Here is a 115,343-nt window from a genome sequence, read left to right on the forward strand (position 1 = left end):
GATGATGAAATAGTAGTGGTTGCTTCTGAAAAGCCTGCTATTAAAACTGCATTCAACATCGACTACAACCAGATTGAAGAGATTAAACCCGGGCATGCTTTAATCGTTACCAAGAGTGGCGAATATGAACAGCATCAGATTATACAACCCGGAGAAAAAGCATCCTGCAGTTTCGAGCGCATTTATTTCTCACGTGGTAACGATCCTGATATCTACAGAGAGCGTAAACAACTTGGTAAGTTATTAGTACCCCAAGTATTAAAAGCCATCAACTTCGATTTAAAAAATACAGTCTTTTCTTATATTCCAAACACAGCCGAAACAGCTTTCTACGGTATGATGGCCGGTGTAGAAGAATACCTGATTCAAAAACAGAAAGAAGTATTGTTGGAAGGAAAGCCAACGATGGATGATGCCGAAGACATACTCTCCTTCAGACCACGCATTGAGAAAATTGTTATAAAAGATGCCAAGTTGCGCACCTTTATCACCGATGATGAACACCGCGATGATCTTGTGTCGCATGTGTATGACACTACTTATGAAGTAATTCGTAAGGGAGTGGATACCTTGGTGGTCATTGACGATTCAATTGTAAGAGGAACTACGTTAGAGAAAAGCATTTTAAAAATGCTGGATCGTTTAGAACCCAAGAAAATTGTAGTAGTCTCTTCTTGTCCACAAATACGTTACCCCGATTGCTATGGTATAGACATGAGCAAGATGGGCGAGTTTGTCGCCTTCCGTGCTATGCGGGAACTCTTAAAAGATACTGGCAAAGATTATCTGTTAGACGAAGTCTACGAAAGATGCCAGGCAGCTAAAGAACTTGAACAACACCAAAATTTTGTACAAGCACTATACGACCAATATACTGACGAAGAACTCTCCGCAAAGATTACAGACATTGTAAGACCTGTCGGCATGAGAGCAGATTTAGAGGTTGTTTTTCAAACCGTTGACAATCTTCATAAAGCTATTCCACATCATAAAGGCGACTGGTACTTTACTGGAAACTACCCCACTGCGGGTGGTATGCGGGTTGTCAACAAGTCGTTCATCAACTACCTAGATGGTAAACTAGTAAGGGCTTACTAACCAATATTTAGGTAGGATTTCCTCTTTCCTCAGAATTATATTGAGCTAAAAGTGATATAAGTAGAACTTTTTACTGCTTTTTATTACTTTACAGCGTCAATCTAAACCTAAAATTTATGAGGAAAATTCTACTCTTAGTGGGTTTGTTCATGTCATTAACCCTGGCTACGAACGCCCAAGAACGAACTGTTTCCGGAAAAGTTACCTCTGCTGAAGATGGTACAGCTTTGCCGGGTGTAAACGTTGTAATCAAAGGAACAGCCGTAGGGACGGTAACTGATGCTGAGGGTAATTATCGATTAAGTGTGCCTTCAGGAGGCTCAGCATCATTAGTGTTCTCTTTTATTGGTCTTAATACCACCGAAGTGGCTATAGGAGAGCGTGCAACGGTTGATGTTTCACTCGCACTTGATGTAACACAACTTAACGAAGTGGTTGTTGTTGGTTATGGTACGCAGTTAAAGCAAGATCTTACAGGAAACATTGCAAAAGTAAGCGGTGATGCCATCCAGAATTTATCGGTTACAACTTTCGAGCAAGCGATGCAAGGAAGAGCTGCTGGTGTTTTGGTTACGCAACAAAATGGAAAGTTAGGCCAAGGCTTGAATATAAGAATCAGAGGATCATCTTCAATCAGTGCGGGGAACGAACCCTTGTACGTAGTTGATGGTATGATTATCAACAACGACAACTTATCAGGTACTGATGCCGCTACAAACGCACTTGCCGATTTAAACTCTAATGACATTGCTTCACTAGAAATTCTAAAAGATGCTGCTGCTTCAGCTATTTATGGAGCAAGAGCTGCCAATGGTGTTGTGCTCATTACTACCAAAAGAGGTAAGGCTGGTAAAACAAACTTTACAGCTAATTATCAATTTGGTTCAAGCAAACCAACTCGCAACAGAGAGTTTCTTAATTCAGCACAATATGTTGAGTTAATGCGTGAATCTGCATATAATAACGATTTGGCAGATGGGTTCGATCCAATTAATAATCCTGCTGACTATCCCGACTCTTGGTTAGAATTCTGGGAAGGCTACATGGACTACCTTGGTGGCCATACCGACTGGAGAACATTGGAGACTAACACTGATTGGGAAAAAGAAGCTTATCAAAAAGCTAACTTTAATTCGTTTGATTTCACAGCAAGCGGTGGTACAGATAAAACCACATTTTATTTTGGTGGTGGACTTACTGATCAGGACGGTATATTAATTGGTAACTCTTTCAGAAGAATTTCAGGAAGATTAAACCTAGACCATAAAGCAACCGATAAGCTTAGCTTTGGTATGAATGTTAATATTGCGAATACAATTAACGATAGGGTTACAGATGATAATGAGTTTTCAACACCATTACAGTTAGTTGCACAAGCTCCGATTACACCAGTAAGAGATGCTGAAGGAAGACTATATGACAACTCTTTAAATCCTTCAATGTCATATTACCCTGCTACTGTTGAGTTAGAGAACGCTGAGTTCACAACTAAAGTTTTCAGAAACATTGTTGCCACAAACGCTACTTATAAAATAAGCAATGATTTACGTTTGATTGGAGAATACGGCTTTGATCTCCTAACTCAAAATGAAAGTCGTTACCAAAACGAATTTACAGAAGTAGGAAGATCTGTAGGTGGGTATGGCCGTTCTAGATGGACACAAGTGTTCAACTCAACCGCACGTGCTTTATTAATACTGGATAAAAATATTGCTAAGCACAGTATCAATGCCACTTTTGGAACGGAGTTGTTACAAAAGAGAATAGATTTTCAAGATGCTCAAGGACAGGGTTTTCCAATTCCTAACATGAAAAAACTGACCTCGGCTGCTACACCTGTAAGTATACCGGGTACACTTAATGAAGAAGCATATACTTCCTTCTATGCAAGAGCTAACTATAAGTTTAACGAAAAATATCTATTCAGTCTAAGCGGTCGTATGGACGGTTCATCCAAGTTTAGTCCTGATAATCGTTATGGTTTCTTTCCAGCAGCTTCAGCGGGATGGATCTTATCACAAGAAGGATTCATGTCAGGTGTTACTCCTGTCAGCTTTTTAAAGTTAAGAGCGAGTTATGGTTTAACTGGAAATGCATCAATACCTGACTACCGCTATCTACGACTTTATAACGGTATTGGTTACGGTGGAACACCTGGATTACAGCCCGGACAATTAGAGAATCCTGATCTGCGTTGGGAAAAAACAGCTCAGTTAGATATTGGATTTGATTTTGGGTTTTTCAATGACAAACTAACCGGTGAAGTTGATTACTATAACAAGCAGACTAGCGACCTTCTACTGGATAAGCCAGAACCAGCAACTAGTGGCTATACAACAGTCTACGAAAACATTGGAGAACTGGAGAACAAAGGATTTGAACTCGTTTTAAACTATACTATTGTTAAAACCTCTGACCTTTCGATATCTATAGGCGGTAATTACGCAGCTAATAGAAATAAAGTATTAAAACTTAATGAAGGTCAAAATCAGATTGGACCCACAGGTTCTAGATTTTTAAACGCAGTTATTGTCGGCCAACCCATTGGTGTATTCTACGGTCGTGAATATGCAGGTGTAGATCCAGCTAATGGTGATGCATTGTGGTTTGTTAACGGAGAGAATACAGGATCAGCAACAACAAACAATTTCAATTCAGCTAACCCTGTAGTATTAGGTAATCCAACTCCTACATCAATTTATGGTTTTACCACTAATGCAACCTTTAAAGGATTAGAACTGTCGGTTCTATTCCAGGGCGTTGCAGGTAATAAAGTATTTGATGGTGCTGGTAGTTTTATGTCGGCAAATGGAAGGTACGAAGACAACTCTACTGTTGATCAATTAAGAAGATGGCAAAACCCAGGCGATATCACAGATGTGCCTCAAGCCAGATTATACGGAAACAATGGTGCTCAGTCTTCAAGCAGGTTTTTATATGACGCTTCGTACTTAAGATTGAAAACGCTGACTCTTGCATACAATTTCCCTGCCTCTATGATCAGTCGTTTTAAATTGTCAAGTGCACGTTTGTATGTGACGGGGCAGAATCTACTCACCATTACTGATTACAAAGGATGGGATCCTGAGGTTAACTCTGATGCTTTCGCTACCAACATTGATCTGGGTAACGATTTTTATGCTGCACCTCAGGCTAAAACAATAACAGTAGGTGTTAAAGTTGGTTTCTAATTATTCAACCCGATTGATTATGATATTTAATAACTATAAAAAAATCTTACTCGTAGCAGCTACTCTATTGGCAACTGCCTGCGAGGATAAGTTGGATCTGACAGATCCAAACAATGCTGAAGATAAATTTGCATTGGCAACCGACACTAACGTTAAATCAACGTTAATAGGTGCTTACAATAACCTTTCTGCAGGGGCTTACTTTGGCGGCAATACACTTCGCAACAGCGAACTAATGGCTGCAAATGATGAAATCGTATTCTCAGGTACATTCAACGATGTTTCTGATCTTTACAGAAAGGAGATGATCGCTGCGAACTCAGATGTTGCTAATATGTGGATAGCTGCGTATGCAACTATCAATACAGTAAACAATGTGTTAAGCGCTTTGGATGTTGTAAATGAAGAAGATCGTGATCAGGTGGAAGGTGAAGCTCTTTTTCTGAGAGGTTTGTCTTATTTTGAATTGATTCAGTTTTTTGCTCAACCTTATTCAGCTGGTAATACCACAACAAACCTTGGTGTTCCTATCAGACTTGTTGAAGATCGAAACAGTACTGAACCTGTTGGCAGAGCTACTGTTCAGCGAGTATATGAATTAATTCTTGATGACCTGAATACTGCTGAAAGTCAATTAGCAGAAGGCCCTAATTCAGGTAAGGCTACAGCAGAAGCTGCAGCTGCAGTATTGTCACGTGTACATTTGCAAATGGCAAACTATGTTGAAGCACGCAATGCCGCTGACAGAGCAATCTCTTCTGGTAACTATGAACTAGTTGACGAAGTTGCGCTCGCATTTGAAGGCCCGACCACTTCGGAGGATCTCTTTAACATTCCTGTGAGTGAGGTAGACGGAATTAATAACATGGTGACTTTCTTTGCTGCAAGTGCTTTAGGTGGACGTGGCGATGTTGAAGTTCAGGACAGTCATCTTGATCTTTATGAAGCTGACGATGAGCGATTATCAGAATTATTCTATATTGATCCTAGTACAGATGACATCCGTACTGGAAAATGGGCTAATCAATTTGGTAATGTAAAAATGATTCGTCTGGCCGAAATGTACCTAACCAGAGCTGAATGTAACGAACGCTTAGGTACTTCAGTAGGTGATTCACCGCTTAATGATGTTAACCTGATACGCGAAAGAGCAGGTTTAGATCCGTTAGGAGCTGTTACACTAGCCGATATTTTAAATGAGCGAAAGTTAGAGCTTGCACTTGAAGGTCAGAGACTTCATGATGTAAAGAGACTTCAGGAATCTATTGTTTTAGGAGCCGTAACTTTCTTCTATGATGATGATCTATTGGTGTTCCCTATTCCTCAACGCGAAATAGACGTTAACACTGCATTGGCAGGACAACAAAATCCAGGATACATCACAAACTAAACTGGATTTGAATTTGAAAAACAGAAAACCCCGTGCAAGCGGGGTTTTTTGCTTTCAAACATAGCTATGGCAAACTATTTCTTTTTATGAAGCGTAACCAGTTGCAAGGCTAACTGATCCGCTAAGGGTGATGTTGATTGTATACTGTCGGGTAACGATTTACTGTAGAAGGAATGCACTAACCAAAGTTCCATTACTTCGGAAGCTTTTATTGTATAGGGTTCATACACCCTGTTGTCGGATACTAACAACAACGTTTCCTTGTGCTCTTTAAATTGAAATACGCGTTTAAAAACTATTCCATCCTGCTTCGTCACCAATATATAAGATTTTCCATTTTTCAAATCCTGCAGTGATTCCACATATTCACCAAAAACAATACTGCCAGGTTGTATCGGCAACATAGACTCACCTTGTATTTCAAAAGCACGATGTGTTCGGTTACGCGGTAACATCGGCATACTGATCTTCGGCAACTCACTTATGTATTCCGGATCCTGATAACCCGACAAATATCCTGCTGCTGCCTTTTGAGGTATCAACTCTATATTCTCCCTATCATTACTGTCTACTGTAATGGCCAATACTTCTCGCTTAGCAACTTGCTTCTTCTTTTGAGTTGGTTTACTCAAATCGTCCTGCACCAAAGCATCTAAACTAAGATCAAACAGAGTGGCTATGCGCATAAGGGTAAAAAGTGGGGGCACGGCCCGCTCCTCTTCATAAGCACCAACTACTGGTTGTTTTACATCCAATTGATCAGCCAATTCCTTTTGCGTCCATCCACGCTGTTGCCTCAGATAACGAAGGTTCTTATTAACAAACGACATGCTGCAAAGTAATACTAAATATTTTAGTTTTACAACATAACATTTTACTAATTTATTTAGTTAATGTTGCAGTATGGATCGGAACATCATTCACATGGATTTGGACGCTTTCTTTGTAGCCGTAGAGTGCCGCAAAAATCCGTCTTTGAAGGGTAAGCCGCTTATTGTAGGCGGTCAAAGTCGCAGGGGCGTAGTAGCAGCCTGCAGTTATGAGGCACGTGCCTTTGGTGTACATTCTGCCATGCCCATGTATCTGGCCATGCAGCTCTGCCCTGAGGCTACTATCATTTCCGGTGATATGGAGGCTTATAGCCAAATGTCGCATGAAGTAACAGAGATTATTGCCTACCACGCTCCCCTATTCGAAAAAGCATCTATTGATGAGTTTTACATTGATGCCAGTGGTATGGATAAGTTTTTTGGGGCTTTTAAGTGGGCGCTGCAATTACAACAACAGATCATTAAAGAAAGCGCACTCCCTATTTCATTAGGTATGTCTGTCAATAAGCTGGTGTCTAAAGTAGCCACCGCAGAATTTAAACCATATGCAAAAATGCATATTGTTTCGGGTGACGAGCAGAATTTCCTAGCGCCACTGGCTGTCGATAAACTGCCTATGGTAGGCAAACAAACTGCCACTTTTTTATACGATATGGGGGTGCGCACAGTGGCTACGTTGCGCGACATGCCACTAAAATTTTTAGTAAGTGCCTTTGGTAAAAATGGTGTAAGCCTCTGGAACAAAGCACATGGCATTGACGATACACCTGTTGTGCCCCATAGCGAACAAAAGTCCATTTCTACTGAATCAACTTTCGAAGAAGACACTATTGATGTTAAAAGACTGAAATCGATTCTGATTGCCATGGTTGAAAAAGTAGCATTTCAGCTGCGTGAACAAAAGAAACTCACGGCTTGCATCACTGTAAAAATACGTTATTCCAACTTCGACACAGAAACCAAACAAGTACACGTTCCCTACACTTCTTCCGATCACATTATACTGCGTGTAGTACAAGAGCTCTTTAATAAACTCTATAATCGCAGGATGTTGATTCGCTTAGTAGGCATACGACTAAGCAACCTGGTGCACGGCAATCACCAGATCAATTTATTTGATGATACCGAACAAGACATTAACCTGTACGAAGAAATGGATTATATCAAACACAAATACGGATCAGAAAAATTAGTAAGGGCCACTACACTCGATGTGAGCAAGCGTGTGCGTATGGAAATGAATATGTTTAAAGGAAAAGTAAGGAAGAACCTGGTTAATTAAAATCACCCTGGTCTGTGTCATCACAGACCGGAACAATTAAAAAAATAAATCCTAACCCTGGTCTGTGTCATCACAGACCAGAATAATTAAAAAACAAATCCATCTCCCCGGTCTGTGTCCCCACAGACCGGAAGCACAAAATATTAACCTTCATCTTTTTATAAAAAATGGAAGATCGAAATTTAAAATACGACACGAGAAACTCCAGAATGGATTTGAATAGGGTTTATTTTTGGACAGACACTATAAAAAACTGGAGACATTTATTCATCAAAGACGACCTTAAACAAGTAATTATCGACTGCCTGAACAATCTTATTATTCGAAAAAAAATATTAGTCTATGCATTCGTGATTATGCCCAATCATATTCATCTCATTTGGGAAATGCTTGAACTCAATGGGAAAGAAATGCCACACGCCAGTTTTAATAAATTCACCAGTCATCAATTTCTAAAGTTGTTAATGGAAGAAAATAGCAAAGAGCTCAATCAATACCAGGAAAGCGATCTTGAACGTAAACATCGATTTTGGCAGCGCGATCCTTTAGCTATACACTTGGACGGAAAGACAAAAGCAGAACAGAAATTAGAGTATATACATCTGAATTCTTTACAAGAAAAATGGAGTTTGGTAATTAAGCACGAAGACTATAGGTGGTCTTCAGCTAAATTCTATGAAACTGGTGAAGATGAATTCGGGATTTTAACTGATTACAGAGACCGATTTTGATTTTTATTAAGGTCGCAATCTGGTGTACTTGAATCGTGACCGATATCCCCAGCCATTCCGGTCTGTGAGGACACAGACCGGGGAGAAGGGTTTGTGAGTACCGCAACCTTGGTCTGTCCTTACAGATCAGAAAACCTAAATTGACACAAATTGTCATTTAATAAAAATACCTTCGTAACAACAAAACAAGAGAATATGAATCCTTCACATACATCATTCAGCGAAAAATCGAAAGAGCTTCTCTTCGTACTAACGCCACCAACACCGTTACAGGAAACAGTCAATCACTTTAAAAAAGATGCTGAGAACCTGGTTGGTTACCCGTACAAAAGTCGTTATGCCAAAGCACACATCACCCTGGGCTATTGCATTACTGATCAACCACTAAAACTTATCTGGTCTATTGCCGATAAGATGCAGATACATGCACCATTTCATGTTCACATAAAAGATTGCCGCCCCTTACTGCATGGCGAAAACAGAAGCATTTGTCTGGATGTTGCCAATAAATCAACAGTTACCGACATAACTGATAATTTATCAGAACTGACTGAAACCACAGATACGCCTCACCTTACCATCGCCCGAAACCTTCCTTATGAAGACTTTGCTAAAGCGTGGCCTTATTTTCAGAACATTCATTACAGCAACAACTTTATTTGCGATCGTATTACTGTACTTGAACGTGCCGGCAACCGCTGGATTCCATATGAGCAAATTCCTTTAGCCGGCTGATGAACCCCAACTATGTATCTCAATTGTCACACTGCTTATAGCTTTAAGTATGGAACACTTCAAATAGAAGACCTGTTCAGCGAAGCTAAAAGGTGTGGTGTACATAAACTGATACTAACAGAAATCAATAATACAGCGTCATACATCGAGATGCTTCGCTGTTGCGAAAAAAATATGCCATCCAAAAATGGTCTAACCAAATATGGGCAAGAACCCTATTCATTAGAGATTGGCATTGGTGTTGAGTTCCGAAAAGAGGATGAACTCCTCTACATCGCGCTGGCGCGCAATAACAATGGCTTTGAGCAAATTAATCGCCATTTATCGCGGTACAATCGTGGTGAAGTGAATCTTCTCTCGAGGGCTCCAGAACTATCAGATACCTTTATTCTCTATCCGCTGGGGAAGATTGAACCAGACTTACTCCGCAAACACGAATTTATAACCGTACGTAAATCGCAACTAAATGCCTATAAGCTGCATGCTGATCGAAAAGAATTTGCACACAAATTTGTGTTACACCATCCGGTAACATTAAGGCCACCCATTACCGAACAAAATGGAAAAACAAAAAAAGTAAACTACAGAGATCACAACATTCATAGACTATTGCGCGCCATTTCCTGTAACACGCTGCTGAGCAAACTCAATGAACACGCACAAGCCGATAGAGGCGAATATATGTTGCCTGAAGCTGAGTTACTTAAAAATTTTGAACAATTCCCCGATCTAATTGCTAATACACAGCGACTACTCAACAAATGTTCACTTGATTTTAATTTAGGAGAAGACAAAAACAAAAAAGTTATAAAAGATAAAAAGGAAAACGACATTGCTTATTTGCGTGAAGAAACCAAAAAAGGATATCAGCGAATTTATGGCAATGATCAACGCATCTGGCAAGAGCGTATCGAAAAAGAGTTATCCATTATAGAACGTAAAAATTTTACAGCGTACTATCTAATCAGCTATGACCTGATCAATTTTGCCAAACGAGAAGGTTATGATTTTGTCGGGCGTGGAAGCGGTGCTAACAGCACTGTAGCATATTGCCTGGGCATCACCAACGTAGACCCTATCGAACTTGATTTATACTTCGAACGTTTTTTAAATGAGGAACGCTCCTCCCCGCCTGATTTCGACATTGATTTCTCCTGGGATAACCGTGATGCCATTTATCAATATATCTTCTCAACCTATGGTGAAGAACATGTTTGCCTGCTCGGTACACATACAACTTATCAAAGGAAATCCATTATCCGGGAATTGGGTAAAGTTTTTGGTTTACCTAAAGAAGAGATTGATGAGATCGTAGAATTTCCGGACGCCAATAGAAAAAGAGATCATATACGCGAACTTATATTCAGGTACGCAGAATATATGAAAGACCTGCCAGCCAACATTTCTATTCATGCCGGTGGTGTACTCATTACTGAAAAACCAATTTATGCGTATACTGCTACAGAACTTCCCCCTAAAGGTTTACCAGTATCGCATTTCGAAATGCACAGTGCCGAAGATTTTGGTATCTATAAGTTTGACATTCTAAGTCAACGTGGACTTGGTCATATAAAAGAAACTGCCAAACATGTAAAGAAAAATCAGGGAATCGATGTAGATGTACACCAGTTCAGAAAATTTAAAGACGATGAAAAAATAAAAGACCTGCTGCGCAACAGTAAGGCTATGGGTTGTTTCTACGTAGAATCACCTGCCATGCGTATGTTGTTGGGTAAATTACAATGTGAAGATTATCTAACACTTGTAGCCGCAAGCTCTATCATACGGCCAGGGGTTGCCAGTTCTGGAATGATGAAGGCCTACATTGAGCGTTATCATACAGTAAAAAATGGTGGTACTTATGAAGCCATTCATCCAAAAATGGATGAGCTAATGCGCGAGACGTATGGTGTGATGGTCTATCAGGAAGATGTTATTAAAGTAGCGCATCACTTTGCAGGACTAACTTTAACAGAAGCAGATGTACTACGCAGGGGCATGTCGGGCAAGTATCGTTCGCGAGAAGAGTTTCAACGGGTACGCGATCAGTTTTTTTCAAACTGTAAGAAACGTGGTTATGAACAAAAAGTAACTGACCGTGTCTGGTTTGAAATAGAAAGCTTTTCCGGTTATTCGTTTGCTAAAGGGCATTCTGCCAGCTATGCAGTAGAGAGCTACCAAAGCCTGTACTTAAAAGCACATTATCCACTTGAGTTTATGGTTGGAGTGATCAATAACTTCGGTGGTTTTTACAGTACTGAATTCTATTTTCATGAAGCGAGAATGAATGGTGCCATTATACAAGCACCTTGTCTTAACAATAGCGATTACCTGACAAGCATACAGGGCAAAACCATCTTTATGGGCTTTATTCATATTAAAAGTCTGGAACAGAAAATAGCAAAAGCCATTGAAGCCAACCGACAGCTACATGGTGTTTATACAAGCCTTGATAATTTTTTACAACGCATACCTGGTATAGGACTGGAACAAGTAAGAATTCTCATTCGCATAGGCGCGTTCCGGTTTACCGGAAAAAATAAGCAACGTCTGCTGTGGGAAGCCATGCTCTACCTGAGTAATTCAAAAAGCAAACTACCCAGCACAGAAGTACTTTTTGATACTGAACCAAAAGACTTTCCGCTGCCACCTTTATTGCGTAGCGACCATGAAGATGCTTTCGATGAAATTGAATTACTGGGTTTTCCGCTGTGTGACCCTTTTGATCTGCTACCCAATAAAAATCTGGGCAATACCCTGGCAAAAGAACTGGCCAACAAACTAAATAAGGTTGTAAGCATTATCGGTTATGTCGTTACCACAAAACCAACCAGCACCACTAAAGGAGATGCGATGAGTTTTGGTACTTTCTATGATGCTGAAGGAAATGTTTTTGATACCGTACATTTCCCTAACGTACACAAAGCCTATCCCATGCGTGGTCGTGGATTTTACCTAATTAAAGGGAAAGTAACTGTCGATTTTGGTGTATACATGATTGAAGTGCAGCAGCTTGAAAAACTTTCGATGATCCATAAAAGACCGGAAAAGGTTTATCAGGAGGTTGAGTCGATTTCGCATTAATCTAATACTCCAATTTTTTAAATTCTAAAAAATTTGGTGTAATGACTCTGAGAATTAAAAAATGCTTTAAGTATTAACAAACTCAGAGCTACCTTCGAGTAGCGCTGAGCAGAGATAAATATTAGCCTGGTACTCTGAACTATTTCCCCAAAACCTCTTCCAGTTTTTGTTCCAGTGCGGCACCACGCAAATTTTTAGCAATAATCTTTCCTTCTTTATCTAACAACAGCGAATAAGGAATGCCTTGTATATCGTAAGTCTTAGCTGCCTCTGATTGAAAATATTTAAGGTCTGATACGTGTGTCCATGTTAAGCCATCTTGTTCAATAGCCTGTACCCAGTCTTCTTTAGTGCGATCTAATGAAACGCCAAACACAGTAAAGCCTTTGCTCTTAAAGCGATTAAATGCTTTTACTACATTAGGATTTTCTCTACGACAAGGACCACACCACTTAGCCCAAAAATCAACCAGTACATACTGTCCGCGTAAAGAGCTCAGTTTAACCACCTGACCCTCCGGATTAGGTAATGCAATTTCTGGTGCTTCCTGACCAATGGCCAGCTTCTTAAGCTTATCAACTTTTTCAATAAATGTTTTAGCATGGCTATAGCTGCCCCAATTTGTACGTAACTTATCCGCTACTGAAAGATAGAGGTCAAAATACTCGTCTGCATCTAATGAGTTATTCTGCAATAAATTAACAACAGCCAATGATGGTGCTTGTTCTTTTAGATAAGCTGCTACCTTATCCTTATTAACCTTGTCTAGCTTCATATAAGCCTGCTGCAACACTAACATCTTTTCCTGATTGCCTTCTCGTTGTGCTGTTGCAAAGTCTTCATTCAGCTTTGCTACTTCAGGCATAGTCTCCGTTGCACGAAGCATCTTTTGCGCATTGGAGATAATATCCATATCGCGTGAGCCGGTTATTTCCGAAAAACCTTGTGGACTATTACCGTCTACATTTACTTCAATATCACTTCTGTCAACAATTAAATTGATTACTTGTGTGTTATAAAAATTAATACGATAGTAGCCCGGCTCGCTGAGCTTTATTTTTTTCGCAAAGGCATAATTGCTTTTAAGCGTAATCGTATCTTCCCATGCTGAAGAAGTATTACTTTTTAACTCCTGAATAACAATCTGCCCTTGTTGTGGAAAACCCACCTTACCCTTGATGGTTACATACCAACTCCCATCACTCTCGCTTTCTGTAGTGGCGGATGAACAAGAGATCAATACAACAAAACTTAGAACAACAATCTTAAATAAACTCCTCATAACACTTCTAATTTCTTTGATAATAATTCACTGGCCAGTTTAGGGTCGGCTTTACCCTTACTCCTTTTCATTACTTCGCCCATAAACATGGCGATTATTCCCTTCTTTCCACTTTTATATTCCGCTACCTTTTGCGGATAGCTATTGATTACTTCTTCAATGATCGGCATTAAACTTCCTGTATCACTTTCCTGCAACACATTCAATTGCTGTGCCACTTCCAATGCACTTGTCCCTTGTTTTTCTGCCAATACAGGAAATACCTGTTGCGAGGCTATTGAAAAACTAAGTTTGCCTGCTTCCACTAAATCAATCAACTCAGCAAGTATAACAGGACGCACCGGAATTTCCGATGCCTTATTTGTCAACGTTTTCAAATAAGCTTTAACCGGTCCCATCATCCAATTAGAGGCCGCTTTATAATGCTTTGTTCGTTGACAAAGTTCCTCGAAGTACAAAGCGATTTCTTTAGAATCGGTTAATACTTGTGCATCATACTGTGGCAATCCATATAACTCGGTGAATTTCTTATGTAAATCGTAAGCCATTAAAGGCAGACTCTCCATAATGCTGTTCAACCATTCCTCCGAAACAATAACAGGACTTAAATCAGGGTCAGGAAAATAACGGTAATCATTTAATTCTTCCTTGGCGCGCATGCCGTATGTCTTGCCAGAAGTAATATCAAACATCCGCGTTTCCGATATAATGCTATTTCCTCTTTCTACTTCTTCTATTTGTCGCTCAATCTCAAAATCAATCGCTTTCTGAACATAGCGAATGGAGTTCATATTTTTGATCTCAACCTTCTTGCCAAAGGTCTTCGCATCTTTTAGCATAATAGAGATATTGGCATCGCAGCGCAAGGAACCTTCTTCCATATTGCCATCACAAATATCGAGGTAACGAACACGCTGTCTCACCTCTGTTAAAAAAGCAGCTGCCTCCTCAGATGTACTCAGTACCGGTTCTGTTACAATTTCAATTAACGGTGTCCCAGCCCTGTTCAAATCCACAAGGCTATACACACTATCCTGATCATGAATCAGTTTACCAGCATCTTCTTCTAAATGAATTCGGTTGAGTATAATATCTTTTTGTCTTCCGTCTTTTAGTGTAATGGGCACATAACCACCTATGCAAATGGGTGTTCTGTCTTGCGTAAGCTGATAACCTTTCGGAAGATCAGGATAAAAATAGTTTTTGCGATCGAAGATGTTGTAACGCGAAATCTTCGACTGACATACCAAACCCATTTTAATGGCATACTCCAATGCTTTTTTATTAAGCTTGGGTAAGGTGCCGGGATGAGCAAGGTTAACAACACTGATGTTTGTATTAGGGGAACCACCAAATGATACAGACTCGCTGCTAAAGATTTTAGAAACCGTGCTAAGCTGTGCATGCACTTCTAAACCTATTACAACCTTGTATTTATCTCTGATTGATTCTTTCAACATCATTTCATTTAATCAATCTCCGCGGTCTGTGTCCCCACAGACCACATCTATCTCTATTCTATATTTTCGGTCTGTGAAGACACAGACCGAGGTACAGCAACTTACTATTTAATCATTCCCCTTGCTTTCACCAGCACAGCATCAAGACCCGCTAAATTTTTACCACCTGCTGTTGCAAAGAAGGGCTGTCCTCCGCCTCCACCATCAATTTCTTTAGCCAATTCTTTCACCATGTTACCGGCATGATACACTTTGGTTTCTGCCAACTGCTCGCCTACCATCACACACACCTGTGGTTTACCTTCTACTTCAACGGCCAATATCAATAACAAATCATTGAACTGATTGCGCAATGCATAGGCAACATTTTTCACGGTATCGGCATTGGGCAAGGATATTTTATCCATGATAAGCGTCTTATCACCTTGCTTAATGGCTTTGGTTACCAATACATCTTTTACCTGATTAGCTTTCTCCTGGTTAAATACTTCCAGTTTTTTCTCTAATGCCTGTTTCTCTTCTGCTAACGCTTTTACCGCTGCTGATAAATCTTTAGGGTTCTTCAGCATCCCACGTATTTCATCGAGCAAAGAAACTTCATTGCGTACATAGGCTTCTGCTTCATCAGCTGTGATGGCTTCAATTCTACGTACGCCTGCTGCTACTGAACTCTCTGATATTATTTTAAATAAACCAATGTGACCCGTAGCCCTTACGTGAGTTCCTCCGCAAAGTTCTACAGAGAATTTCGGATCGAAAGTGATAACGCGTACAAAGTCACCATACTTCTCTCCAAACAAGGCCATCGCACCAAGCGTTTTTGCTTGTTCGATAGGCACATTGCGCTTTTCATCCAGCGCAATATTCTCGCGCACTTTCTGATTCACGATATCTTCTACTTGCTGAATTTCTTCAGGTGTCATAGCTACGAAGTGTGAAAAATCGAAGCGCAATAATTTATCGTTTACCAAAGAACCTTTTTGCTCTACATGCTTACCAAGCACTTGACGCAAAGCTGCGTGTAATAAGTGCGTAGCGGAGTGGTTATTCATGCTTTGTCTGCGCTTGTCGCGTTGCACTACTGCATGGAAAGAGGCAGTTAAGCTCTCCGGTAATTTATCAGAGAAATGAACAATGAGTTCGTTTTCTTTTTTAGTATCAACAATAAAAATTTTCTCGTTAGCCGATTCTATAAATCCTGTATCACCTACCTGACCACCACTTTCAGCATAGAAAGGTGTTTTGTTAAACACTAACTGAAACTGTTCTTTATTTTTTTGTTTGATGATGCGGTACTTCACCAGCTTCACATCTTCTTCCAGGGAATCATAACCGGTGAATTCAGTTTTCACATCATCACCAATACTCATCCAGTCACCGGTTTCTTTAGAAGCAGCGGCCTTCGAACGATCCTTCTGCTTTTTCATTTCCGTTTCGAAGCCTGTTTCATCAATAGACAAGCCACGCTCGCGGGCAATAAGCGAAGTCAGATCGACAGGAAAACCGAAAGTATCATATAATTCAAAAACTTGATCTCCTGCAATAACTTTGTCTTTCTTCTCTTGTATAATGGCATCAATCCTTTTCAAACCTTTTTCTAGCGTCCTCAAAAAAGAAGCCTCCTCTTCAAAAATTACCTTGCTCACATAATCTTCCTGTGCTTTCAGTTCACCAAAAACATCTTTTAACTGATTAGCTAATACGGGCACCAGTTTGTAAATGAAAGGTTCTTTGAAATCGAGGAAAGTAAATCCATACCGGACGGCTCTTCTCAAAATTCTTCTAATCACATAGCCTGCACCCGTGTTAGAAGGCAACTGACCATCGCAAATAGCAAAGGAAACGGCTCGTACATGGTCTGCCATCACGCGCATGGCAATGTCTGTCTTCTCATCTGCTTTATATTTTACGTTGGCTGCTTCCCCAATAAAAGTAATCAGGGGTTGAAATACATCGGTATCGTAGTTAGATGTTTTGCCTTGTATGGCCATACACAAACGTTCGAAGCCCATACCCGTATCCACATGTTGTGCTGGCAACTTTTCTAATGATCCATCGGCTTTGCGGTTAAATTCCATGAACACGAGGTTCCAGATTTCCACCACTTGAGGGTGATCATTGTTGACAAGCGTTTTACCTGGTACTTTCTTCACTTCTTCATCGCTGCGCAAGTCAACGTGTATTTCTGAACAAGGTCCACATGGGCCACTCTCGCCCATCTCCCAAAAATTATCTTTCTTACTGCCGTGCAGAATACGTTCTTCATCAATGAAGGCTTTCCACAAGCCTTTTGCTTCTTCATCTACCGGAAGACCATCACCTTTATCACCACCAAATACGGTTACATACAGACGATCTTTCGGCAGTTTGTATTCTTCTGTTAATAATTCCCACGCCCAAGCAATAGCATCTTTCTTAAAGTAATCGCCAAAACTCCAGTTGCCCAACATTTCAAACATGGTATGGTGATAGGTATCAATACCCACCTCTTCCAGGTCATTATGCTTGCCACTTACACGCAAACATTTTTGTGTATCCGCCACGCGGCTGCTTTTGGGTGTTGTATTACCCAAAAAACAGTCCTTAAACTGCACCATACCAGAGTTGGTGAATAACAAGGTTGGGTCATTTTTCAGCACCAGAGGCGCAGATGGCACGATTTGATGCCCTTTTTTCTCAAAAAACTCTAAAAACTTCCTGCGTATCGAACCCGAATCCATATTAAAAAACTTGTAAGTGTCTCGTTTTTACTATATTAGTCCGTTTTTAGCAAACGGCAAGCTGCAAAATTAACCGTAAAGTGGGGAGTTTGAGTGAGTTAGAGCGATTTTTTTAGCTGCCCAAAGACGATAAAATTTTGACAAAATTCATTTACAACCCCAAGACATGCCGCTATGAGCGCGAAGGTATAAACCTTTGGCGTATAGGCGGTCTGTTATCTCTTGTACTTACACTTGCATGCTTACTTTTTGTAGGCATTGCTACACTTCATGGCCTTGTTTGGCAAAGTGATGAAGAGATTCGACTGCGCAGTGAAAACAAAGCATTGAAGCAACACTACGCTGTTGTAAAACAGCAATTTGAAGATAGTGAACAACAACTAAGTCTACTCGAAGAGAAAGACAAAGCACTTAAAGCTTCTCTTTTTAATTCTATTTTTGTTGCGCCTGAGAAAAAGGAAATACAACATGCCTCTTTCATTATGGTAACGGACGTAAACGTACTACGCGACCGCATAAAAGAACTGACCAACATTACCAAAGATATTGCCAATGATGCCGTTTTTAACAGCACTTATTTTGGTGATAAACTGGCTGGTGATCGTAAGAAGACTATTGATAAACTGAGTGTTACACCCTCTATTATACCTGTGAATGGTAAACTCATTTCAGGTTTTGGTAAGCGTATTCATCCTTTTCACAAGGGCTTGTACGATCATCCAGGAATTGACATTGCTGCTACGCGTGGAACAGAAGTGGTGGCCAGTGCAAATGGTTATGTGAGTGATATAACCAAAAGTGAGTTACTGGCCGGTTATGGTAATACAATTGAATTAACACATAGCCAGACGTTGAGCACACGCTATGCGCACCTTGAAACCATTTTGGTGAGACAAGGTCAGAAAGTTAAAAAGGGACAAGTTATAGGCACTGTCGGTAATAGTGGTGGCTCTAGTGCCCCTCACCTACATTATGAGGTGCTCAGAAATGGTAGAGAACAAAATCCCATTTATTACTTCCTTCAAAATATTGATCCTGCTCAGTACCAGCAGCTGTATGCGATTAGTTTAAAACAAAACCAATCTCTCGATTAATGGCTCGCTATATCTATAACAAAGAGACCTGCGCCTATGAGCGTTACGAGCTAAAAGGAAAAGCCCTTCGTAACCGCATTTATGCCATACTTGGTTTTTCTTTAACCATTGCATTTGGTGCTTACATTACCTTCCTCAATTATAGCAAACCACTGGATCTGTTAGAAGTTGAACGTAATAATGCCAATTTGAGAACAGCCTGGTTTCACCTCAATTTCAGATTAGGAGAAACAGAGCAAAAATTAAAAGCATTTATAGAAGAAGATGATCAAAACTACCGCGTTATTCTTGATGCAGCACCTTTGTCACCTATAGAAAGACAAGCCGGTGTGGGTGGTGCTATACGTAAAACAAAAGCGCTTGAAGAGCATGCTTTGATCTCTTCTACTTTTGATCGGGCATTGCGGTTGAATAACAGACTAATGGTTCAAAACGAATCTTTTGATGAACTGCAGAAATTGCTTGATAAAAAATTAAGGCAATGGGCTTCACGTCCCGCCATTCAACCCATTGATAATCGGGATGTACTTCACTTGCACACTACCTTTGGCATGCGTTTAAATCCTGTACTGAAAATATGGACATTGCATAAAGGACTTGACTTCACTGCGCCAACCGGAACACCAATATATGCTACAGGGGATGGCGTAGTGCAAGATGCCTACCATTCTGACTCTTTTGGAAATGTGGTTTTTATAGATCATGGTTTTGATTTCGAAACACGGTATGCTCATATGGTTAAATTTATTGTAGCACGTGGAGAAAAAATAAAACGTGGTCAGGTTATTGGCTATGTAGGTAATACCGGGCGATCTGCCGGAGAACATTTGCATTACGAAGTACTCTATAAAGGCACTCAAATAAACCCGATCAATTTCTTCCAGCGCGATTTGAGTAATAAAGAGTATAAAAAACTTCTTGAGTTCGCTAAAACCGAGAATAGTTCGCTGGATTACTAAGTTTTAAATCTAATTATCTCTTTTCTTTGTAGCCTAATTTATAACGCATGAGGCTTAGTGTTTTCTTTTTTATTTACCTGCTGCTTTCAACTACTGCATTTTCGCAATCAAAAGATACGCTAACCATTATTGGTGTTGGTGATATTATGATGGGTACTAACTACCCTGAAAATAGATTACCAGCTAATAACGGTGCCTTTCTGATGAAAGATGTAGAAGCTGTTTTAAAAAACGCTGATGTTACGTTTGGTAACCTTGAAGGTACTTTGTTAGATGAAGGAGGAACACCAAAAACCTGTCGCGATCCTAAAGTATGTTATGCTTTTCGCACACCTGTTGCCTACGTTGATAACCTAGTCAATGCCGGTTTCGATTTGTTGAGTCTCGCTAACAACCACGCTGGTGACATGGGTGATTTAGGCAGAAAAAGCAGTATGCAAACCTTAGAAGATGCAGGTATTCTCCATGCCGGACAACTCAATCAGAAAACTGTCATTTTTATAAAAGATAGTATCAAATATGGACTGGTTGCATTTGCTCCTAACAGCAACTGTGTACCTCTTAATGATTTGGCTGGCGCTAAGGAGTTGGTAAAACAGCTTGATACCAAGGTCGATGTAGTAATTGTTTCTTTTCATGGCGGTGCGGAAGGGCCTCAATACCAGCATGTGCCGCGTAATATTGAAATGTTCTATGGCGAAAATCGTGGTGATGTCTACAAATTTGCCCACGAATTGATTGATGTTGGTGCTGATGTCATTTTCGGACATGGCCCTCATGTTACCCGTGGTATTGAAGTCTATAAAAATCGTTTTATTGCTTACAGTCTAGGCAATTTCTGTACTTATCGCGGTATTAATGTATCTGGCATTAATGGTTTGGCGCCTATTGTTAAAATATACACCAGTAAAGAAGGCGAATTTTTAAAGGGTGAAATCACACCAACTATTCAAAATCACACCACAGGTGTACAAATTGACTCCTTAAAGCGTGTAACTAAAGTGATTCAGGAACTCTCTAAAAAAGATTTTCCTGAAAGTCCTGTTCGCATTGCCGAGAATGGTTTAATTACTTATCTTGCCCAATAGCATGGCGTACAAAGAGAAGGAAATAGAAAAACTTTATTACTCTATTGGCGAGGTAGCTGAAATATTTAATGTTGCCCCATCGCTCATTCGTTTTTGGGAAACAGAGTTTGATGTAATCAAACCTAAAAAGAACAGAAAGGGCAATCGTCAATTTACCAGAGAGGACATAGACAATGTCCGCACTATTTATCACTTGGTAAAAGAAAAAGGATTCACCTTACAAGGCGCTAAAGAAATGCTTCGCAACGACAATCAGTCTGTTCGCGATAAAATGGAATTACTGGATTCTTTAAAGAATGTCCGTAATTTCCTAGTTGAACTCCGCGAAAAACTACACTAATCATTTTGAACTTTTTGAAGTATAGATAGACTGAGAACAAATACACTCAGCTTACCAATTTACTATACCTTCAACGCGTGATTGATCAATCTCGCTTGTGCTTATTAGCGCTCCATTTTATTCCGGGTATAGGAGATTACTTGTTACGCCAGTTGGTCAGCTATTGTGGCTCAGCTGAACGTGTTTTTAATATTCCTAAAGGAAAATTATTAAAAGTCCCTGGTGTTGGTGAAGTGACTGCCAATGCCATTCTTGCGCACAATACTTTCGATTTGGCCGAGAAGGAAATTAAGAAAGCTGAGAAACTTAGTACACAACTAATTTTTTATCTCGACAAAGAGTACCCTACTCGTTTAAAACAAATTCCAGATGCGCCTACCCTGTTGTATTGTAAGGGATCAATCGATTTTGAAAATCCCAAATCAGTAGCCATTGTCGGCACACGCAAAGCAACCGCATATGGTCGAGAATGTGTAGAGCAATTAATTAGTGAGCTTATACCGCATCAGGCACTAATCATCAGTGGACTTGCTTACGGAATAGATATACAAGCACATAAACAAGCCGTAAAGCAAGGCTTGCAAACCATTGCCGTTATGGGCAGTGGCATTGATGTAATCTACCCTGCCAGCCATAAAGACACTGCTAACCAAATGCAGCATAATGGAGGCCTGGTCACCGAAAACCGATTTGGTGCTAAACCTGATGCACATAATTTTCCGATGCGCAATCGCATCATTGCTGGTTTGTGCGATGCCTTAGTAGTGGTTGAAGCGGCTGAAAGAGGAGGTGCACTTATTACTGCAGAAATTGCTAATAGCTACAACAAAGATGTATTTGCCTTTCCCGGCAATGTGGGTGAAACGCATTCTGAAGGATGCAATGCTTTGATAAAAAATAATAAGGCATATTTAATTACCTCTGCAAAAGACCTTGAGTATCTTATGAATTGGGAGGTAGCGAAGAAACCCATTAAAAAGAAAGAAGCCTTCTCATTAGAAGGCTTCGAACCTGAAGAACAAACTATTCTTAAATTATTATTGGAGAAAAGCCCTTCAACTATCGATGAATTGAGTTGGAAGAGTAATACCGCAGTTAGTCAATTAGCTTCTTTATTGCTTACGCTTGAGTTTAACGGAGTTGTCCAATCACTTCCGGGTAAACAATACAAGCTCAAGTACTAAATCAGACGCAATACAGGCTACTGAAATAATTCTAAATTCTTACACTTTAATCATTACCCGTTACCTTTGTATTACACTTCTCTTTTATCACTTCATAAGCCCGCAAATCACCTAACTCTCCTGCTTTGCTTAAATCCAAACAACCATTTTTCATATCACCAAAATCGATGCGTAAAATGCCACGCATATAATAAGCGTCAACACTTTTAGGATTGATCTGAATAATTTTCGTTACGTCATTTATGGCATCTTCATAAGCCATCAGCAATTGTTTGGCTTTACCGCGGCTGAAGTAAGCCTCCACAAAATTTTCGTTTACTGCAATAGCTGCCGAAAAATCTTCGATGGCTCCATAATAATCCTGCAAACGCATCTTCACATTACCTCTGGCGAAAAAAGCATCAGCAGATTTTGGGTTTGCTTCAATGGCTGTATTGTAATCCTTCATCGCACCATGCAGGTCTTCAAACTTCTCTTTCAAAGTTGCCCTTAAAAAAAAAGCGCTTGAATTCTTAGCATCTAACTCAATAGCCTTATTCAGATTAAGAATAGCCTCCATGTAGTCATGTTTGCCAATCAACTCTCTGCCCTTCTGCGTGTATTCTTTCGAGGTTTGTGCCAATACGCCAAACGATAAAAACGTAAATACCAGTAATGCTGTCTTTCTCATACCACCTAAAATATAAAATTCTGTTTAAAACGTCAATGATTATGCCAATTTCAATGTGCGGGAAATATGGTTGAAGCCATTTGCATTGCTTTAACAAACGCCTCCTTGTTAATGCTTGTTTTAATTTGTTTTTCATCCAAATAAGCAAGAATAGTTTCTGTTGCCATATTGCCTACTAATGCATCATCTGCCATTGGGCAACCGCCCAAACCCTTTATAGCACCATCGAAGCGCTTACAACCCGATTCGTAAGCTGCCTGAATTTTTTCAAGCGCTGTAACTGGATTAGAGTGCAGGTGAACGCCAATTTCTACTGATGGATAAGACTTTGACAATGAAGTAAAAAGGTATTTGATATTCTCTGGTGTAGATACACCAATCGTATCTGCTAATGATATTACGTCAGAGCCAAGTGTAACCAAAATGTCAACAAATTGTCCTACCAAATCTACTGCATATGGATCGCTGTAAGGATTGCCAAAACCCATACTGACATAGGTAACCAGCTTTTTTCCTTTACTCTCACACAAGTTTTTTATCTCCGACAATTCGTTGAGTGCTTCGGCAATTGATTTGTTAGTATTCCGCTGTTGAAAAGTCTCAGATATGGACATTGGGAAACCTAAATAAGAAATCCCTTCAAAGGTAATCGCATCCTTCGCTCCTCTTATATTAGCTATAATGGCCAACAATTTTGAAGGACTATCCTGCCAGTTCAGTTGAGCATAAACTTCAGCAGTATCGCGAAGTTGCGGAATGGCTTTTGGTGAAACAAAACTTCCAAAATCAATACTATCAAAACCTACTTTTAGTAACTGATTGATATAGCGCACTTTATCTTCCGTGGGTATAAACTCATGGAGACCTTGCATAGCATCACGTGGGCATTCAATCAATTTCATTCTTAATGGGATTATTAAAGTCCAAACATATTAAATTGACTTTAATATTTAGGTAAATCCTGATTGTAGTAAAAAACAAACAAATATCGCTTTATATAACCGTTCAACCGGTTAATTTAATTCCATGAATAGTACACATGTATTAACTTCGATTAAAACTTATCTATGCCCCTCATCGAATTAAACGAGCCCTTGGGTTATAAAAGGGCCCTCCACTTATTGCGCAGGTGTACCTTCGGTTTTACTAAACAAGATATCGAAGATACTTTTGAAAACCTTACGCCCCGACAGGCCATTACCCAACTTTTCAGGCAGATTTTACCTGATCCTCCCTTACCCATCAATCCACAAACAAATCAGGAGTGGGTTGAGTCCGGCATTTATGCCGCAGATCAAATGGATGGAGAATTGCAGGAAGCTTTTAAGCGTTGGTTTGTCGGACAAATGATGGCTTCAGGGCTCCCAGCCAATCAAAAGCTGGCTTACAGTGCCCGCGAGAAAATTGTATACTTTCTTCATACACACTTTACAACAATTCAGGAAAAGGTAGGCAATAGCAGATCGCTTTATTTCCAAAATGCTTTGTATCGCATGTTTGCTTTGGATGACATGCCCCCGCCAACCTTTCCAGATCTCCCCATTCCTCCTCCACCCTTAGAACTTAATTTCAAAAACCTCACAGTAAAAGTGAGTGTAGACAATGCCATGATAGCTTTGCTTGATGGCAACTTGAATGTTAAAGGAAGTCCGAATGAAAACTATTCACGCGAACTATTCGAGCTTTACTCTATTGGTCGTGGATTAGAAGGATCACTTCCTGAAGCCACTGAACAAGGTGATTACATCGTGTATAAGGAACAAGATGTACAAGCCGCTGCACGGGTGCTCTCTGGCTGGACAACCAATACTGATTTTGATTCCATTACTGATCCTAACGTAACACTCGATCCTGAAACACAATTACCACGAGGACGTGTGAGAGGCAATGCGCTGGATGCTTCAGGTCACGATAACGATCCGAAGATATTCAGCAATAGAATGCCCGGTACCATTTCAGCTGATCCCTTGTTACTTAATGGCAATCGCGCCACAGAAGAAAGCGCATTAGAAGAAATACGTCAGTTGGTTGATTTAATTTATGCTCAGCCTGAAACAGCAAAACACATTTGCAGAAAGTTGTACCGCTTTTTTGTTTATCATGAAATTACACCTGCCATCGATAGCACAATTATTGAAGAGATGGCCAATGCATTTACTAATAGTGGTTTTAAACTTCAAACGGTAATTGAAAACCTGTTATGTAGTGAAATTTTCTACGAAGCCGCTCCCGGAGTTGGCGATGATACTTACGGTGGCATTATTAAATCACCATTAGAGCTGGTGATGAACACTGTAGGCTCCTTCGGTGTAAGTGTACCCGATCAAAGTACTGACTTAACCTCTTTCTATACCATCACAGGAGAAATAATAAGTGTTGCAGACAATCAGGGCATGAATTTTTTTCAACCTTTCGATGTGGCAGGCTACGAAGCATATCATCAGTTTCCTATTTATCACAGAAGCTGGATCAATGTAAATTATTTAACAAGACGTTACGACTTTATTCGAAACATAGTTAACCCTTTGTCAGATAGCCCACTAAAGATCGATGTGTATCAATTTGTTAAAGACAATGTGCCTGATGCTATTGCAGGTAATGCAAGAGATTTAGTAATTGAACTCTGTGGCTATTTTTTACCAGTAAGCGATAACCTGACTTTTGATGAAGATGCCGATGATGGTGTTTCTGGTATAACAGCTGAAAGACTCAAATACTTCCTGAACGTTTTCTTATCAGACATTGATCCTGACCCTGAAGCTGCCTGGACACAACGCTGGACAAGTGGTGTGGGTATCAGCACTGCTACAGAACAATTGCAAAGACTATTTAATGTCTTGCTTCAAACTCCTGAGTATCAACTTCAGTAAACGATTTATATGAAGCGTAGAAATTTCCTAAAAAAATTACCAATAGCGGTAAGCATACCTTTCACACTGGCTAATATTCCTTTTAATGTGATGGCTGAGAATGCGTTGACACGCATGGCCAGGCAAAGCACTAACGACCGTGTACTGATTATTCTTCAAATGCATGGTGGTAATGACGGACTGAACAGTATTATACCTGTTGATGCTTATGAATTGTATTACAATGCCAGACCCAACATTGCTATACCTTCTAAAAACTCCACGCGTAAAATGATTACGCTTGATGGAACACTACCGTTGGATAGTCAGGTAGGTTTACATCCAGACATGGCACACATGAAAGCTTTGTACGATCAGGGAAGAATGACAGTCGTGCAAGGTGTCTCGTATAAAAATAATAATGGTTCACATTTCAGAGGTCGGGATATTTCATTTATGGGAGGAAACTCCGATGACTATTTTTCTTCCGGATGGTTAGGTCGCTATTTAGGCAAAGAGTATGCGCCCAATGCCTACCCCGATGATTTTCCGAATGCAGAAATGCCCGATCCACTGGCCATTGAAACCGGAAATGATTTGTCGCTTATCTTTCATCAGGAAGGCAACATCCCTACCTCTATTTCTTTAGATAATCCTCAAGGGTTTGCACAGCTTGTTTCTGAACTTGAAGGTTTTCAGGAAGATGCCAGTCTGGATCCCTTAGGTATACCACCATCTCATTTAATCGGTTCATCCTATTACAAAGAGATGGAGTGGATTTTGGGTTTAGAAAATAAATCTAAAGATTACGCACAGCGTTTATATGATGTTTACCTAGCTGGTGGAAACAGTAGCATTACTTATCCGGAGCGCTACCCTTTTAATGCGCCCCAGGGTAGCATGCGCAATGGCTTATCTGCACAATTACAAATGATTGCCCGCTTATTGGCAGGTGGTTGTAAAACAAAAGTATTTCTGGTGAAGATTGGTGGCTTTGATACACATGCAGATCAAGTGACGAGTTATGATCCAACTATGGGTGTACACGCTGCGCTCATGTATCATATCTCTTCAGCTATGGATGCTTTCCAACGGGACTTACGCGTACGTGGTTTAGAAGATCGCGTGCTGAGTGTTACCACTTCAGAATTCGGAAGACGTATTTACTCCAATGGAAGTTATGGTACCGACCACGGTACTGGTGGTCCGATTTTTATTTTTGGAAAAGGCGTGCAGCCAGGCGTAGTCGGTAAAGTGCCTGATCTTACCAAGGATAATGTAGAAATGCAATATGATTACCGACAGATCTATGCCAATCTTTTAAAGGATTGGATGCTGGTGGATAAAACAGTATTGAACAATGACATATTCTTCGGTAATTTTATTGATGGCAGTGTCGATGGTGTTAATTATGAACCCCTACCACTAGCCAACGATATAATCGCCAGTGCAGAAGGTTTTGTGAGTAGTCGTTTTGCTTTGGAAAGTATTTATCCCAACCCTGCTCACGATAATGTTAGTATTAAGTTCAAGGTAAACCATGCCGATCAGGTTTCAATTGAACTATTGGATAACCTGGGAAAAGAAGTGAAACAACTCGTACAAGGATTTTACGAACCCGGTACTTACGAAGTGCAATGCAGCATTCAAAGTTTACAACCGGGCACTTATGTGTGTAACTTTAAATCAGGCTTTTTTAAAGAAAATAAAAAACTTGTGATACGATAAAACCTCAACCAACCCCAATCTCACCCCTACATGAAAAAATATTATCTCCTTATCCTGATTTCTGCTTTGCTTACCACGCAGGTTTATGCGCAAGCACGCAAGGTGAATAAACGAAACCCAACTGGAACCGCAGCTGCCAAGAAAAGCAATCCGTTTTTGCAAAAGCAATTTTGGTTAGGTTTTAAAGCGGGCACAAACCTTACTCAAGCTAAAGTGCAGGAAAGCTATTCTGTGATTGTACCTCCACCCAATGCCATAGTAGATGTTAAAAATTACAAAAACTTTAATCTAACTGGTAGCCAGGTTGCTTTAGAAGTTACATTTTACACCAAGGGCTTTTCCATTAGTGTACAACCAACCTATTTTCACTCGCGCTTTGAATATGCTAATAGATATGAATGGATGGATGCCAACAGTCCAACCAATCTTTTAACGCTCAATTATAAGCAAGAGCAACAAACTGATTATGCGGAGTTACCCTTACTGGTTAAGTACGACATTGCAGGAAGTGTGCTAAGACCTTTCGTGCAAGCAGGTGTCTATTATGCTATACAGGTTAATGCAAATAAAGCCGTGACTGTCAATGGAGTTGATTATGCTTCCGGTGGTCTAAATGAATTTGAGAATGATCCCATATTAGTTGGGGCTGAAGACCTATTTGCTAAAAATTATTGGGGAATCTCTGCTGGTGCGGGTGTCAATTATAATCTGGGGAATGTAAGACTAACCCTTGAAGGAAATTATAGAATGGGCATGAGTCTGGCCAACTCTACAGAGAATCGGTATAAGAATGATCGTTTGGCAGGTGTAGGTGATGCTTTAGATGATATCAAGCTAAACAACATCGTTTTTTCTTTCGGATGTCTCTTTCCAATGCGTTACCTCGCCAGTGGTTTTAAAACCTTAGATCGTTAATCACATGAAGTCTATTATACGAATTTTCCTTCCGCTGACTTTGCTTGTTTCTGCTTGCCTGGAGAAAGCTGATCTGAGGTTAGAAGAAAAAAGCTTTTTCAGAATTTATGATAATGCAGATTTTAATGCTGCTTTTACGCCTATTGATATACAACAAACCAGCGATGAGGGTTATCTTGTATTAGCTGGCAAACGTTTGGATGATAGTAATTTTACAGGCATCTACTTACTGAAAGTGGATAAGACTGGACAAATTGTTAACGAGGTGGATGATTTTGATACCCAATATGTAAACCCAGTCGGGCCTCTGCTCCTGATTAATGGTGCTTATCACTTTGTTTGCATGGATACAAACCTGCAACTGGCACAATTAGTCAGACTAAACGCTAATGGTGACATTGATGGAAGCATTACACCACTGGGACTTACTTATCCATTAGCTATTAATACTGATGGCAATAATATACTTCTTCTCAGCTATGACAATGAAGATAAGCAAATGGATATTACACAACTGAGTGCTACTGGTTCCATCAGTGCCGGCCCTACAGGTTTTAGTATTGGCGTTGGTGATGAAACTGAAGAGCCCATCATCAATCATTTTATACAAGGTGGCAGGAAGTTTCCTTTTGCTATAGGCAGAACTTCTGGTGGTGCCATTTATTACAACGGCTTTTATAACTACACTTTCTCCCTGGTATTTACCAGCTTCGGAGCGGATGATCCCGCTGGCGTTGTTTACGGTCAGCAAGATGATGGTGGCTTCAGTGCTGTAATGCCAGTTGGTGCAGGTCAGTTTGCCGCATCGCGCTTTAATTTTGGTGACAATTTTCTGCTCCCGCAAATCAACCTAACCACTAACGGTATTACAATAGGCACAGAGTTGGGCGGCTTTACTTTACCTGAACTGGCTCCTAACGCAACAGTAAGATTACTACATCACACTACTGACCAGCAGGCAAGTATTGTTTTCGGATCAAATACGCAAGCCAGGCAAATCGCACTTTTAGCTTATAACGAAGATGATGGAAGCTTTACAGGCAGTCGCTATCTTGGTTTCGCCAATCCATTTGAAATTGGAAACCTCATTCAAACCAGTGATGATGGTATAGCTGTTTGTGGTATTACCTATCTGGCAGGTCGTTTCCCTCGCATTTGTATTTTTAAACTTTCAAAACAGGAAGTTGAGGAGCTAACTAAGTAGCAAATCGAAACAGATCAACTTGTTTTTTTTACTATCACCTGCTCCTTTAGCTAAACTGAGGGATGGTCAGATATTTTTTAGCAACTTGCGGTGACTAATTACCTTAAATGATACATCTGCAGGAAAACATTGATCTGACATTACTCAATACTTTTGGTCTTCAGTGCACCGCACGTTACTTCGTTAGCATACAAAAAGCGGAGCAGCTTAAAGCTTTACTTGAGCTGGACTTTCTTCAAAAAGAGACCAAACTTGTTCTTGGTGGTGGTAGTAATCTGCTTTTTACAAAAAATATTTTTGATGGTTTGGTCATCAAAAATGAGATCAAAGGGATAGAGATTCTGAAAGAAAACGATGACCATTGTTGGTTGAAAGTTGGTGCGGGAGAAGGCTGGCATGACTTCGTTTTATACTGTGTTAAGCAACAACTGGGTGGTGTCGAAAACCTTTCGTTAATACCCGGATCGGTTGGTGCCGCACCCATGCAAAACATTGGAGCGTATGGTGCAGAAGTGAAAGACACTATCGAGTCTGTTACTGCCTTCGAATTTGAAAAAGGAACTTTTCGTGACTTTCCTAATCAGGAATGTGCCTTCGGATATCGCGAAAGTTATTTTAAAAACGAAGGCAAGAATCGTTACTTCATAACACATGTTTGCTTTAAGCTCAGCAAGCGAAATCATATTATCAAGACTGAATATGGCGCTATAAAAGAGTTTCTTACAAAAATGAATATCAATGAGTTATCACTAAAGGCTGTAAGTGATGCTGTCATTGCAATTCGTCAATCAAAACTTCCTGATCCAGCAAAGATTGGTAATGCCGGAAGCTTCTTTAAGAACCCAACTATTACACTTGAACAATACGAAATCTTAAAACAAAAACATGCTGCAATGCCAATGTTTGCTGTTGATGCATTGCATGTTAAAGTACCTGCAGCCTGGCTTATTGAACAGAGCGGATGGAAAGGAAAGACCTTTGATAAAGTTGGTGTGCATACACAACAAGCGCTGGTCTTAGTCAATTACGGACATGGAAAAGGAAAAGATATTCTTGAGTTGGCAACAAAAATTCAAGCGAATGTTGAATCTAATTTCGGCATCAAACTCAACATGGAAGTCAACATTGTTTGATGAATGTTTAACCCAAAGTAGTGATGAGTAATGCTGTAAAAAAATTCGCACTTGAAAATTTTTTCGTAAAAATTTTTGCAGATTAATTTTTTGTTATAACTTTTCATCAGTTTTTAAACTAAACACTTAAGCGCTATGGCAAAAACCGCTAAGAAGACAGCAAAGAAAGCAGTTAAGAAAACTGCTAAGAAGGCTGCCAAGAAGAAGAAGTAATTAGGTATAACCTAAAGACTTTGCGAGGGGAAGTAATCTAGGATTTCTTCCCCTTCGTTTTTTTATAAACACACGCATTCATATTATTAAGAAAAACTTCTTACCTACTCATTCATCCACCCTCTTATTTATTAAGTTATCCACAATCGACTTAACATTGAATGATTAGAATAAGTCATCTAGCAACATTCATTTCATTGAAATAAAGCTGAACGCACCCATCACATTAGTTTCAACAGACCCAGTCCAAACCGAAACCATCCACCGATAATCAGTTCTTTAAATTCTTAGTTGTTAAAATCCTTCAGATCCTTAAACCCTGCAACCTTGATCCAGACCCTGGTGAGCACACCTGTTTTTCTTATTTATAAAATCGTTTGCAGAGATTTAATGTCTCAACTCCTTTATTCTTCCCTACATACATCGTAATTTTCTAGTGTAACCAAAGGATTAAACGATGGCAAAGTCTACAACACCAGTAAAAAAGAAGGTTAGCACAAGTGCTAAGAAGTCTTCTCCAGCGAAAAAAGCGAGCAATTCATCTATTACACTCGATATGGTAAACGAAGCTGCGCTTACCGCACTTAAAAAATTGAACATTGAGGAAAAGCTTCAAAACGATATTGCCTGGTGCTTAGGAAGCTATCGCCACGATAACAACCCTGTTGGTCTGATTGAAACAGCAAAGCGTGCTATTACTGTACTTAAAGCAGCTAAAGCAAAAAATGCTAAAGCAGTTGCTGTTAAAGTAATTACTGACTTGGAGAAAGTGGTAAAGTAAATTCCAGTAATTTCTTAGATCATGTGCGTTACGTTGGTAAGCTCTCCGGTGTATTGCTCAGCTTGAACCCCAAAGCGTGTTAAGAAGTCCACGCCCTCATCATTAGGTAGCCCTTTAAAAGCTGCGTAAGACTTCAGGTAGATAACCTTGCTGATGCCCATAGTGTAAATGATACGTGCACATGCAAGGCAAGGAGATAGCGTTACATATAGCGTAGCACCATCTACAGAGGTCTGGTTTTTAACTGCATATAAAATGGCATTCTGTTCGGCATGAAGCGCCAGTGAGCATCCACCTTTTGAATCACGCGGGCATCCTGTTTCAGGGAACTCAACATCACAGTTATGTGTACCTGCAGGAGGACCGTTATAGCCTATGGATATAATTCTCGTTTCTTTGGTAAGCACAGCGCCTACATGTCGCTTTACACAATGAGAGCGCTTGGCCAGATTAACAGCCAATTCCATAAAAATGTCATCGAAAGCAGGACGTTGCATGATTTTTGTATATTTCTACGACAATATTACTAAAGAGAATGAAATGGCCATGCACAACGTTCATTTAAAGGAATGAAATAAAGCCTGGTCTTTCCAACAAAAAAGTTATAAACATGAAGCGATCACTCATTTACTTAGCATTATTCTTTTCATCTGGATGGGCCGTTGCACAAAATTCAGCAGAATTAGAAAAACGCAATGGTTTTAAGGATATCAAACTAGGAACACCTATTGATTCCATAAAAGGAGCCACATTTAAAAGCGAATCAACAAATAAAGAAGGGCAGCTTTCTAAAATATATGCAGTAGACTATCCTGTTTATAAAAATATCGGTGATATAATAGTTGAGGCAGTAGAACTAACCACATACAAAGGTTTGATCTACATCATCAAGGTTGTAACCGTTAAAGACACACGCCTAATGAAAGGTATGGAACTTGCTTTGGGCAAATCTGAATGGGATCTCCGAAATGAACAGTACTTCTGGAAATCTGAAAACCTAATACTGACTTTTAAAGCAGTAGAAAAAGACAAAATTGAACTTACTTATACGTCATTTCCCATTTTGAAAAAGATGAAGGACGATAAGAAGAAAGAGGTCGAGAATATAGCGGATGATTTTTGATTATGTCTTCGCTCCTTAAATCTTGAAAGGATCATTTGCCACAGACCGGACAGACTGGTTTCACAAATTCACACAGCATAGGTAATCACTCCCCTATTCATATTTGTGCTTAACAGATAGACTTCCTGTAGCACCAAAAATGCCGGACTCATTTCTACATCCCTTGTATAATTGGAATGTTGAAACAAGTCCGGCATAAATGATACCTGATTGATGTTTTTATCTACATCAATCTGTTAGCGCATTATCCTTTAAAAAAAATTCTATAGATTACCCCTGCCTGATCGTCTGATACAAACATTGAACCGTCTTCAAGCACCAGTATATCAACTGGTCTGCCCCACGACTTCTGTTCTGCTTCATCTAACCATCCACTAGCAAAAGTTTCATAAGTAGTTGCCGTGCTCGCATTCTCAACATTGACCATGCTAATACGGTAACCAATTTTTTGTGCACGATTCCAGCTTCCATGCTCGGCAATAAACAATTGATCGCGGTATTGTTCAGGAAAATTATCCCCTGTGTAAAATTTAAGTCCAAGTGGCGCAACGTGCGGCCCCAAGGTCTGTGCTGGTTTTATAAACTTCTCGCATGACTGCCCTTTCCCGAATTCAGGATCGCTAATAGTACCACCATGGCAATAAGGGTAACCGAAATGTAATCCTGCTTCGGTTACACGATTCAGTTCGCAAGGAGGAATATCATCACCCAACATATCGCGACCATTATCTGTAAACCACATTTCTTTTGTTTCAGGATGCCAGGTAAAACCTACAGAATTACGAACGCCATTGGCATAGATTTGTAAATCACTACCATCCTTTTTAATAGAAGTGATAGAGGCGTAAATTTCCTTTTCTGACTTACAGATATTACAAGGTGCGCCTACAGGTACATACAATCTACCATCTGGTCCAAAGGCAATATACTTCCATCCATGATGTGTTTCAGTAGGAAAATCTTCCTTTACAACGACTGGTGTAATGGCTTTACCCAAATTCGCTTCAATATCATCATATCTGGTAATGCGACTCACTTCCGCCACATATAAGTCACCATCGTTCACGGCAACGCCATTAGGCATATTCAGGCCTGAGGCAATCACCCAGCGCTTATCAGCTTTATTATCTCCATTAGTATCTTTTACCGCATACACCTTATCACCGTTTCTATTGCCCACATAAAGTGTTCCTTCCGGGCTCATCGCCATAGAACGGGCGTTGTTTACCTCCGCATATACTTCAATAGAGAAGCCGGCAGGCATTTTAATTTTATCAAGGGGCAATGTTTTGGCGTATTCTGTAATAGCTTCTTCTCCTCCTTCTGGCACAACCTTACTCACTTCTTTTGTCGCATTGTTACAGCAAAGCACCAGTGCTGCTAGCGACAGTATCATCAATTTCTTCATAGCTCTGAATTTTAAACGAAAATAACACATTCAATACTCTATTTAACACGTTTTTCTGTAAGTGGTTCAGGTTAGTTATGATGCTTAGCGCAACGCTTTGCTTATTTTTGCACCATGATTTCTATTACCAACCTTTCTTACTTTATCGGGGGGCGAGCCTTATACGAAAATGCCAATATGTTTATTAAGCCGAAGGATAAAATCGGGTTAATTGGTTTGAATGGCCGCGGGAAATCAACACTCTTGAAAATTATAGATGGGGAATATACCATTGATGCAGGTTCAGTAAGCAAAAGCAACGATTGCACAATTGGTTTCTTAAATCAAGATCTACTCTCTTATCAATCTGACGATGCTATTGTAACGGTAGCCATGGAAGCCTTTAAGGAGGCTGTTGACACGCAAAGGCAGATAGAGCAGTTGCTACACAAACTGGAAACCGAGTATTCAGATGAAATGGTTGAAAAATTAACCAATCTCCAGGAAAAGTTTGAACAACTGGATGGCTACTCCATGCAGGCCAAAGCTGAGGAAATCTTGGAAGGTATCGGTTTTACTACTCAGGATCTTCATCGACCCCTTCGCGAGTTTTCCGGTGGATGGCGCATGCGGGTAATGCTTGCAAAGCTATTATTAGAAAAACCTTCTCTACTCATGCTCGATGAGCCTACCAACCACTTGGACTTACCTTCTATTGAATGGGTAGAAAATTATTTGCGTAATTATGAAGGTGCCGTTATAGTGGTTTCTCACGATCGTTACTTTTTGGATAACGTAACCACAAAAACAGTTGAGGTTACACAAGGTCAATTGATTACTTACGAAGGGAATTATTCTTTCTATTTAGAAGAAAAGGAACTTCGAAAAGAAATTCAAAATGGTGCATACGAAAATCAGCAAGCTAAGATAAGGCAGACCGAGCGTTTCATTGAACGATTTAAAGCAAAGGCAACTAAGGCTAAACAAGTACAGTCTAGGGTTAAGGCACTAGATAGACTTGATCTCATTGAGGAGGTGGTGGACGATACAGCAGCTGTCAATTTTCGTTTCCGTTTTAAACAACAACCGGGTCGATACATCATTACTTTAAAAGATGTTTCAAAAGCTTATGGCAGTTTGGAGATTTTAAAAAACAGCAATGCCACAATTGAACGAGGAGACAAAATTGTACTGATTGGTGCTAACGGTAAAGGTAAATCTACTTTGCTTCGCATTATTTCAGGAACCGAACCGATTGAAGGCGAAAGAGCATTGGGCTATAATGTTATTCAGGGATTTTTTGCACAGCATCAGCTTGAATCATTAAAGCTCGATAACGAAATTATTGAAGAAATGAAACAAGCAGGTTCGGGTAAAACCGAACAGGAATTAAGAAATGTACTGGGTTGTTTCTTATTCTCGGATGATGATCAATACAAAAAAATTAAAGTGCTCTCTGGTGGAGAAAAATCGAGAGTGGCTTTAGCTAAAACATTGATATCGGAAGCTAACTTTTTATTACTAGATGAACCTACTAACCACCTTGACTTCATATCTGAAAACATTTTGATACAAGCACTTCAGCAATATGAAGGAAGCTTTGTGGTAGTTTCTCACAACCGCCATTTCGTAAGTCAGGTAGCTAATAAAATCTGGTACATAGAAGATAAACAAATAAAAGAATACCCAGGTACTTATGATGAATATGAGTATTGGAGAAAACAACAGGCTGCCATAACCACAGCACCTGTTAAAACCCAAGTGACACCTAAAGTAGAAAAGAAACAAGAAGCCCCTAAGAACGACAACAATCAAAATCGGTTGAAGTCGCTTGAAAAGGAAATGAAAAAGGTAGAAGGTGATATGGAAACCTTACAGAAGCAAAAAGAGACTATTGAATTAAACATGACAAACCCTTCAATCTTTGGTAATTTTAATGAGCTTCAAAAGCTTCAACAGGAGTTGGCTATTATCACTCAAAAATTAGAGGTGGTAAATAAAAAATGGGATGAATTAGCAGAAACGATTGATACACTCTAAAAGTAAGGGCTACCAGTCCGAATCCAGAGCCTACGTTCGGTTGCCGGCAGCCCATTACCCAAATACAAACCCAAAAAAATAAATAGGCTTAGGTTAAACAGCCAATTTTTCAAGACATACACTTAAGCCCAATAAAATCATTAGAAATAGCAGTGCATAAAGTGAGATATGCACCCTTTTTTGTAGTCTGTTTTCTAACGTTTCCATAGTGAGTGGCTTTGTTCGTTAGACACAGCCAAACTCAAAAAGGTTGGAAAACTATTTTAAAATATACCTAAAACGGAGAGCTACATCAAAAGTGAGCGGACTGGATTTCACCCCTAAATCAGTCTTATATATAGAGCTAAATGGGTAACGCAAGCCGGGAGATATCGCTAAACGATATTGATCGCCAAACCGATAGCTGAGTTCCGTTCCTATCAAACCACTTATATTAAATGCTTTGTATGGGGAGTCATCACCTCTTCCCTGTGTGGATTTCTCAAGATTTTCAACTTGTGGCGTTATCGTGTTCTGTAAAAACAAGTCCGTGGAAAATCCTGAATTAATCTGAAAACCAACCTTTCTGTCTATAACAATATAGCCCGCCTGCATCGGAAAGCTTATCAATTGTATATTGTTATTTACACTGTATGGGCTGGTGGTTAATATGTTTGATTTAGTATCTGAATTTTTTTCAAACTGATTAATCGAAGCCGCCCTTAATGTTTGTTGAACCGGGTCAGCCACTACGGATGTTGCTGTATAGTCTGAGGTTTGCGAAATGTAACTCATACCCCCTTGTATTAGCCATCGTTGCGAAACTTTTGTGCCAACCATTAGATTAACGGCATAGGTATAACCAGGAGAATTACTTTCTGCTGCTGCGGTTTGACCGGCAAAAGAATTGTTGAGCACCCCCGCAGCCACACTCGGACTGCTTGGTGTTGTATTACTAAATGTACCAGCAGCAAAGCCCACTGCTGTCCAAAATTGCTCAGTCCCCTTATCGTTCTCTTTTTTCTTTTTAGTTTCTTCTTCACTCAATAAAGCCGCGGTTAGTAATAATTTATCTTCCTTCACAAGTGGTGACTTTATCTCTTCTGCCCCTGATTGATTGGCTCGGGATGTAGTATTAAAAGAAGCATATCCACCTTTAGCAGCGGGCATTACTTCTTTCAATGACTTTCCATAATCAGTTGAGGTCATACGCAAATGAGTACCATTTGAAATACTGTTCGAGCTTTCTTGCTCAGGCATTTGTGCTCTAGCTGATCTGGCTGATTTAGTTGTTAATACGTTGTTTTGGCTACCATGTATATGGCCAGACTTGCCAGTTTGTTTTTCAAATATTGTCGCATCCCCGGAAGGATCATTTACTGAGGATTCGTCCAGATATTGTGGGCTTACAACATCTTGATTAGTCTTCGAGTTGTTTTCTATAGCGAGTTGCTGATTAAAAGATGTTGCTGTACCATTTCCAAAATAAGTATACGCACCAGAAAGCAATGCTACTGAAACGCAAGCGGCCGCAAGCCACTTATATAAGATTACAGTTCTGCGTAAACGCTTCACCTCATCATCTTTATCCAGTTGCATTTCAATGCCTTCCCACACGGCATCAGAATGCGCAACTTCGGCTTCGTTTAATTTTTTAATCCAATTCTCCTGCTTATCACTTGTCTCCATACTTCAATCTGTTTTCTTCTTGCTGCAATTGTTTCCGCAGCAATTCCTTGGCCCTGGCATATTGCGATTTTGATGTCCCTTCCGATATGCCTAAAAGTCCTGCTATTTCCTGATGCGTATAGCCCTCTACCGCATACATGTTAAAAATCAACTGACAACCATGGGGCAATGATTGTATCATATCCAGCAGCTGCTCAAAAGCCAAAGTATTGAGGCTCTCTGCACTTGTTTCCAGAGAAACTTCTCCAACATCAACCATCGGAAAAAGGTAGAGCTTCTTTCGATGCATGTTTAAAGCCGTGTTAACCATTATCCGTGTCATCCAGGTAGCAAGTTGCGACTGCCCTTTAAAATTGGGTAAGTGCTGATAAATCTTTACGAACCCCTCCTGTAATACATCTTCTGCCTCCGGCACCGATTTGGAATAACGCAGGCAGACCGCCATTAAACGTTTACTAAATTGCTTGTATAGCAGGTGCTGACACGCACGATCTCCCTTACGGCAACCGTTTATAAGCTCTTCTTCTGTATACATGCGCTCTTTAGACACGACTTTCTTTTCTAAAGTTGGAATACATTTCTAATTTAAAGGAATTTATGAAGAAACTACTTGTCCTTTTATTACTGGCCTCTTGTACCCCTCTTTCTTACCCAACAACTGGTGAAGTATCCTATAATCTGTTTGATGATGGGGTATTTTCATCCACAATTAAAACTGTGCAGCTTTATCCCGACAAAAACGATGCTACTAATGTTTTATTACCAGCCAGTGTTCCTATTCAGGAGCAAAATCTAAGACTTGAGTTTGACGACCTCGTAACTGCATATCAATCATACACAGTGCGTATTAGCCATTGCAATTCCGACTGGACGAAATCCAGTCTTTCCAATTTAGATTTCCTGATGGAATACAATAGTTTCCCTATTAATCAATATGCCTTTTCTTCAGATACCCACATACCTTATCTACATTATTGGTTCATTGTCCCTTCGGTAAAGTTAAGTGGCAATTATGTGCTTACCGTCTATTTAGATGATAGCAAGCCTGTACTCTCTAAACGTTTTATGGTCTATAGTAAGCAGGTTCAGCTTTCATTGAATACAGATTTATCTGGTGCAGGTCAGCTAAACAATAAACAAGGCATTAGTCTTTCATTTCAATATCCAAACCTTGATGTTATCAATGCTTCTACTCAATTTGAAGTGCAAATCAGACAAAATCAACGTTGGGACAATTTAATTACAAATATTCCTCCTGCTTTTATAAGAGAAGCTGAACGCGCAATCGAATACAGAGTAAATGACGAAGACTACATGCATGATGGCGGTAATGAATATCGCTTCATCGATCTGCGAACCATAATTAATACAGGACAAAACCTGGCAAAAATAGACAGATCAGTCAAACCGTATACAGCTTATGCAGGCCTTGATAAATCCAGACAGCACGATCGCTATTCGCAATACCTCGATTTTAACGGCAACTTTGTTATCATGAATTATGATTACACACTACAATATTCAGAAAACTATATTAAAACTGTTTTTACTTTATCCACTGGAAAAAAGATAGACGGTACTGTGCATTTAGAGGGTAAACTTGTGAACAATTCTTTTAGTAAAGAAAGTGAGATGCTGTACGATTCTGCTCGAAAGGAGTACAGAAAAGAACTATTATTAAAGCAAGGCTGGTATAATTATCAATATATTATCGAAAAGGGTAATAAGAAGAGTAATCTCCTGGAGGGCAACCATTTTGAGACTGAAAATCTTTATGAAGTGCTGGTGTATTACAAATCACTTCAACCAAGAGCTGATTTACTTGTAGGTTATTTACAACTTAATAAAAATCCACGTTAAGCATAAACAGCATGCTTTTCTTCATGCCGCTGAATGGCATCGTTGTTGGCCAAATCGAGCATACCAAAACCCTTGGCAGTATAATGACCTAAACCATTTTCGTAAATAAATTGCTGAACCTCAGTAACAGCATATAATTTAAAAGGAAAGGTGTAGCCTCTTACTTCGAATCGAACATCATTATCATATAAAGGATAAATGCGTGCAAACTTTTTATGCGAATCCTGCAAGCGCTGTAAATAATCCTGATCAGCTACCAATTGAAATTTATAAAAAGATGTAATTGCTTCGGGCGAATATCTGCCTGAGGCCTCCATCCTACTGATGGTAGAATCATATAATAAATCTGAAAACTCATCGGTGCCCGGTGAGATAAAACGTTTGCTGCTTTCATCATTAAAAATAGCAGGCAACAATACGATAGGCGAAATACATAAAAATTTAGTTTCCTGCCCAACAGTTACAGCATCTTCATTTTCATAGCTCTCTGGGGAAAGCTGCAGGTTCCCTACCATAATATCACGCATCTTAAAGAGCTGATCCATGAAGTAGTCCAGAAAAGGCTTATCGGTACAGGCAAAGACCAGGGTAACTTTTGAGGAGTAAAAATGCAGGCCTTTGCGGCTGATTTTAGTCTGCCCTTTTAAGCCTGAAAAATTGAACAGCGAAAAACTTCTGTAATCAGGATTTGACCCAAAAACTAGTACACCTTTGATAAACTGGGCTATCAGGTACTGATGGTGAAAAGGAACATAAGCCCCTCTATTCTTCAACGAAAAAACGATCCTAACTCTCAAGCAAAAAAAATTTGGGGTTAAAAAAATAAATACGAGAACCCCCGCTACTCATTGAGGTTGAGCGGTTTATAAAACTAAAAAAGAAGATCTGATTTTAAAAGGAAGAGCCGTATTAATTATACGTTAAAACGGAAATGCATGATATCTCCATCTGCTACTACATATTCCTTACCCTCAACCGCCATTTTTCCCGCCTCTTTACAAGCCACTTCTGTTTTATAATGCTGATAATCAGTTAGTTTTATAACTTCTGCTCGAATAAAGCCCTTTTCAAAATCAGTGTGAATAACACCTGCCGCCTGAGGCGCCTTCCAGCCTTTTTTGATGGTCCAGGCCCTAACTTCTTGAACACCAGCTGTAAAATAGGTAATCAAGTTAAGTAAGGCATAAGAAGCCCTAACCAATTTATTTAAGCCCGATTCCGTTAACCCGTATTCTTTCAAAAACTCTAATCTGTCTTCTTCGCTCTCCAATTCGGCAATTTGCGCTTCAATGGCAGCACTAATGATAACCACATCAGCTCCCTCTAGCTTCACCAATTCTCTAAGCGCATCTACGTGTTTATTGCCAGTATGAAGCGATCCCTCATCAACATTGGCTACATACAAAACAGGTTTAGCGGTAAGCAACTGTAAATCAGCAATGGCTTTCGCGTCCTCAGCATCTAATACTACCGATCTCGCATTTTTCCCTTCCAGTAAAGCTTCCTTTACTTGTTGTAATACTTGTAACTCCTTTTTAGCCTTGGCATCACCAGTCTTGGCAATTTTTTCAGCCTTGGTTATTTTTTTATCTATCGATTCCAGGTCCTTCAATTGAAGTTCGGTATCAATAATTTCTTTATCAGCTACCGGATTTACACGGCCATCAACATGAACAATATTGTCGTTATCGAAACAGCGCACAACATGTAAAATCGCATCAACCTCTCTAATGTTTGCCAAAAACTGGTTACCCAATCCTTCACCCTTGCTGGCTCCTTTTACTAATCCTGCAATATCTACGAACTCAATAGTAGCAGGCATAACACGTTGTGGTATAACCAACTCCTCCAAAACCTTTAATCTTGGATCTGGAACTGTAATAATACCCACATTTGGTTCAATCGTACAGAAAGGAAAGTTGGCCGCCTCAGCCTTATTATTTGAGATAGAGTTAAAAAGGGTGGATTTACCAACATTAGGAAGACCTACTATACCGCACTGAAGAGCCATAGACAAATACTAATTTAAAATGAGGTGCAAATATAAGCCTCAGTCGTAGTATGTGGAGCAGTGCCTCACAATATTAGACCTCTTGCGACCAAGAATATAAAAAAAGCCCCCAAGAGGAGGCTTTTTTTTCAAAATTTATCAAAGTCGGGGTCAATTATTCCCACTTAAGCTCTGTATCGGTCTCGGTGCTTCCATTAGCATTAGACTCCACACTTACCTCTTCATGCTCAGCTTCACGCTCGCGATCAAACTGCTCAAAGTCTACCCCTGGCATTAATTCCTTAATGTGTGCCACAGAACCATTAAGTGCATTTAAAAACTTGTTAAAATCTTCTTTATACAAGAAAATCTTGTGTTTTTCATAGGTAAAACCATCTTCTTTAAAACGCTTTTTGCTTTCCGTAATAGTTAGGTAAAAGTCGTTTGAACGAGTTGATTTTACATCAAAGAAATAGGTTCTCTTTCCTGCCTTCACTTTTGCAGAGTAGATTTCTTCTCTGCCATTTGCCTTATTATCTTCCACAATCCTGTTGGTTAGGGGTTGGTTTTTGGTTTTGTCAGGTCGAAATATAATATTTTGCCTTTTGATAGCAAACTATATTAAAAATTCTAATCAATGTAGCTTTGTTAGTAGATTTACCCGTGTTGTTTAAACTAAGTGATTTAAAGCAAAGTGCCAGCCTGGATTTACTGGCCAGACAGTTAGTGGAGGGCTTTATAACAGGTCTTCATAAGTCTCCCTATCATGGTTTTTCGGTGGAATTCTCCGAACATCGCCTTTATAATGAAGGTGAAAGTACACGTCATATTGATTGGAAAGTTTACTCAAGAACAGATAAGCTGTTTACCAAACGCTATGCTGAAGAAACGAACCTGCGTTGCTTGCTCATCGTGGATAAGTCGCCTTCCATGTACTATCCAGCCCAAAGCAAGGGCAAAATTACTTTTAGCACCTATGCAGCCGCTGCGCTTGCCTACTTAATACAACATCAACGCGATGCCGTAGGACTCTGTACATTCTCTAATGAAATTGAGTCCTTATCTCAAATTCGCTCTACACCATCTCACCTGGAAAAGCTTTTTATAGATATGGAAAAGCTGCTTAAAGAAGACAGGACTAAAGGCGATAGTAACAGTTCCACTAAATTAAGCGAAGTACTGCATGAGATTGCCGAGAAAATTCACAAGCGATCGCTTGTGGTTATTTTTAGTGATTTCTTTGATGCTGACGAAACTACACAAGAGCTATTTAAAGCTCTGCAACACCTCAGGCATAAAAAGCATGAAGTCATTGTTTTTCATGTAACTGATAAGGCCACTGAATATAATTTTGATTTCGGTAGCAAGCCAGTAGAGTTTATTGACCTGGAAAGTGGCAGCCGAATAAAAGTGAACACTGAAGATGTAAAAGAGGCATATGTAAAAACAGCAGAGGTTTTTTATCAAGCCCTCAAACAGCAATGCCAGCAGTTTAAAATTGATTTTATTGAAGCCGATATCTCAACAGGATTTCAGCATGTTTTGCAGACTTATCTGATCAAAAGGGCCAAAATGCGGTGAGATATTAACCCTCTTGGTGTAACCAGGCTTTTTTGGTAGCCAGTTCATCTTTAGTCTCCACATAATCAGGGTCAGGCACACAGCAATCTACCGGGCATACGGCTGCGCACTGAGGCTCTTCATGAAAGCCTGTACATTCTGTACACTTACCAGGTACTATATAATAGAATTCAGCAGACACAGGCGCTTGCATGGCTTTAGCATCTTGCTCAGTCCCATCCTCTAGCTCCACGGCTGTAAGTTTCGTGCCTCCTGACCAGTTCCATTCCCTTCCTCCCTCATAAATAGCGGTATTTGGGCATTCAGGCTCGCATGCTCCACAGTTGATACACTCATCAGTAATTATAATCGCCATGTAATCCGTATTTTTGAGTCCTTAAAAGTGCTGCAAAAATAGAACAGCACAACCAGTAATCAAAAACAGCTTTTCACCGCTTAAAGTTTATTTTTCTCATGAGTTTAGAACAACGTATTCAGGCTTTTCACCAGTTGGGTCAAGTGCTGCAAAATATGCCAATTGAGAAACTGGAAGCCTGGAGCTTTGCTGCTAAATCCGAAAATCCCTGGTTTACGCCTGCTTCAGTTGAACAAGCCATAAAAGGGGTAAGTGCATTTCTAAATGAGCAAAAGCTTCGCGAGTGGACTAAGGTTTACGCAATTGATGAAATCAGGAATAAGCGTGTTGCTCTTGTTATGGCTGGAAACATACCCATGGTAGGTTTTCACGACTTGCTTTGTATCCTCATCAGTGGTCATCATGCCGTGATTAAATTAAGTTCGAAGGATAGTGTACTCATTAAAAACATACTGCTAGAATTGAAGAACACAGCTCCAGATTTTGCTGATCAATACTCAATCGTTGATGGGCCTATGAAAAGTTTCGATGCTGTAATAGCCACAGGTAGCGACAATTCTGCAAGGTACTTCCAACATTACTTTGGTAAGTATCCCAACATTATCAGAAAAAACAGAACCTCTTGTGCAGTACTCACAGGCAAAGAGAGTAAAGAAGATATAAGTAAACTAGGTGAAGATATTTTCAGCTATTTTGGTCTCGGTTGCAGAAACGTTTCTAAACTTTTTATTCCTAAAGGTTTTGAAATCCCTTTACTGTTAGATCAATGGCAGAAATACGAAAATGTTATTCATCACCACAAATACAATAACAACTACGATTACCAAAAAGCTATTTTACTAGTCAACCAGGTGCCACACCTGGATACCGGATATTTACTGTTACAGGAAAGCGAGAGACTAGTCTCTCCTATTTCTGTCTTGTATTATCAGTATTATAATTCGGAGGATGAATTAATTAATACCATAATACAGGAACGCGAAAAACTACAGTGCATTGTTGGCAAAGAAGCCTTCTGTACAGTGCCTTTCGGGCAAACACAAATGCCTGGCCTTAGCGATTATGCGGATGATATTGATACGGTTGAGTTTTTAAGCAAATGTTAATAATCCATGAGTCTATCAACGAATTAGCACATCAAACAGATTGCTTCGTCATCCCACACATAAACCATAACCCATAACCCACGCTTTGTTACTTGCAATGACACAAGGTGTTTTTATATCAATCAACGAATCTACACACCAGTAAATCAGCACATCAATTTACTTAAGGCTTATTACCTCTTAATATTTCAACCCAACCAGTGAACTCCTGGCCACCTGATATTAGATTGTAGTAATAAACACCATCAGATACGCCTTCTGCATTCCAGTTATTTTGATAATCGCTTGAGGAGTAAACTTCATTACCCCAACGATTACTAATAATCAGCTTAGAGCCGGCTGCAAGGTTTCTTATAAAGAAAACCTCGTTGCGCTGACTTGGATCATTATCAGGTGTAAATATGTTTGGAATAAAAATATCAGTTTTAACCCCAATCACAAATTCCTTTTCAGCAACGCAACCAAAGTCGTCTTCAACAATGGCGGTGTACGTACCAGGGCCCAGGCCTGAGTATTGCTGAGAATAACTTGTGTTTACTAAAAGTACTTCTGTTTCCGCTCGAACAACTTCGTCAAATGCATTTTGTAATTGAATAAAGTAAACAGGTGAACCTCCTGATACTACAAAAATACGTGCAGCTGTAGGATCATCTTCAAAAGAAGTTTCTTGCTGAGGTCTTGGGGTAGTAGGATCGCTGATAGCAAGTGCTGTATTTGGCCCCTCAATAGTAAGTCCTGAAGTTACATTAGATTCACAACTCTCCGTTGAGCCTGGCTGTCGTAGAATGAGGTTATACACATCTGGAACAATACCTTCAATAACCGCGCCTAGCAGAGACTCGGTGAAAGTAATATTTCCACTCAGTGTTTGATTACCCGAGCTCAATACATACTCATAATCCTGTTCCTGAATACCGTTTACGTTACCTAGCAAAATGCTTCCTCCTTCACCAAAGCACTCCTCGTTAACAGATGTGGCAGTGAATGTAACGCGAACCGCTCCTCTTAATCTTGTTAGGGCCGGATCAATGCGAGTCGGGCATAAAGCATTTATTGATTTAACCCATACAAAGTAATCTCCAGAAGCAAGGTTCGGGATAAATACAGGATTTGGACTAGCTGTAGAAAAGTTTTCATCCGTTGGTATCACAGAGAAATCAGTAAGCACTGCGATCTGAAATTGTCCTGCAAAATTATTTTCAATATTAAAAGCGATGCTTCCATTTTGTCCATCACCAGCACAATCAGGATCAGTTGCCACAACGGTATTTGTACTAACAATACCTGGGAAGCTAACCGAAGGAAGTTCCAAAGTTTTTGGCGCACAACCAGACGCATCCGAAACAATTAAGCTATAGGAGCCTGGTGCTAGAGAAGTAAAGGTATTATCTGCCGGAAGTCCAGGGATGTCCTCTTCACTACCAACTAATCCAAACTTATAAGTGAATGGTGCTACACCACCAGTAGTTGTAACGATGATTGAACCATCATTACTATTACAAGATGCATCTTGTTTAATTGCGCTAACTAATGATACCGGTTCTTGGAATCCAGGACCTACATTAACTAATACTTCAGCAGGACACGTATCAGCAGCATCATCTCTGATCAGAATAGCGGCAGTTCCAGCAGGAATATTAGTAATTGTCTGACCTGATAAGAAAGTCTGAGCGTCAGAGAAATCACCAATAATTGAATATTCGTAAGGAGCAGAACCACCACCTGTAATAGATATAGTCGCTGTTCCGGTTGCATCACCTATACAGGTTGGATCAATCTTATTATCAAGTGTCGCAGTTACATTAGATTGTCTGTCAAGTTTAAATGGTAATGTACAAATGTTGCCAGAGCCATCTAAAATTCTATAGTAATACTGAGCAGGTTTTAATCCACTTATTACTATGGGTGTTCCTGCAATACCTGTTTCACTAGTTTGATTAGCGACAGGCAAACCTGCAACAAATACTGTATCAATCAAAATTACAGTGTAATTAGGCGAAGGTGTACCTCCTGAAATATCAAAAGAAAGTTGTCCATCGTCATCGCCATTACAACCTGGCTTGGTTTCTACAATATTAGTTGTAAATAAAGTACAATTCTCATTTCCAATACCGCCTCCACCACCTGATCCACAAAGTGGATCAGTAGTTGCGCGGGTAGTAATGGTAATTGTTTGTGCTAACTGCACTGAACAAGAACCATCCATATTAGAAGCGAGTACATTAAATGTTGTGGTTGTTGCGATATCCGAGGTAGGCAGGTTAATGCTAAAACCATTACCAAGGAAAGCGCCACCAACATTTGTATCGTCAGCATCAAGTCGTAGTTGGTAAACAATATCATTTTCAGAAGCGACAACAATTGCTGAGGAAGCACCAGCACAAATCAAAGCTGGGAAAGCGCTCAGACTCCTTGAAGCATCAGGGCCATTATTAACTACGACACTAACTAACGTTGCGAGTTCTGCTGTACAGGTGCCATTAGAGGCCTCAACATTAAAGGTAGTGCTCACTGTTAGTGTACCAGAGGACAATACAAGGTCTGCACCTGTTCCTATACCTGAGGCTAATACGGCATTATCTACATCATTTCTTAATTCATAAAAGATTCCGTTTTCGGCCGACTCAATAGTAATGTCAACACTAGAACCTATACAAGTTGTAGGCGATGATATATTTACCGTTAATGATGAAGATGGTGTAGTATTAACCGTAATTGTTTCCAGGTCTGTTAACTCAATTGAACATGTTCCGCTTCCAGCCAACACGTTAAAGGTAGTAGTAGCTGTTAAATTACCTGTCGGCAAATTAATAGTAGCACCATTTCCAATAATTGCAGCATTTACATTAGCATCATCTGCATCATTTCTTAGTTGATAAGAAACGCCATTTTCAGAATTCAATACTTGAACAAAGGTGGTTCCTCCTTCGCAAATCGTTGCACTGGTTGAAGAGGTGACCAATGTATTATCAAGTGTTCCTACACCAATGATTACCGTAACCACTTCCGATAATACACCAGAGGCACAAACGCCATTTGAGGCCTCAACGTTAAAATCTGTGTCTGCTATGAGAATATCTGTTGGTAAAAGAATTGTACCACCATCGCCTGCAATCGGTGTACCAACAAGCGTATTACTTGGATGTAGTCTCAACTGATAGTTAACACCTACTTCAGAATTGATAACCTGAATTGAAGTAGTGCCTCCTGAGCAAACAGGATTGGCTGATGCGCTCAAATCAAGACTTAAATCCTGTTCGTTAACAACCTGCACCGTTACCTGATTCGTTAATTCTGTTACACAAGAACCGCTCTCTGCTAAAATGTTATATGTAGTTGTTGCTGTTATGCTACCTGTATTGAAAATTACAGAAGCACCATTCAACGGTCCGTTTATGATAGAATTATCTGCATCGTTTCGCAGTGTATAGTTTACTCCAGCTTCAGGGTTTGTGATTTCAATAGTTGTACCTGCAGTCTCACAGACAATTGTTGCTGCTGGTGTAGCCGCTAAACTGATATCAATGGTTCCATTTACAGTTACAGCAATAGTAGCCGTTAATTCAACAGCTGTACAAACGCCACTGCTTGCCAAAACATTAAAGGTAGTCGATGCAGTTAAGGCATCACTAATAAGTGTAATCGTGCCTCCAGTCCCCAAAACAGCAATTCCTGAAAGTGCATCTCCATTTAAATCATCTCTTAATTGATACGAAACACCAATTTCAGAATTCAATATGTCAACGCTTGCAGTTCCTCCCTCACAAATATTTGAAGCAGGTCCATTCACCGTAAGTGAAATATCAGGATTCTGATCAATATTTACTGTAACCTGATTTACCAATTCAACTGAACAAGAACCATTAGTGGCAAAAATATTAAAGGTTGTACTGGCTGTTAGTACTCCTGTAGAAATGATTAAGTCCGTCCCTGTTCCCGGTACCTGCGCTCCTAATAAACTATTGTCTGCATCATTTCTCAATTGATATAATACGCCATTTTCAGCGCTCACAATAGTGATGTTAGTCTGATTACCCTCGCACAAAGTTGAAGCAGCAACGTTCACTGCCAGGTTGCTGTTGATTGTTCCGGACACAGTAACTACGGGGTTTGCTGTTAATTCAACAGGAGGACATGAGGCAACTGTTGCCAACACATTGAAGGTTGTATTTGCAGTGAGTATACCAGTTGGTAATGGAATATTTCCTCCTGTGCCTACTACAGCTGCACCAATGTTGGCATTATCCGCATCATTGCGCAATTGATATGATACACCAAGTTGCGAATTTGCAACTACTATCTCTGTGGCACCACCCGTACATAAATTAGTGATGTTTGCTGTTACACCTAGGCTAATATCAGGCGAGTTAACTACTGTTACCTGTACCGATCCACTGCTCGCTACTGAACAACCTGTCGCATCTGATAGGTTTACAATTGTAAAAGTTGTAGTTACCGCTGGATTCACTAAAAGAGATAAACCAAAAGCAGTTACCTGTGGTGCTGATGTAGTTGTACCATCAAACACCTGGAAAGTCCAAGGACCTGTTCCAGCAAAAGTAATATTGATATTTGTTGATGATCCTGCACAGATGGTAGGACTTGTAGCTGAAACGGTTGCTGAGGGTGGTGGATTAATTGTTACAGGTAAATTTACCTGAGCCCCAATACAACTTGCTGAATTAGTCTCAATCACGCTTACACTTCCTGCACCGGCTACTCCCCAGTCAACTGTGATACTAGATGTATTGGTTCCACTCGCCTGAGTGCCTCCCACTATTGTCCATGAATAAGTACTATTGAGTGTGCTTATTATACTGTAAGGTACAGCGGCTTCATTGGCACAAACACTGTTGTCACCTGTGATGACGCTTGTAACCGGAATGGCATTGATCGTAACAGGGAAGTTAACCGCAACTCCTGGGCATCCAGTGTTTGTTTCTACTACCTGAACATTGCCTGCGCCTGCTGCTCCCCAATCTACTGTAATGCTATTCGATGTGCCACCACTCGCCTGGGTTCCTCCCGTGATTGTCCAGGCATAAGTGCTACCTGGCGTATTAACTACACTATAGCTAACTCCATTCGTATTAGCACAAACCGGACTCGTACCTGTTATAACGCTTGTAACTGGAATCGCATTGATTGTTACTGCGAAATTAACCGCAGCTCCTGGGCAACCAGTGTTTGTTTCTATTACCTGAACATTGCCTGCGCCTGCTGCTCCCCAGTCTACTGTAATGCTTGCTGTATTAGTGCCACTCACTTGGGTGCCGCCTGTGATCGTCCACGCGTAGGTGCTACCTGCATTCGAAGTTACACTATATGCAACTCCTGCTTCACTCGCACAAACACTGTTATCGCCTGTGATCGCACTCGTCACTGGTATAGGATTGATCGTAACCGGTAAGTTTACCGCTGCGCCAACACAACCTAAATTCGTTTCTACTACCTGAACATTGCCTGCTCCCGCTGCTCCCCAGTCTACTGTAATGCTTGCTGTATTAGTGCCACTCACTTGGGTGCCGCCTGTGATCGTCCAAGCATAGGTGCTACCTGCATTCGAAGTTACACTATATGCAACTCCTGCTTCACTCGCACAAACACTGTTATCGCCTGTGATCGCACTCGTCACTGGTATAGGATTAACTGTCACCACAGGTGTGTTTGTCATGTTGGCCGGTGTACAAACACCATTAGTGGCTACAATAGAGAAAGTATAAGGAGAGCCTGCTGGAATAAGCTCAGAAGCCGCTACGTTAAAAGCAAGAGCTGCACCTGTACCTGCTAAGGGCACCCCCAAAGGAGAACCATTTTTTAAGAGTTGGTAAGTTGTACCAGGAGCCGGATCGGGAGGATTAGTTTCGGAGTCCGACAAATTAATTGTAATTGTTTCGCCATCGCAGATATCGGTATCAGATGCTGAAACAATGAAAGATGCTGGTGAAGGATCAGCTATGGCTATAGGGCCACCTGTTGCCTGACAAACCGTTCTGGAATCTGATACGGTAACGGAATAATTGCCTCCGCTAAGGTTGGCTAAATCCTCAGTGGCGTATGGGCCACCCGGTCCAGTCCAATTGAAAACTAAATTAGCAGGTGCACTTCCACCTGACACTGTAATATCAATCGAGCCATTTGCAGCTACGCAACTGGAATTATTAATTGAATTTATCGCACTAATTGAAGGGGCCGTAAAAAGAAATATTGTTGCATTCGAATTCGCACTAGCATTATCATCGGAAACAACAACCAAATAATTTCTCCCGCCACCAGTTCCAGCTAATCCCGAAACGGTAAGGGGCACTCCAACAGAGATTGGTTGGTTTAATATATTAAATCCTCCACTAAAAACGCTGTAAAAAGCAGGCCCTGTAGCACTAGTCACATCAATATCAAATGAGCCATTTGCTGAAGCGTTACAAGCGTCAACAACATTTATAATATTGAAGGCAGGCGGCTGAGCCCACGACTTGAAGCTTCCAAACATGGTCAAGGTAAGGAAGGCGCTAAAAATAAGTATAGACTTGCGCATCTTAGTTTATAGTAAAGTCAACATGTTTTTGGCAAAAATTTTCTGAGCCTTTCTGGTCAATGACTATTAAAACATAAGAACCTTTGCCCAGATTATTTAACTCTTCTTCCGATATGTTCTGCTTAGCAAAACCTTTGTTTCCAACAAGATGAAGCAATTGCTTTCCTTTCAACCCAGTCACCTCCAAAACGACCTTGTTATTTTGGTCAACAGTAACTTTTACATTAAACTGATCACAATCAGGGGTAATTTGTAAGGATCTTGCGTTGGTCATCAAGCCTATCAGTAACAGACTAACAAATAGCAGTCTGCTTATAAGGTATTTAGGTACAGTCATTTGGAGGTAAAATTAAGCATAATAACTCATAGTTTAAATATGACTGGGCACTCAATAGTAACCGCAAAAAACAATACGCTAGTTAACTAAGACAACCCATTCATTTCGTTTAAAAAATACCTTACGTTCTAGGATGTAAGGTTCATATCAAAAAATATAGTTAGCAATGCTTATAGTAAGACCTAAGCATACTTTCTATTAAAAATTTCACCCATAATAAATGCTCTCTTAACTCGCTCAGGATCAGAAAATTCCTGCATAATCTCGCTGGCCATAGATGGTTTATTGTCCTCTTCAAAGGCTTTAAATTTACCGAAGGAAACATCGGTATCCCCTACTTTCATGGTGTCCTCGTAAGAAAGCCTGTTAAAGGCAGCAAACTTATTCTCCTCAAATGTTTTATAAGTTTCTTCTTTTCTATAATCGTAACCAACCTGTTCAGCCGTTGTCTCCTCTTCTATTTCTTCATCATAACTAACGAATTCCTGCACAGGTCTTTGTGGAGAGGGGTTAGCATAAGGATCTTTAGCTTCTGTGATTTCTTTAAGTAAATCCTCAAAAGTAAGCGGCTTGGGAGCGTTTTCATTGCCCTGGGCACGTGGTTGCTGTCTTCCTGTCTGAGAAGTTTGCCCCTCAGGTTTTTTCATTAGCCTGCTGATAAAGTAGACCAATCCAACAACAATGTAAAGCCAGGTTTGAATATTATCCATCATTCAAATGTACTGAATTAACGCTTTAATCAAAATTTTCTTCGTTTTTTGAGTTTTTAATGGGTATTCCGGTCGTGGGATTTTTTATTTTGAAATGGCAAGGTCAGGCAATTATCTTTGCGTTCTTTTTTACAAACAACCACTACACGTTCATGCAATTATCTAAGCTGGAGATTAAGGGTTTTAAGAGTTTTGCCGATAAAGTTGTTATCAACTTCGATGAGGGTATTACCGGTATTGTCGGCCCAAATGGCTGTGGTAAGTCCAATGTGGTGGACTCCATACGTTGGGTTTTAGGCGAGCAGAAAACAAGCGCACTTCGTTCCGAAAAGATGGAAAACATCATTTTTAACGGTACTAGTCAACGTTCGGCTCAGCAAATGGCGGAAGTTTCCCTAACCATTAACAATACCAAGAATATTCTACCTACTGAATACTCGCAGGTAACTATTACCAGGCGTTTATATAGATCGGGGGAAAGTGAGTACTTATTAAATGGCGTTACCTGCCGCTTGAAGGATATCACTAATCTCTTTTTGGATACTGGTGTGGCTTCAAATACCTATTCAATTATTGAATTAGGTATGGTTGACGACCTCCTTAACGACAAAGACAATTCCCGCAGAATGCTCTTTGAGGAAGCTGCCGGTGTTTCCAAGTTTAAAAAGCGTAAGAAAGAAACGCTCAAGAAGATAGAAGATACTGATGCTGATTTGGAGCGCGTAGAAGACCTTCTTTTCGAAATTGAAAAAAACATGAAGAGCTTGGAAAAGCAAGCTAAGCAGACTGAAAATTACTATAGAATTAAAGAGGATTATAAAGAAAAGAGCGTTCATTTTGCTAAAGTCACGGTTAACAAACAACGCGAAAACTTTAACAAACTGACCAAACAAATTGAAGAGGAGAACGATCGAAAATTATCGCTCACATCTCAAATAGCCGAGCGCGAAGCTGGTGTTGAGAAGTTTAAGGCTGATCTGATTTTAAAAGAGAAAACTTTATCTTCTCGTCAAAAGGCAATCAACGAACATGTTGCCCGCATTCGCCAATATGAAAGCGAAAAGCAAATTAAAAATGAGCGTTTAAAATACCTTAACGATCGTGCAAATAGCTTGCGCGAACAGATAGAGCAAGATAAGAAAAGTAACGAACGAGCGCGTTTCAGCATCGGTAGTCTTGATACCGAAAAAACAAGTGCAGAACAGATATTAAAAGACATTACTGGTAAACTAGAGTCGTTAAAAAACGATTACGAAAATCAACGTAGAGTTACCTCAGAACTTCAGTTACAATCTGATGCTATTCGCAGAGAGCAACGCACCAAGCAGGAAGAAAGCTTTCAGATTAATAAGTCAATTGAGATACGTCAGATTCAGATAGCATCCTTTAAACAAGAGCTTGAAAAAACAGCTACAGATACTAACCAACAAAGCGCAAGTCTTGTAGAGTTTGAAAAGAAATTGGTTCTTTTAAAAGAAGAGCTAAATAAAAAGAACAACGAGCTAGATCAATACAAAAAAGAAGAAGAAAATGTAATTCTACGTATTTCTCAGATGGAAAAAACCATCGAGATGATACGCGATGAGATGACTTCTACTAGTCGTATTCTGGATGCAAAGCAGAATGAGTACAATTTAACTAAGTCTTTGGTCGAAAGTCAGGAAGGTTTTCCTGAGGCTATTAAATTCCTCAAGAAGAAGATTGCAAAAAACGCTCCTCTCCTTTCTGATATTCTAACTACTTCAGAAGATTATCGCGTAACGATCGAAAATTTCCTTGAGCCATACTTAAACTATTACATCGTTGAGCATGAGGCTGAAGCTTATGAAGCTATTAACATCTTAAGTGATGCCTCAAAAGGAAAAGCTCACTTCTTTGTGTTAGACAAGTTCGAGCGTTTTGAGCCAACTACAGGAAGAATTTACGAAAGTGCTTTCCCGGCTACTGAGATTATTGAATATGATCAGAAGTACAGGAAGCTAATGGCTTTTATTCTGGACAAAGTTTACATTTACGAAGGTGATTTAAAGAGCATTCCTTTAGATGATGACAATATTTTCATCACCAAGAGCGGTAAACTTACTAAACGTAAATACTCATTATCCGGTGGTTCGGTCGGCTTATTTGAAGGCAAGAAAATTGGCCGTGCCAAGAACCTTGAGAAATTAGAGAAAGAAATCAAAGATTTAACCACGAAATCAGATGAAATACGCAGCAACTTGCTGATGAAACAATCTGATTTAGAGAAGTTGCGCAACCATCAGTTAAGACAACAAATCGAGACGGTACAAAATTCCATTCGTCAGATTAATGATGAATTTGTTTCTGTACGCACAAAGCGTGAGCAGTTCTCAGAAATGCTCGGCAATGCCGATATGCGTAGAGAAGATATTCTTGAGAAGATCGACACGCTCCTTAAAGAATTGGATGAAGCAACACCAACGGCCAAAACCATTGAGCACGAAGTGCACGAAATGGAACAACGACTGGCTTTGGTTATTGAAGACCTCGCCTCACACAACGAATTACTTAACCAGAAGTCATCTGCTTACAATGAACAGAATATCTTCTTCCATCAGCAGGAAAACAGGGTAAAGAGCCTGGAGCAGGAAATGCGCTTCAAGCAGGAATCAGTTGAGCAAAGTGGTTCCCGTATTGAGGTAAACACTGTAGAGCTAACAAAGAACGAGGACGAAATCAAAATCATGCTTGAAACCTCTGAAAATAATGATGAGGATTTACTAGCGCTTTACAACGAGAAAGAAGAGATGGAGAAAGGCCTTAACGAGGCTGAACGGGAGTATTACGATTCACGTGGACAAATCGATACTATTGAAAAAGAGCTTCGTGGCATACAACATACCCGTGAAAGTATTGATGGTTTACTGATGAACCTTCAGAATGCTTTAAACGAAAGTAAGCTCGAGCTTAGCTCAGTGAAAGAACGCTTGTCTGTTGAATTCAAAGTTGATTTAGACGAAGTACTTGCAGCTGTTTCTGAAGAAGAAGGCAAGCAATTGGCCGAAGCGAATGAAGCAGAAATTAAGGCACAGGTAAATAAGATCAGAGAACGCCTAGATAACATGGGGCCTATCAACCCCATGGCAATGGAGGCTTACCAGGAGATTAAGCAGCGTAATGACTTTATCCTATCACAGAAAGATGATTTATTAAAGGCTAAAGAATCTTTGCTTAATACCATAGCTGAAATTGAAGGTGTAGCCAGTCAAACATTCATGGATGCTTTTAATCAGGTGCGCGAACACTTTAAGAAAGCTTTCAAATCATTGTTTAATGAAGATGACGATTGCGACATCCGATTAGTTGATACTAACAATCCATTAGAATCAGAAATTGACATTATTGCAAAGCCTAAGGGGAAACGTCCGTTAACAATCAATCAGCTCTCGGGTGGTGAGAAGACTTTAACAGCAACTGCTTTGCTCTTCTCAATGTACCTACTAAAACCGGCACCATTCTGTATTTTTGATGAGGTGGATGCTCCTTTGGATGACGCAAACATTGACAAGTTCAATAACATTATCCGTACCTTCAGTAAAGACTCTCAGTTTGTGATTGTTACGCACAACAAGCGTACTATGACAAGTACCGATGTTATTTACGGTATTACCATGGTTGAGAAGGGCATTTCGAGAGTTGTACCCGTTGATTTAAGAGAATTGGCATAAATCGTTGTTAGTTGTTAGTTGTTGGTATCATCTTCCAACAACTAACAACGAATAACGAACAACGAATAACGAACAACTAACTGTTATTTAGCAGTCCAGATAGTCTCCTGCTTCTCTTGACCCACCGTTAAAATTATACGTGGGGGATTTGCCGCCAATACTAGCTTAGTGTCTTTTCCCGGATAATCATCAGCATCTACAACTACTCCCTTACCTAAGTAGGCAACTGGCATCAAAACATCATTATCAGAGCAAAATTCATCATGTACGTCTTGTAAAATTTCCTCTAGCTTAGCCCCAAACTGCTCCTGGAAGTCATCTTCCAGATCATGCAAAGCATCCTCCATTTCGTCATACTTGGGGTTATTGTAGTCAACGGCAGCCAATTCTTCTTTTCTTTTGGTAAGTTCTGCCAGCGCTTTATCGAGTGCTTTAATATCCATAGGTCAATTTTTAACAAAGATTACACAAAGCTAAATTTTTAAAAAGGACTTGTTGTCTTAAATTTACACTGTTTCAAATGAAATTATGATGACAGAAGACTTTCTACCTATTAATGGCACTGATTATATCGAAATGTATGTGGGTAATGCAAAACAATCCGCATTATTCTATCAATATGCCTTTGGTTTTGAGTTAATCGCTTATGCCGGGCCAGAAACTGGCCTGAGAGATAGAGCGTCTTATGTACTAAAACAGAATAAGATACGTCTGGTGCTTACATCATCCATTCGTCAGGATTCTGAAATAGCAGAGCATGTAAAAAGGCATGGTGATGGCGTAAAAGTATTAGCATTATGGGTAGATGATGCAACAAAATCATTTCAAGAAACAACTAAACGAGGCGCAGTAGTTGCAAAAGAACCCCAGGTTCTAAAAGATGAAAATGGAGAAGTGGTGGTTGCATCCATTAAAACATATGGAGAAACAATACATACTTTCGTTGAAAGAAAAAATTACAAAGGTTTATTCTTGCCCGGTTATATAGCAAGAAAAAGTAACGTAAAGATTGAACCACTAGGTCTTGAGTATGTAGACCATTGTGTTGGTAATGTAGAACTGGGTGCCATGAATAAGTGGGTTAAGTTTTATGAAGACGTAATGGGTTTCAAATTGTTGTTGACATTTGATGATAAAGACATCTCAACTGAATACAGCGCACTAATGTCTAAGGTGGTTTCAAATGGCAATGGTTACATTAAATTTCCCATTAATGAACCTGCTGAAGGCAAGAAGAAATCGCAGATTGATGAATACTTAGAGTTTTACAACGGACCTGGTGTACAACATATTGCTGTGGCCACCAACAACATATTGCATACTGTTGGTGAACTTCGAAAACGCGGTGTAGAGTTCTTACAGGTGCCGGAAATATATTATGAAGATGTTCTAAGTCGTGTTGGAAAAATAGATGAAGACTTGCAACCACTTAAGGATCTAAATATTCTCATCGACAGAGACGAAGAAGGATATTTGCTTCAAATCTTTACAAAACCAGTGCAAGACAGACCTACCCTTTTCTTTGAAATTATTCAACGTAAGGGTGCCAAATCATTTGGGAAAGGTAATTTCAAAGCTTTGTTTGAAGCGATAGAGCGTGAACAAGCCATTCGTGGAAACCTGTAATTATTCTAAAATATTATCCTTGAAGTTATTGACTTAAAGGATTTAGAGATTTAAAACTTATGGCACTTTCAAAAGAAGTACAAGATCGCATTGATTTATGGCTCAATAGTCCAATAGTTGATGAGGCTTCAAAAAATGATATAAAAAAACTTCAGTCAGAAGGAAAAGAAAAAGAACTCACAGATAGTTTTTATAAAGATCTTGAATTTGGCACTGGCGGTTTACGCGGTATTATGGGCGCTGGCTCCAACTGCATGAACCAATACACGCTTGGTAAAGCAACGCAAGGATTGGCTAATTATTTGAATAAGACCTATCCGAATTCACCTATCAAAGTTGCCATTGCTTACGATAACCGTAATAACAGTAAGATCTTTGCACAGATTACAGCCAATATTTTTTCAGCAAACAATATTCAGGTTTTTCTTTACGATGAATTAAGACCCACTCCTCTCCTTTCTTACACCATCAGGCACTTACAATGTCAATCAGGTGTTGTGATTACAGCTTCGCACAATCCAAAAGAATATAACGGCTATAAAGTATACTGGAGTGATGGTGCTCAAGTAGTACCTCCGCATGATAAGAATATCATTGCTGAAGTTAATGCCATCAGTACTTTCGAGCAAATCAAATTTAACTCCAATCCATCATTAATACATTCAGTTGAGCAAGCAGTTGAGCAAGCTTATTATGAAGAAGTTAAAAAACTGATTCCTAAAAAAGAGGCTATTGCCAAACACCATAACATGCCTATTGTTTACACGAGTATTCATGGATCTGGCATTACCATGGTTCCCGAATGCTTGAAGCAAATAGGTTTCACTAATGTTCAAGTTGTTGCCGAACAAGCAATACCAGATGGTAATTTCCCAACAGTACACTCTCCTAACCCAGAGGAACAAGCTGCGATGGAAATGGTTATTAAAAAGGGAATAGCACTGAATGCTGACATGGTAATGGCAACAGACCCAGACACAGACCGAGTAGGTATTGGTGTACGCAAACCAAGTGGTGATTTTGTATTACTTAATGGCAACCAGGCGTTTAGTTTAATGATGTGGTTTATTTTAAAAAACCAACAGAGTACAACCAACGCGTATATCGCTAAAACAATTGTTACGAGTGAGTTGGTAGATGAGATGGCTCAACAACTCAATGTAAAATGCTATAACACACTAACAGGCTTCAAATACATTGCTGAGGTAATGAAGCAGCAAGAAGGTAAACTGCGCTTTATTGCAGCCGGTGAAGAAAGTTACGGTTATATGGTGGGTGATTTTGTGCGAGACAAAGATGCAGTTTCTGCCTGTGCATTTTTTGCAGCCATGGCTGCTGCCGCCAAAGATGAAGGGAAGACCATTTACGACTGGCTAATTCAGATGTATGTCGAGTTTGGATACTACAAGGAGAGCCTAATTACACTGACCAAAAAAGGACAAGAAGGAGAGCAAGCCATTAAAGCCATGATGGCAAAATTCAGAAGTGAGGCACCAACTAGCATGGCTGGCATTGACGTTGTAAGTGCATTGGATTATTTAAGCCTGAAAGAAAGAAATTTAAAAACTGGAGAGGAAAAGATTTTAGCCTTTCATAAATCCGATGTACTGCAATACTATTTGGCCGATGGAACCAAAGTTTCTGTAAGACCTTCAGGTACTGAGCCAAAGATTAAGTTTTACATCAGCGTAAAGACGCAATTGGCTGACTCGAAAGCCTACGAGAATGTGAGCCAAAGCCTCGATGCAAAACTAAAAACGATTGAGTCTTATCTATTAAGTTTGTAAGGCTAGCTTCAGGATGCTTATCTTTGCAGCTTAAGCATGAAAAAAGTAGCTTTTTACACATTAGGTTGCAAACTCAACTACTCAGAGACCTCCACCATTTCTCGAATGTTCGAGGAAAAGGGGTATGCTAAAGTTGATTTTTCCGACAAGCCCGACATTTTTATTATCAACACCTGTTCGGTTACCGAAAATGCTGATAAAAAGTGTCACAAAATTGTTCGTGAAGCCCGCGCCATTTCACCAGATGCATATGTTGCCATCATTGGTTGTTATGCACAATTAAAGCCGCAGGAAATTGCCAGTATACCTGGTGTTGATGCTGTGTTGGGTGCTGCCGAAAAATTCAGATTAGTAGAATTACTCGATGGCTTTGTGCGAAAACCCGAAACAGCTGTCCATGCATCTGATATTGAGGCTGCCAATAAATTCAATACCTCCTATTCTATTAACGATCGAACTAGAACTTTCTTAAAAGTGCAAGATGGTTGCGACTACTCTTGTGCTTTCTGTACCATTCCATTGGCCAGGGGCAATAGTAGAAGTGATAGTATTGAAAACATAATTAAAATCGCTCAGGAAATAGCGCAAACGGAAGTTAGAGAAATTGTATTAACTGGTGTAAACACGGGAGATTTCGGAATACAAAATGGAATTCGGGTTGAGCGCTTTGCTGATTTAGTAAAAGCCCTTGACGAAGTCGAAGGTATTGAGCGTTTCAGAATATCTTCCATTGAACCAAACCTTTTATCTGATGAGATTATTGGCTTCGTTGCGGAGTCCAAACGCTTTGTCCCACACTTTCATATACCATTACAGTCAGGTTCGAACAAAATTCTGAGGCTTATGCGCAGAAGGTATTTGCGCGAGCTTTATATCAGCAGAGTAGAGAAGATTAAAACGCTTATGCCCCATTGCTGCATTGGTGTAGATGTCATCGTTGGTTTTCCTGGAGAAACAGATGAAGATTTTAAGGAGACTTATCAATTCTTAAATGAATTGGATATCTCCTATCTGCATGTGTTTACCTATTCCGAAAGGGAAAACACATTAGCCACTGAAATGGAAGACAGCGTGCCACAAAGTAAAAGAGCTGAGCGCTCTAAAATGCTTCACATTTTATCTGATAAAAAACGTAGAAAGTTTTATGAGGATAATCTTGGGAATGATTTCACCGTGCTGTTTGAAAACGATGTAGAGAATGGCATGATGCATGGCTTCACTGAGAATTATATTCGTGTGAGCGCCAAATACGATCCGATGCTGATCAATGAACTACGTAAGGTTCGTCTTACTTCCATCAACGATAAGGGCCTTGTTGAGGTTGAGGAGTCTAATCAAGAGTTACTTCATCATCACTAATCGACAACTGGCAATCTTTTAATCAGTTTAACGTCAAAATCGACTAAAAAACTCCAAAAAGTTCGAAAGTTGGTTAAAAGCTATTCCAAATTCTGGTTGCCTTTACTATGTAAGATTTTAATTGATTCATCACATTTATGATGTCACCTTATTATTAAGGCATTTTGTAATATGTTGATTACAAGCTAGATATAACCAATCTTTCTATTTTTATCTTGAACTGATTTATCTCCCTATTGAATTGTGCTTAAAAGTTTATCTGCGTCATTTTTTTAGTTTAAATCCTAAAAAAGGTATTAAAATGACCAAGCCCTTACGTGAATCTTGTAGAGGTGGCTATTGAAATTAATTGTAAATCAAATGGATAGACCTTTGTTATAACAAAAACAAAGACTCATGAAAAAATCAGCCCTCCTCTTCATTGCAGCTTTATTTATTCTATCATCGTGCAGCCTTGAAAGCTTTCAGTGTCATAGCTATGGCCATACCAATAAAGTGACTAAGCATGGCATGAAAGCACAAAATAAATACCAGAAGAAGCACAGAATTTAATTACAGCTTAACCAGACCATCAGCTAACTCAATCTTACGATCGGCCATTCCAGCAAGTTCGGCATTGTGTGTTACAATGATAAAAGTTTGATCAAGCTCCTTTCTCAGCTTAAAGAAAAGCTGATGTAGTTCAAGCGCTGTTTTCGAATCCAGGTTTCCGCTAGGCTCATCTGCAAGAATAATAGATGGCGCATTGATTAGCGCTCTAGCCACTGCAGTTCTTTGCTGCTCACCACCCGACATTTCAGAAGGTTTGTGTTCAGCTCTTTGCGACAAGCCTAATATTTTCAACAATTCGTTTGCACGTTTTTTCAAATCAGGTTCGGCTTTTCCACCAATAAAGCCTGGCATCATTACATTTTCCAAAGCAGAGAATTCGGGTAAGAGATTATGAAATTGAAAAACAAAGCCTATTGCATTATTCCTAAATCGTGCTAAATCAGCAGCATTTTTCACAAAAACATTTTCATTATTCATCAACAATTGTCCAGAATCTGGCTTATCCAGCGTACCCAGTAAATGAAGTAGCGTACTCTTTCCTGCTCCAGAAGCACCGACAATAGCGACTATTTCGCCCTTATTTACCTGAAGGTCAATACCTTTTAGCACTTGCAGTGTTCCATACGATTTTTTTAGACCTTCGGCTTTCAGCATATTATTTGAATTAGAATCTGAAATAAACTAGTTTCGCTTCAAATTAAAAATGCATGAACATTCACGAATATCAGGGTAAAGAAATTCTCAAGAAGTACGGAGTGGCAGTTCAGCGTGGTATTGTAGCAGATACACCAGACGCAGCTGTCAATGCAGCCAAAGAATTACAAGCCGAAACGGGCACAAAATGGTTTGTTATAAAGTCGCAAATCCATGCCGGTGGCAGAGGAAAGGGATCGGTAAAAGAAACAGGCTCAAAGGGTGTAGTCCTTGCTAAAGGTATTGCAGAAGTTCCTGAAAAAGTGAAAGCGATTCTGGGAGGAACCTTGGTAACTATACAAACTGGAGCTGAAGGAAAAAAAGTAAATAAGGTGCTTATTGCTGAGGATGTATATTATCCTGGAGAAAATGAGCCAAAAGAGTATTATATGAGCATTTTGCTCGATCGTGCTACCGGATCGCCAGTAATCATGGCATCTACTGAAGGTGGTATGAACATTGAAGAGGTTGCTGAAAATCATCCTGAAAAAATTATTAAAGAATGGATTGACCCCCATTTAGGTTTACAGCCATTCCAGGCAAGAAAAATTGCATTTGCCATGGGCTGGGAAGGTAACGCTTTCAAAGAGGGTGTTAAATTTATTAATTCACTTTACAATGCCTATTTAGGTTTGGATGCTTCAATGTTTGAGATTAATCCTTTATTAAGGACTTCAGACAATAAGATTTTGGCAGTAGATGCAAAAGTTGATCTTGACGACAATGCTTTGTACCGTCATAAAGATTTAGCTGAACTAAGAGACATTTCTGAGGAAGATCCATTAGAAGTTGAGGCTGGTAAATCAGGTCTTAACTATGTAAAGTTAGACGGTAACGTTGGCTGTATGGTGAATGGTGCTGGTTTAGCTATGGCAACAATGGATATTATTAAGTTATCTGGTGGTGAACCTGCCAACTTCCTTGACGTAGGGGGTGGAGCAAATGCTGAAACTGTTGAGGCTGGTTTCCGTATAATCTTGAAGGACCCGAATGTAAAAGCTATTTTGATCAATATTTTTGGGGGTATTGTTCGATGCGACCGTGTAGCAAATGGCGTGGTTGAAGCTTACAAGAAAATTGGCGATATTCGAGTACCCATTATTGTACGCTTACAAGGCACAAATGCTGAAGAGGGAGCTAAAATAATTGAACAATCGGGCCTTAAAGTATACTCAGCAATCGTTTTGAAGGATGCTGCACAGAAAGTCAAGGATGTTTTAAAATAGTCTGTTAATTCAGACTATTTTTTTCCTATATTGTAAGTCGGAAAATGCAGATATGCAGAAAATAGTAACGATAACTTTAACGATTTTACTTGCAGTACCATTCTTTGGTTTCTCACAGAGTTTTTATTCTGTGAGAAGGGATCGTAATCTTATTCTTAGCGGGGGGACAGGTGTTACCAAATACTATGGTGAGCTTGTTAATCCAAATTCAATTGGTAAAGTAAGACCTAATATTTATGCAGGTGCCGAGTATCTCATTCTTCCGAGAATCTCAGCCAGATTAGATGCTACTTGGTTTCAACTATCGGGTAGTGATGCAATAGCTGATGCTTCTCGCAGAAGTAGAAATCTGAGTTTTTTCTCTAATAATTTCGAAATAGATTTTACCGGTTCAGTAAGGATTTTCGCAGATGAAGGAACTTACGCTAAACGCAGACCTTATAATTTTTATGGTTTAGGCGGTGTCGGGCTTCTGTACTTTAATCCAAAGACTAGATATCAAGGTGATATAGTAGCATTACAGCCTCTTCAAACAGAAGGTGTTGAATACAGCAAAATACAGTTCGTCATTCCAATGGGCTTTGGAGTAACTGTTAAAATCAACCCTTTTATCAACTTTGCTTTAGAAGGTGTCTTAAGAAAAACCTTTACAGATCATCTTGATGATGTTAGCTCCTTCAATTATGTTGATCCTGCAACACTACTTGGTGGTGTAGATGGTCTATCAGCCAAACTTGCTGACAGAAGAGGTGAGTTTAATCCTGATGGTGATTATACATTTGATCCCGCAAACCCTGATAGAAGAGGTAATCCTGAAACTGATGATTCATACTTTATTGTAACAGCTAAGTTGCAATTTTATGTACCTACAAAATTTGGCGCAAGCAAAAAGCTTTATAACACCAAAAGAAAAGGCTCTAAAAGCAGCCGTACTAAAGGTGGTATGTACAAAGTGAGAAAAGGCGCATACAAGCGCAGATAAGTTATTCCCTACTAGCCTGTGCTCTGGTATCATACATTTGGTTTACTTGAAATTAGTCTGATTATTACCTTTTTTGTCTTCTACGGCATATACTTAGTCAAACTTAAACGAGTAGCGAAGCAACTTAATACCAATTTCTCATCAGCTTTCTATAAGTTCACATTACGTTGCGCAATCTTCGCACTGCTTATTATTTCGTTGTTGGGGCCTTCTTTCGGCTCAGCCAAAAAAGAAGTTAAATCTGTAGGCAAAGACATCATGATTTGTGTTGATCTGTCCAAATCGATGGATGCTTTCGACATACAACCTACCCGTATTGAAAAGATCAAGTTTGAATTAAAACGCATTGTACAGGCATTCAACTCGGACAGAATAGGTATTATTATTTTTTCTTCAGAAGCCTTCATGCAGTGCCCTCTCACCTTCGACCAAAATGCACTGAACCTTTTTATTGAAACCATGAATTCAAGTTTGGTGCCTGGAGGCGGAACCGATTTTGCTCCTCCCCTACGTATGGCATTAAAAAAACTAGAAGATGACAAAGCACCATTAGCACAAACTAAATCTAAAATTATTGTGTTAATCAGTGATGGTGAAGATTTCGGTGAGGATACTCAAGAGGTAAATTCTCTTATTGAGGATAAAGGTGTTAAGCTATTTACACTTGGGGTAGGTACTCAAGAAGGAGGAAACATTTATTCCGGTAATGGTCTTAAAATGGATCGCTCAGGAAATGTTGTTACAACAAAACTCAAACCTGAAGCGTTAAAAGATTTAGCTAACAAAACCGGAGGACAATATTTTGAAATCAACGAAAACAAAAATGATGTGGCGCGTATGATTAATTCAATAAGTAAAATTGAAGGTGAATTCAGAGATGCCCGTTTTGTTGATACTTCGTCTAATAAGTATTATTACTTTTTAGCAGCAGCTTTGTTACTGCTCGTTTTAGATGTTTTGGTTAATATTAGAACGATCAGGATATGAAAGTGCTGATATTTGCCATCTTATCACTAATAGTGTATACCGACCCTGGTAAAATCAGTAAAATTAATACCCTTAAATCGGAGGCCAGAAAAGCTTTTAATTCAGGTGACTATCAAACAGCAGTCAGTAAGTACCAGATGCTGAAAGACTCGCTCCTGGTAAATGAAGATGAAATAAAATTAAACCTAGCACATGCTTATTATCAGTTAAACGATAGTGCTCAGGCCATTTCTACTTATCAGGAAGCTACAGCCAGTCTCGATAAGACAATACGATCAAAAGCCAATCAACAACTTGGCATTATAAATAATCAGCAGGGCAAATTTGAAGAAGCACTTAATAACTTTAAACAAGCCATTAAAGCCGATCCTAATAATATGGATGCTCGCTATAATTATGAGATGTTGAAAAAGAAGTTAGAGGAGAAGAAAAAACAAGAGGAGCAACAAAAACAAGATCCAAAGCAAAACGATCAACAAAAAAATAAAAACGAAGAGAAGAAAGAGGAACAGAACAAAAAAGACAAAGAGAAGAGCGAGCAAGAGAAAAAAGAAGATCAAAAAAAATCTGAAAATAAAGACGAAAAGAGTAAGGAAGAAAAGAAAGACGAGGAGCAAAAGAAAGATGAACAACAAAAGGATTCTGAAAAGCCTAGCGAGGAGAAAAAAGAAACCCCACCTTCTGTTAGCGAGAAATTGCAACAAATGAAAATCAGCGAAGAGAAGGCTAAAATGTTGTTGGAGGCCATGAAAAATCAAGAGGTTCAGTACCTGCAACAAAACAAGCGCAAGGCCACGAAACCCAAAGAAAAAGGCAAACCCGATTGGTAGGGCTTGGCATTGTCCACCCCTCTAAACTTCACCAATTATTCTATTATGGGCAATGAAGATGGCTTGAATTTCCTATTTTTGACCCACTAAATCGTTTACGGAAATTATTTAATCATGCAAGAAGTATATATCGTTTCAGCTGTCCGCACACCGATCGGCAGCTTTTTAGGTAGTCTATCATCACTCACTGCAGTTCAATTGGGTGGTATCGCCTTTAAAGGCGCCCTTGAAAAATCCGGTATCGATAAGAAATTGATTCAGGAGGTTTTTGTTGGCAATGTTATTTCAGCTGGTTTAGGTCAGGCACCTGCCACTCAGGTTGCGGTAGCTGCCGGATTAGGCTTTGATATCCCCTGTACTTTGGTTAACAAGGTTTGCGCTTCAGGTATGAAAGCTGTTATGCTTGGTGCGCAATCCATTATGTTAGGTCATAACGATGTTGTTTTAGCAGGTGGTATGGAAAGCATGAGTAATATCCCGTTTTACCTTTTAAAAGCGCGTACCGGTTATAAATATGGTAATGGTGAATTAGTCGATGGACTTCAGTTTGATGGCTTGACAGATGTGTACAACCATTGTGCTATGGGCGTTTGTGCAGATAACACTGCGAAAGAGATGAACATCTCCCGTCAGGATCAGGACACTTACGCCATTAACTCTTACAAACGTTCTGCTGCTAGTTGGGCTGCAGGTAAGTTCAAAGATGAAATTGTTAGTGTGGAGATTGTTGACCGTAAAGGCAACAAAACCATTTTCGCAGAAGATGAAGAGTTCAAAAATGTAAACTTTGATAAAATGGCCGGACTAAAACCAGCCTTTTCCAAAGAAGGAACTGTTACTGCCGCTAATGCTTCAACCTTGAATGATGGTGCCTCTGCACTACTCCTGGTAAGCAAGAAAAAAGCAGAAGAACTTGGCCTAAAACCAATCGCGAAAATAAGAGGCTTTGCTGATGCCGCACAAGATCCGATGTGGTTTACTACAGCACCATCGTTGGCTATTCCTAAGGCGCTTAAATTGGCTGGTGTGGAACAAAAAGATGTTGATTACTACGAGATTAATGAAGCCTTCTCCGCAGTTGCTATCGCTAATAACATTAAACTTGGCTTAGACCCTGAGCGCGTAAATATTAATGGTGGTGCTGTTGCTTTAGGTCACCCGCTAGGTGCCTCAGGTGCCCGTATTACAGCTTCCCTTATTCAGGTATTGAAACAAAACAGCGCTTCAATAGGTGTAGCTGGTATCTGCAATGGAGGTGGTGGCGCGTCTGCCATCGTTATAGAGAGCCTCTAATCGATTTTTCTAGCAATATTTTGGATAGCCTTGCGTTAATTGCAAGGCTATCTTTATTTTAGCTTAGCTTAAACCTCGTCATATGACTAACCGGTTTTTCCTCCTTTCTATCCTCTGCCTAATAACCCATACTAGTTTTGCTCAGCGCGAGGTTAAAACGTATTACGATGGCGGTAGAAAGCAAGTACAAGAAAACTACTTTGTATCCATAGCAGATAATGAGTCAATTATAGGTAGATACAAAAAATTCTATCCAGATGGTAAACTGGCCCTCGAAGGAGAGTTTATTGAAGGTAGAAAATCCGGCACCTTTGTAGAATATTATCCTAACGGTAAACCTTCCCGCATACTCACTTATGAGAATGGTTTAAGACAAGGGCCTGTAGAAATCTTCGATGCCAATGGTCTTCAGGTACAGCGAGCCTACTACCAAAACGACAGACTAGTTGATAGTGTCAGAACCTTTCATGATAATGGTGAACTCAAAAGTGAAACCATTTTTAAGAAGGGAAAACCAGATGGTCTTGTACTTGAGTATTACCCTGACAAAACTGTCAGCAAAGAGATTCTATACAAAAACGGAAAGCCTAACGGACTAACACGCACCTTTTATCCTGATGGCAAACCAGAAACAGCCTTCAATTGTAAAGATGGCATCGTAGTGGATTTCTATAAAACCTACTATCCTAATGGCCAAATGGAATTTCAGTACACCATGGAAGCCGGAGCCAAAAATGGAGAATACAAAAGCTTTGATCGAGAAGGACGCCTAACTACCATGGGTTACTTTATGGCAGGCCAGTTACATGGCGATAATTATGGATACCACCCCAATGGAAAATTGCAGCATAAGTTTAAATACTTCGAGGGCAAGCGAATTGGCAATGGCTTTGTATACCACGAAAATGAACAAATTAAAACAAAAGAAAGCGTAGCACTCAATGGCCGTAACAGAACTGTTGAAGAGTTTACCAAAGAAGGCAAGGCGGTTTGGGTAAAAGAATATGTTAATGAAACCCCACATGGCAAGTGGATTTTCTATTTCGAAGATGGAAAGACCATTAAAGAAAAACAGCTTTTTGAAAATGGTAAGCTACACGGTGACCATGTTACCTATCACCCTAATGGCAAAGTAGCCAATGAAGACATTTATAAATTCGGGCTATTGGCAGGCCCTTTTAAAATGTTTTATGAAAACGGGAAGCTTCAGAGTACTGGTGAATACAAATCAAATCGTTTACATGGTCTGTTCACTGCCTACCATCCAAATGGAAAAATCAAAGAACAAGGCGAATATATAGCAGCCCGAAAACATAAAGTGTGGAAAGAGTTTGATGAGCAGGGAAATTTGATCAGAACCTTTAATTTTAAGGCCGGAATCCTGGTAGAAACCCAGGAGTAAAATTCATGAAGGCCATAAGAGAAACAACATTCAATTTTCCAGGACAAACTGGTTTTTATAAAGGCAAAGTACGTGATGTATACTTTTTTGGAGAATACATGGCTATGGTTGCAAGCGACCGCATTTCGGCTTTTGATGTTATTTTACCCAAAGCCATTCCTGATAAAGGTCGGGTCCTTAATCAAATTGCGGCATATAACCTTCAGGCTACCAAAGACATAGTACCCAACTGGGTAATCAGTAGTCCGGATCCTAACGTTACCATTGGCTTTACCTGCGAAGCTTTTGCAGTTGAAATGGTAGTGAGAGGTTATCTGGCAGGACATGCGTGGCGCGAATATAAAGCCGGTAGGCGCACGTTGTGTGGTGTTACCCTTCCGGAAGGACTAAAAGAAAATGACAAGCTTCCCTACCCTATTATTACGCCTACAACCAAGGCACAGGTCGGCCATGACGAGGATATATCCAGGGAGGCTATATTGGAGCGTGGAATAGTAAGTCAGGCTGATTATGAGGTATTAGAAGATTATACCCTAAAACTTTACCAGCGGGGCACAGAACTGGCAGCAAAACGAGGTCTTATTCTAGTTGACACTAAATACGAATTTGGTAAGCACAAAGGTAAAATCTACTTGATAGATGAGGTACACACCCCTGATTCATCCCGGTATTTTTATAAAGAAGGATATGAAGAAAGGCAAAATAATGGTGAAGCACAGAAACAGCTTTCCAAAGAGTTTGTACGCCAGTGGCTTATCGAAAATGGTTTTCAGGGTAAAGATGGTCAACAAGTACCTGAGATGAGTGAAGCTATTGTAACCTCTATTTCTAACCGATATAAAGAGCTTTATTTACACGTTACGGGTGAATCACTTGGCCCTGTTGATTATGATCAAGTGATTGAAAGGATAGAAAAGAGCATCCTCAATTCAATAAAATCGCTTAACTTACAGCCTAGTGTTAATTAAGTCATGAAGTATACAATCGACAAACAAGAAAAATACGCCTCACTTCGCCTGCATGAAGAAAAATTGGATTCAAGCGTTGCTCCCCAATTAAAATCAGAGCTAATTACCCTCCATGCTGAAGGAATACATAATGTGATTCTGGATCTTACAGAAGTAAAGTACACAGATTCATCGGGGCTGAGTGCTTTACTTGTGGGCAACCGTATTATGCAGGAAGATGGTGGAATTTTTATTTTAGCTTCACTATCGGAACACACCATGAAATTGATCAAAATATCGCAATTGGATACGGTTTTGAATATTTTACCAACCGTTGAAGAAGCCATTGATGCAGTGTACATGCATGAAATAGAAAAAGATTTAAAACAAGGGAGTTAAAATTCTCCAGCCATTTTAAAGCCCTGCTTGTCGGGGCTTTTTTGTTACTTATAAATTCTGAATTTGTCGTTTTCCATAACCATACTAGGCTCAAGCGGTGCACTTCCTGCTTACGGACGTTTTCCTTCCTCACAATTTATTGAAATACAAAACCGGTATTTCCTGGTTGATTGTGGCGAAGGAACTCAAATGCAGCTAAGAAGATATGAGCTAAATGTGCATCGCATTAACCATATATTTATCAGTCACTTACATGGGGATCATTATCTGGGTTTGATGGGACTCCTTCTCACACTTCATTTGCAGAAAAGAACCACTGAACTCCATTTATATAGCCATGCGGGCTTAGATGAAATCATTACAGTACAATTACGTCACTCTAAATCCGTACTTAACTACTCCATTATTTTCCACACGCTTACAAAAGATAAGCATGAGATTCTATTTGAAGATGAGCATTTGCAAGTAGAAAGCATCCCTTTAACACACAAACTAACCTGTTCCGGATTTTTATTCCGGGAAAAACCAAAAGCAAGACGGTTAAACAAAAACCGTTTGCCTGACGGTCTGTTATTACAACAAATAGCGGCTTTAAAAATGGGAGATGATGTAATTGAGGAAGATGGCAAAGTACTTTATAAAAATGAAGACCTAACATTAACGGCAAAGCACAGCCGCAGCTATGCCTACTGTTCCGATACAGCTTACGAGCCTAAGCTTATTCCCCTCATAAAAGATGTAGATCTGCTCTACCATGAGGCTACGTTTATTGAAGATGATAAACTAAAAGCAAAAGAAACAATGCACAGTACGGCACTGGAAGCTGCACAAATTGCACAGCTGGCAGGAGTGAAAAAGCTTGCACTTGGGCATTTCTCGGCTCGCTATAAAGATTTGATAGTAATAGAAGAAGAAGCAAAAACTATTTTTAAGAATACAGTATTGGCTACTGAAGGACAAAACTTTTCATTAGAAGAATAAGATGAAGAAATCAGCTGTACAAAAACGCAACCTGCTTTTCATTGTATTGTGTGGAATATTTCTGACAAACGCCCTGGTGGCAGAAATGATTGGTGTGAAAATTTTTTCCGCAGAAACTACACTTGGCCTACAGTCTGCAAACATCAGTATTCTTGGCTTTAAACTGGACTTTAATCTTACAGCTGGTGTTGTGCTCTGGCCATTCGTTTTTATTACAACAGATATTATAAATGAGTACTTTGGTAAAGAAGGAGTTAAACGCATTTCATACCTCACTGCTATTCTAATAAGCTATGCTTTTATAGTAATTTATGTTACTACCCTTTTGCCACCAGCCGATTTTTGGATGGACATTAACAGCAAGGACAATGATGGAAATCCCTTTAATATCAATTACGCTTTTCAAACTATTTTCAGGCAAGGACTTGGCATTATTATAGGATCGCTTACTGCTTTTTTAATCGGTCAGCTTTTAGATGTTTTTGTTTTTCATAAACTGAGAAAGCTTACAGGCAGCAAATTTGTTTGGTTAAGAGCTACCGGGTCAACTCTGGTATCGCAGTTAATCGACAGCTTTGTAGTTTTGTTTATTGCCTTTTTTGTTTTTGGCAATTGGGAAATTAAACAGGTTGCATCTGTGGGGTTTAATAATTACATATACAAGTTCTTTATTGCCATTGCCCTTACACCCCTTATCTACCTTGCTCACTATTTGATAGATAAATATTTAGGTAAGGATGATGCCGACAAGCTTGCAGAGGAGGCAGCCGCCAAAAGTGATGGTTTATTCTAACGCTTAATATTATCTAATAGAATGGCAGTGGCAATGGCTGCATTCAAAGACTCTGCCAGACCCAGTTTTGGAATGGTTATAGGATGTGTAACCTTTTGACTAAGTTCTTTAGAAATGCCATTTGACTCATTGCCGATAATTAATAAACCGGCTTTAGGAAAAGAAGTTTGATGGACATTCTGACCATCTAAAAAAGCACCATATACAGGAAGCGTATTTGCCGCAAGCACTTCAGTTAAATCAGTGTAAAAGACATTGACACGCGTGAAAGAACCCTTGGTTGCGTTTATCACTTTCGTATTATAAAAGTCTACAGTTTCTTCCGAAGCTAGAATTTGCGTAATACCATACCAATCTGCCGTTCTAATAATAGTACCCAAGTTACCTGGATCCCTGATGTCATCTAAAACCAGGGTGAAATTGTCTTGAGCTATAGTAACTGTATCCCATTTCTTCATTTGCACTACGGCAAGTGCTGCATCATTTGTTTTAAAATCACCCAAAGTGCTTAAAAGATCGGGCTTAACCACATAAAGTTCTGTACCGTCTTTAATTGTTGGAAGGTCTTGGATAAAGGTCTCTGTACCTAGAATTATACGTAGCTCAAAGTCGGATGCGAGTACTTCTAAAACACTCTTTCCTCCTTCAACAATAAAGCATTGCTCCTGTTTACGATATTTCTTTTCTTGCAGCGATTTAATGAATTTAATTGTCGATTTTGTAAGCATATCAGCTTGAGAAATAAGGTCACCAAATATATCCCATTTTTTTTAACGAGCCTTTTCCTAAGTGGCTGTCTGGGGATCAAGCACCTTAAAGAAAATGAGAAGCTCCTGTATAGACAGGCCATTGTGGCCCCTAAAAGCATTAATAGCGATGACCTGAATAACCTTTATGCACAAGAGCCTAATAGAAAGTTTTTAAACCTGCCAATAGCCCCTCTTGTTGGTATTTATTACCTTGGTGAAAGACGGTATGATACGGCCAAGCTAAATCGGAAAAAAAAGGCTGTTGAACTTAAGTTTGACAATAAGATTAAGGCAACTAACAGGGTACGCAAGATTGCTAATCTTCAATTTCGTAAACAGAAAAAAACCGAGAAATTCAATAACCGTTTAGAAAATGGTAATACAATCATGCAATGGGGGGAACCTGTCGCGGTGTTTGATAGTTTAAAGGTCGAGGAAAGTAAATCCAAGTTTAACGCCTACCTTTTCAGTCAGGGGTACTTTACAAATACGGTAAGTGCCCGATCTATCACTATTCAAAAAGTTGTAAACGTTACCTATCGTGTCAATCCTGGGGAGCCTTACAAAATTGACTCTATTCATTACCAAATAAGTGATTCAACTGTTAATGCATTATTAGTTAAGAATAATGGTGCAAGCTATTTGAAGAGAGGTGAGCGATACATTGATGATAATTTCTCTAAAGAAAGAGAGCGCATCGATTTACTGTTGAAAGACAATGGTTATTATGATTTTAGCAGACAGTATATAGAATTTGAGATTGATACAAGTTACCTCAGCAATAGAAAGGTAAGCGTGGTTTTAATTATTCGCGATCCTGCATATCGCGTTCATCATAAACAGTTTTTTGTTGACTCAGTTAATTTTAATATTAATGCACCTAACCCACTCAATAGAAAAAGACAATACAGTAAGTATAGAAACGTTAACTACACTTATTGGCAAAAAGAATACAGTTTTAAAATCTTGGGACAACGTGTTTTTGTTAATCAAAACAATACATACAGTCGTAACAATACCCTCAATACACAAAGACAACTCGCCAACCTGGATGCTTTTAAATTTGTAAACATAAACTATGATACTTCAGGTGGATTATTCATTGCCAATATTTTTACAAGTCCTTTAGACCGATACGAATGGTCCAACGAAATTGGGGTAAACGTAACACAAGGTTACCCTGGCCCCTTCTACAACCTTAACTTTAAAAAGCGTAATATTTTCAGGGGTTTAGAGAACTTTGACTTGAATGCCCGAATTGGTATTGAGGGAGTTGCTTCTACTTCTAACCCCATAAAAGTATTAGCGAGTCAAGAGGCCAGTATAAACGCATCATTAACATTTCCTCAATTTATTTGGCCACTGAGTGAGAAAACACAAAATAAGGCTGCCCGTTTCAACCCAAAAACCAGGATTACCACAGGTTTTGCTTACACCGACAGACCAGAATACAGAAGAAGTGCATCTAACCTATCAGCCACCTATAATTGGCAAAACAAACAAAATAGCTACTACTCATTGTCTATTGCTAATTTGAGTATCATCAACTCAAAAATCATTCTTCCGGAGTTCCAGGAATTTTTAGATTTACAAGATCAATTGGGCAATCGAAGCTTATCTAATTCATTTAAACCATCCTTTGTAAGCAGTATACTTTTCAGCTTTACCTGGAATCCGGATAACTATGGCAATGCTGAGCGAAGCTCAAACTTTCTTCGCACTTCTGTAGAAACAGGTGGTAATATCTTTAACTTGATAGATCCACAGCCATTGGTAGATCAGGGACTTGCTTATTTTAAGTATGTGAGATTAAATGTTGACATGCGTAGAATAACAGTCTTGAATAAACACCTTGTAGTTGCCAAGCGATTTAACGGAGGTATGGCTTATTCTTTTAATAAGGACAAAAGTCTTCCTTATGAAAAATTCTTTTTTGCAGGAGGAAGTAATAGTATTCGTGCCTGGCGACCACGCAGGCTTGGACCAGGATCATTCAAACCCGTCTTATCGGCTGATCCGGACAAAGACGGCCTCTTTAATTATCAAATTGAACAACCTGCAGAAATTTTATTGGAGGGAAGCATTGAATTAAGACAGAAACTTTTTGGCTTCATTAGTGGTGCTGTGTTTGTAGATGCAGGTAATGTATGGACAAGGGTTGAGCGAAAAACTCCAGACGAAATACAAGGAACATCTAAGTTTGCGTTTGATAGATTTTACAAAGAGATTGGTGTGGGCACCGGCTTTGGCGTGCGTTTTGACTTTTCTTTTCTAATACTGAGATTAGATGCCGGTATTAAAGTGTATGATCCTGCCCGTGATAAGGTAGAAAGATTTGTATTGGATAACTTGAAATTTTTTGGGCCTTTTGGTACTAACAGGGAACCTGTTATCTACAACATTGGAATTGGTTACCCTTTCTAGTGTCTGTCAAGAATTTCGAATTTAGAGTAGTTACTCTTGTACTCAGGTACCAGATCTTTCATTAAAGTAACCATTTTAAGTTCGTTTGCATCGGTGATTAAATCACCAAGTAATTCAATCATGCTATTGACATGTGTGAACTCATATTCACGAACCCTTGCCTTTAATATTTTGGGATGGTGCGTTGGCAGGGTGTCTTCATTACTGCTTAGCAATTCTTCATATAGCTTTTCACCATCGCGTAATCCGGTAAACACTATATCTATGTCTTTACCTATATCGAGTCCTGATAAAAGAACCATTTTTTTTGCGAGGTCATAAATCTTTACAGACTTGCCCATATCGAAAATAAATATTTCTCCCCCATGGCCAATAGTACCTGCTTCCAGTACCAAACGGCAAGCCTCTGGTATGGTCATGAAAAAGCGAGTCACTTCCGGATGTGTAACCGTGATTGGCCCCCCCGCTTCAATTTGCTTTTTGAAAATTGGAATAACCGAACCATTAGAGCCCAACACATTACCAAACCGGGTGGTTACAAACATGGTATGGCTTCCTCCAAGCACCTGTAAATGGTTGTTTAAAGATTGGACGTAAATTTCTGCAATACGTTTAGAGCAACCCATTATGCTTGTAGGATTCACTGCCTTATCGGTAGAGATCATTACAAACTTGGTTACACCAAACTCAACGCTTAAATCAGCAAGTAACTTAGTCCCCAAAATATTACAGCTCACTGCTTCTGCGGGATTGCTCTCCATAACAGGAACATGCTTATACGCTGCTGCGTGAAAAACCCATTCCAGTTTATAATCTCTGAATAAAGCGCGCATACGCTCGTTATTGGTAATATCCATTAGGTGGAAACTAATCCGACAAGGACTCTTGATATTCATAAGCTCACGCTCCAATTCATAGAGTGGAGATTCCGCCTGATCAACTAAGACAAGTTGTTTAGGTTGATAGTGAATTAACTGTCTTGCTAATTCGCTACCAATGGAACCAGAGGCACCTGTAACACAGATGACACGCCCTTTAATTGCTTGTAGCAAATTGGTATTGTCTAACTGAATAGAGTCACGACCTAAAAGATCTTCAATGTTTACCTCCTTAATCTGGCCTGCCTGGAACTCGCCCTTAACCCATTTATCAAAAGAGGGCACCATGCGTACTTTGACCTTTTTTGAAATACAAAGTTCTACGATCTCATCTTTTCTTTCGGTAGTCAGATGCTTAACGGCTATAATTACTTCGGCAATATCCAACTGATCAATTCTAACTGAAAGATCAGCTGATTTGTAAATTGGAATTCCCGATATTGCCTTTCCTGCTTTGTTGTAATCGTCTTCAAAAAAAGCTGCAACTTTAGACTTACCCCTTGCTTCAGCATCGAGCGCCTGCTTGGCCAACATACCAATCTGGCCTGCACCAAAAATTACAACATTGTTTTTTTTCGCGAGGTCATTTCTTACATAGGAGAAGACACTTTTAACTAAAAGCCTATAGTAAACTAAAAATAAAAAGGATACGAAGAAGGAAATGATAATAACTGAATATGGAATAAGGTTTAAGCCAGCATTGTAGTAATAAGTTAGATTTACAGAAATTGATATGACCACCGTTAAGAATGAGGTGTAGAAAATACGAATGGCGTCATCAATGCCTGTGTACCTGACAATTCCTGAATAACTTTTAGTGATAAAGGAAGCTAATAAACCAGCTATAGCCAATAAAATAATACCAGTCTCGATTTTAAACGCCAACATTTCATGAATTTGAAAGTTGAAACGCAAGGCATATGCTAACGTTGCAGACGTAATGACTACCAACAGGTCAAGAAGTACGATGACCCACCTTGGCAAGACGGTTAGTTTTTTTACAAGAAGGAAGAAATTCAGCAAGACCTTTTAGTTGTCTTTAGACGAAGATTTGTGTAATGCATACATTTTTCGAGCACCTAATAACGCCCCCGCACCCAATATCCACTCAATACCTGTAATGGGCACATTATTATCACCGGGAGATCCACCGCCCCCTGGCTGAGCTTCTAATATCACAGGAAGCACAATAATAAAAAGCAAGATTAAAATATTCTTAAGGGCAGATGCCTTCATAAAAAGTATAGTTTACAATTAACGCTTAATAATCTTATGTACTGTAACGGTCTTATTCGAGTTCTCCACTCTAACCATGTAAATACCAGTAGGCATGGCACTAACGTCAAATTGGCTTTTACTGATACCGTCTGCCTGTATTACTTTACCCGCCTTAACAACTTCTCCCGTAACAGTTAGTAAATGCATACTTACTACATTTTCATCGGCTACTTCTACAGTCAATTCCTCCTCAACCGGATTAGGGAAAACAGCGATACTAATTTTTTCAGGCTCCAGACTGCTCATCATTGGTGTGGTTGTTAAGAAAAAGCGATCTTTCATTTTAGTATTAGCAGTTGAGATTGCAAAAACATATTCCTGAGAGGCAGGAACTACCATGTTATTCATCTTATCTACAAGAAAATACGATTGTGAAACGTTTGAAGAAAAGCTCAAGCTATACAAGCCTGCATCTCTTACTTCAACAGAAAGTGGAATCTCATTTTCTGTCCGGTCTGTTATATAATAAGCTAATTTCGAATCGTCTGCTCCTTGAATAGCTAGAGACATCCGTTCTTTTCCTGAGCTCATCTTAAGCGAATGCCTTCCATTTTTTTCAAGGATATAAGCCTCATCAACAATATCATTTTGTTTGAGTGAAACAGTCAACACTGGTACTTCAGGGCTGGCCTTTCTGTAGTAATTGCCACTTATAGATGTTTTTGCACCCTCATGTATAATCATGGTGTGGTTTTGTTGACTGTTGTCTGCATAAACCCAGAAAGCCTGGCCAGTTGCAATAGTACCATCAAATCCACTACCTGTTTGCGTTTCGCGATTGTATGAGCGCCACAACTCTGCTACCTCATCATACAACCAAATTACAGGATCAATGCCAGGATCGGTTGTCCAATGACTTGGATCTTCATCCCATACAATGGAAGAAGGATAAGGGTTCCCCACAAGGTTCCAACCATCAGCTGTAGGTTGTACTGGTGATGAGACAGTATGTGTTACCGTCAGTGGTATACTTCCCTGATTGATCGTTCCTGTCGCAGTCCATAAGGTAGGAGAAGTTCCATCCCACATAAAAAGGTTATATCCTATTCCGGGCAACAGTATTGCAGAGGCATCGCCAGAAGGGCCTGGGTAACCAGTGTAACCATTATTGAATGCCCCAGCTATTGATTCATTATACGAGCTTAAGTTAGCGTTATCATTATTACAAAGTCCTCCACAAGGGAAATCTGTGCCCGGGTAACCATTGATAAAGATTCCAGCATCTCGAAGCTGTTGCACTGTCCCGTTCGTTACCGGGGATGAGATGTATCGGAAGTCATTATCTTCGGCACCCCAAAGGCGTTGTACGGAAACATTTCCAACTACTGAAGCTCCAGCCCCTAATTGAGCAATGCTTGCATCTGATCCAGAAGTATCGCCAATAGATAGGAGTGTAAAGATTGATGTGTTAGTAACACCATCTGCATCAAAGGTTGCACCATTCGAAACTGTTAAGACCCCGCGTAAGCTCTGACTGCTATTCATACTAACTGTGCCCGCAGTTTTGGTAAGGGTAATATCATTAAACTGGTTTACATTAATAGTGCTGATGCTTTGGTTAGCAGTACCTGTTAAAACTAGATCAGCTGTCCCCAAGTTAAAAGTTCCTGAAGACGATAGGTCACCGGAGAGTGTCAGCGTGGAGCTTGGTGCGTTAAAGGTGCCGGTGTTAGAAAGAGAAGTAGCGCTGATGGCATTACTCCCTGCTGTGAAGAATCCTGAGTTGACTGTTAAAGCACCTTGTATGCTTAATGCACTACTTAAGGTTAAGGTGCTACTTAAATTAGATGTAAGGTTATTAATAGTACCTAAAGCTTCCTGACCCGCTGTTAAATTAGTTCCAGTATAAATAAGGTTATAAGGACCACCAGTAGGTGCATTACCCGTAAAACTTGCTTGTGAATTCCTCGTAAACAAAACTCCATTTGAAAAAGATAAAGATCCACCCGTGTTGCTTAAAGTACCATCCAATAAATCCAATCGATTAGTAATTAATATTGGGCTTCCAAAATTAACTGTACCAAAACGGTTTACAATCAGTGTATTTAAGACACTTCCTGGATCAAAATTAAGCGTACTGCTATTCGTAGTTCCTCCATTTAGTGTTAAAACGCTGTTGGAATTCGATACAAGTAGTCCACCTGTTTGGGTATTATTAATAGCAGAACCAATCTGGATACTTAAATCTGAAAAGTCTAAAGATGTCCCTGAGGCCATTTCCAATGAACCCTGTATAATTTGATCAGCATTACAATCAATTGACCCATTTAATAATGTGACATTTCTGAAAGTTATTTGGTTTGGTATTATTAAAACAGAACCAGATCTATTGATTGTTAGTTGGCGTATGGTGGAGTTAGTAGAAAATGGGAATGGAGCAGAGAGAATTCCAGAACCATATATATTGACAGAGTTAAAATTCCCGGAACTTGTAATCAGTGACGTTCCGCTAATGTCACCATAAATCACCAAACCGTTATTAGCCACATTGCTTACCATGCTATACTGACCTCCTTGTAAGTTAATATCCCCATAAACGAATAAGCTTAATCCGCTGTTCCCATTTAATGTGCTTGTGGTCATAGATCCGGATAAAAGTGTTAGGTTTCTAATAGTATGCACCCTCGAGCTCGAAGTATTAAGAAAATCTAAGGATCCTCCATTTATTGTAATTGTTGTCCCTGAACCCATATTTAAGTTATCTTGAATAACTAATAATTGACCAGATAAGATTGATAGGTTACCATTCATAACTAAGGATGTTGAAGCTGTATTATTTACCTCAACCCCAAAACTGTTATTAATTATTGTTGTAACACCCGTAGTTGAAGGATGCCCTGATCCAATGAATTGTTTACCATTTCCTTCATAGTGAATCACTGTCGAAGAAGTCCATGTACGACCAGTTGTTCTTAAATTACCTGTTGCTGCTATTCCGGCTGTAATCGCTCCAGTAGGGTTAGTGGAATATGAATATAAATCGCCACCTAAAAACACTGAACCTAAGCCCTGTAAGTGAGATTCTCCAAGTAAATGAAGAGATGCACCACTAAAAATTAATAAATCGGTGCCAGCGCCATCATTTATCGTAACCGAGACACCATCATTAACAATAAGGACTGCACCGCTATTTAAACCGGTTTGATCCAAAGTTATTGGCGTTGAAATGGTAATTATGTGGGTTGGTCTTAGACTTATATTGCTAGCAGAGAAATCTGGGGAAGTAGTGGCATTAGACCAAAGGTTAGAGCCATTAGGCAAAGCCTCTACCTGCCACGTTGCCGGATTGTTCCAATCGCCACTTGCTCTTGATCTATACCGGTTTTGGGCAAAGCTTTGGCTTACCAAAACGCACAAAGTGATAATCAATAGGAAACTTCTCATAAGCCAATATTTACAGACAGTAAAGGTAACATTTTCTATCAGGATTTATGCTAAAAAAGGCGGTTAAGTAACCCACTAGTCCAAGGCATCTCTAAACTCTCTGATGACGAATTCTAAGTCCTTTGTTGTTAGATTACTTCCAGAGGGTAAGCACAATCCTTTCGAAAATAAGTCAGCAGAAAATCCATTTTCGTAGGCCGGAGCCTTCGCAAATACAGGCTGAAGGTGCATGGATTTCCACAAGGGACGGGTCTCTATATTCACTTTTTCAAGCGCCAAACGCACTTTCTCATTTCTGCTTTTCTCCTCCAAGAGCACGCAGGTCAACCAGCGGTTGGCATAGCTTCCCTCCTGCTCAGGCTGAAAATTAATACCTGCTTTCTCAAGATGTTGACGGTAGAAAGCAAAAATCTCTCTTCTACGATGGACCCTTTGCTCCAACACCTCCAGTTGCCCCCGGCCAATGCCGGCACAAATATTACTGAGCCTATAATTGTACCCGATCTCTGAATGCTGGTAGTGTGGAGCCGAATCCCGAGCCTGGGTAGCTAAAAACCTGGCTTTTTCTATCCATTCACTGTTTTTTGATACCAACGCCCCTCCGCCTGACGTAGTGATGATCTTGTTGCCATTAAAGGAAAGGATACCAAAATCACCAAAGGTGCCACATTTTTGCCCTTTGTATAAAGCACCCAGCGCTTCTGCAGCGTCTTCAATCACAGGAATTTCATGTTGTCTGGCAATAGCCATGATTTCATCCATTTTAGCCGGCATGCCGTACAGGTGAACCACAATGATCGCCTTTGGCTTTTTACCGATTTTATGGATACGGTCCTGAATGGCTTCTTCCAGCAGGGCAGGATCCATGTTCCAGGTTTCCGGTTCTGAATCCACAAAAACTGGCTTTGCCCCCAGGTAGGCAATGGGATTACACGATCCTGAGAAGGTAAAGCTTGCACACAACACTTCATCGTTTTGCTTAACACCTAGAATAATAAGCGCCAGGTGTATGGCGGCCGTACCCGAGGAAAGGGCCGCCACTGCGTACCCATGCAAGTAATCGCTAAGACCTTGCTCAAAGGCTGTTAGATGTGGACCGGCCGGAGCCACCCAGTTGGTAGCAAAGGCTTCTTGCACATATTCTAATTCACGCCCTCCCATGTGCGGAGACGATAAGTAAATACGTTCGTTCATTTTTGACTGTACATGATACGTTGAAAGTAAATAGCGGGTATCAATAAAATAATAAGCGTAGGATTTACAATGAGTCTGTGCAACTGTGACAATAAAGGGACAGATATTTCTGCTGTTCCTTCTATTGATAACTTCAAGACCAGGTAAACAGGCAATAATATAAACGTGTCCACCAACTGTAACAGAAATGCAAGGCGTGTTATTTTCGCATCGTAAAACCAGGCATAGATTAATACTAACGCTGCCGTGTCGTTTAATACAATGCGAATCAACTTCTTTAACACAAAATCCGTTTCTGCAGAAAGTCCCAAGGCCAAACTCTGATTCAGACTGAAAGCATCCTGCAGTAGGTAGACTCCTGCCAGCACCAAGAACGACAGAAGCATCCATGCCAACCGAGAATAGCTAGGCAGCATGCGCAGTGGTTTTTTCCTTCTTCACCCTTTTTACCCAGGCAAACCACAATGCAAACACAAAGAGGTAGAGGATACCGGTAAAGAAATATTTGTGAAAGAAGTACAGTTGTTGTGGGAAATGGAGTGATATCTGAAACAATAAAAACACCCTCACTAAATTAACAAGATAAAGCAAGGCTAGCCCTGCGAACAGAAAAAAGAGTGTACTCTTGAGTCTGCCTGAAAAAGCGAAGAGAAAGGCCAGGTAAACGATCATCACATTCACTCCATTACATCCTTCAAAAACATTGATTACCTCAAGTCCTTTATATTGAAGTGTGCCGTAAGCAAGTCCGGGTAACACCTGAAGGCTTATGTCTTCATAAAACCAAGACAATAAAGTGCCAACCTGCTGGCTGACAAGGATGGTGAGAGGGTCGGCCATGGGATAGTAGGCTTCAATGTAGAAGCCATACAATGTATTCAGAAGCAGGTATAAGCCTAAAAACATCGCTAAAAAAAACAGGGCTTGCCGGTACGTCTTTAAAAAGTCTACCATAGTTTTTTCTCTTTTGCCGGTACACCCATTACCGTTTTTCCTGCCGCTATCGATGCTGTTACCACAGCCCCAGCACCTATTATTGCATAATCGCCAATGCTGATGCCCTGCAATATGGATGCGCCTGTACCTACAAATACACCTTCTCCTAACGTTACATTACCGGAAATATTTACCGAAGGCATAAGCGAACTGTAACGGCCTATTTTTACATCGTGACCGATGGTACTGTTCAAATTGATGATTACAAAATCCTCAATCTGTATATCAACAGTGAGCTTCACTCCAGGACAAAGAATAATTCCCTTACCCAACTTCACAGTGCTATGTAAAAACACATCTTCGCTAATCAAGGATTGAAAAGGCATTGCACTTTGCGACCAATTGTCTATCAATTGTTTACGGATTTTTGGATCGGAAATAGCCAAAAGTATATCATCCGTTTTAGCTAAGTCCGCTGCTTCAGTAAGTGCTTTAAAGTCATCCATGTAGCCGGCAAAAGCGAGTCCCTGCCTGTCGAGCATACCTCTTACCTCTTTGCCAAATCCACCGGCTCCATATACTGCAATGCGCTTCATGAGATAAAGGTAGGAAGTTTATGCTTTTGTTGATGTGCTGATGTGCTGATGTGAAGATTTGAAAGTAGGAATAACGATGTAATCATTGGCTGGTAAAAGAATGTGGTGATGAGTTGATTTGAAAATTGAATGGTTGGATACTAACCCGCAAGCTGATACACGGAAGGAAATACATGTGATGAAATCCTTCCTTAAAAATCCAGATATGTTAGTCCATAAAATACACCTGTATTAATCCCAGGTATTCATGGAGTGCTCTGTGCATCATCTCTAACTTTTCAGGCGATGGGGAAAAATTAAAAAGGCTTCTATTAGGTTCGTTTTTAATCCAATAGCCGGTAGGAGCCGGAATTACTTTTACTCCGTGTTTCTTACAAAGCATGACTGCACGAGGCATATGATATGCGTTAGTCACTAAAATAAGTGTTCCCTTCGTTCCAAAACGTCTTTTATATGCAAGAATCTCTTCATCAGTATTTGCTGGAGATCGATTCTGAAGCGTGTCACTTTTCTTAACGCCTAATTCCAACGCAGCCAAGGTGTGAACTTCTGCAATAGTTGTCTGTTTTTTTAAGGAATTACCACTACCAATAAACCTGCTCTCTTTAACTAGTCGATATATCCTCAAACCTTCAACAACCCGAGCAGAGGCTACATATGAAAGACGCATACTAGGAGGAAGTGCCATATCTTGAGAATTACCACTACCCAACACTAAAATATTGATTGGGCTAACCAGTTTTAAAGTTGGCCGTTGCTCAAAGACAGGAAATTGTTTTTCTAGTTCATAAATTAACAATTGAGGAACGGGGGACGCACCCGCAACTAAAATCCATACTATTGATCCACCTAAAAAATACTTGGCTAGCCTAATGTTTTTAAGTAAGTAAAAACCAATGCTTGCTATTAATAGAATGATAAAAACTACCAAAGGGTTACACAGTAAATTAACAACCTTAGTCATTAAATCCTTTTTAGGCTAGACTCTTTCATTATAACCGGCAAAGAATCTACATCTCTTAAGAAAATTAAATCTTTTTCAAATTCATAAACCTTAAACGTATTGTCGAAGGTAAAATCGTTACTCAATAGTTGTAGAGTATCTTCAGCAAAATTAGCTCCAGCTGCTGCAAGGCATTGTGTAAATGCTACATGTCGAACATTGATTTCAGTGATTAGAGGTCTACCTAACCTATCTTCTTTAAAGTCAACTGTAAAAAACCCATGAGGCCTGGCAAATGTAATTTTAAATAGATGATCCATTGCTTGCTGTGCTACCTTTACAAGGTTTGGTTCATTAAGTAGGCGTCCGAAAGAGGTATTTCCCGTTATTCCTGATGGAGCCACTTTTGCCATTATATAGTTTACCCGTTCTGCACAGGCGGCCCTCACTAGCTGGCCTTCAAAATAGAGGAGTTTACATGCTAGGTTTCTACCTGACAAAAATTCACTGGCTAAAAATGTCTTAACATTTGGGTTGATGGTTATCCAGTTGCGCAGCGCTTGCTCGCTTTCAATTTTTAACGAACCCAAGCCACTGGTGCCTGAACTGCTGCGTACCCAAAACGGTGGAGGCAAAAGCTGAAACAGGGTAGTGAAATTAACTTGATCGCGTGAAAATTCAACAGAAAGAGGCACAACTTCTAATGGCTTTAAAGCCTCCGTCATTCGGGCTTTGTCAATAAGCAGCTCCGCAATCAAACGATCCGGAAGAAGTGCCTTTACGGGTAGGTTATGCTTCTCCTGTCTTTGGCTCCATTGCAACACCTCTGCCTCCGGCAGGATGACGGCATAATCCAATTGTTCGTCCCTGATAATTTTTTGAATAGCATCCCAATACAATTCATCATTAGCTTTTGGCACCAGATAGGTTTTATCAAATAAATGCGATTGATAAAGGCCGATCGAAAGCGGATTGGTATCAGTGCCCACCAGATACCAATTTTGTTTCCGGCTATACATCTTTAATGCTATAGCAAAACTTCGTGGTGTGGGACCACCCACACCGGTTATTAAAATGCGCATGTATTCAATTTTATCCTTAGTGTTTAGTTAGAACCATTAAATGGTTCCATTGGCCGAGCTTCGCTTTGGTTAATTCCTTCCCGCTTTAATACTTTAACAATCGTCATCCAAAAAATTCTACAATCTAAAGCAAATGAAATATTATCTACATAATAGACATCTAACTCAAAACGCTTTGTCCAGCTAATAGAATTTCTTCCATTGACCTGAGCCCAACCTGTAATACCTGGCCGAACTTCATGCCTTCGGTTTTGAATGGGAGAATACAACGGAATATACTTAAAGAGCAAGGGCCGTGGACCTATTAAACTCATCTCTCCTTTTAAAACATTGACCAACTGTGGTAATTCGTCCAGTGATAATTTACGGATCCATTTTCCAAAAGACGTTAAACGCTGCTTGTCAGGCATCAAATTTCCATTGTTGTCGCGAGCATCATTCATTGTTTTGAATTTGATAATCTGAAAGGACCGCTGCAGATAACCAGGTCTTTCCTGGAGGAAGAATACAGTTCCTTTATTTTGAATAGTTAGCAACAAGATAATAATTATAAAAATCGGACTTGATATTAATAAAATCGTTATCGACAGGATGATGTCAACTAATCGTTTCACATACCTCTTATACATATTCTTACTTTATGTATTTCAGTAATTCATTTTTAAGTCCTTTCTTAACTGGAAGTTGCCATAAAAGTTTGCACCAATCATGGTTACCTTCAATAAGTCCAGGACCCTTTTCTGTTATTACAACATCCCACCCGATTGAACGATTTTGAGGATGCATTTTAGCAGCTTTTTTTACCAAGTCAAGAGTTTCATACCAAAAAGGAATGACGTAACCCTCAATACCCTTATGGGTTACCGGATGAACTGACTCAGCTTTCTTTGCAATGTCGCTATACACACCTTTACCTGTTACAATACCTGTTTTTTCATCGATTGGTGCGGCCATATTACCCGCTGCTAAATTATCAACTTTAGAATTTACAGAAATTCGTAGGCGGCAACCTAAAATATCCACTTCATTTTCCAAGTTGAGCTGCGTAAAAATTCGAACCGTGTTTACCGCTGATGGTGAAAGGTCGTTGAGATCCGAATGTTGTATGATAAATTCTTCCACCAAATCATACGGACTGTTCTCCAGGTACAAAACCAAAGAAGCAGGTGTGAATTCTGATGTATTTCGGACAGATACTTCCGCTCCACACTTACCCGTTGCGCCCTTAAAGACAATCCGCCCGGAAGGATTATTCAATAACTGCCTCGCTACAGTCGCATTTTGTTTCAACAATACCAGATCGGCCACTTGATGCAGCATATATGTCCCGTAGTATTTATAAAAAAGTCTTTTGTCATCCAATATACCACGCACTTCAGGTGGGTTCATTGTTCGTTGAAACTCATACATAAAGCCGGTACCAGCCCAATTGATTTTTTCCTCTTTAGCTTTTTCAAAAAAACGAAACTGAAAATATTCAAGCAGCGATATGTTGTATCTCAGTGAATCGGATATAGCACTCCATAACAACCCCAAATACGTGCGTTTCGTATGCCCCGAAGTGTATATTAAAAAATGACGAAGCTGTTTCCAGTTCATTTTTTTAAAATAATAAATCAAGTAAATAAATCGCTTCATTTCAGTTTTGGTTATGCTATTAATCTTCCCAACTCATGGGCTTCCCTAAACTCCACGTCTGGCCAACGCTTCACAATTTCTTTTAAAAGTATTCTTAGGGCGCTGATACCGTTTGATCTATTTGCAGGATCGATATGCCCACAGAAATTAACACGATGCGAACTGATTACTGCTGGCTTATTCCAACTAAAGGCAACATCGATTTGCCTCAAGGTATGATTAACCCAGTCAAATCCGCGGTTATCAGTAGGTTCGAATACTACATTCCGCACTATGATAAGCTGGCCCAATTTATTCTTTTTACCAGTATGGTAGATAATAGTCTTATACTTTCCGTGTCCGGTATGTTCTCTTTTAATCCACGGTGCATCAATATATTTTATTCCTTTGTCTAGCAAGCATTTATGGATAATACTACTCTCCCTCCCACCTGGAGCGTTGAAATGTACAGACTTATAGCCATAAACCTTCTCAAAGCAGGCTAGACCATCTTGTGCTATTTCCTGAAGTTTGTCATTCTCCTTTACATCATCAAAATCAAAAGCTGCTGTGTAGGATATTGAAGTATATCCGGAGTTTGAAATACTTGTGTAGGATTTGTTTTCGAGACAAGTAATTAATTCAGCATCTCGCTTCTTCAACTTTTCTTCAAAAACTTTTAGATTTAGGTGTTCTCGTCCGTGATACTGGGGAATGAAAATACGGCTTTCAATACCCTGCTTTACTAAACTCCAGGTACCCTCATACTGTTTTGGATCCTCAGCACTGACCTTTTGAAAGGTAGTGGTTAGCAGTTCGGGAACATAGCGCTGATAGTTTTCAGCTTTCATTGTATCAAAATCAATATTGCAGCTCATCGAAAAAGGTGTGAACACTGCATTTCTATTATTTTTATCCTTCACGGAGGTCAACGCATCAAACAATTGTTCCAGGTCTTCTCTGTTTTCAAGTGAATCTAATGCATCAAACCGGTTTTGTATTTTTAAACCAGCCTCATCCAGTTTTCTCCGAGCCGTAGGCGAGGCTAAACGAACATTTCCATAATCATCAACCGAGAACACCACGATTTTGCGTTTCGTCCTCCAACCCAATACATTTTTAATATTTTCTTTTATGAATTCCATCATCAATTCATGTAAACAAAAAACTAAGTTAGAGCCTTCACTAATATGATTGCCATTACCGCCACTGCTCCTCTAACAAATCAACAAAGCGTTTATAAATAACTTTTGAATTCCCCACCTTGAGAGCAATCTTAAGGCTATTATCCACATACTCCTGAAGCATGTCGGGATTCTCTCGGAAGCGCAAAATATTATTTACCAACCCCGTTACATCACCGGGTACATTATGCAAACCTACTTTATTATTCAGGATAATTTCTCTCATCTCACTTTCCAAGCTATTCAGTATAGGAAGCCCTGCAGACAACAAATCAAAAATCTTATAGGTAACAGATTGGGTTGCTCCTTTAATATGTTGTGTCATGCCCAACTGACAATGTGCGTAATATTGCAAAAGTACATCCTTTGCTAATCTTCCAAGAAAGGTTAAGTTAGTATGATGCTTAGTGTAATCTAGAATTTTGTTCTCCTGAGGCCCTGCACCTGCAACATAGAAATGAATTTGAGAATCTGAAGAAAGAACATGCGCTGCAGATAGTATGGTATTGATATCATAAGAACTCGCCAAACTTCCAGCATAAATGATGTTGAGCTTCTTTTTTGGCAAATCTAATGGGGCAGCATTTATAATATGTGTTCGAATGGCATCAAAATCTGCTGCGGGATACAAGCGTTCTTTTCGCGTTACATTATGAAACTGCACTGACCAATCAAGGTATTGTTGTGAAATAGATGTCAGCATTGTAACTTTTTTTAGCGAATCACGCACCCTCCGTCTAGGCATATAAAACATTAATCCATTTAACGGCTTTAACCAGTTAGGCATTGCATGCTCGAATAGTGTTGGCCAAGGATCAATGATATCCATGACTATGGGAATCTGGTTTTTATTGGCCCAAGTAGTCACTTCATAAGCAACTGAAATGGGTGGAAAGGCTAGCAATATCACATCCGGCCTTTCTGCCTTAGTCATTTCATTAATGATTTTTTTTCCCAAAAGAGCGTGCGAGAATAATCGTTTCAGCGAAATATTTTTCTTATAACCTATTGACTTAACAAAATGCAAACGATAATTCTTTTCATAATCAATAACCGTAGTTTCGGGATATCGTTGCACCTTCGTATTATGTTTAAATGTACTGCCCCAAAAAGTAACTTCATGCCCTCGGGATATGGCTTCTGATGCAATACTTAAAAAGCGTGTAGAGAAAACTTTATCAACAGGTGTTTGTTCAAAAATAGATACGAGCCAAATCTTCATCACTTACTTCTGTTTAACCAGGCTTCATATATCTCTTCAAAAGTAACCTGCAATGATTTTGTTATATTCCAATTGGGATAATGTGATTTCATTTTTCGTAAATCACTATAATAACAGATATGATCTCCTATCCTATTGTTTTCATCATATCTGTATTTCATTGGCTTTCCGCTGATCTCAGAAATAATTTGAAACGCTTCCAAAATAGAACATGTATTTTCTTTTCCACCGCCCAGATTATATACTTCAGCTATGCGTGGATTTTTAATAAACTCTTCAATGAAACGAGCTACATCGTAAGAATGAATATTATCACGTACCTGCTTACCTTTATAACCAAATATTGTGTATTCTTTCTCTTCGAGATTACACTTCACGAGATAGCTTAAGAAACCATGTAACTCAACGCCACTATGACTTGGCCCAGTTAAACACCCGCCACGCAAAACGCATGAAGGAATATTAAAGTACCGACCATACTCTTGAACAGAAATATCAGCCGAAACTTTTGATGCACCGAAGAGTGAATGCTTAGACTGATCGATGGTAAATGTTTCCGCTATTCCATACTGATAAGCTGTATCATCATAGTCCCACCGTGTCTCTAACTCCTTCATTTTAATAAGGTTGGGAGCATCCCCATAAACTTTATTGGTTGACATGTGAACAAATGGAATGCCCGTACTATGCCTTCTGGTAGCCTCCAACAAATTAAATGTTCCGACAGCATTGGTGTCAAAGTCATCAAAAGGAATAGCAGCCGCACGATCGTGGCTTGGTTGAGCTGCGGTATGCACAATTGCATCCGGTGCAATTGTTGGAATTAAGTTCAATACGGCATGCCGGTCGCGTATATCCACTTCATGATGATGAAAGTTTTTAATCGTTGATTCTAATCGTTTTTGATTCCATCGTGTATCTCCGGCAGTGCCAAAAAATACTGCGCGCTGGTTGTTATCAACACCATGAATTTCCCAACCCAAGTTGGCGAAGTGAACACATACTTCTGATCCAATTAATCCTGATGATCCTGTTACTAATAGTTTCTTCATAAATCAACTCTATAATATTTACTTAGTTTACAATTGAAAATTGAGCACATAGTGCTAAGTATTTCTCTGCTCTTTTTTGTGGGCTATCAAAATTTTTAAGTTGTTGCAATCCGCATTGAATGAGGCTGTCTCTCATATTCTTACTTTGAATGCATTGCATAATCTTACTGGCTGCCTCCTTTGCATCCATAGGGTTAAAGTACAAGGCAGCATCACCACAGATACTTCTTGCGAAGCCCAAGTCAGTAGTGATGATTGGCTTTTTCATAATCATTGCCTCGGGGTAAGAAGCCGAGAAGCATTCAGCCAGCGTGGGTAAAAACATTGCATCACATTCGTGATATAGAACAGGACATTCTGCAGGAGGAACCGGGCCCACATTGATCAGGTACTTTTTAAATTTCTCCCTTTTGATTTTATTGAATGATGCAGTATCTAAAGTTACAACAAATTGAAAATCATGAATACCCAAGGCCAGCAATTCTTCAATTACATTAGGAATGATTTCAATGTTTTTATGTGGATAATAGGCAGACAATGTCAATAACCGGAAAACATGTTTAGCTTCCTTATCAAGTTTTAGCGTAAACTTTTCTGGATTTATATAATAATCACTATACGTATTGGAAACAGTAAAAACTTTACTGCTACCTAAGGCAGATTGCACGCGTTGATTAACATCATCTGTTTGTACTACATACGCACTGGCATCTCTTTTAAAAAAATAATAGTGTAAAAATTTCTTTACTTCAAACTTCAATCGCTTAATTCCTGCAATCTGTTTGACATAGGGCGATTCCGGATAAATGTATAAAGGCAAATTGAATCCGATAATTTGAGGCGCTAATGACCGATAGTATGTGGGACCCGATGTTGAGATCATACAGTCAGGGCAAATTTGCCTTTCATACTTTCGCAACGTTTTTTGAATAAAGGGTATCGTAAGTAAACCAATGACTCCAAAACTGAAATCATAAAAGAAAAAGTTCTTTGGAAATACAGATTTATCCAACGATTTCGATATACCTTCTCCCACAAAAACATGATATTCATGTTCTGGAAAGTGCCTGCATTCATGAATAAATGAAAGTGCCACTTGTACTGCACCACCAAATCGCTGATGTGCTGTATTGATTACAATTTTCATTTAATTCACATTACCAGTATCGCGCGTAAAATACGCTGCTTGGTCATCCAAACTTTTAACACTTTGCGCAGGGTTACCCGCATAAACAGTGTAACTCGCATGCATAGGTTTATTTAAAATGGCACCGGCTGCCAGCACTGAATAGTCCGGCAATATTGAGCCTTTCAAGACAATAACACCTGTACCTATCATACAGTATTTACCGATAAGGATCGGATCTGCCTCCTGACAATTATCCTTGATATTAATTCCATGTGTAATAAATTGCGAACGGACTCCGGCAATTGTTGTAAAATCTCCAACATATATCCCTCCATTACAATCCATATAGTGACGATCTGTGATACGCGTATGTACACCTAATACCAATTCACACTTTCTTGAAACTGAACGCCTATAAGCTTCTGTTCGTATACTAGCCCCTGTTATCCAATTAAAGCTGCCAATTTTAGCAAATTCATGTAGGATTAGCGAATCAATTGCATTTATAAACGTACCGCTTTTAATAAGAGATCCCTTTTTCAAAACCACTTGCTTTGCCAAAATAATACTAAATCCAATTTTAGAATTTCTCTCCAACACAAAACCCAAAAATATTTTTAACCCCAGCTTACGTACCGGCCAAGGAAAGAGAAAACAAAATATTTGAATAATGATTTTAAAGTATTTCATCTACAAGCTTATCTATCACTTTATCAACACTAAATTTTTCAGTTATTTTAACTGACTCCATTTGAAGCTGCCGCCTAAAGTTATTGTCCTCCAGTAATGAAATCAATTCAGTAATAAATTCATCCTTTGCTCCCACTGCAATCAATAGGCCGTTCACTCGATTTTCAATTATATCTGATGGGCCCGCGTCACAATTATACGTAATCGCTGCGCAACCCGCAGCCATAGCTTCTGCTAACGCATTAGGAAATCCTTCAGAGTATGAGGTAAACGCAAATACCTCGGCTATTGAATACCATTTAGTAACATCTTTTTCAAAACCAATAAAACTGATTCTAGAACTTAGATTCAATTGGCTAACTCTTTCTTTACACTTTTCAAGATAATTGTCACCCCCACCCACAAAAACCAACTCCCAATCATTCTGTAAATATTTCGGCAAACGGCTATATATTTCAATCAAATCGAGTTGACCTTTTGATTCTACAAAACGGCCAACATGCAGAATAATTTTTTTTCGCTGCAAAGAAAGTGGCATCCGTTCAATCGGGTTAGGAAAATAGATAACTTTTTCCTGCCCGAACGATTGTGTTTCAATTTTTGTGCTCAACTTGGTTTGTGTTAGAATTCCATGAGCTGTACGGTAAAGCCATTTTTTTAAGAAATAATGATGCAAACCATCATGTCGTTCATATCCTCCTCGTTTCAAATTAAATTTTGAGTTTCTCCACGGATTACTTCGATCAGATACATATTTCTTTACGGTTAACCCAAGAGCACTCAATAAGAAAAACGAATTATACATACTACCAAAGGAGATCGCAACATCTGGCTTTAACTCTTTTAGTAATCTTCGAAGCGATAGAATTTTCTTTATAATATCAAGAAAGTAAAAATCTGTTTTGGGGAGGTAGCAAATATCAATTCCCAATGAAATCGGATAGAAGGGATCTTTCTTAGCAAAGCAAATTATCGTTATTGAAGCTATACCTTTTGTAAACAAATAATTCGATAGGTTGCTTACGACTCGCTCAATACCACCAGCTCCAAGGGATGGAACAATGAAGACTATTTTTCTTTCACTCAAAAACACTTTCTCAGATAATCAATTTGAAATTGAACTCCTAAGTTTTCTAAGATAGTATCTTAAAAAATAGTCTATTCTAAGTTGTATAGATCGAAACTTACCTCTTTCTCTGGGCAATGAACTTTTAACAGAATATCGATTCTCAAACATGACAAAAGAAATACACCACGAAATAGCCTCGAGGTAATCAAAATTAAACCCTTGATGGCGATACGTTAATTTTATAAGTTGTTTTAAACGTTTCAAATCAATAATTGCTGAATCATGATGGTCAACAAAATGTAATAGTCTATCGTGCAACTGAACTTGCAAATAATTTTCATAGGAGTGATGACGTCTTTTAAACTCGTCTGCTGACACACCAATTTGACCATAGGGCTTGCCTGTTCTCGCCCAAGGAATGTCTTTCAGATCAGTTTTAAAATGAACGAGAAGTTCTTTATAAATATCATCATTTCTAACCGTTGTATTTAATGACCACATAAATCCAAACACCTCAGGACTTGTAAAGGCCTGGTATAAGGGAACTTTTTCATTAATAACCTCCATGCAAGGGTTCAACATTCTTCGCATGTAGTGCAATTGCCTGTCAAGTTCATGTTGAGCATAGTCATCAGGTCGTTCAAAAAGAGAGTGGTAGCGATTAACCTCATTATTCAATTGCAATTTGAGATTGTTGATGCTATTAAATTGCACCAAATAACTGAATCGAGATCTGCCCTTAAAAATCGAGCTTACCTTTGACACATGCCGACCCGAAAACTCAGCTCGTCCTACACTGTCGCCATAGCTTCCTGCCAAGATCACATCCACTTCACTTTCAGCATCATTGGCAATATCAGGCATCGCATGCAAATGAAGGCCGGAGTATTCACAACCCCGATCAGCCGCTAATTCTATATTTCGCCACAACCGTTCTACATCTACTATGTAATGTTTCCAATTCCAACCTAAACGAATGGCAATCTCCTTACTATAAACAACATCACGAGAATCGGAATTACCCCAGGTATAAGCAGTTACGCTTGTAACATTAACACGCTTCGTTTTTATTAAGTAATCTAAAACTCCGGCTACCATCCTGCTATCCATCCCACCACTTAACAGTATACCTACTCTAGTACTTACACCAACATACACTTCGATTTCATTGCATAATAATTCAAACAATCTTTTTGCTATCTCAGGCACTGAGTATAGACTATTACCATGAGTTGGTAAGGCATGTGTTGTCCAACGATTATTATCTAAAAAAGACATCCAAGGGGTTCTGTAAAGTCCATTCAAGATTGTCTTATCGCCTAACATGAAATTCTTACTGAGCACAGAAATGATTGAAGACTCATCTACTTCTCTATTCTCATATTTAGAAAGAGCTTCTTTAAAGTTTTCGTAAACGACTAGCTCACTTTTATTTTTAGCATAGGAATAATATTTATTAAATGCACCCAGATAGTTTGAGTCATCAAGATGACGATGTTTACTTACCATTTAAATATTGCTTTGCCCAAGATTCAAAACCAATGGCTAACCATATCATATTGAGTTTATCAGAAGATATGGTATCCAAATTCTTTACCCAAGAATCCACCAATTTATAATTAAAAATCCCCCTATCCTTGAGGGCAGAAAACCACTCATCATTCCATCGGGTATAAAATTCATCTGAATTGAAAAATTCACGTAATGGAATTGGAAATCCCTTCTTTGTACGAAAAGCAAACTCATGCCCAAACTTGTTTTCAGCAATCTTTTTTAAGATCAGCTTAGGTTCTTTTACACGTTGTTCGCCCAACAAAGCTTTGGCTCCTAATTGAAGACTAAAATCAACTAACTCATTATCCAGAAATGGAACGCGATTCTCAATACTATGTGCCATTGACATTTTATCCTGACGCATGAGCAAATCAGGCAGATAAGTTTTTATCTCATATTTCCTCTGTTTTAAAAGAGGATCTCCGGTAAGCTCATGGTAGATGGCAAGACGTTGAGAAATAGAATTTTGAAAACTAAAGTTAGCCTTTATATCACATAAGGAGTCTATGGAGGAAAAGCTATTTGCCAGAATCAATCGAATATCTTTATTAAGAAAACTAAGGCCATAGCGATGAATTGACCGTTTATTTCTTTTAAGTAATCCTAACAATTCATGTGAGGGGAACGCTCCACCTGAAAAAGTCACAAATCGTTTGTAGCCCGCTAAAACCTCATCAGCGCCCTCACCACTCAACAATACAGTGACATGTTGCTTTGCCATTTGACTCAACAAATAAATACCAATGGTATTAGGATGATTAAGGGGCTGTTCAAAATGCCAAACCACTTTATCCAATTCATTTAAATAATACTTACTGTTGAGTTCGTATTTATGACCACGTAATCCTAATTTATGAATAACCTGATCAATGTAGATCTCTTCAGAATATTTCTCCTGATCTGGAATAATAGAAATAGTTTCAAGCTGATTATGCCCTATTAATTGTGCAGCGAAGAAACTAATTAACGATGAATCAACACCTCCGGATAGTTGCGAGCCAAGTTTAACATCCGAAATAAGTTGACGTTTAACTGATTTTTGTAAAATTTCCTCAAGACGATCCTGTGTTAACTCATCACTTTTATAGGTTGATTTATTGATATCAAAATATTTATTTTTAACTACCTCAAGCGAAGGCTTAATAACCCAATACTCGCCCGGCTCCATGTTTACAATATTCTTAAATAATGTTTTGTTTACTAAATTTCTAAACAACAGAAACTCATCAATATCAGTTTCGTTGAGCTGAAAATCAAACTCAGTTAAGGCTTTGAAACTCTTCATCTCAGATGAAAAAGCTATTCTCTCTGGCTCACGTAAAACGTACAACGGCTTAATGCCAAATCGATCTCTAATCAAAGTGACTGTATTCTCTAAGCCATCATAGAGTACTATTGCAAACATACCATTCAGCCTAGTAAGCATACCCTCTAAGCCATACTCAATATAAAGTTTTAAGACAATTTCAGTATCGGAAGTGCTTTTAAATCGATGTCCCTTTTGAATCAGTTCATTTTTAAAATCAAATGCATTATAGATTTCTCCATTCAACATCAACACTATCTTTCTTTCCAAGTCAATCATCGGTTGATGCCCATTTACCGATAAGTCTAGAATGCTAAGTCGATTAAAACCAAACATTACATTAGCATCACTTTTAGTGATTTCATCCTGAAGTGAATATTCCTGTATACTGTGATCATTACTACTAATACCTACCATGCCGACATCATCAGGTCCGCGATGCCGTTGCAGACTCAGCATACTTTTTATGGTTGATAGTGATTGCTCATTTTTACCAGTACTTAGATAATATCCTGTTAATCCACACATGACTATTTTGAATCGATTAAGTACGCCAATTGAGCTGAGTCTAAATATTCAACCTCTGGCCAACGTTTATTAACTCGTTTTAATAATTGATCTAAATCCTGAAGACCTTTATCCCTATTTTTTTCAATTAACCGACCTATATAATTAACTCTATGGGAACTAATAATAGCTGGTTTGTTCCATTTAAACGCAATGCCAATCTCGTGTAAACATCTATCCACCCAATCGATAGCGGGATTATTCACTCGTTCAAACGATACATTCCTTATTGTATAATGTTGACCTCGTTTTCCGTGTTCACCCATAAAATGCCTTTTAGATGAGAAGCCATTTGACTGTGGTGTTTTTTGAACTCTCCCACCTTGAAAAAAAATCACCCCGAATTTTGACGCTTCTATCTCAAACTCATCAGACCAATAATAGCATGGAGCAATTGTTGAGACTGATTTAAACCCAAAAATTTCTTCAAATCGTACTAAGCCCCTTCTAACGGTTTCTTCTAAAGGTTCAATTTGATTGGTTCTTCTATAGCCCCAACTATCCAAATACTCCAATGGACACGAGGAATCATTTCGTGCATGAAGATTAGCCATACCAAAATTAAACGCTTCCAAAGTAGATTCTTGACTACTTTGTAAATCAAGAATCCAGTTATTAATGTTCACGTGCTCTGTTGCATGAAATTGGGGGTAAAAACAACCCGCTTCTATTCCTGTCATTATCAAATTCATTACACCTGAGCTATCAGGATAGTGTTGATACGTATCAAGAACATCCTTCCGGTGGTATGAAGAAAAGTTATCTGATTTGATCTTATCAAAGTCCGGATTGAACATGACATAATTGAGAGTAAACTTTGGTATACTGCCAGATTGCGAAATATTCTTAGTAAGAATCTCCATCAAACCTGTAACATCATCCCTTCGTTCGACTGCATCATTCTTGCTGTACTCGCAAGATGCCAGCGGGTACTTCCCATTTAATTTTGTATATGCCACTATACCACTGGTTCTTACCATACCCCAATCATCGCTTTCAAAAACAACTAGTTTTCTTTTGGTTCTCCAACCTGGAATATTAGCAAAATGACTTTTTACACTATCTAACATGGACAATGCCACTCTAATTCGATTGCAAACACAAAATCATTGGATTACCCTCTAAATTGTCACCCACTTTTATTCTAATTAGCTGCTCTTCTCTGCTTTCGCGATATTCTGTCAGTAAAAAAAGCTGGTACCCCAGTTCGGATAAAAATTTAAGAATATGCTGATAATTTGTATCATAATCAAAGGCTAGAATCTCAATATGAAATTCTATTAGCAAAATGGGGCGAATCTTTTGAAGCATTCCCTTCATACCCTGTAACACCATCCACTCAGCTCCTTCCACATCAATTTTAATAAAATCAGGGATTAGATTATTCTCTGAAATGTAACTATCAATTGAAACACTTGCTACGGTATCGAACTGTCCACTAACACGCTTAATGCTTAGCCCAGGACTGGGCTGATTAAGATGGGGGATTTTAATTTGACCAGCCTTATTAGATACTGCTACATTATTCAACTTCACATTGGTAAAACGATTGATTTCTATATTCCTCTCAATTATGTTTTTGCATTTATCGTCCATTTCAAAAGCATGAACCTGACCTGACTTGGCGATTGCCGCTGCCAGACAAGTAAAATATCCGATATGTGCCCCTATATCAAAAACAACAGAATTATTTTTTACATATTTTACAAATAGCCCAGAGGCTATTGGCTCATGAATAGTATTAGTATAACGAGGATAAAACCAATTATTCGAGTATATATCACTAGTGTCAAATGTGACAGAGGCATTTCCAATTTGTAACAAAAAGGTATCAAGGTTATTAACTTTACTTTTTATTTTAGATTGGGAAAAATCATTGATTAATCCTATCCTGCTAAGCAATTTTTTTATTGGACTAAAAAGTCCTAAATATTGAAGCTTCTTCTTTAGCGTTTTTTTCATAATCTGAACTTTGAAGTATAAATAAGTTAATGGCCAACCAGCCACTCTGATAAACTTACATCACTGAAAACTAGGAAAGATGTCATTACATTATTGACCAATAAAAGTGGATCAACAGTATAGAATCCAGCTCTAAATGTTACCAACACTTTTATGAAAAGTAAGGGTGCTAAAGCAATACTTATATATTTCAATCGAGCATCACGGCTATGTGTATAAATAATAAGGTATCTAAGTAAGAGTAAAACCAAAAAAATATGGCTAAATCGAAAAAGTGCTAAGCTTAGGTTATAGCTTAACAAACTCAACACCAAAAAGACATCCAGTAATGGCCTGAACCGCAAAGACTCCTGCGTATCTCTAACTTTCAAAATTAAAAAAAACTCCAGTAAATAGAATAAAATCATCATGAAAGGAAAAGAATAGTAGTTAAACTCTACATACCAATTCGTACTGGGACCTGACATTCGCGCCTTTTGAAATCCTTCGTAACTAGCATAACCTTCTGCACTTGACTGTATGGCCGTTTCATCAAAAAATGACAGCGCTTGCTGAAAAGCATCAAAATAAGACGACACCGAAGTGACTAAGAAGATGAATAGCGATATGGGTATTAATAATTTTGTAATTCGTGATCTAAAAAATAGAAAGGGCAACGTTATAATGAATGGAAAAATAAAAGTATAGTGAATCAATACGGATAATGAAGCATAAAAAATGTGCTTCTTCCTAAAAGTGGATAAAAAAAGAATGATCTGGGAAATAAATAAAAAAAATGCTGTATAGAAACGGACACCAGTAACACCTCTATAAAATGGAATCAATAGAATTAATGACAACAAAAGAATATAATATACAAAATCAAATTTATGCTTGCCTAAAAGACTATATGCAGCGTTGAGCATTTGCAAAAATAAAAGCGTGTATATAACAGATGTTAGCCCCCAAAACCATCGGGGATTGTCAGTAAATCTGGAAGTAACAAACTGTAGCGTAACAGCATATAAATCGGGCTTAGCTGCTGCAACAGCATACTCCAGATCAAGATCATCAAAGTCGGTATAAAGGTTATTAATCCGCTCAAAGTAATCTGACCATGAATAATCACTAATGACATAAAAACTTTGTTTGTAGCGTACGATATCCCCCGAATCAACAAAAACTGTGTATCCGTATAGGAATGAAAAGGCTAGTATAATCCATTGAAACCGTTTATTGAACCCTCTTCTCAAGGCCAGAATAAAGGAAAGAAATGGCCAAACAATAAATAGTAGCCAGTAATATTTTACATTTCCAATCAAGATTGCTTCATCAATTTAATCCAAGAATCAGTTATGTTCTCGGGATAGTATTTAACTAGTCCTTCTTGAGCATTACTCGCCATTTCTTGTCGTAAATCTTCATTACGCATCAAATGAGTAAGTCCTTTTACATAGGAATCAACATCAAACTTGTCAAAAATCATCCCTGACTTTTTATCAACAATAATATCCTGGAGGCCGGTGTAACAATTAAAGGCAAAAGGTACTACGCCATAAGCCTGTGCTTCAACCAATACCATCCCAAAACCTTCAAAGGCCGAAGTCATGCAAAAGAATTTTGATCTCTGCAAAAATGGCTGCGGATCAGCGTAGCCATGAAGTATTATACGCTGTAAATCCAATTTTGCAATTTTCTCTTGCATATGTTTACGCATAGGTCCATCTCCGAGTATATCAAAGGACCAATCGGGGAAAGAGCCTTGCAATCTACCCCAAATATCTAGTAGCAGATCAACCCGTTTTTGATGATAATCCAATCTCCCCACATATAACAACCTATTCTCTTTAAATTTTTCTACTCCTTCTTGCGACCTGTAAGGGGCAGGGTTGGGGATAGCTGTGACTTTATTGATGTTTTTGTAAACACCATAACTCTTAAGTTCAGCGACAAACCTCGGTGATAGTAAAACCAAGTTATCAGAAATATCAAGAATTTTTTTAAACTGGTTTCCGTACTTAATCTTATTATAACGTTTAAGCAACCACCACACAAAGGGATAATCAAAGCGTTTAAGTATGGAAGTGGGGCCTATATTGTCTAAAACAATATTGCGATAATTCTCCAAGTAGCATGAGATACAGTTATGATGAACCGTAATTATCTTTACTTTTTTTTCCCTTCTTTTTGCAACACCATTCAAAATTGCCAGTAATTGCTTATGCATACTTGCCTGATTGATGATTACATCAATCTTGAGTTTGTCCACTAATCCAACAAGATAATCCTGACAATTGAGGATTTTATTAACAGCATCAGGAAAAATATACTGTGGTATGCCTTTAACCTCCACTGGGGCATGTTCTGCCACACATAAGTAAATCACCGAATGTTCTAATCGTTTAAACTCTAGAGCCAGAGTCTCTGTAACACGCTGCACCCCACCTTTATTAGCATCTATGGGGAATGAGGATAGAAATAAAATAGTCAATGATGTATATCAAATTAGTTTAGTAACCTTAAAGAGCTGTTCGTATTCATCCTGGTACTCTTTGCTTAACAGCTTATGCAATTCAGGTGAGATCTTTGTTAAGTCCTTTTTCTGAAAAAAAGATTGATATAATTTCAATACAAATTCTTTACCTGGAAAATTTCGCCCCCCAAAGAACCTAAGAATAAATTTATGAAGGGATTTGAATCTGGGAGAAGTGGTGGTGTTACTCTTCGGTATTATTTTAGAAAACTCATTTTTAACATCTAAGAATTCACACAATTGCTTTACAACACCATCCTGATTCTTTATGAAGTCATGAAAGTTAACTATCAATATTTGATCCTTCCTTAATCGTTCGTGCCATAAATTAATGTATTTTAAATACTTGCCGTGCTCGATGGCGTATCGACACATGTCACGATCTAATTCATTTCTCTTGATCAATTCATAATACTTTTCAAGAGTAACATATCCATGATACTTTAAAAGCCAGTTCAAATTATATTTATACGTACTCACAAAACGTTCTACTGGATCTCGAACAATAAAAATAACTTTCGAATCATTTATACCTGAGATATAATCCAATGCCATCTTCTGATAGAAGTTGCAAACCGATGCCTCCATGCGGTACCGGGTTGTTTTACCGCTAAAGTAGTTGGCCCATGAAGCATTCTTAGATGAGATATTTTGATCAGGGTTAAATAATTCATAATCCCTATCGCAAAGAAAATAAGTTTCCTTAGGGTTTGTACCGGAAATTAAAGGATGTGTAACTAAAAAATCAAATAATGAGGATGACCCACATTTCTGAAATCCGACTATAAAAAGATTTGGTTCTTCAACGGAAACAGTCATTTCAATTATTAAAATTTTTAAATCTAAAACTCACAAAATTATTTCCGAACTCTGTAAATCTGTCATCTCTAATCACTTTGTCCCACCATTCATTAATCTGAACGGCATTAAGATGATTTACTAATGACTGTATATTGGGATGTATAACTTTTAGGTTAGTCAAATTCTCATAATAGCTAGCTACAGCTTGAGAGGGTGAATAATTCGTGTTTACACCTAATACAGGTTGCATGCAATAAACTGCTTCCAGAAAATTGGTACTGGGTAATTGCAGGTGAACTATAACTTTTGATTTAGCAGCTAATATTGCTAAAGGCCCTTTACCATCATCAATACTGATCGAATCCTTCTCAACCTTTAAGAATGCAAGTTCATTTGGTGAGGAGACCAACCTGGTTGTCGTCAATCTTGGTCTAAGCACAACATTCCCATATTTCTTCCTGTCAAGATTACTAATTAAATATCGATATGTATTGTAGTAGTACTCTTTTGTATATTCATCAATGAGAGAAAATACAATAAGACAGTCTATGCTTTGTTGTACACTTAAATCAAGTTGCTTTTTCCAACTACGGAAGTATTGCTCCATTCTATAAGCCTTTCCCGGTTCATCCTTCTCATTGACCTTCCAACCATATGTAATAAATTTATCAATTGTTCTGTAAAATAATTTACTTGGTGAGAATGAAACCTCTCCAATATACCCTCCTGTCTGATAAAAGAATATTTTGGCACCATACTCTTGATACTTAGCTAGCGTCAAGTATGAAAAAGGTGATTGCAAATGTTCATAATGAAATATCTTTTCTCCGGGATTGTTTACTATTGGAATACTTTCCAAATTTTTTGCAAAATGTTCAAGAAAAAATGTGGGTAAATTGGCAATGATATTCCTGATAAACATATCATACCTACCATTAGTATGATTTACTGCACGCTTACGAAGGCCAACATTATGTACTGGCATTAACCAGGGAAAATACTCGGATGTAGCAACCCCTACTCCATTTCTCTCATGTTCATGAGAACGGGTTCCTATGCATAGGTTAGCATTACTTTTAATCTTTTCTTGAAATACATTTAGAGAAGTCCCCTTCTTAAATTTTCTTCCCAGGTATACAAGCCAATTTTTCAAAACCCCCTTCCTGACTGGAATCTGCCTTGAATTTACTGAAACAAATAACGCAGGTTCATTGTAATCAGAATTACTCATCAAAGGCTCACGATTTAAGCATGTCTTCAAATGATCACTTAGCACAATCAGCCAAAATCTCTCTGAATAGTTTACATTATGAATCTTGTTCATAATCGGAAAGAGTATGGAGCAAAGCTGCTCAATACGCTCATTTCTTCTATTTACGATATCAGGATCATTGTAAGGAGCATCCTTAATCCTATATTGACCTGTCATTTTATTAACTCAAAACTAACCCTATCGCCTTTCTTTAAACTTTGTTTGGACTTCTTTCCAATGATCTCAGATAAATACATGGGATGCAAACCGTATCCCGGACGAATTGATCGAATGTGAGCTTCTGTGATTATATCTCCTTCATTGATATCGCTTACCACATATAAAGACCTACAAAAATCCTTACCTGTTTTCTGCTTATCGGTAAGATCATAGTTTACGACCCCCAAAGCACTTTCGGCTTCGCGTACTGCTTTTACCATGGCTGTGAACTCTTGCTCGTTCATAGAAAAGGAAGCGTCAGGCCCTCCAATGGAGCGATCGAGTATAAAATGCTTTTCAATTATTTTTGCCCCCATGCAGGTTGCTACAATAGGTACCGTACTGCCCATGGTATGATCTGAAAGGCCCGTGATGACTCCGAAACGTTCGGCCATGTCTTTCACCATTACCATGTTGGCCTCTTCTATTGGTGCCGGATAACTGGAGGTACATTTTAACAAGGCAATTGTATTATTCTTCATTCTGCGGCAGGCATCAAGAGCCAATTGAATATCTTCCATCTCTGCAATGCCTGTTGAAATAATAACAGGTTTTCCTTTTGAGGCTACCAGTTCAATGAGAGGAATATCGGTAATTTCAAAAGAGGCAATTTTGTAGGCTGGAGCATTCAAAGACTCCAGCAAGTCTACAGCAGTTGGATCGAAGGGAGAAGAGAAACAAACAAGTCCTTCTTCGGCTGCTGCCTTGAAAAGTGTTTCATGCCACTCCCAGGGTGTATAGGCCTCCTTGTACAAGTCATACAAATATTTACCATCCCAGATTGTTCCCTGACTTAGTTTAAAATCATCAGAACGTACATTGAGCGTGATAGTATCAGCTGTATAGGTTTGTAGCTTGATGGCATCGGCACCCGACCGTTTCGCTGCTTTGATGGTAGCCAGTGCATTTTCCAGGCTTCCATTGTGATTCGCAGAAAGCTCTGCAATAATAAATACGGGATGCTTGTCCCCTATCTCTACATGTCCAATTTTCATATTATTGATAAATAATAGTTGGATTTCGTTCCGTCATCTTGGCTCTTTTCAAAGCCCAGATTCTCAAACACTTTTACTGAGGGTAAATTTTCGTTGATGACCCAGCCAGTGATACGTGTTATTTGATGCCCAGCCTCCTGCTTAAATTGTTCAATTCCCTTTTTCAACAGGATTCTTCCAAATCCCATTCCATGATATTTTGGATCAAGTAAATAGCTAATCATTGCTTCGTTGGTATCAATATCAAATCGGATTGATCCTATTGGCTCATCTCCTTGCATCAACAGATAATAAAAACAGTGATTGGATTTAAGTTTATTCGCAAACCACATTTTGTGATCTAACCATTGTATTTCAGATTGATTCAATGCAAACTCCCTAACCTTCGGGTTTGTTGCCCATCGAAAAGTAGTCGCTGCATCGGTTAATAAGGCTGGTCGCAAATAGCAATGAACCTTGGCATGAATTACAACAGAAATAAAGCGCTCATCGAAAAAAGCATGTTCCTTTAAGGTTGCTTCGCGGTAAAATCCGCTTTTCTCTAACACCGGGTATAAGTGCGGACGCAGGTTAAAAGCATAGGTAAAAATTTTATGTAAGTCAAGCTCTTCAAAAGCTACTCGTTCAATTAATGAAAGATAGGTTGACCAATGAAACTCAAAAAATTCTTTCTCCAGGGTAGTATCCATGATAAAGGATATCTCGGCATTTCGGTTAGTCCAATCAATATGTACTAAACCGCCATAACCAATACAAGTATCACCATCCAGATAAGAAAATAAGATTTGCCCCGGCTTGTCAAGATCAAATAACTTGGCCACAACCGTCTTAAAATATTGATCCTGATCCTCTGGCGTAAGAATTCTGTTTTGTCGTAAATGATACATTTGCTCATTTCGCCATTGCATAATACTAAATCGATCCTCCATTCGGATGGGAACAATAGCATATTGCTTGAAATAAAACTGCTGTTTAGTCAGGCACTTATATTCCATCATCTTTTTGTTCTGCAGATCCTAACATTTTTGCCAATTCCAGATCCTCATAATTATCAATATCTACAGCCCGTTTCCAGTTCATCTCCCAAAAGACATGTCCGTTACCATAAAATGTATTTTCATTATATAGTGCCTCAACATTAGCTACCCATATTGCACCTGTTGGGCTAAACAGCTCAGGTAAATCTTGTGAACGTTTTTTAGCGTCTTCAAAAATCCAGGAAGGATGCCCCTCTTGGTCCAACGTAACAGCCCACCAGGGGTTCATCCATGTATACTTAAAACATGAAATAAGAAAGTTGGATTTTGATTTTACAAAATATTGGTAAGCATTAATAATGTCTTGAGCATTTCGCAATGGACAAACCGCAAAGAGCTGTATAACCTCATCAAAATAAATCCCTTGTTCTTCCATTAGCTGCAAGGTGCGTATTGTTGCTTCACTTACCGGGCTGTAGTCATCTGCCTTACTGTCGCGTAAACCCGGCACTTCTGCACCCCATTGTCTGGCTACTGTAGCAATTTCTTCACTATCGGTGCTTACCACAATCTTTTCAAAAAGTCCAGAATCTCTGGCAGCTTCTATTGTCCATGCGATCAAAGGTTTTCCCATGAAGTCAATAATGTTTTTACCGGGAATGCGCTTAGACCCCCCTCTGGCTGGAATGATAGCCACGATTCGTTTATGATTGCTGCTCGACATGTTGAATTAATGCTAAAACTCCCACTGCTTCCTTCAATGTTGCGTTGGTGGATCCTCCATGCAAGATAAAATCTGCAAAATCTTTCAACTGAGCTTGATACATTTCATCAATGGCATCTGTAGTGAATTTGAAGAGCGCTTCACTTTTATTACTCTCATACGGTGTATACCAAATTCCCTCCATTGTCCAGTAATACAATCCTTTAGAGGTAAACGCTTCCCCCTCATTCCTGTTGATTGGCGAGAAGAAATCCAATTCAAAATTAACTCTGGCTCCTGATTTTGTTTTTATGGTAAAGAAGGCAAAATCATCAGTATCAATGTCTAAAAAAGAGAGGCGATCTGTTACACCTTTAATGGATTGAGGCTCTCCAAACCAATGAAGCGCCATATCAATTTCATGCGACAAAGTGCGGATAACACCACCACCTAAAGCTTTTATTGCTGTATATTCTTTTGTGTAGTCTGCGTAAGGATGCCATTTAGGCAAGTAGTAAGATCTCTTAAATGATATTTTAAAAGGCGGATCATTTGCAAATATCTCTGTGAGTTTAACCACAAGAGGTGAAAACCGCATACAATAAGCCACTCTTATTTGCTCACTAAAAGCAGTAAGCAAGGTAGCCTCAGCAAGTGTATCTGCAATTGGTTTTTCAATTAAAACTTTTACACCTGCCTTTAAAAAAGGCAAGGCTGTTTGGACATGCAGAGCTGTAGGATTTGAAATAATTACTCCATTGGGTTGAAAAGATAAGGCATCTTCAACAGAAAAAAACTCAAGGATATCGCTCTTTTCCTTTCGTGCCCCTTTATTTGTTCTAAGGGCAGCTAATGTTACATTTTCTATAGACTGCAAATGTTTTAAATGCCTCCTACCAATGGAACCGAGACCTATCAGTAAAATTTTCATTTTCTGCCCCATTCAATAATGTCTACAATTTCCATTGTTTCATGTCGAGGTATCAACTGCTTTTTGGTTTCAACCTGTTCAATGAATTTTTGTATGGAGGCCTTAAAACAACTAAAAGAATCTGCGAATAATTTCGTGATCGATCCCTTGCTCCCAAAGAAGGTGATTGCCAAAGGCACCGGATACTTACCTGTCACTTTTACATACGCCATCAGATTCTCCCACTTCACCAGTGTAAGTTGCACCTCTTCTGCCTTTGTTGTTTGCACATGTTTAAGTGTTCCTCGGTTCTCCAGCTGCGCAATGATCGGCTCAAGAATATGCACAGCATAGGTGTCCCACTTTTTCATAACCGAAGCCTCCACCCAATGGATATCACCTATCATCGCTCTGTCTTCCCTTGTCAGTTGGAGCTCTGAGGCATAGCGCAGCGATGAGCAGGTAAAAATCTGTGCCTCGTATTGCTGTTGCTCCAACATAATACTGGCATCCTTATGCGACAAAGCAAAAGGTTTATCTACAAAAACAGGAAGTCCGGCCTTCAGGAATGGCGCCACCATATCAGCATGATTCTCAGCATCGTCTCTGGCCAGTAAAATAGCATCTACGGACTCAATCATTTCTTCCGGATTCAGTACTACAGTTTCAATTTTAGCGGAAGCTGCAACGTGTTTAGAGACAGTTAAATCTTGTGTCCAGATATGGGTAACAATAGCATTGGGAATCTGTGCGTGGGGCCACACTTGTTTAGCCAGGTAATCTGGTATTGCAGGAAAGGGGCATTCATCCATTTTGCTTTTATCATATCCATTGCAAATGGCTGCCCATGAGTAGGGATGTCCGTTCCCTTCGCTCATTCCAATAATTCCTAAACGAAGTTTCTTTCCTTGCATTTTACTTAGGCCATTGATTAGGCATGAGAATAGCTTCGGATATTTCTCCTATTTCGAAATCTTTATCAACCGCTGCTCCCTTAAGTAACGAAGTCAGATTTCTTTCAAGCTGAACTTTTGTGTTTACACCCATCACTACTTTATCAATCGCTGCATGCTGAAGGCAAAATAATAGCAAGGCAGCTGCTCTCTCTTCAATCGAGGGGAATTGCACCGTCAGTTTTTCTATCACGGGCTTTACCGGATTAAAAAAAGCACCAAGGTCTTTACTATCCATTAATAAAAGTCCTTGCAAAAAAGCGGATCTTACATGAATCTCAACCGATCGCTCTTTCAGGAGCTTAAAGTACTGAGCGAAACGTTGGTCCAGCAGACTAAAAGGAATCTGTATCAGATCAGGAATCATGTTCAGTTGAAACAGCTTCTCTAACTCCGCTGGCGTGTACAATGAATATCCAATTTTTTTTACGAGTTTATCCTCTCTCAATTGCAGAAGCTCTTCCCAATAAACGGGATGTTCGATCAAGCTATTGGCGTGGTGAGCAAGATAAGCATACAGAGATTGGCGCTTAAGTTTCTCTAAACTTGTCAGCAAGGAGGTACGCACAGCTTTGCGGTCACCAGCATCAATAAATTTTGAAACAAGCTGAAAGTCAGCACCGGTACATTGCCCAATCACTTCTTCACTATTACCATAGGCAGCGGCTGTATCCAATAGGGTGATCTGTTGATCTCTGGCAAAGTCTAAAATTTCGGTCACTTCTCTCAGGGATGTTTTTCCTTTGGCATTACTGATACCGTAGTCCAACCCAAACTGAACTGTTCCGAGTGCGATTCTATGGTTAATGTTAGCGCTCAAAAAAAGATTTTATTTTTTCAATTACGTAGTCTTGTTCCTCATCGGTAAGCGATGGATACATAGGAATACTCAGACAACGTTCATAATACTTTTCTGCCAAGGGAAAATCTCCTTTTTTCCATCCCAACTTTTTGTAATAGGGCATGGTGTGTACGGGTATATAATGAACTTGCGAAAAAATTCCGGCCTCTCGCAGATAATCATACAGTTCCTTTCTTCTATCTACTTCAATAACATAAAGATGGTATGCATTATGGTGCTTTGCCTCTCTTTGCTGCTTTATTATACCTAGTCTTGCAAAAGCTTCATCATATTTTTTTGCAATCGTTTCTCTTCTTTTTAAACCTGCATCAGCTCGCGAAAGTTGACTGAGTGCTAAAGCTGCCTGAAAATCGGTTAGGCGATAATTGTACCCAAGCTCCTGCATTTCATAATACCAGCCACCATGATTTTCTTCCAGCAAATCAGGATTTTTAGTAATGCCGTGAGTTCTTAGTAATAATAGTTTATCGTATAAGGCCTTAGAATTTGTAGTGATCATCCCTCCCTCACCTGCCGCAATATGTTTTACCGGATGAAAGGAGAAAATGGCAAGGTCTGCAAAGGCACCATTACCGCACATTTGCTTTTTACCCTTACTGTCCATAAAGTATCCACCGGGCGCATGGCAGGCATCTTCAATAATCCAAAGTCCGTGTTCATCAGCAAGCTGTCGGAATGCCTCAAGATTTACAGGGTAGCCCGAAAAATCTACCGGTATAATTCCTGTATAGGTACCTTTAGGGGATGCCTCCAATAATGCACGTACTTTTGCAATATCTATTGTATACGTAGCGGGATCAATGTCAGCAAATACAACATCTCCTCCAGCATAGCGCACACAGTTTGCTGATGCCGCAAAGGTAATGGGTGTGGTGATGACCTTATCGCCTGCCTTTACATTAAGCGCTAAGGCGCAAAGGTGCAAAGCGGCTGTGCCATTGGCAACAGCAACTGCATACTGAGCACCTACGTACTGAGCAAAAGCTTCTTCCAACTTATTGATAGTAGGGCCTTGCGTTAAAAAATCAGAAAGCAAAACTTTGTTAACAGCTTCAACATCTTCTGAAGTAATATGTTGTTTACCGTAAGGAATATTTCTCATCATTGGTAAAAAGGTGTATTAGATTTCATCAAAGGAATGATCAACATTCTCCTTTATTAACTTTCGTAGCTCAGCAACAGAAACCCACTCCGAATTAGTAGCAGAGTTATAGGCAAAACCCATCTCTACTTTCTTGGCTTTGAATTGTTCGATAAAATCTGGGAGTTTCCAACGTGAAGTGGCAGGTACAATTACATAATAATTGCCTACATCATAGGTGTGGAAAGAATCTGATGATGTAATCATTTCTTCATGTATCTTTTCACCTGGCCGAATACCAATCACTGGTTTGCTGCATTCAGGTCCAATCGCTTCTGCCACATCTAAAATTTTATAAGAGGGTATCTTAGGCACATAAATTTCTCCTCCCCACGCATGTTCAAGCGCATGCATGACCATATCCACCCCGCCTTGCAGGGTTATATTAAAGCGAGTCATGGTGGGCTCAGTTATGGGCAGTACGCCCTCTTTTTTCTTCTTGAGGAAGAAAGGAATTACTGATCCATTAGATCCCATTACGTTACCATAGCGCACCACACTGAATCGAATTGGGTTCCACCCTCTGATGTTATTAGCTGCAACAAATAATTTATCGGAAGCCAATTTGGTGGCTCCATAAAGATTAATTGGAGCCGCTGCCTTATCTGTAGAAAGCGCTACCACACGCTCTACTTCAGTTTCGAGACAGGCATTGATAACATTTTCCGCGCCCATAATGTTTGTTTTTACACATTCCATAGGGTTATACTCAGCAATGGGTACGTGTTTCATGGCAGCTGCATGAATTACATAATCAATGCCTTTAAGCGCACGCCTGACACGGTCAAAATCGCGCACGTCACCAATAAAAAATCGGATTTGTGGAAATTTATCCTGAGGATAATCCTGAGCCATTTGAAATTGTTTCTGTTCATCGCGGGAAAAAATAACAAGGCGTTTAGTTTGGGGCCATTTGGCAAGAATATGAGCTGTTAAGGCCTTACCTAAGGAACCTGTACCTCCGGTAATAAGAATTGACTTATTTGTTAAATCCATAATGTCTTACTAAGATCTTCGTGTCGAATCTTTCACTAGTGTAACTATTTCTGAAAAAACCTTTTTATTGAAAAGATAATTGAGTGTAATCCAACCAAATGTATATTCAATTGAAGCTATGGCTACCTTAAAATAAGTCGACAATTCATTGAAATACTGTAATGTAATGTAACCAAGACCTGTTAGAACAATTGCTATCACCAGTAATGGTAAAATATTTAGCAACGTATGCTGAATGGTACAAGCAATTTCTTTACCAGCAAGATACCATGAAGGTATTATTACCAATATGGAAGTTACCACATAAACCACACCTACAGTTAGCATACCTGCTTGCACAGCCAGAAAAAATCCGATCAAAGTAATTAAGCCCGAGAAGGTATTTAGTTTAAAATCTATATTCGAACGACCTTGGGATAACAATACATTACTGGTTAGAAAGCCAAGTGATTTTATAGCAGCTACAACTGAAAGTAATTGAAGTATAGTAACCATTTCTAACCAGGTTTCGCCAGCGAGTAATAAAACAAATGGTTCTGCCATTACAATTAATAAACCCATACCTGGCAATACAAAGAACGCAATGACCCTCATTACCTTCAGGTAGATTGTTCTTACTCTTTGTCTATCATCCTTAATTTGAGAAAATGAAGGAAAGAGTACCGTTGTAAATACAATGTTAAACCTGCGCGTAGGCAAAGTAACAATGGAGTAAGCGCGTGCGTAAATTCCAAGCGCATCTACACCAAGAAATTTACCAATAAGTAAATTATCGCCACTTCCTATCCAATAATGGAAACTATTTGAACCTAAAAGTGGTAGCCCAAACTTTAAATGAGTTTTAAGCTTTGTGTAAGAGAATATAAAGGATGGGCGAAAAGAACTATTGAACCAGTAAAAGATGCTCGTAAATAGTGCCATACACACTTGCTGTACAACAAGTGCCCAAACACCGGCTCCATTTAATGCTGAAGCAATTGAAATAATTGACGCCAAAATACCGGCAAGCGTATTGTTAATGAAAATGGTTTTGAATGCCAACTGTTTACGTAACAAGATACCATGAATAGATCCAAGTGCCTGAATAATGAAAACGGAAGATAATGCACAGGTAATATATATGAGTTTAGGTTCATTATAAAAGCCTGCAATAAGTGGACTTACTAAAATTAACATTAAAGTAAGCAATGAATTAATAATCACAGTCGTCCAAAACACGGTACTCTTATCAACCTCATCAATTTGTTTGGATTGTATAAGTGATGAGCTTATGCCTACGTTAGCCATGACAAATAAGAATCCTGAAAAAACATTCACCATCCCCATTAAACCAAACTCGGTAGGAGTTAGTATACGCATAAGCATAATGCCTACAGCAAATAGTAATGCCAGATTTACCAACTGATTCAGCATATTCCACTTGATACCACTAATGGTTTGGGACTTATGCTTTTTTAAGTCTACATCAGTTTTTACCACCTTTTCAATCAAGAGTAAAAAATTATGAGCTTACCAGCTTGTATGGAGTCGAACATTATTCGTAATAACCCCCACCATTGTTCTTTGAAGTTCCATAACCATAGCCATAATGATAGCCATAACCATAGGAGTAACCATAGCCATAACCGGGGCCCGATTTATAGATATCGTTCAAAACAAGACTAATGTTTTTGATTTTACCATCTTTATAAAAATCATCTATAGTTCTAAGCAGAGGCTTTGGCGTATAGTTCTGACGAACTATAAATAAGGTATGATCCACCATTCCCGAAAGAACAAAGGCATCCGTCACCAGAGCCAATGGAGGGGAGTCAATAAAAATGAAATCGTAATTTTCCTTCACCTTGCTTAAAAAATCACTCATCCGGTCAGATAAGATCAACTCGGAAGGATTGGGTGGTACAGGACCTCCACTTATTAAATTCAGGTTTGGATAGTCCGTTGTCCTGGTAATCTCTTCCAGTGTTGCCAAGCCAGCTAAATAATTGCTTAAGCCTATTGAGTTATCTAAATTAAAATCTGCAAAAATCTTTGGCTTTCGCATGTCTGCACCTACAATCAGTGTCTTCTTACCGGAGAGTGCAAACACAGAAGCGAGGTTAATAGAAGTGAACGTTTTACCCTCCCCACTTATAGAACTTGTAATCAGAAATACGCCTTTTTCTTTTCCCTGCAGAAAGTAATTAAGATTAGATCGCAAAGCTCGAAACGATTCTGAGATGGCCGATTTTGGTTTAGAAAGCACCTCCAGATTAATATCTAAACGTTTATGCCCCACGCCTCCAATAAATGGAATGGTGGTTATTCTCTCAACATCTTCACGCGACTGAACTCGCGTGTTAGATAGTTCAAGCATCACAAAGAAGATAAATGGCAGTGTTAAACCGATGGATAAGCCAAGAAAGTAGTTTCTACTGGTAGATGGTGAAATTGGACCATTAGCAATTGGAGGATTAACAACAACTATGTCTGATGTATTTGATGCTTTAGATATACCGGCCTCGGCTCTTTTCTGAAGCAGAAACACGTAAAGGCTTTCTAATAAAGCGTAATTCCTTTTTATATTGATAAACTGTCTTTCAGCTAAAGGCAAAGTACTTAATTGTTTTTCTATCTCTTTTATATTCTTCCCTAAAAAATCAAGCTTTATTTTATCTACCGATTTCTGGTTATCGATTGATTCTAGTATATCTCCCTTAAGCACATTAATTCTTTTTCTACCATCGGCAACAAAAGGATTTTCCAGTTTATCCGATCGGGTCAGCATTTTAATGTCTGTCTGTATCTTAATAATCTCTGAAACAAGTTCGATTAAAATCTGATCGGTAATACCCACAGAACTGGGCAGGATAACTTTATCTAACTCAGTATTATTGTTGATATAATTTATCAGGTAGTTGTAATAACTAGCTCTAATAATTAACTCTGATTTCTGTACCTCAAACCCTTCTACTTTTTGATATAAGCGTAGTGCTTCACTATTAAGATCTGTAACAATATTCTTGTTTTTAAAAACTTCCAATTGACGCTCAGCTTTGGACAAAGAGTCGCTAATATTGTTTAATTGATCATTAATAAATTCTATTGTATTGGTTGCTGTGACATTTTTCTTTTCCAGATCATATTGCTGATAATTCTCGATTAATCCATTAAGGAAATCAATTTCTTTATTTGAATTGGCTCCTCGAATAGACAGATTGATGACTCCAGCACCTTCTTCAGCCCATTCAGCTTGCAATCGGCCAGCATATGATCGGGCTACGTCAAAGGGTGTTTTATAAGAAAAGGCAAAAGAACCACCAATTGAAGTGTCTGATAAATCTTTATTTACATTAAGCTTAAAGACGACATCCTCAACTGTGATCTCCTCTCCAAATTTTTTTTCTTCGGTAATTTTCTCACCATCCTGAAAATAGGATAAGCTGAACTTATCATTATTTATAAGATCAAAGTTGAAGTCAAGTACTTTATCTTGTTCATTTTTAATAATATCTATCGAGAAAGGAAGTGTTTTATAAGATTCTGTGGTCAAAAAATTTCCTATTCTGAAAAAGGTTTTATCAAACCCCTTTTGCTGAACGGATCTTTGTATTAAAGGAATTGACCTGATAATATAAATCTCGTTCAAATAATTTCTGTAAAATTTTACTAAAGGATTGTTGTAAAGCAATTCTCCTCCGGAAGCCTCCTGTGTTTCCTTGATAATAATGGAGGCATTGATAGAATATATGCGCGTAGCGTAACGATTAATTAAGAAGGCTACAGTTAAACCTGTTAGAATACTCAAGGCAATTAAGTACCAATAGCGAGTTGCCTGGTAAATGATTCTTTTGGGATCAATATCTAAACCTTCTTTTGATATTGATCCATTTTTATTATTAAAGTCCTGAGTCACGTTAATTTGTCAATAAGTTAATAGTTAAAACAACAAGTGTTAAAGCAGAAATAGCCAACGATACATTTTGGCCCACATACTTTCTATAAGGACGCTGTCTAAGTGCAGGTAC

General features: G+C 39.1%; 95 protein-coding genes (2 of these 95 running past the window's edge). 39 read left to right on the plus strand and 56 right to left on the minus strand.

What is annotated here, in order from left to right; genetic code table 11:
- From SanaruYs_RS03735 to SanaruYs_RS03745, 3 genes are all read left to right on the plus strand, one after another.
- Positions 1-1,098, plus strand: partial view of an amidophosphoribosyltransferase gene (locus tag SanaruYs_RS03735; protein WP_127121152.1) — the 3' portion only. Its footprint begins 786 nt before the window's first position; the window shows 1,098 of its 1,884 coding nt (coding positions 787-1,884); its start codon lies off the left edge, out of view; it ends in the stop codon at positions 1,096-1,098.
- Between the two features lie 116 nt (positions 1,099-1,214).
- Positions 1,215-4,289: a SusC/RagA family TonB-linked outer membrane protein gene (locus SanaruYs_RS03740; RefSeq protein WP_127121153.1), complete on the plus strand. Its 3,075-nt coding sequence runs from the start codon at positions 1,215-1,217 to the stop codon at positions 4,287-4,289.
- A gap of 19 nt (positions 4,290-4,308) precedes the next feature.
- Positions 4,309-5,679 (plus strand): RagB/SusD family nutrient uptake outer membrane protein, encoded by a 1,371-nt coding sequence (locus SanaruYs_RS03745; protein ID WP_127121154.1) that lies wholly within the window; start codon positions 4,309-4,311, stop codon positions 5,677-5,679.
- A 74-nt stretch (positions 5,680-5,753) separates the two neighbouring features.
- On the opposite strand, the gene SanaruYs_RS03750 is transcribed toward SanaruYs_RS03745, so the two are convergent.
- Complete coding sequence (locus tag SanaruYs_RS03750; RefSeq protein ID WP_127121155.1) at positions 5,754-6,509, minus strand: XRE family transcriptional regulator; 756 nt, start codon at positions 6,507-6,509, stop codon at positions 5,754-5,756.
- Between the two features lie 73 nt (positions 6,510-6,582).
- On the opposite strand from SanaruYs_RS03750, the gene dinB reads away from it, so the two are divergent.
- The 4 genes from dinB (at position 6,583) to SanaruYs_RS03770 (ending at position 12,341) form a co-directional block, all read left to right on the plus strand.
- The gene (dinB, locus tag SanaruYs_RS03755; protein ID WP_127121156.1) at positions 6,583-7,791 is read left to right on the plus strand and encodes a DNA polymerase IV; all 1,209 of its coding nucleotides are present in this window, start codon (positions 6,583-6,585) and stop codon (positions 7,789-7,791) included.
- A 167-nt stretch (positions 7,792-7,958) separates the two neighbouring features.
- Positions 7,959-8,522 (plus strand): transposase, encoded by a 564-nt coding sequence (locus tag SanaruYs_RS03760; protein WP_246011829.1) that lies wholly within the window; start codon positions 7,959-7,961, stop codon positions 8,520-8,522.
- A gap of 195 nt (positions 8,523-8,717) precedes the next feature.
- Positions 8,718-9,257, plus strand: a complete 540-nt coding sequence (locus SanaruYs_RS03765) for a 2'-5' RNA ligase family protein (RefSeq protein ID WP_127121157.1) — start codon at positions 8,718-8,720, stop codon at positions 9,255-9,257.
- Positions 9,258-9,269: 12 nt separating this feature from the next.
- Positions 9,270-12,341: a DNA polymerase III subunit alpha gene (locus SanaruYs_RS03770; protein WP_127121158.1), complete on the plus strand. Its 3,072-nt coding sequence runs from the start codon at positions 9,270-9,272 to the stop codon at positions 12,339-12,341.
- Between the two features lie 139 nt (positions 12,342-12,480).
- Here the strand turns inward: SanaruYs_RS03770 and SanaruYs_RS03775 are convergent, their stop codons facing one another.
- From SanaruYs_RS03775 to alaS, 3 genes are all read right to left on the minus strand, one after another.
- Positions 12,481-13,623, minus strand: coding sequence for a TlpA family protein disulfide reductase (locus SanaruYs_RS03775; protein WP_160118575.1), 1,143 nt, complete (start codon positions 13,621-13,623; stop codon positions 12,481-12,483).
- Entirely contained in the window at positions 13,620-15,083 is a 1,464-nt protein-coding gene (gene gatB / locus SanaruYs_RS03780; RefSeq protein WP_127121331.1) for an Asp-tRNA(Asn)/Glu-tRNA(Gln) amidotransferase subunit GatB, read from the minus strand. The genes SanaruYs_RS03775 and gatB overlap by 4 nt, the downstream gene beginning before the upstream one ends.
- 104 nt (positions 15,084-15,187) lie before the next feature.
- The gene (alaS, locus tag SanaruYs_RS03785) at positions 15,188-17,803 is read right to left on the minus strand and encodes an alanine--tRNA ligase (RefSeq protein ID WP_127121159.1); all 2,616 of its coding nucleotides are present in this window, start codon (positions 17,801-17,803) and stop codon (positions 15,188-15,190) included.
- A 137-nt stretch (positions 17,804-17,940) separates the two neighbouring features.
- On the opposite strand from alaS, the gene SanaruYs_RS03790 reads away from it, so the two are divergent.
- The 5 genes from SanaruYs_RS03790 to dprA all read left to right on the plus strand — a co-directional run bounded on the left by SanaruYs_RS03790 (position 17,941) and on the right by dprA (position 22,468).
- Positions 17,941-18,897, plus strand: a complete 957-nt coding sequence (locus SanaruYs_RS03790; protein ID WP_127121160.1) for a M23 family metallopeptidase — start codon at positions 17,941-17,943, stop codon at positions 18,895-18,897.
- Positions 18,897-19,856 (plus strand): M23 family metallopeptidase, encoded by a 960-nt coding sequence (locus SanaruYs_RS03795; RefSeq protein ID WP_127121161.1) that lies wholly within the window; start codon positions 18,897-18,899, stop codon positions 19,854-19,856. The genes SanaruYs_RS03790 and SanaruYs_RS03795 overlap by 1 nt, the downstream gene beginning before the upstream one ends.
- Positions 19,857-19,903: 47 nt before the next feature.
- Complete coding sequence (locus tag SanaruYs_RS03800) at positions 19,904-20,944, plus strand: CapA family protein (protein WP_127121162.1); 1,041 nt, start codon at positions 19,904-19,906, stop codon at positions 20,942-20,944.
- 1 nt (position 20,945) lies between these two features.
- Positions 20,946-21,284 (plus strand): MerR family transcriptional regulator, encoded by a 339-nt coding sequence (locus SanaruYs_RS03805; protein ID WP_127121163.1) that lies wholly within the window; start codon positions 20,946-20,948, stop codon positions 21,282-21,284.
- 77 nt (positions 21,285-21,361) lie between these two features.
- Positions 21,362-22,468, plus strand: coding sequence for a DNA-processing protein DprA (gene dprA / locus SanaruYs_RS03810; RefSeq protein ID WP_306307919.1), 1,107 nt, complete (start codon positions 21,362-21,364; stop codon positions 22,466-22,468).
- Positions 22,469-22,514: 46 nt separating this feature from the next.
- On the opposite strand, the gene SanaruYs_RS03815 is transcribed toward dprA, so the two are convergent.
- Positions 22,515-23,138, minus strand: a complete 624-nt coding sequence (locus SanaruYs_RS03815) for a tetratricopeptide repeat protein (protein WP_127121164.1) — start codon at positions 23,136-23,138, stop codon at positions 22,515-22,517.
- A 50-nt stretch (positions 23,139-23,188) separates the two neighbouring features.
- Positions 23,189-24,040 carry a hydroxymethylglutaryl-CoA lyase gene (locus tag SanaruYs_RS03820; protein ID WP_127121165.1) on the minus strand — a complete coding sequence of 284 codons (852 nt, stop codon included), beginning with the start codon at positions 24,038-24,040 and terminating at the stop codon, positions 23,189-23,191.
- A gap of 165 nt (positions 24,041-24,205) precedes the next feature.
- Between SanaruYs_RS03820 and SanaruYs_RS03825 the strand changes: the two genes are divergently transcribed.
- The 6 genes from SanaruYs_RS03825 (at position 24,206) to SanaruYs_RS03850 (ending at position 31,961) form a co-directional block, all read left to right on the plus strand.
- Positions 24,206-26,008, plus strand: coding sequence for a DUF1800 domain-containing protein (locus SanaruYs_RS03825; RefSeq protein ID WP_127121166.1), 1,803 nt, complete (start codon positions 24,206-24,208; stop codon positions 26,006-26,008).
- A gap of 9 nt (positions 26,009-26,017) precedes the next feature.
- Positions 26,018-27,715, plus strand: a complete 1,698-nt coding sequence (locus tag SanaruYs_RS03830) for a DUF1501 domain-containing protein (RefSeq protein WP_127121167.1) — start codon at positions 26,018-26,020, stop codon at positions 27,713-27,715.
- Between the two features lie 30 nt (positions 27,716-27,745).
- Positions 27,746-28,630: an outer membrane beta-barrel protein gene (locus SanaruYs_RS03835; protein ID WP_127121168.1), complete on the plus strand. Its 885-nt coding sequence runs from the start codon at positions 27,746-27,748 to the stop codon at positions 28,628-28,630.
- A 4-nt stretch (positions 28,631-28,634) separates the two neighbouring features.
- Positions 28,635-29,834: a hypothetical protein gene (locus SanaruYs_RS03840; protein ID WP_127121169.1), complete on the plus strand. Its 1,200-nt coding sequence runs from the start codon at positions 28,635-28,637 to the stop codon at positions 29,832-29,834.
- 107 nt (positions 29,835-29,941) lie between these two features.
- Positions 29,942-30,967 (plus strand): UDP-N-acetylmuramate dehydrogenase, encoded by a 1,026-nt coding sequence (murB, locus tag SanaruYs_RS03845; protein WP_306307920.1) that lies wholly within the window; start codon positions 29,942-29,944, stop codon positions 30,965-30,967.
- A 670-nt stretch (positions 30,968-31,637) separates the two neighbouring features.
- On the plus strand, positions 31,638-31,961 hold the full coding sequence (locus SanaruYs_RS03850) for a hypothetical protein (protein ID WP_246011830.1): 324 nt from the start codon (positions 31,638-31,640) through the stop codon (positions 31,959-31,961).
- A 14-nt stretch (positions 31,962-31,975) separates the two neighbouring features.
- Here SanaruYs_RS03850 and SanaruYs_RS03855 read toward each other — a convergent pair whose 3' ends face one another.
- Positions 31,976-32,458 (minus strand): deoxycytidylate deaminase, encoded by a 483-nt coding sequence (locus SanaruYs_RS03855; protein ID WP_127121170.1) that lies wholly within the window; start codon positions 32,456-32,458, stop codon positions 31,976-31,978.
- Positions 32,459-32,571: 113 nt separating this feature from the next.
- Here SanaruYs_RS03855 and SanaruYs_RS03860 point away from each other — a divergent pair, with 113 nt between their 5' ends.
- Positions 32,572-33,084, plus strand: coding sequence for a hypothetical protein (locus tag SanaruYs_RS03860; protein ID WP_127121171.1), 513 nt, complete (start codon positions 32,572-32,574; stop codon positions 33,082-33,084).
- A 244-nt stretch (positions 33,085-33,328) separates the two neighbouring features.
- Here SanaruYs_RS03860 and SanaruYs_RS03865 read toward each other — a convergent pair whose 3' ends face one another.
- Entirely contained in the window at positions 33,329-34,492 is a 1,164-nt protein-coding gene (locus tag SanaruYs_RS03865; RefSeq protein WP_246011831.1) for a PQQ-dependent sugar dehydrogenase, read from the minus strand.
- A 114-nt stretch (positions 34,493-34,606) separates the two neighbouring features.
- Here SanaruYs_RS03865 and SanaruYs_RS03870 point away from each other — a divergent pair, with 114 nt between their 5' ends.
- Entirely contained in the window at positions 34,607-36,511 is a 1,905-nt protein-coding gene (locus tag SanaruYs_RS03870; RefSeq protein ID WP_127121172.1) for an ABC-F family ATP-binding cassette domain-containing protein, read from the plus strand.
- A 258-nt stretch (positions 36,512-36,769) separates the two neighbouring features.
- Here the strand turns inward: SanaruYs_RS03870 and SanaruYs_RS03875 are convergent, their stop codons facing one another.
- Both SanaruYs_RS03875 and SanaruYs_RS03880 read right to left on the minus strand, forming a co-directional pair.
- Positions 36,770-38,179 carry an outer membrane beta-barrel protein gene (locus SanaruYs_RS03875; RefSeq protein WP_127121173.1) on the minus strand — a complete coding sequence of 470 codons (1,410 nt, stop codon included), beginning with the start codon at positions 38,177-38,179 and terminating at the stop codon, positions 36,770-36,772.
- A complete protein-coding gene (locus tag SanaruYs_RS03880; RefSeq protein WP_246011832.1) occupies positions 38,166-38,729 on the minus strand; it encodes an RNA polymerase sigma factor in 564 nt (187 codons plus the stop codon). Before SanaruYs_RS03880 ends, SanaruYs_RS03875 begins: the two co-directional genes overlap by 14 nt.
- A gap of 47 nt (positions 38,730-38,776) precedes the next feature.
- Here SanaruYs_RS03880 and SanaruYs_RS03885 point away from each other — a divergent pair, with 47 nt between their 5' ends.
- Positions 38,777-40,039 carry a type IX secretion system plug protein gene (locus tag SanaruYs_RS03885; protein WP_127121174.1) on the plus strand — a complete coding sequence of 421 codons (1,263 nt, stop codon included), beginning with the start codon at positions 38,777-38,779 and terminating at the stop codon, positions 40,037-40,039.
- Here the strand turns inward: SanaruYs_RS03885 and SanaruYs_RS03890 are convergent.
- The 3 genes from SanaruYs_RS03890 to SanaruYs_RS03900 all read right to left on the minus strand — a co-directional run bounded on the left by SanaruYs_RS03890 (position 40,036) and on the right by SanaruYs_RS03900 (position 42,573).
- On the minus strand, positions 40,036-40,836 hold the full coding sequence (locus tag SanaruYs_RS03890) for a CRISPR-associated endoribonuclease Cas6 (protein WP_127121175.1): 801 nt from the start codon (positions 40,834-40,836) through the stop codon (positions 40,036-40,038). The genes SanaruYs_RS03885 and SanaruYs_RS03890 overlap by 4 nt on opposite strands.
- Positions 40,837-40,952: 116 nt before the next feature.
- Positions 40,953-42,050 carry a redox-regulated ATPase YchF gene (ychF, locus tag SanaruYs_RS03895; RefSeq protein WP_127121176.1) on the minus strand — a complete coding sequence of 366 codons (1,098 nt, stop codon included), beginning with the start codon at positions 42,048-42,050 and terminating at the stop codon, positions 40,953-40,955.
- Positions 42,051-42,204: 154 nt separating this feature from the next.
- On the minus strand, positions 42,205-42,573 hold the full coding sequence (locus SanaruYs_RS03900; protein WP_127121177.1) for a DUF3276 family protein: 369 nt from the start codon (positions 42,571-42,573) through the stop codon (positions 42,205-42,207).
- Positions 42,574-42,674: 101 nt separating this feature from the next.
- On the opposite strand from SanaruYs_RS03900, the gene SanaruYs_RS03905 reads away from it, so the two are divergent.
- Positions 42,675-43,610: a DUF58 domain-containing protein gene (locus SanaruYs_RS03905; protein ID WP_246011833.1), complete on the plus strand. Its 936-nt coding sequence runs from the start codon at positions 42,675-42,677 to the stop codon at positions 43,608-43,610.
- Positions 43,611-43,614: 4 nt separating this feature from the next.
- Here the strand turns inward: SanaruYs_RS03905 and SanaruYs_RS03910 are convergent, their stop codons facing one another.
- The gene (locus SanaruYs_RS03910) at positions 43,615-43,965 is read right to left on the minus strand and encodes a 4Fe-4S binding protein (protein ID WP_127121178.1); all 351 of its coding nucleotides are present in this window, start codon (positions 43,963-43,965) and stop codon (positions 43,615-43,617) included.
- A 98-nt stretch (positions 43,966-44,063) separates the two neighbouring features.
- On the opposite strand from SanaruYs_RS03910, the gene SanaruYs_RS03915 reads away from it, so the two are divergent.
- Positions 44,064-45,071, plus strand: coding sequence for an acyl-CoA reductase (locus SanaruYs_RS03915; RefSeq protein ID WP_127121179.1), 1,008 nt, complete (start codon positions 44,064-44,066; stop codon positions 45,069-45,071).
- Positions 45,072-45,234: 163 nt separating this feature from the next.
- Here the strand turns inward: SanaruYs_RS03915 and SanaruYs_RS03920 are convergent, their stop codons facing one another.
- The 3 genes from SanaruYs_RS03920 to SanaruYs_RS03930 form a co-directional block, all read right to left on the minus strand.
- Entirely contained in the window at positions 45,235-51,606 is a 6,372-nt protein-coding gene (locus tag SanaruYs_RS03920) for a PKD-like domain-containing protein (protein ID WP_127121180.1), read from the minus strand.
- Between the two features lies 1 nt (position 51,607).
- Positions 51,608-51,943, minus strand: a complete 336-nt coding sequence (locus SanaruYs_RS03925; protein WP_127121181.1) for a hypothetical protein — start codon at positions 51,941-51,943, stop codon at positions 51,608-51,610.
- Positions 51,944-52,125: 182 nt separating this feature from the next.
- Entirely contained in the window at positions 52,126-52,590 is a 465-nt protein-coding gene (locus SanaruYs_RS03930; protein ID WP_127121182.1) for a hypothetical protein, read from the minus strand.
- 215 nt (positions 52,591-52,805) lie between these two features.
- Between SanaruYs_RS03930 and smc the strand changes: the two genes are divergently transcribed.
- Positions 52,806-56,342 carry a chromosome segregation protein SMC gene (smc, locus tag SanaruYs_RS03935; protein ID WP_127121183.1) on the plus strand — a complete coding sequence of 1,179 codons (3,537 nt, stop codon included), beginning with the start codon at positions 52,806-52,808 and terminating at the stop codon, positions 56,340-56,342.
- Positions 56,343-56,425: 83 nt separating this feature from the next.
- On the opposite strand, the gene SanaruYs_RS03940 is transcribed toward smc, so the two are convergent.
- A complete protein-coding gene (locus tag SanaruYs_RS03940; protein ID WP_127121184.1) occupies positions 56,426-56,785 on the minus strand; it encodes a hypothetical protein in 360 nt (119 codons plus the stop codon).
- A gap of 88 nt (positions 56,786-56,873) precedes the next feature.
- On the opposite strand from SanaruYs_RS03940, the gene hppD reads away from it, so the two are divergent.
- The 4 genes from hppD (at position 56,874) to SanaruYs_RS20055 (ending at position 61,666) form a co-directional block, all read left to right on the plus strand.
- Complete coding sequence (gene hppD / locus SanaruYs_RS03945) at positions 56,874-57,968, plus strand: 4-hydroxyphenylpyruvate dioxygenase (RefSeq protein ID WP_127121338.1); 1,095 nt, start codon at positions 56,874-56,876, stop codon at positions 57,966-57,968.
- A gap of 59 nt (positions 57,969-58,027) precedes the next feature.
- On the plus strand, positions 58,028-59,755 hold the full coding sequence (locus tag SanaruYs_RS03950; RefSeq protein ID WP_127121185.1) for a phospho-sugar mutase: 1,728 nt from the start codon (positions 58,028-58,030) through the stop codon (positions 59,753-59,755).
- Positions 59,756-59,791: 36 nt separating this feature from the next.
- On the plus strand, positions 59,792-61,114 hold the full coding sequence (gene mtaB, locus SanaruYs_RS03955) for a tRNA (N(6)-L-threonylcarbamoyladenosine(37)-C(2))-methylthiotransferase MtaB (RefSeq protein WP_127121186.1): 1,323 nt from the start codon (positions 59,792-59,794) through the stop codon (positions 61,112-61,114).
- Between the two features lie 396 nt (positions 61,115-61,510).
- Positions 61,511-61,666: a hypothetical protein gene (locus SanaruYs_RS20055; RefSeq protein WP_160118576.1), complete on the plus strand. Its 156-nt coding sequence runs from the start codon at positions 61,511-61,513 to the stop codon at positions 61,664-61,666.
- On the opposite strand, the gene SanaruYs_RS03960 is transcribed toward SanaruYs_RS20055, so the two are convergent.
- Positions 61,667-62,320, minus strand: a complete 654-nt coding sequence (locus tag SanaruYs_RS03960) for an ABC transporter ATP-binding protein (RefSeq protein WP_127121187.1) — start codon at positions 62,318-62,320, stop codon at positions 61,667-61,669. It lies immediately after the preceding gene.
- 53 nt (positions 62,321-62,373) lie between these two features.
- Between SanaruYs_RS03960 and sucC the strand changes: the two genes are divergently transcribed.
- The 10 genes from sucC to SanaruYs_RS04010 all read left to right on the plus strand — a co-directional run bounded on the left by sucC (position 62,374) and on the right by SanaruYs_RS04010 (position 72,199).
- A complete protein-coding gene (gene sucC / locus SanaruYs_RS03965) occupies positions 62,374-63,585 on the plus strand; it encodes an ADP-forming succinate--CoA ligase subunit beta (protein WP_127121188.1) in 1,212 nt (403 codons plus the stop codon).
- 52 nt (positions 63,586-63,637) lie between these two features.
- Positions 63,638-64,567 carry a hypothetical protein gene (locus SanaruYs_RS03970; RefSeq protein WP_127121189.1) on the plus strand — a complete coding sequence of 310 codons (930 nt, stop codon included), beginning with the start codon at positions 63,638-63,640 and terminating at the stop codon, positions 64,565-64,567.
- A gap of 18 nt (positions 64,568-64,585) precedes the next feature.
- Entirely contained in the window at positions 64,586-65,554 is a 969-nt protein-coding gene (locus tag SanaruYs_RS03975; RefSeq protein WP_127121190.1) for a vWA domain-containing protein, read from the plus strand.
- Positions 65,551-66,384, plus strand: a complete 834-nt coding sequence (locus SanaruYs_RS03980) for a tetratricopeptide repeat protein (protein WP_127121191.1) — start codon at positions 65,551-65,553, stop codon at positions 66,382-66,384. Before SanaruYs_RS03975 ends, SanaruYs_RS03980 begins: the two co-directional genes overlap by 4 nt.
- A gap of 114 nt (positions 66,385-66,498) precedes the next feature.
- Positions 66,499-67,677, plus strand: coding sequence for an acetyl-CoA C-acyltransferase (locus SanaruYs_RS03985; protein ID WP_127121192.1), 1,179 nt, complete (start codon positions 66,499-66,501; stop codon positions 67,675-67,677).
- Positions 67,678-67,759: 82 nt separating this feature from the next.
- A complete protein-coding gene (locus tag SanaruYs_RS03990) occupies positions 67,760-69,079 on the plus strand; it encodes a toxin-antitoxin system YwqK family antitoxin (RefSeq protein ID WP_127121193.1) in 1,320 nt (439 codons plus the stop codon).
- Positions 69,080-69,084: 5 nt separating this feature from the next.
- Complete coding sequence (locus SanaruYs_RS03995; protein ID WP_127121194.1) at positions 69,085-70,047, plus strand: phosphoribosylaminoimidazolesuccinocarboxamide synthase; 963 nt, start codon at positions 69,085-69,087, stop codon at positions 70,045-70,047.
- A gap of 3 nt (positions 70,048-70,050) precedes the next feature.
- The gene (locus SanaruYs_RS04000) at positions 70,051-70,425 is read left to right on the plus strand and encodes an STAS domain-containing protein (RefSeq protein ID WP_127121195.1); all 375 of its coding nucleotides are present in this window, start codon (positions 70,051-70,053) and stop codon (positions 70,423-70,425) included.
- Between the two features lie 63 nt (positions 70,426-70,488).
- A complete protein-coding gene (locus SanaruYs_RS04005) occupies positions 70,489-71,406 on the plus strand; it encodes a ribonuclease Z (protein WP_127121196.1) in 918 nt (305 codons plus the stop codon).
- A 1-nt stretch (position 71,407) separates the two neighbouring features.
- Positions 71,408-72,199 (plus strand): queuosine precursor transporter, encoded by a 792-nt coding sequence (locus tag SanaruYs_RS04010; RefSeq protein ID WP_127121197.1) that lies wholly within the window; start codon positions 71,408-71,410, stop codon positions 72,197-72,199.
- On the opposite strand, the gene SanaruYs_RS04015 is transcribed toward SanaruYs_RS04010, so the two are convergent.
- Complete coding sequence (locus SanaruYs_RS04015) at positions 72,196-72,927, minus strand: TrmH family RNA methyltransferase (protein WP_127121198.1); 732 nt, start codon at positions 72,925-72,927, stop codon at positions 72,196-72,198. The genes SanaruYs_RS04010 and SanaruYs_RS04015 overlap by 4 nt on opposite strands.
- Positions 72,928-72,933: 6 nt before the next feature.
- On the opposite strand from SanaruYs_RS04015, the gene tamL reads away from it, so the two are divergent.
- A complete protein-coding gene (gene tamL / locus SanaruYs_RS04020; protein ID WP_441547605.1) occupies positions 72,934-75,372 on the plus strand; it encodes a translocation and assembly module lipoprotein TamL in 2,439 nt (812 codons plus the stop codon).
- Here tamL and SanaruYs_RS04025 read toward each other — a convergent pair.
- The 36 genes from SanaruYs_RS04025 to SanaruYs_RS04200 all read right to left on the minus strand — a co-directional run.
- Positions 75,369-77,138: a polysaccharide biosynthesis protein gene (locus tag SanaruYs_RS04025; protein WP_246011834.1), complete on the minus strand. Its 1,770-nt coding sequence runs from the start codon at positions 77,136-77,138 to the stop codon at positions 75,369-75,371. The genes tamL and SanaruYs_RS04025 overlap by 4 nt on opposite strands.
- A 141-nt stretch (positions 77,139-77,279) precedes the next feature.
- Positions 77,280-77,486, minus strand: coding sequence for a hypothetical protein (locus tag SanaruYs_RS04030; protein ID WP_127121201.1), 207 nt, complete (start codon positions 77,484-77,486; stop codon positions 77,280-77,282).
- A gap of 18 nt (positions 77,487-77,504) precedes the next feature.
- Entirely contained in the window at positions 77,505-80,912 is a 3,408-nt protein-coding gene (locus SanaruYs_RS04035; RefSeq protein WP_127121202.1) for a T9SS type A sorting domain-containing protein, read from the minus strand.
- A 75-nt stretch (positions 80,913-80,987) separates the two neighbouring features.
- The gene (locus SanaruYs_RS04040) at positions 80,988-82,106 is read right to left on the minus strand and encodes a DegT/DnrJ/EryC1/StrS family aminotransferase (RefSeq protein WP_127121203.1); all 1,119 of its coding nucleotides are present in this window, start codon (positions 82,104-82,106) and stop codon (positions 80,988-80,990) included.
- Complete coding sequence (locus SanaruYs_RS04045) at positions 82,103-82,522, minus strand: exosortase F system-associated membrane protein (protein ID WP_127121204.1); 420 nt, start codon at positions 82,520-82,522, stop codon at positions 82,103-82,105. Before SanaruYs_RS04045 ends, SanaruYs_RS04040 begins: the two co-directional genes overlap by 4 nt.
- Positions 82,512-83,060 carry an exosortase family protein XrtF gene (gene xrtF, locus SanaruYs_RS04050; RefSeq protein ID WP_127121205.1) on the minus strand — a complete coding sequence of 183 codons (549 nt, stop codon included), beginning with the start codon at positions 83,058-83,060 and terminating at the stop codon, positions 82,512-82,514. Before xrtF ends, SanaruYs_RS04045 begins: the two co-directional genes overlap by 11 nt.
- Positions 83,054-83,638, minus strand: a complete 585-nt coding sequence (locus tag SanaruYs_RS04055) for an acetyltransferase (RefSeq protein ID WP_127121206.1) — start codon at positions 83,636-83,638, stop codon at positions 83,054-83,056. Before SanaruYs_RS04055 ends, xrtF begins: the two co-directional genes overlap by 7 nt.
- 208 nt (positions 83,639-83,846) lie before the next feature.
- Positions 83,847-84,602 (minus strand): YdcF family protein, encoded by a 756-nt coding sequence (locus tag SanaruYs_RS04060; protein ID WP_127121207.1) that lies wholly within the window; start codon positions 84,600-84,602, stop codon positions 83,847-83,849.
- Entirely contained in the window at positions 84,602-85,663 is a 1,062-nt protein-coding gene (locus SanaruYs_RS20290) for an ATP-grasp domain-containing protein (protein ID WP_246011835.1), read from the minus strand. The genes SanaruYs_RS04060 and SanaruYs_RS20290 overlap by 1 nt, the downstream gene beginning before the upstream one ends.
- A 23-nt stretch (positions 85,664-85,686) precedes the next feature.
- Positions 85,687-86,292 carry a sugar transferase gene (locus tag SanaruYs_RS04070; protein ID WP_127121208.1) on the minus strand — a complete coding sequence of 202 codons (606 nt, stop codon included), beginning with the start codon at positions 86,290-86,292 and terminating at the stop codon, positions 85,687-85,689.
- Positions 86,293-86,296: 4 nt separating this feature from the next.
- The gene (locus tag SanaruYs_RS04075) at positions 86,297-87,301 is read right to left on the minus strand and encodes a sugar-transfer associated ATP-grasp domain-containing protein (RefSeq protein ID WP_127121209.1); all 1,005 of its coding nucleotides are present in this window, start codon (positions 87,299-87,301) and stop codon (positions 86,297-86,299) included.
- Between the two features lie 11 nt (positions 87,302-87,312).
- Positions 87,313-88,428, minus strand: coding sequence for a hypothetical protein (locus tag SanaruYs_RS04080; protein ID WP_127121210.1), 1,116 nt, complete (start codon positions 88,426-88,428; stop codon positions 87,313-87,315).
- Between the two features lie 52 nt (positions 88,429-88,480).
- Positions 88,481-89,686: a glycosyltransferase family 4 protein gene (locus tag SanaruYs_RS04085; RefSeq protein ID WP_127121211.1), complete on the minus strand. Its 1,206-nt coding sequence runs from the start codon at positions 89,684-89,686 to the stop codon at positions 88,481-88,483.
- Positions 89,686-90,738: an NAD-dependent epimerase/dehydratase family protein gene (locus SanaruYs_RS04090; protein WP_127121212.1), complete on the minus strand. Its 1,053-nt coding sequence runs from the start codon at positions 90,736-90,738 to the stop codon at positions 89,686-89,688. Before SanaruYs_RS04090 ends, SanaruYs_RS04085 begins: the two co-directional genes overlap by 1 nt.
- 22 nt (positions 90,739-90,760) lie before the next feature.
- Positions 90,761-91,885: a glycosyltransferase gene (locus SanaruYs_RS04095; protein WP_127121213.1), complete on the minus strand. Its 1,125-nt coding sequence runs from the start codon at positions 91,883-91,885 to the stop codon at positions 90,761-90,763.
- On the minus strand, positions 91,886-92,557 hold the full coding sequence (locus SanaruYs_RS04100; protein WP_127121214.1) for an acyltransferase: 672 nt from the start codon (positions 92,555-92,557) through the stop codon (positions 91,886-91,888).
- A complete protein-coding gene (locus SanaruYs_RS04105) occupies positions 92,544-93,644 on the minus strand; it encodes a glycosyltransferase (RefSeq protein ID WP_160118577.1) in 1,101 nt (366 codons plus the stop codon). The genes SanaruYs_RS04100 and SanaruYs_RS04105 overlap by 14 nt, the downstream gene beginning before the upstream one ends.
- 18 nt (positions 93,645-93,662) lie before the next feature.
- Entirely contained in the window at positions 93,663-95,135 is a 1,473-nt protein-coding gene (locus SanaruYs_RS04110) for an asparagine synthase-related protein (protein ID WP_127121216.1), read from the minus strand.
- Positions 95,125-97,014, minus strand: coding sequence for an asparagine synthase (glutamine-hydrolyzing) (asnB, locus tag SanaruYs_RS04115; RefSeq protein WP_127121217.1), 1,890 nt, complete (start codon positions 97,012-97,014; stop codon positions 95,125-95,127). The genes SanaruYs_RS04110 and asnB overlap by 11 nt, the downstream gene beginning before the upstream one ends.
- Positions 97,015-97,016: 2 nt before the next feature.
- A complete protein-coding gene (locus tag SanaruYs_RS04120) occupies positions 97,017-98,123 on the minus strand; it encodes a hypothetical protein (RefSeq protein ID WP_127121218.1) in 1,107 nt (368 codons plus the stop codon).
- Between the two features lie 13 nt (positions 98,124-98,136).
- The gene (locus SanaruYs_RS04125; protein WP_127121219.1) at positions 98,137-99,015 is read right to left on the minus strand and encodes an FkbM family methyltransferase; all 879 of its coding nucleotides are present in this window, start codon (positions 99,013-99,015) and stop codon (positions 98,137-98,139) included.
- 26 nt (positions 99,016-99,041) lie between these two features.
- Complete coding sequence (locus SanaruYs_RS04130) at positions 99,042-100,316, minus strand: EpsG family protein (RefSeq protein WP_160118578.1); 1,275 nt, start codon at positions 100,314-100,316, stop codon at positions 99,042-99,044.
- Positions 100,313-101,485, minus strand: a complete 1,173-nt coding sequence (locus tag SanaruYs_RS04135; RefSeq protein WP_127121221.1) for a glycosyltransferase — start codon at positions 101,483-101,485, stop codon at positions 100,313-100,315. Before SanaruYs_RS04135 ends, SanaruYs_RS04130 begins: the two co-directional genes overlap by 4 nt.
- 9 nt (positions 101,486-101,494) lie before the next feature.
- On the minus strand, positions 101,495-102,346 hold the full coding sequence (locus SanaruYs_RS04140; protein ID WP_127121222.1) for a sulfotransferase family protein: 852 nt from the start codon (positions 102,344-102,346) through the stop codon (positions 101,495-101,497).
- 1 nt (position 102,347) lies between these two features.
- Entirely contained in the window at positions 102,348-103,757 is a 1,410-nt protein-coding gene (locus SanaruYs_RS04145; protein ID WP_127121223.1) for a hypothetical protein, read from the minus strand.
- A complete protein-coding gene (gene pseI / locus SanaruYs_RS04150) occupies positions 103,754-104,794 on the minus strand; it encodes a pseudaminic acid synthase (protein WP_127121224.1) in 1,041 nt (346 codons plus the stop codon). The genes SanaruYs_RS04145 and pseI overlap by 4 nt, the downstream gene beginning before the upstream one ends.
- Positions 104,791-105,792 (minus strand): GNAT family N-acetyltransferase, encoded by a 1,002-nt coding sequence (locus SanaruYs_RS04155; RefSeq protein ID WP_127121225.1) that lies wholly within the window; start codon positions 105,790-105,792, stop codon positions 104,791-104,793. Before SanaruYs_RS04155 ends, pseI begins: the two co-directional genes overlap by 4 nt.
- Positions 105,779-106,495 (minus strand): acylneuraminate cytidylyltransferase family protein, encoded by a 717-nt coding sequence (locus SanaruYs_RS04160; protein WP_127121226.1) that lies wholly within the window; start codon positions 106,493-106,495, stop codon positions 105,779-105,781. Before SanaruYs_RS04160 ends, SanaruYs_RS04155 begins: the two co-directional genes overlap by 14 nt.
- Entirely contained in the window at positions 106,476-107,405 is a 930-nt protein-coding gene (locus SanaruYs_RS04165) for a Gfo/Idh/MocA family protein (RefSeq protein WP_160118579.1), read from the minus strand. Before SanaruYs_RS04165 ends, SanaruYs_RS04160 begins: the two co-directional genes overlap by 20 nt.
- Entirely contained in the window at positions 107,402-108,298 is an 897-nt protein-coding gene (locus SanaruYs_RS04170) for a Gfo/Idh/MocA family oxidoreductase (RefSeq protein WP_127121228.1), read from the minus strand. The genes SanaruYs_RS04165 and SanaruYs_RS04170 overlap by 4 nt, the downstream gene beginning before the upstream one ends.
- Position 108,299: 1 nt before the next feature.
- The gene (locus SanaruYs_RS04175) at positions 108,300-109,157 is read right to left on the minus strand and encodes an aldo/keto reductase (protein ID WP_127121229.1); all 858 of its coding nucleotides are present in this window, start codon (positions 109,155-109,157) and stop codon (positions 108,300-108,302) included.
- Positions 109,147-110,304 carry a UDP-4-amino-4,6-dideoxy-N-acetyl-beta-L-altrosamine transaminase gene (gene pseC / locus SanaruYs_RS04180; protein WP_127121230.1) on the minus strand — a complete coding sequence of 386 codons (1,158 nt, stop codon included), beginning with the start codon at positions 110,302-110,304 and terminating at the stop codon, positions 109,147-109,149. Before pseC ends, SanaruYs_RS04175 begins: the two co-directional genes overlap by 11 nt.
- A 15-nt stretch (positions 110,305-110,319) precedes the next feature.
- The gene (gene pseB, locus SanaruYs_RS04185; protein WP_127121231.1) at positions 110,320-111,336 is read right to left on the minus strand and encodes a UDP-N-acetylglucosamine 4,6-dehydratase (inverting); all 1,017 of its coding nucleotides are present in this window, start codon (positions 111,334-111,336) and stop codon (positions 110,320-110,322) included.
- Positions 111,337-111,345: 9 nt separating this feature from the next.
- Positions 111,346-112,827, minus strand: coding sequence for a lipopolysaccharide biosynthesis protein (locus SanaruYs_RS04190; RefSeq protein ID WP_127121232.1), 1,482 nt, complete (start codon positions 112,825-112,827; stop codon positions 111,346-111,348).
- A 43-nt stretch (positions 112,828-112,870) separates the two neighbouring features.
- Positions 112,871-115,231 carry a GumC family protein gene (locus SanaruYs_RS04195; RefSeq protein ID WP_127121233.1) on the minus strand — a complete coding sequence of 787 codons (2,361 nt, stop codon included), beginning with the start codon at positions 115,229-115,231 and terminating at the stop codon, positions 112,871-112,873.
- 1 nt (position 115,232) lies between these two features.
- Positions 115,233-115,343 carry the final stretch of a polysaccharide biosynthesis/export family protein gene (locus SanaruYs_RS04200; RefSeq protein WP_127121234.1) on the minus strand. Its footprint extends 675 nt past the window's final position, so only the last 111 of its 786 coding nucleotides appear in the window; its start codon lies beyond the right edge, outside the window — the gene reads right to left on this strand; its stop codon occupies positions 115,233-115,235.

Source organism: Chryseotalea sanaruensis (genome assembly GCF_003990915.1).
GTDB classification, from domain to species: Bacteria; Bacteroidota; Bacteroidia; order Cytophagales; family Cyclobacteriaceae; genus Chryseotalea; species Chryseotalea sanaruensis.

Coding starts and splice junctions, on each gene's coding strand:
- SanaruYs_RS03740 (WP_127121153.1), top strand. CDS start 1,215: ATGAGGAAAATTCTACTCTTAGTGGGTTTGTTCATGTCATTAACCCTG.
- SanaruYs_RS03745 (WP_127121154.1), top strand. CDS start 4,309: ATGATATTTAATAACTATAAAAAAATCTTACTCGTAGCAGCTACTCTA.
- SanaruYs_RS03750 (WP_127121155.1), bottom strand. CDS start 6,509: ATGTCGTTTGTTAATAAGAACCTTCGTTATCTGAGGCAACAGCGTGGA.
- dinB (WP_127121156.1), top strand. CDS start 6,583: ATGGATCGGAACATCATTCACATGGATTTGGACGCTTTCTTTGTAGCC.
- SanaruYs_RS03760 (WP_246011829.1), top strand. CDS start 7,959: ATGGAAGATCGAAATTTAAAATACGACACGAGAAACTCCAGAATGGAT.
- SanaruYs_RS03765 (WP_127121157.1), top strand. CDS start 8,718: ATGAATCCTTCACATACATCATTCAGCGAAAAATCGAAAGAGCTTCTC.
- SanaruYs_RS03770 (WP_127121158.1), top strand. CDS start 9,270: ATGTATCTCAATTGTCACACTGCTTATAGCTTTAAGTATGGAACACTT.
- SanaruYs_RS03775 (WP_160118575.1), bottom strand. CDS start 13,623: ATGAGGAGTTTATTTAAGATTGTTGTTCTAAGTTTTGTTGTATTGATC.
- gatB (WP_127121331.1), bottom strand. CDS start 15,083: ATGTTGAAAGAATCAATCAGAGATAAATACAAGGTTGTAATAGGTTTA.
- alaS (WP_127121159.1), bottom strand. CDS start 17,803: ATGGATTCGGGTTCGATACGCAGGAAGTTTTTAGAGTTTTTTGAGAAA.
- SanaruYs_RS03795 (WP_127121161.1), top strand. CDS start 18,897: ATGGCTCGCTATATCTATAACAAAGAGACCTGCGCCTATGAGCGTTAC.
- SanaruYs_RS03800 (WP_127121162.1), top strand. CDS start 19,904: ATGAGGCTTAGTGTTTTCTTTTTTATTTACCTGCTGCTTTCAACTACT.
- SanaruYs_RS03805 (WP_127121163.1), top strand. CDS start 20,946: ATGGCGTACAAAGAGAAGGAAATAGAAAAACTTTATTACTCTATTGGC.
- SanaruYs_RS03815 (WP_127121164.1), bottom strand. CDS start 23,138: ATGAGAAAGACAGCATTACTGGTATTTACGTTTTTATCGTTTGGCGTA.
- SanaruYs_RS03820 (WP_127121165.1), bottom strand. CDS start 24,040: ATGAAATTGATTGAATGCCCACGTGATGCTATGCAAGGTCTCCATGAG.
- SanaruYs_RS03825 (WP_127121166.1), top strand. CDS start 24,206: ATGCCCCTCATCGAATTAAACGAGCCCTTGGGTTATAAAAGGGCCCTC.
- SanaruYs_RS03830 (WP_127121167.1), top strand. CDS start 26,018: ATGAAGCGTAGAAATTTCCTAAAAAAATTACCAATAGCGGTAAGCATA.
- SanaruYs_RS03835 (WP_127121168.1), top strand. CDS start 27,746: ATGAAAAAATATTATCTCCTTATCCTGATTTCTGCTTTGCTTACCACG.
- SanaruYs_RS03840 (WP_127121169.1), top strand. CDS start 28,635: ATGAAGTCTATTATACGAATTTTCCTTCCGCTGACTTTGCTTGTTTCT.
- murB (WP_306307920.1), top strand. CDS start 29,942: ATGATACATCTGCAGGAAAACATTGATCTGACATTACTCAATACTTTT.
- SanaruYs_RS03850 (WP_246011830.1), top strand. CDS start 31,638: ATGGCAAAGTCTACAACACCAGTAAAAAAGAAGGTTAGCACAAGTGCT.
- SanaruYs_RS03855 (WP_127121170.1), bottom strand. CDS start 32,458: ATGCAACGTCCTGCTTTCGATGACATTTTTATGGAATTGGCTGTTAAT.
- SanaruYs_RS03860 (WP_127121171.1), top strand. CDS start 32,572: ATGAAGCGATCACTCATTTACTTAGCATTATTCTTTTCATCTGGATGG.
- SanaruYs_RS03865 (WP_246011831.1), bottom strand. CDS start 34,492: ATGAAGAAATTGATGATACTGTCGCTAGCAGCACTGGTGCTTTGCTGT.
- SanaruYs_RS03870 (WP_127121172.1), top strand. CDS start 34,607: ATGATTTCTATTACCAACCTTTCTTACTTTATCGGGGGGCGAGCCTTA.
- SanaruYs_RS03875 (WP_127121173.1), bottom strand. CDS start 38,179: ATGGAGACAAGTGATAAGCAGGAGAATTGGATTAAAAAATTAAACGAA.
- SanaruYs_RS03885 (WP_127121174.1), top strand. CDS start 38,777: ATGAAGAAACTACTTGTCCTTTTATTACTGGCCTCTTGTACCCCTCTT.
- ychF (WP_127121176.1), bottom strand. CDS start 42,050: ATGGCTCTTCAGTGCGGTATAGTAGGTCTTCCTAATGTTGGTAAATCC.
- SanaruYs_RS03910 (WP_127121178.1), bottom strand. CDS start 43,965: ATGGCGATTATAATTACTGATGAGTGTATCAACTGTGGAGCATGCGAG.
- SanaruYs_RS03915 (WP_127121179.1), top strand. CDS start 44,064: ATGAGTTTAGAACAACGTATTCAGGCTTTTCACCAGTTGGGTCAAGTG.
- SanaruYs_RS03920 (WP_127121180.1), bottom strand. CDS start 51,606: ATGCGCAAGTCTATACTTATTTTTAGCGCCTTCCTTACCTTGACCATG.
- SanaruYs_RS03925 (WP_127121181.1), bottom strand. CDS start 51,943: ATGACTGTACCTAAATACCTTATAAGCAGACTGCTATTTGTTAGTCTG.
- SanaruYs_RS03930 (WP_127121182.1), bottom strand. CDS start 52,590: ATGAAAAAACCTGAGGGGCAAACTTCTCAGACAGGAAGACAGCAACCA.
- smc (WP_127121183.1), top strand. CDS start 52,806: ATGCAATTATCTAAGCTGGAGATTAAGGGTTTTAAGAGTTTTGCCGAT.
- SanaruYs_RS03940 (WP_127121184.1), bottom strand. CDS start 56,785: ATGGATATTAAAGCACTCGATAAAGCGCTGGCAGAACTTACCAAAAGA.
- hppD (WP_127121338.1), top strand. CDS start 56,874: ATGACAGAAGACTTTCTACCTATTAATGGCACTGATTATATCGAAATG.
- SanaruYs_RS03950 (WP_127121185.1), top strand. CDS start 58,028: ATGGCACTTTCAAAAGAAGTACAAGATCGCATTGATTTATGGCTCAAT.
- mtaB (WP_127121186.1), top strand. CDS start 59,792: ATGAAAAAAGTAGCTTTTTACACATTAGGTTGCAAACTCAACTACTCA.
- SanaruYs_RS20055 (WP_160118576.1), top strand. CDS start 61,511: ATGAAAAAATCAGCCCTCCTCTTCATTGCAGCTTTATTTATTCTATCA.
- SanaruYs_RS03960 (WP_127121187.1), bottom strand. CDS start 62,320: ATGCTGAAAGCCGAAGGTCTAAAAAAATCGTATGGAACACTGCAAGTG.
- sucC (WP_127121188.1), top strand. CDS start 62,374: ATGAACATTCACGAATATCAGGGTAAAGAAATTCTCAAGAAGTACGGA.
- SanaruYs_RS03970 (WP_127121189.1), top strand. CDS start 63,638: ATGCAGAAAATAGTAACGATAACTTTAACGATTTTACTTGCAGTACCA.
- SanaruYs_RS03980 (WP_127121191.1), top strand. CDS start 65,551: ATGAAAGTGCTGATATTTGCCATCTTATCACTAATAGTGTATACCGAC.
- SanaruYs_RS03985 (WP_127121192.1), top strand. CDS start 66,499: ATGCAAGAAGTATATATCGTTTCAGCTGTCCGCACACCGATCGGCAGC.
- SanaruYs_RS03990 (WP_127121193.1), top strand. CDS start 67,760: ATGACTAACCGGTTTTTCCTCCTTTCTATCCTCTGCCTAATAACCCAT.
- SanaruYs_RS03995 (WP_127121194.1), top strand. CDS start 69,085: ATGAAGGCCATAAGAGAAACAACATTCAATTTTCCAGGACAAACTGGT.
- SanaruYs_RS04000 (WP_127121195.1), top strand. CDS start 70,051: ATGAAGTATACAATCGACAAACAAGAAAAATACGCCTCACTTCGCCTG.
- SanaruYs_RS04010 (WP_127121197.1), top strand. CDS start 71,408: ATGAAGAAATCAGCTGTACAAAAACGCAACCTGCTTTTCATTGTATTG.
- SanaruYs_RS04015 (WP_127121198.1), bottom strand. CDS start 72,927: ATGCTTACAAAATCGACAATTAAATTCATTAAATCGCTGCAAGAAAAG.
- SanaruYs_RS04025 (WP_246011834.1), bottom strand. CDS start 77,138: ATGTTGGCGTTTAAAATCGAGACTGGTATTATTTTATTGGCTATAGCT.
- SanaruYs_RS04030 (WP_127121201.1), bottom strand. CDS start 77,486: ATGAAGGCATCTGCCCTTAAGAATATTTTAATCTTGCTTTTTATTATT.
- SanaruYs_RS04035 (WP_127121202.1), bottom strand. CDS start 80,912: ATGAGAAGTTTCCTATTGATTATCACTTTGTGCGTTTTGGTAAGCCAA.
- SanaruYs_RS04040 (WP_127121203.1), bottom strand. CDS start 82,106: ATGAACGAACGTATTTACTTATCGTCTCCGCACATGGGAGGGCGTGAA.
- SanaruYs_RS04045 (WP_127121204.1), bottom strand. CDS start 82,522: ATGCTGCCTAGCTATTCTCGGTTGGCATGGATGCTTCTGTCGTTCTTG.
- xrtF (WP_127121205.1), bottom strand. CDS start 83,060: ATGGTAGACTTTTTAAAGACGTACCGGCAAGCCCTGTTTTTTTTAGCG.
- SanaruYs_RS04055 (WP_127121206.1), bottom strand. CDS start 83,638: ATGAAGCGCATTGCAGTATATGGAGCCGGTGGATTTGGCAAAGAGGTA.
- SanaruYs_RS04060 (WP_127121207.1), bottom strand. CDS start 84,602: ATGACTAAGGTTGTTAATTTACTGTGTAACCCTTTGGTAGTTTTTATC.
- SanaruYs_RS20290 (WP_246011835.1), bottom strand. CDS start 85,663: ATGCGCATTTTAATAACCGGTGTGGGTGGTCCCACACCACGAAGTTTT.
- SanaruYs_RS04070 (WP_127121208.1), bottom strand. CDS start 86,292: ATGTATAAGAGGTATGTGAAACGATTAGTTGACATCATCCTGTCGATA.
- SanaruYs_RS04075 (WP_127121209.1), bottom strand. CDS start 87,301: ATGAAGCGATTTATTTACTTGATTTATTATTTTAAAAAAATGAACTGG.
- SanaruYs_RS04080 (WP_127121210.1), bottom strand. CDS start 88,428: ATGATGGAATTCATAAAAGAAAATATTAAAAATGTATTGGGTTGGAGG.
- SanaruYs_RS04085 (WP_127121211.1), bottom strand. CDS start 89,686: ATGAAGATTTGGCTCGTATCTATTTTTGAACAAACACCTGTTGATAAA.
- SanaruYs_RS04090 (WP_127121212.1), bottom strand. CDS start 90,738: ATGAAGAAACTATTAGTAACAGGATCATCAGGATTAATTGGATCAGAA.
- SanaruYs_RS04095 (WP_127121213.1), bottom strand. CDS start 91,885: ATGAAAATTGTAATCAATACAGCACATCAGCGATTTGGTGGTGCAGTA.
- SanaruYs_RS04100 (WP_127121214.1), bottom strand. CDS start 92,557: ATGAAATACTTTAAAATCATTATTCAAATATTTTGTTTTCTCTTTCCT.
- SanaruYs_RS04110 (WP_127121216.1), bottom strand. CDS start 95,135: ATGGTAAGTAAACATCGTCATCTTGATGACTCAAACTATCTGGGTGCA.
- asnB (WP_127121217.1), bottom strand. CDS start 97,014: ATGTGTGGATTAACAGGATATTATCTAAGTACTGGTAAAAATGAGCAA.
- SanaruYs_RS04120 (WP_127121218.1), bottom strand. CDS start 98,123: ATGTTAGATAGTGTAAAAAGTCATTTTGCTAATATTCCAGGTTGGAGA.
- SanaruYs_RS04125 (WP_127121219.1), bottom strand. CDS start 99,015: ATGAAAAAAACGCTAAAGAAGAAGCTTCAATATTTAGGACTTTTTAGT.
- SanaruYs_RS04140 (WP_127121222.1), bottom strand. CDS start 102,346: ATGACTGTTTCCGTTGAAGAACCAAATCTTTTTATAGTCGGATTTCAG.
- SanaruYs_RS04145 (WP_127121223.1), bottom strand. CDS start 103,757: ATGACAGGTCAATATAGGATTAAGGATGCTCCTTACAATGATCCTGAT.
- pseI (WP_127121224.1), bottom strand. CDS start 104,794: ATGAAAATTGGACATGTAGAGATAGGGGACAAGCATCCCGTATTTATT.
- SanaruYs_RS04155 (WP_127121225.1), bottom strand. CDS start 105,792: ATGATGGAATATAAGTGCCTGACTAAACAGCAGTTTTATTTCAAGCAA.
- SanaruYs_RS04160 (WP_127121226.1), bottom strand. CDS start 106,495: ATGTCGAGCAGCAATCATAAACGAATCGTGGCTATCATTCCAGCCAGA.
- SanaruYs_RS04165 (WP_160118579.1), bottom strand. CDS start 107,405: ATGAAAATTTTACTGATAGGTCTCGGTTCCATTGGTAGGAGGCATTTA.
- SanaruYs_RS04170 (WP_127121228.1), bottom strand. CDS start 108,298: ATGCAAGGAAAGAAACTTCGTTTAGGAATTATTGGAATGAGCGAAGGG.
- pseC (WP_127121230.1), bottom strand. CDS start 110,304: ATGATGAGAAATATTCCTTACGGTAAACAACATATTACTTCAGAAGAT.
- pseB (WP_127121231.1), bottom strand. CDS start 111,336: ATGGATTTAACAAATAAGTCAATTCTTATTACCGGAGGTACAGGTTCC.